At 71.3% G+C, this 115343-nt stretch carries 93 protein-coding genes, 6 pseudogenes and 1 riboswitch (2 of these 100 only partly in view); of the genes and pseudogenes, 61 read left to right on the top strand and 38 right to left on the bottom strand.

Annotation, left to right across the window (positions count from 1 at the left end; all coding sequences use genetic code 11):
- From ABZ374_RS04185 to ABZ374_RS04170, 4 genes are all read right to left on the bottom strand, one after another.
- Positions 1–989, bottom strand: partial view of a sulfatase gene (locus ABZ374_RS04185; RefSeq protein WP_360305907.1) — the 5' portion only. It extends 577 nt beyond the left edge of the window; only the first 989 of its 1566 coding nucleotides appear in the window; the start codon lies at positions 987–989; its stop codon lies off the left edge, out of view.
- Between the two features lie 87 nt (positions 990–1076).
- Entirely contained in the window at positions 1077–3554 is a 2478-nt protein-coding gene (locus tag ABZ374_RS04180) for a glycoside hydrolase family 3 C-terminal domain-containing protein (protein ID WP_360305905.1), read from the bottom strand.
- 85 nt (positions 3555–3639) lie between these two features.
- Positions 3640–4488 (bottom strand): formylglycine-generating enzyme family protein, encoded by an 849-nt coding sequence (locus ABZ374_RS04175; protein ID WP_360305947.1) that lies wholly within the window; start codon positions 4486–4488, stop codon positions 3640–3642.
- A gap of 171 nt (positions 4489–4659) precedes the next feature.
- Complete coding sequence (locus ABZ374_RS04170; RefSeq protein WP_360305903.1) at positions 4660–5901, bottom strand: ABC transporter substrate-binding protein; 1242 nt, start codon at positions 5899–5901, stop codon at positions 4660–4662.
- 271 nt (positions 5902–6172) lie between these two features.
- Here ABZ374_RS04170 and ABZ374_RS04165 point away from each other — a divergent pair, with 271 nt between their 5' ends.
- The 4 genes from ABZ374_RS04165 (at position 6173) to ABZ374_RS04150 (ending at position 15190) form a co-directional block, all read left to right on the top strand.
- Positions 6173–7993, top strand: a complete 1821-nt coding sequence (locus tag ABZ374_RS04165; RefSeq protein ID WP_360305901.1) for a sulfatase — start codon at positions 6173–6175, stop codon at positions 7991–7993.
- Positions 7990–9825, top strand: coding sequence for a sulfatase-like hydrolase/transferase (locus tag ABZ374_RS04160; protein ID WP_360305899.1), 1836 nt, complete (start codon positions 7990–7992; stop codon positions 9823–9825). Before ABZ374_RS04165 ends, ABZ374_RS04160 begins: the two co-directional genes overlap by 4 nt.
- Positions 9826–10102: 277 nt before the next feature.
- Positions 10103–12328 (top strand): MFS transporter, encoded by a 2226-nt coding sequence (locus tag ABZ374_RS04155; RefSeq protein WP_360305897.1) that lies wholly within the window; start codon positions 10103–10105, stop codon positions 12326–12328.
- 3 nt (positions 12329–12331) lie between these two features.
- Positions 12332–15190, top strand: coding sequence for an ATP-binding cassette domain-containing protein (locus tag ABZ374_RS04150; protein WP_360305895.1), 2859 nt, complete (start codon positions 12332–12334; stop codon positions 15188–15190).
- On the opposite strand, the gene ABZ374_RS04145 is transcribed toward ABZ374_RS04150, so the two are convergent.
- Together ABZ374_RS04145 and ABZ374_RS04140 are read right to left on the bottom strand one after the other, a co-directional pair.
- The gene (locus ABZ374_RS04145) at positions 15191–15844 is read right to left on the bottom strand and encodes a PadR family transcriptional regulator (protein ID WP_360305893.1); all 654 of its coding nucleotides are present in this window, start codon (positions 15842–15844) and stop codon (positions 15191–15193) included.
- A gap of 777 nt (positions 15845–16621) precedes the next feature.
- Complete coding sequence (locus tag ABZ374_RS04140; RefSeq protein ID WP_360305891.1) at positions 16622–17311, bottom strand: TetR/AcrR family transcriptional regulator; 690 nt, start codon at positions 17309–17311, stop codon at positions 16622–16624.
- Positions 17312–17441: 130 nt separating this feature from the next.
- On the opposite strand from ABZ374_RS04140, the gene ABZ374_RS04135 reads away from it, so the two are divergent.
- The 6 genes and pseudogenes from ABZ374_RS04135 to ABZ374_RS04110 form a co-directional block, all read left to right on the top strand.
- On the top strand, positions 17442–18632 hold the full coding sequence (locus ABZ374_RS04135; RefSeq protein WP_360305889.1) for a CoA transferase: 1191 nt from the start codon (positions 17442–17444) through the stop codon (positions 18630–18632).
- A gap of 53 nt (positions 18633–18685) precedes the next feature.
- Positions 18686–20077, top strand: coding sequence for an MFS transporter (locus tag ABZ374_RS04130; protein WP_360305887.1), 1392 nt, complete (start codon positions 18686–18688; stop codon positions 20075–20077).
- Positions 20074–21489 carry an amidase gene (locus ABZ374_RS04125; protein WP_360305885.1) on the top strand — a complete coding sequence of 472 codons (1416 nt, stop codon included), beginning with the start codon at positions 20074–20076 and terminating at the stop codon, positions 21487–21489. The genes ABZ374_RS04130 and ABZ374_RS04125 overlap by 4 nt, the downstream gene beginning before the upstream one ends.
- Positions 21490–21672: 183 nt before the next feature.
- Positions 21673–22210, top strand: a pseudogene (locus ABZ374_RS04120) (zinc-binding dehydrogenase); the annotation flags it as partial.
- Between the two features lie 327 nt (positions 22211–22537).
- Positions 22538–23512 (top strand): alpha/beta hydrolase, encoded by a 975-nt coding sequence (locus tag ABZ374_RS04115; RefSeq protein ID WP_360305883.1) that lies wholly within the window; start codon positions 22538–22540, stop codon positions 23510–23512.
- Between the two features lie 119 nt (positions 23513–23631).
- Positions 23632–24203: pseudogene (locus ABZ374_RS04110) on the top strand (Tn3 family transposase); the annotation flags it as partial.
- A gap of 46 nt (positions 24204–24249) precedes the next feature.
- Here ABZ374_RS04110 and ABZ374_RS04105 read toward each other — a convergent pair.
- Positions 24250–25101, bottom strand: coding sequence for an aldo/keto reductase (locus tag ABZ374_RS04105; RefSeq protein ID WP_360305881.1), 852 nt, complete (start codon positions 25099–25101; stop codon positions 24250–24252).
- A gap of 210 nt (positions 25102–25311) precedes the next feature.
- Between ABZ374_RS04105 and ABZ374_RS04100 the strand changes: the two are divergent.
- Positions 25312–25467, top strand: a pseudogene (locus tag ABZ374_RS04100) (transcriptional regulator); the annotation flags it as partial.
- A 133-nt stretch (positions 25468–25600) separates the two neighbouring features.
- Here the strand turns inward: ABZ374_RS04100 and ABZ374_RS04095 are convergent.
- The gene (locus ABZ374_RS04095; protein ID WP_360305879.1) at positions 25601–26299 is read right to left on the bottom strand and encodes a type 1 glutamine amidotransferase domain-containing protein; all 699 of its coding nucleotides are present in this window, start codon (positions 26297–26299) and stop codon (positions 25601–25603) included.
- 107 nt (positions 26300–26406) lie between these two features.
- Positions 26407–27036, bottom strand: coding sequence for a hypothetical protein (locus ABZ374_RS04090; protein ID WP_360305877.1), 630 nt, complete (start codon positions 27034–27036; stop codon positions 26407–26409).
- A 29-nt stretch (positions 27037–27065) separates the two neighbouring features.
- Here ABZ374_RS04090 and ABZ374_RS04085 point away from each other — a divergent pair.
- Positions 27066–27173, top strand: a pseudogene (locus ABZ374_RS04085) (TetR family transcriptional regulator); the annotation flags it as partial.
- A 164-nt stretch (positions 27174–27337) separates the two neighbouring features.
- Complete coding sequence (locus ABZ374_RS04080) at positions 27338–27799, top strand: hypothetical protein (RefSeq protein ID WP_360305875.1); 462 nt, start codon at positions 27338–27340, stop codon at positions 27797–27799.
- Between the two features lie 785 nt (positions 27800–28584).
- On the opposite strand, the gene ABZ374_RS04075 is transcribed toward ABZ374_RS04080, so the two are convergent.
- Positions 28585–28755 carry a hypothetical protein gene (locus tag ABZ374_RS04075; protein ID WP_360305873.1) on the bottom strand — a complete coding sequence of 57 codons (171 nt, stop codon included), beginning with the start codon at positions 28753–28755 and terminating at the stop codon, positions 28585–28587.
- A gap of 149 nt (positions 28756–28904) precedes the next feature.
- Here ABZ374_RS04075 and ABZ374_RS04070 point away from each other — a divergent pair, with 149 nt between their 5' ends.
- The 4 genes from ABZ374_RS04070 to ABZ374_RS04055 all read left to right on the top strand — a co-directional run bounded on the left by ABZ374_RS04070 (position 28905) and on the right by ABZ374_RS04055 (position 32761).
- Positions 28905–30176 carry a beta-ketoacyl-[acyl-carrier-protein] synthase family protein gene (locus tag ABZ374_RS04070; RefSeq protein WP_360305871.1) on the top strand — a complete coding sequence of 424 codons (1272 nt, stop codon included), beginning with the start codon at positions 28905–28907 and terminating at the stop codon, positions 30174–30176.
- Positions 30173–31393, top strand: coding sequence for a ketosynthase chain-length factor (locus tag ABZ374_RS04065; protein ID WP_360305869.1), 1221 nt, complete (start codon positions 30173–30175; stop codon positions 31391–31393). Before ABZ374_RS04070 ends, ABZ374_RS04065 begins: the two co-directional genes overlap by 4 nt.
- Before the next feature lie 94 nt (positions 31394–31487).
- On the top strand, positions 31488–31754 hold the full coding sequence (locus tag ABZ374_RS04060) for an acyl carrier protein (protein WP_360305867.1): 267 nt from the start codon (positions 31488–31490) through the stop codon (positions 31752–31754).
- A gap of 32 nt (positions 31755–31786) precedes the next feature.
- Positions 31787–32761 (top strand): aromatase/cyclase, encoded by a 975-nt coding sequence (locus ABZ374_RS04055; RefSeq protein WP_360305865.1) that lies wholly within the window; start codon positions 31787–31789, stop codon positions 32759–32761.
- A gap of 98 nt (positions 32762–32859) precedes the next feature.
- Here ABZ374_RS04055 and ABZ374_RS04050 read toward each other — a convergent pair whose 3' ends face one another.
- From ABZ374_RS04050 to ABZ374_RS04040, 3 genes are all read right to left on the bottom strand, one after another.
- Positions 32860–34017, bottom strand: coding sequence for an acyl-CoA dehydrogenase family protein (locus ABZ374_RS04050; protein ID WP_360305863.1), 1158 nt, complete (start codon positions 34015–34017; stop codon positions 32860–32862).
- Between the two features lie 2 nt (positions 34018–34019).
- A complete protein-coding gene (locus tag ABZ374_RS04045; RefSeq protein WP_360305861.1) occupies positions 34020–34442 on the bottom strand; it encodes a DoxX family protein in 423 nt (140 codons plus the stop codon).
- A gap of 63 nt (positions 34443–34505) precedes the next feature.
- Complete coding sequence (locus ABZ374_RS04040; RefSeq protein WP_360305859.1) at positions 34506–35489, bottom strand: DUF6081 family protein; 984 nt, start codon at positions 35487–35489, stop codon at positions 34506–34508.
- 384 nt (positions 35490–35873) lie between these two features.
- Here ABZ374_RS04040 and ABZ374_RS04035 point away from each other — a divergent pair, with 384 nt between their 5' ends.
- Both ABZ374_RS04035 and ABZ374_RS04030 read left to right on the top strand, forming a co-directional pair.
- The gene (locus ABZ374_RS04035) at positions 35874–36767 is read left to right on the top strand and encodes an NmrA/HSCARG family protein (protein WP_360305857.1); all 894 of its coding nucleotides are present in this window, start codon (positions 35874–35876) and stop codon (positions 36765–36767) included.
- Positions 36764–37966, top strand: a complete 1203-nt coding sequence (locus tag ABZ374_RS04030) for an acyltransferase (RefSeq protein ID WP_360305855.1) — start codon at positions 36764–36766, stop codon at positions 37964–37966. Before ABZ374_RS04035 ends, ABZ374_RS04030 begins: the two co-directional genes overlap by 4 nt.
- Before the next feature lie 201 nt (positions 37967–38167).
- Here the strand turns inward: ABZ374_RS04030 and ABZ374_RS04025 are convergent, their stop codons facing one another.
- The gene (locus ABZ374_RS04025) at positions 38168–39676 is read right to left on the bottom strand and encodes an MDR family MFS transporter (protein ID WP_360305853.1); all 1509 of its coding nucleotides are present in this window, start codon (positions 39674–39676) and stop codon (positions 38168–38170) included.
- Between the two features lie 66 nt (positions 39677–39742).
- Here ABZ374_RS04025 and ABZ374_RS04020 point away from each other — a divergent pair, with 66 nt between their 5' ends.
- Complete coding sequence (locus ABZ374_RS04020; protein WP_360305851.1) at positions 39743–40486, top strand: TetR family transcriptional regulator; 744 nt, start codon at positions 39743–39745, stop codon at positions 40484–40486.
- A gap of 48 nt (positions 40487–40534) precedes the next feature.
- Here the strand turns inward: ABZ374_RS04020 and ABZ374_RS04015 are convergent, their stop codons facing one another.
- Entirely contained in the window at positions 40535–41494 is a 960-nt protein-coding gene (locus ABZ374_RS04015; protein ID WP_360305849.1) for a TIGR03619 family F420-dependent LLM class oxidoreductase, read from the bottom strand.
- A 175-nt stretch (positions 41495–41669) separates the two neighbouring features.
- Between ABZ374_RS04015 and ABZ374_RS04010 the strand changes: the two genes are divergently transcribed.
- Both ABZ374_RS04010 and ABZ374_RS04005 read left to right on the top strand, forming a co-directional pair.
- Positions 41670–42521 (top strand): SAM-dependent methyltransferase, encoded by an 852-nt coding sequence (locus ABZ374_RS04010; protein WP_360305847.1) that lies wholly within the window; start codon positions 41670–41672, stop codon positions 42519–42521.
- 9 nt (positions 42522–42530) lie between these two features.
- Positions 42531–43097, top strand: a complete 567-nt coding sequence (locus tag ABZ374_RS04005; RefSeq protein WP_360305845.1) for a hypothetical protein — start codon at positions 42531–42533, stop codon at positions 43095–43097.
- Between the two features lie 36 nt (positions 43098–43133).
- On the opposite strand, the gene ABZ374_RS04000 is transcribed toward ABZ374_RS04005, so the two are convergent.
- Genes ABZ374_RS04000 through ABZ374_RS03990 form a run of 3 tightly spaced genes read right to left on the bottom strand, consistent with a single transcriptional unit; the run spans position 43134 to position 45753 of the window.
- Positions 43134–44171, bottom strand: a complete 1038-nt coding sequence (locus tag ABZ374_RS04000; protein ID WP_360305843.1) for an LLM class flavin-dependent oxidoreductase — start codon at positions 44169–44171, stop codon at positions 43134–43136.
- A gap of 56 nt (positions 44172–44227) precedes the next feature.
- On the bottom strand, positions 44228–44968 hold the full coding sequence (locus tag ABZ374_RS03995; protein ID WP_360305841.1) for an SDR family oxidoreductase: 741 nt from the start codon (positions 44966–44968) through the stop codon (positions 44228–44230).
- Positions 44968–45753, bottom strand: coding sequence for an SDR family NAD(P)-dependent oxidoreductase (locus tag ABZ374_RS03990; protein WP_360305839.1), 786 nt, complete (start codon positions 45751–45753; stop codon positions 44968–44970). Before ABZ374_RS03990 ends, ABZ374_RS03995 begins: the two co-directional genes overlap by 1 nt.
- A gap of 227 nt (positions 45754–45980) precedes the next feature.
- Here ABZ374_RS03990 and ABZ374_RS03985 point away from each other — a divergent pair, with 227 nt between their 5' ends.
- Positions 45981–46409, top strand: coding sequence for a nuclear transport factor 2 family protein (locus ABZ374_RS03985; protein ID WP_360305837.1), 429 nt, complete (start codon positions 45981–45983; stop codon positions 46407–46409).
- A gap of 18 nt (positions 46410–46427) precedes the next feature.
- Here the strand turns inward: ABZ374_RS03985 and ABZ374_RS03980 are convergent, their stop codons facing one another.
- The gene (locus ABZ374_RS03980) at positions 46428–47240 is read right to left on the bottom strand and encodes an AfsR/SARP family transcriptional regulator (protein WP_360305835.1); all 813 of its coding nucleotides are present in this window, start codon (positions 47238–47240) and stop codon (positions 46428–46430) included.
- A 387-nt stretch (positions 47241–47627) separates the two neighbouring features.
- Here ABZ374_RS03980 and ABZ374_RS03975 point away from each other — a divergent pair, with 387 nt between their 5' ends.
- Entirely contained in the window at positions 47628–48725 is a 1098-nt protein-coding gene (locus ABZ374_RS03975; RefSeq protein WP_360305833.1) for a histidine kinase, read from the top strand.
- Here the strand turns inward: ABZ374_RS03975 and ABZ374_RS03970 are convergent.
- Positions 48700–49335 (bottom strand): response regulator transcription factor, encoded by a 636-nt coding sequence (locus ABZ374_RS03970; protein ID WP_360305831.1) that lies wholly within the window; start codon positions 49333–49335, stop codon positions 48700–48702. The genes ABZ374_RS03975 and ABZ374_RS03970 overlap by 26 nt on opposite strands.
- 240 nt (positions 49336–49575) lie before the next feature.
- Between ABZ374_RS03970 and ABZ374_RS03965 the strand changes: the two genes are divergently transcribed.
- From ABZ374_RS03965 to ABZ374_RS03950, 4 genes are all read left to right on the top strand, one after another.
- On the top strand, positions 49576–50499 hold the full coding sequence (locus ABZ374_RS03965) for an MBL fold metallo-hydrolase (RefSeq protein WP_360305829.1): 924 nt from the start codon (positions 49576–49578) through the stop codon (positions 50497–50499).
- A gap of 202 nt (positions 50500–50701) precedes the next feature.
- Positions 50702–51352 carry a hypothetical protein gene (locus ABZ374_RS03960; RefSeq protein WP_360305827.1) on the top strand — a complete coding sequence of 217 codons (651 nt, stop codon included), beginning with the start codon at positions 50702–50704 and terminating at the stop codon, positions 51350–51352.
- Between the two features lie 655 nt (positions 51353–52007).
- On the top strand, positions 52008–53060 hold the full coding sequence (locus ABZ374_RS03955; protein ID WP_360305825.1) for a hypothetical protein: 1053 nt from the start codon (positions 52008–52010) through the stop codon (positions 53058–53060).
- 373 nt (positions 53061–53433) lie between these two features.
- The gene (locus tag ABZ374_RS03950) at positions 53434–54156 is read left to right on the top strand and encodes a hypothetical protein (RefSeq protein WP_360305824.1); all 723 of its coding nucleotides are present in this window, start codon (positions 53434–53436) and stop codon (positions 54154–54156) included.
- 560 nt (positions 54157–54716) lie between these two features.
- On the opposite strand, the gene ABZ374_RS03945 is transcribed toward ABZ374_RS03950, so the two are convergent.
- Positions 54717–56462: an amidase gene (locus tag ABZ374_RS03945; RefSeq protein ID WP_360305822.1), complete on the bottom strand. Its 1746-nt coding sequence runs from the start codon at positions 56460–56462 to the stop codon at positions 54717–54719.
- A 190-nt stretch (positions 56463–56652) separates the two neighbouring features.
- Between ABZ374_RS03945 and ABZ374_RS03940 the strand changes: the two genes are divergently transcribed.
- From ABZ374_RS03940 to metE, 3 genes are all read left to right on the top strand, one after another.
- The gene (locus tag ABZ374_RS03940) at positions 56653–57654 is read left to right on the top strand and encodes a LacI family DNA-binding transcriptional regulator (protein ID WP_360305820.1); all 1002 of its coding nucleotides are present in this window, start codon (positions 56653–56655) and stop codon (positions 57652–57654) included.
- A gap of 188 nt (positions 57655–57842) precedes the next feature.
- Complete coding sequence (locus ABZ374_RS03935; RefSeq protein WP_360305818.1) at positions 57843–58160, top strand: hypothetical protein; 318 nt, start codon at positions 57843–57845, stop codon at positions 58158–58160.
- Positions 58161–58510: 350 nt separating this feature from the next.
- A riboswitch (cobalamin riboswitch) is annotated at positions 58511–58676 on the top strand.
- Positions 58677–58851: 175 nt separating this feature from the next.
- The gene (gene metE, locus ABZ374_RS03930) at positions 58852–61170 is read left to right on the top strand and encodes a 5-methyltetrahydropteroyltriglutamate--homocysteine S-methyltransferase (protein WP_360305816.1); all 2319 of its coding nucleotides are present in this window, start codon (positions 58852–58854) and stop codon (positions 61168–61170) included.
- Between the two features lie 578 nt (positions 61171–61748).
- Here the strand turns inward: metE and ABZ374_RS03925 are convergent.
- Positions 61749–62426 carry a response regulator transcription factor gene (locus tag ABZ374_RS03925; protein WP_360305814.1) on the bottom strand — a complete coding sequence of 226 codons (678 nt, stop codon included), beginning with the start codon at positions 62424–62426 and terminating at the stop codon, positions 61749–61751.
- Positions 62423–63574 (bottom strand): sensor histidine kinase, encoded by a 1152-nt coding sequence (locus tag ABZ374_RS03920; RefSeq protein ID WP_360305812.1) that lies wholly within the window; start codon positions 63572–63574, stop codon positions 62423–62425. The genes ABZ374_RS03925 and ABZ374_RS03920 overlap by 4 nt, the downstream gene beginning before the upstream one ends.
- Before the next feature lie 220 nt (positions 63575–63794).
- Here ABZ374_RS03920 and ABZ374_RS03915 point away from each other — a divergent pair, with 220 nt between their 5' ends.
- Complete coding sequence (locus ABZ374_RS03915; RefSeq protein WP_360305810.1) at positions 63795–66332, top strand: FtsX-like permease family protein; 2538 nt, start codon at positions 63795–63797, stop codon at positions 66330–66332.
- A 512-nt stretch (positions 66333–66844) separates the two neighbouring features.
- Here ABZ374_RS03915 and ABZ374_RS03910 read toward each other — a convergent pair.
- Complete coding sequence (locus ABZ374_RS03910) at positions 66845–67495, bottom strand: DedA family protein (protein WP_360305808.1); 651 nt, start codon at positions 67493–67495, stop codon at positions 66845–66847.
- Positions 67496–67783: 288 nt separating this feature from the next.
- On the opposite strand from ABZ374_RS03910, the gene ABZ374_RS03905 reads away from it, so the two are divergent.
- The gene (locus ABZ374_RS03905) at positions 67784–68032 is read left to right on the top strand and encodes a hypothetical protein (RefSeq protein ID WP_360305806.1); all 249 of its coding nucleotides are present in this window, start codon (positions 67784–67786) and stop codon (positions 68030–68032) included.
- A 171-nt stretch (positions 68033–68203) separates the two neighbouring features.
- Here ABZ374_RS03905 and ABZ374_RS03900 read toward each other — a convergent pair whose 3' ends face one another.
- The 7 genes from ABZ374_RS03900 to ABZ374_RS03870 form a co-directional block, all read right to left on the bottom strand.
- Positions 68204–68341: a hypothetical protein gene (locus ABZ374_RS03900; protein ID WP_360305804.1), complete on the bottom strand. Its 138-nt coding sequence runs from the start codon at positions 68339–68341 to the stop codon at positions 68204–68206.
- Between the two features lie 185 nt (positions 68342–68526).
- Positions 68527–69396, bottom strand: a complete 870-nt coding sequence (locus tag ABZ374_RS03895) for an ABC transporter ATP-binding protein (RefSeq protein ID WP_360305802.1) — start codon at positions 69394–69396, stop codon at positions 68527–68529.
- Positions 69397–69508: 112 nt separating this feature from the next.
- Positions 69509–70726, bottom strand: coding sequence for an iron chelate uptake ABC transporter family permease subunit (locus ABZ374_RS03890; protein WP_360305800.1), 1218 nt, complete (start codon positions 70724–70726; stop codon positions 69509–69511).
- The gene (locus tag ABZ374_RS03885) at positions 70723–71727 is read right to left on the bottom strand and encodes a Fe(3+)-siderophore ABC transporter permease (protein ID WP_360305798.1); all 1005 of its coding nucleotides are present in this window, start codon (positions 71725–71727) and stop codon (positions 70723–70725) included. The genes ABZ374_RS03890 and ABZ374_RS03885 overlap by 4 nt, the downstream gene beginning before the upstream one ends.
- A 170-nt stretch (positions 71728–71897) precedes the next feature.
- Positions 71898–72818: a siderophore-interacting protein gene (locus ABZ374_RS03880; RefSeq protein WP_360305796.1), complete on the bottom strand. Its 921-nt coding sequence runs from the start codon at positions 72816–72818 to the stop codon at positions 71898–71900.
- Between the two features lie 7 nt (positions 72819–72825).
- The gene (locus tag ABZ374_RS03875) at positions 72826–73854 is read right to left on the bottom strand and encodes an ABC transporter substrate-binding protein (RefSeq protein WP_360305794.1); all 1029 of its coding nucleotides are present in this window, start codon (positions 73852–73854) and stop codon (positions 72826–72828) included.
- Positions 73851–74906: an ABC transporter substrate-binding protein gene (locus tag ABZ374_RS03870; RefSeq protein WP_360305792.1), complete on the bottom strand. Its 1056-nt coding sequence runs from the start codon at positions 74904–74906 to the stop codon at positions 73851–73853. The genes ABZ374_RS03875 and ABZ374_RS03870 overlap by 4 nt, the downstream gene beginning before the upstream one ends.
- 279 nt (positions 74907–75185) lie before the next feature.
- Here ABZ374_RS03870 and ABZ374_RS03865 point away from each other — a divergent pair, with 279 nt between their 5' ends.
- Complete coding sequence (locus tag ABZ374_RS03865) at positions 75186–76886, top strand: ABC transporter ATP-binding protein (RefSeq protein WP_360305790.1); 1701 nt, start codon at positions 75186–75188, stop codon at positions 76884–76886.
- Entirely contained in the window at positions 76883–78775 is a 1893-nt protein-coding gene (locus ABZ374_RS03860; protein WP_360305788.1) for an ABC transporter ATP-binding protein, read from the top strand. Before ABZ374_RS03865 ends, ABZ374_RS03860 begins: the two co-directional genes overlap by 4 nt.
- On the opposite strand, the gene ABZ374_RS03855 is transcribed toward ABZ374_RS03860, so the two are convergent.
- From ABZ374_RS03855 to ABZ374_RS03845, 3 genes are all read right to left on the bottom strand, one after another.
- The gene (locus ABZ374_RS03855; protein WP_360305786.1) at positions 78700–79545 is read right to left on the bottom strand and encodes an AraC family transcriptional regulator; all 846 of its coding nucleotides are present in this window, start codon (positions 79543–79545) and stop codon (positions 78700–78702) included. The genes ABZ374_RS03860 and ABZ374_RS03855 overlap by 76 nt on opposite strands.
- Before the next feature lie 240 nt (positions 79546–79785).
- Positions 79786–80337, bottom strand: a complete 552-nt coding sequence (locus ABZ374_RS03850) for an RICIN domain-containing protein (protein ID WP_360305784.1) — start codon at positions 80335–80337, stop codon at positions 79786–79788.
- Positions 80338–80889: 552 nt separating this feature from the next.
- Positions 80890–81624 (bottom strand): nitroreductase, encoded by a 735-nt coding sequence (locus tag ABZ374_RS03845; protein ID WP_360305782.1) that lies wholly within the window; start codon positions 81622–81624, stop codon positions 80890–80892.
- Positions 81625–82145: 521 nt separating this feature from the next.
- Between ABZ374_RS03845 and ABZ374_RS03840 the strand changes: the two genes are divergently transcribed.
- Entirely contained in the window at positions 82146–82565 is a 420-nt protein-coding gene (locus tag ABZ374_RS03840; RefSeq protein WP_360305780.1) for a hypothetical protein, read from the top strand.
- Positions 82566–82793: 228 nt separating this feature from the next.
- Positions 82794–83861, top strand: a complete 1068-nt coding sequence (locus ABZ374_RS03835) for a 5-methyltetrahydropteroyltriglutamate--homocysteine methyltransferase (RefSeq protein ID WP_360305778.1) — start codon at positions 82794–82796, stop codon at positions 83859–83861.
- On the opposite strand, the gene ABZ374_RS03830 is transcribed toward ABZ374_RS03835, so the two are convergent.
- On the bottom strand, positions 83781–84293 hold the full coding sequence (locus tag ABZ374_RS03830; RefSeq protein WP_360305945.1) for an aldehyde dehydrogenase family protein: 513 nt from the start codon (positions 84291–84293) through the stop codon (positions 83781–83783). The genes ABZ374_RS03835 and ABZ374_RS03830 overlap by 81 nt on opposite strands.
- On the opposite strand from ABZ374_RS03830, the gene ABZ374_RS03825 reads away from it, so the two are divergent.
- The 23 genes and pseudogenes from ABZ374_RS03825 (at position 84275) to ABZ374_RS03715 (ending at position 112035) form a co-directional block, all read left to right on the top strand.
- Positions 84275–84493: a hypothetical protein gene (locus ABZ374_RS03825; RefSeq protein WP_360305949.1), complete on the top strand. Its 219-nt coding sequence runs from the start codon at positions 84275–84277 to the stop codon at positions 84491–84493. The genes ABZ374_RS03830 and ABZ374_RS03825 overlap by 19 nt on opposite strands.
- A 1042-nt stretch (positions 84494–85535) precedes the next feature.
- Positions 85536–86369: pseudogene (locus ABZ374_RS03820) on the top strand (M28 family metallopeptidase); the annotation flags it as partial.
- A 604-nt stretch (positions 86370–86973) separates the two neighbouring features.
- A complete protein-coding gene (locus ABZ374_RS03815; RefSeq protein ID WP_360305776.1) occupies positions 86974–88056 on the top strand; it encodes a hydrogenase expression protein HypE in 1083 nt (360 codons plus the stop codon).
- A gap of 82 nt (positions 88057–88138) precedes the next feature.
- Positions 88139–89926 (top strand): nickel-dependent hydrogenase large subunit, encoded by a 1788-nt coding sequence (locus tag ABZ374_RS03810; protein WP_360305774.1) that lies wholly within the window; start codon positions 88139–88141, stop codon positions 89924–89926.
- Entirely contained in the window at positions 89923–90444 is a 522-nt protein-coding gene (locus tag ABZ374_RS03805) for a hypothetical protein (RefSeq protein WP_360305772.1), read from the top strand. Before ABZ374_RS03810 ends, ABZ374_RS03805 begins: the two co-directional genes overlap by 4 nt.
- Positions 90441–91040: pseudogene (locus ABZ374_RS03800) on the top strand (DUF5947 family protein); the annotation flags it as partial. The gene ABZ374_RS03805 and the pseudogene ABZ374_RS03800, both read left to right, overlap by 4 nt.
- Before the next feature lie 155 nt (positions 91041–91195).
- Positions 91196–91885: a DUF6084 family protein gene (locus ABZ374_RS03795; protein ID WP_360305770.1), complete on the top strand. Its 690-nt coding sequence runs from the start codon at positions 91196–91198 to the stop codon at positions 91883–91885.
- Positions 91882–93414, top strand: coding sequence for a hypothetical protein (locus tag ABZ374_RS03790; RefSeq protein WP_360305768.1), 1533 nt, complete (start codon positions 91882–91884; stop codon positions 93412–93414). Before ABZ374_RS03795 ends, ABZ374_RS03790 begins: the two co-directional genes overlap by 4 nt.
- A complete protein-coding gene (locus tag ABZ374_RS03785) occupies positions 93411–94103 on the top strand; it encodes a hydrogenase maturation protease (protein WP_360305766.1) in 693 nt (230 codons plus the stop codon). Before ABZ374_RS03790 ends, ABZ374_RS03785 begins: the two co-directional genes overlap by 4 nt.
- A 274-nt stretch (positions 94104–94377) precedes the next feature.
- Positions 94378–94770, top strand: coding sequence for a hydrogenase maturation nickel metallochaperone HypA (locus tag ABZ374_RS03780; RefSeq protein ID WP_360305764.1), 393 nt, complete (start codon positions 94378–94380; stop codon positions 94768–94770).
- Between the two features lie 4 nt (positions 94771–94774).
- Positions 94775–95581 carry a hydrogenase nickel incorporation protein HypB gene (gene hypB, locus ABZ374_RS03775; RefSeq protein WP_360305762.1) on the top strand — a complete coding sequence of 269 codons (807 nt, stop codon included), beginning with the start codon at positions 94775–94777 and terminating at the stop codon, positions 95579–95581.
- The gene (gene hypF, locus ABZ374_RS03770) at positions 95578–97905 is read left to right on the top strand and encodes a carbamoyltransferase HypF (RefSeq protein ID WP_360305760.1); all 2328 of its coding nucleotides are present in this window, start codon (positions 95578–95580) and stop codon (positions 97903–97905) included. Before hypB ends, hypF begins: the two co-directional genes overlap by 4 nt.
- 74 nt (positions 97906–97979) lie before the next feature.
- Positions 97980–98330 carry a HypC/HybG/HupF family hydrogenase formation chaperone gene (locus ABZ374_RS03765; RefSeq protein WP_360305758.1) on the top strand — a complete coding sequence of 117 codons (351 nt, stop codon included), beginning with the start codon at positions 97980–97982 and terminating at the stop codon, positions 98328–98330.
- A complete protein-coding gene (gene hypD, locus ABZ374_RS03760) occupies positions 98327–99451 on the top strand; it encodes a hydrogenase formation protein HypD (RefSeq protein WP_360305756.1) in 1125 nt (374 codons plus the stop codon). The genes ABZ374_RS03765 and hypD overlap by 4 nt, the downstream gene beginning before the upstream one ends.
- Complete coding sequence (gene hypE, locus ABZ374_RS03755; protein ID WP_360305754.1) at positions 99444–100520, top strand: hydrogenase expression/formation protein HypE; 1077 nt, start codon at positions 99444–99446, stop codon at positions 100518–100520. Before hypD ends, hypE begins: the two co-directional genes overlap by 8 nt.
- 748 nt (positions 100521–101268) lie before the next feature.
- Positions 101269–101685 carry an NUDIX hydrolase gene (locus ABZ374_RS03750; protein ID WP_360305752.1) on the top strand — a complete coding sequence of 139 codons (417 nt, stop codon included), beginning with the start codon at positions 101269–101271 and terminating at the stop codon, positions 101683–101685.
- 1015 nt (positions 101686–102700) lie between these two features.
- Positions 102701–104146 carry an MFS transporter gene (locus ABZ374_RS03745; RefSeq protein ID WP_360305750.1) on the top strand — a complete coding sequence of 482 codons (1446 nt, stop codon included), beginning with the start codon at positions 102701–102703 and terminating at the stop codon, positions 104144–104146.
- Positions 104147–104535: 389 nt separating this feature from the next.
- Positions 104536–106023 carry an APC family permease gene (locus tag ABZ374_RS03740; protein WP_360305748.1) on the top strand — a complete coding sequence of 496 codons (1488 nt, stop codon included), beginning with the start codon at positions 104536–104538 and terminating at the stop codon, positions 106021–106023.
- The gene (locus ABZ374_RS03735; RefSeq protein WP_360305746.1) at positions 106020–106457 is read left to right on the top strand and encodes a hypothetical protein; all 438 of its coding nucleotides are present in this window, start codon (positions 106020–106022) and stop codon (positions 106455–106457) included. The genes ABZ374_RS03740 and ABZ374_RS03735 overlap by 4 nt, the downstream gene beginning before the upstream one ends.
- Before the next feature lie 25 nt (positions 106458–106482).
- The gene (locus ABZ374_RS03730) at positions 106483–107853 is read left to right on the top strand and encodes a dipeptidase (RefSeq protein ID WP_360305744.1); all 1371 of its coding nucleotides are present in this window, start codon (positions 106483–106485) and stop codon (positions 107851–107853) included.
- A 49-nt stretch (positions 107854–107902) separates the two neighbouring features.
- Positions 107903–109021, top strand: a complete 1119-nt coding sequence (locus ABZ374_RS03725) for an aminopeptidase P family protein (protein WP_360305742.1) — start codon at positions 107903–107905, stop codon at positions 109019–109021.
- 286 nt (positions 109022–109307) lie between these two features.
- Complete coding sequence (locus tag ABZ374_RS03720; protein ID WP_360305740.1) at positions 109308–110918, top strand: lipase family protein; 1611 nt, start codon at positions 109308–109310, stop codon at positions 110916–110918.
- 832 nt (positions 110919–111750) lie between these two features.
- Entirely contained in the window at positions 111751–112035 is a 285-nt protein-coding gene (locus ABZ374_RS03715) for a hypothetical protein (protein WP_360305738.1), read from the top strand.
- Between the two features lie 124 nt (positions 112036–112159).
- Here ABZ374_RS03715 and ABZ374_RS03710 read toward each other — a convergent pair whose 3' ends face one another.
- Together ABZ374_RS03710 and ABZ374_RS03705 are read right to left on the bottom strand one after the other, a co-directional pair.
- Positions 112160–112351, bottom strand: a complete 192-nt coding sequence (locus ABZ374_RS03710; RefSeq protein ID WP_360305736.1) for a DUF397 domain-containing protein — start codon at positions 112349–112351, stop codon at positions 112160–112162.
- Entirely contained in the window at positions 112348–113235 is an 888-nt protein-coding gene (locus tag ABZ374_RS03705) for a helix-turn-helix transcriptional regulator (RefSeq protein WP_360305734.1), read from the bottom strand. Before ABZ374_RS03705 ends, ABZ374_RS03710 begins: the two co-directional genes overlap by 4 nt.
- Before the next feature lie 513 nt (positions 113236–113748).
- Here ABZ374_RS03705 and ABZ374_RS03700 point away from each other — a divergent pair.
- A complete protein-coding gene (locus tag ABZ374_RS03700; RefSeq protein WP_360305732.1) occupies positions 113749–114939 on the top strand; it encodes an NACHT domain-containing protein in 1191 nt (396 codons plus the stop codon).
- Positions 114940–115167: 228 nt separating this feature from the next.
- On the opposite strand, the gene ABZ374_RS03695 is transcribed toward ABZ374_RS03700, so the two are convergent.
- Positions 115168–115343, bottom strand: partial view of a TetR/AcrR family transcriptional regulator gene (locus ABZ374_RS03695; RefSeq protein ID WP_360305730.1) — the end only. It continues 487 nt past the right edge of the window; only the last 176 of its 663 coding nucleotides appear in the window; the start codon falls outside the window, past its right edge; it ends in the stop codon at positions 115168–115170.

Genomic DNA, 115343 nt, shown 5'->3' with positions numbered 1-115343 from the left:
TCGATGTTGTAGAGGAGGGCGTCGTTGCGTCGAGCCTCCTCGGGCAGGTCGTCGGTCAGGCCGGGCCAGTAGAACACCAGCGGCAGGCGGTGCGTCGGCTCGTTGGCGAGACCGTGCTCGGCGTACGACCCGTTCTCGCCGAACGACTCGCCGTGGTCGGCGCTCACGATGACCGCGGTCTCCTCGGCAATGCCCAACTCCTCCAGGACAGCCATAAGTTCGCCGAAGTAGTGGTCCCAGTAGGCGATCGCCCCGTCGAAGCCGTTGATCAGGTGCTCGAAGTCCGCGCGCGAGGCAATCCGGTCGGGCATGTTGTGCGGCACCGGGGATGTGCGCGTGCCGCCGAAGGTGTAGTGCAGGTCGAGGGCGCTGCGCGGCCCGTACGTCTCGGCGCCGTGACGCGCGATGGTCTCCTCGTCCGGCCATTCCTGCACGGGCCCGGACGCTGCCATCCGTTCGGTCCACTCGACCGGCTGGTGGTAGTCGGTGTGCGGCTCCCAGTAGGTGATGTGCAGGTACCAGTCCTCGTCCTCGGCGTGCCGGCGTATCCAGTCGGTTGCGGCGCGGTTGACGTCGGGGGCTTCTTCGTCGCCGAGGTTCGGCGTGGCGCGGATGGATTCGCGGAAGTTGGCGTGGAAGAAGTACGCCCGGTGCCGTTCCGCGAACACGGACACGGCCGCGGTGTTCATGCCCCCGGCCACCAAGTGCTGTCCCAGCATGGGCCGGTCGGGGTCGGGCAGGTGACCGGCGTCCAGGCGGAACCGGGCGGCGGCGCCGAAGTGTCCGATCACGCCGTTGCTGATGCCGAACTGACCGCTTGTCAGCGCGGTGCGGGAGGGCAGGCACGGGGAGTCCGAGCAGTAGTAGCGGTCGAAGACCACGGACTTGTCGGCCAGTGCCTGGAGGTGCGGGGTGGTCGGCCGGTGGTATCCGTACGGCGTGGTGTGGTCCGCGCGGAGGGTGTCCACGTCGACGTAGATGATGCGCATGGGGTTCCTGTCGGTGCGGGGGCGGGCGGACCGGACCTCCGGGGGCGGCGATGGGCCGTCGGCGGTCCGGTCCGTAGGGTGCTGGTGCTACAGCGTGATCGTCGCGGTGCCACGGGTGTTCGCGACGTGCCCGCCGACGGTGAGCCGGTACGCGCCGGGCACGATGCGCCACGCGTCGGCCGCCGGGTCCCAGCGGGCCAGTGTGTGCGGCGGGACGGTGATGCGCACGGTCGCGGTATGCCCGTGGTCGGCGTCGACCGCGGCGTAGCCGACCAGGCGCGGCGGCTCCGGCGCACCGAAGAGTTCGCCGTCGACCGGTTCCAGGTAGGCCTGCACGATCTCCCGGCCCGGTCGTGCCCCGGTGTTGGCGAGAGTCGCCGTGACCGTCAGCCCCGCGGCCGCATCGCCTTCGACGCGAAGGTCCCGGTAGTCCCAGGTGGTGTAGCCGAGGCCGTACCCGAACGGGTAGGCGGGCTTGGCGCCCCTCAGCGCCCACAGCCGGTGGCCGATGGCCGATCCTTCGGCGTAGTGGTGTACGCCGTCGACCGGGTCGTGGGCAAGGAGGGGCACGTCGGCTTCGTCGGCCGGGAAGGTGGTGGGCAGGCGCCCGCCCGGTTCGGCGGCTCCGGTGAGGACCTCGGCGACGGCCGCGCCGCCTTCCTGCCCCGGGAGCCAGGCCCACAGCACGGCGGCGACGTCGTGCCGCCACGGCATCAGCACCGGGGATCCGGCGTTGACGACCACGATGGTGTTGGGGTTGGCGGCCGCCACGCGTGCCACGAGTTCGTCGGAACGGCCGGGCAGGGCGAGGCCGGTGCGGTCGAAGCTCTCGGACTCGATGTCCTCGGTGGTGCCGACCACGACGACGGCGAGGTCCGCGGCGGCGGCGTCCGCGACCGCGGCGGCCAGCTCGGTGTCGTCATCGGGCGGGGCCGGGGCCCAGCCGAGGCCGACACTCGCGACCAGGACGTCGGTGTCGGCGGTGTGCACGAGTTCGACGTCGAGGGGTACGCCCGCTTGTGCGGTCACGGGGATGTGGGTCAGGGGCGGGCGCATCAGATTCTCGCCCACGTCGCCCGCGCCCGCCCCCAGGTCGAGGGTGTGGACCGTGTCGTCCACGGTCGCTGTCATCGTTCCGAGGCCCAGTACTTCGAGGAGATGGTCACCGTCCCGCTGGGGGGTAAGGCGTGTGCGCATGGCGATCACGCGCGTGCTTTCGGGGTAGAGGCCGGGCCACACGATCGCCTGTGCGCCGAGACGGTGTTCGCTGGCGAGCACGGTGCCGTCGGCGGCGCGGAACTCCAGGGTGAAGCCGGGTGTGCCGGTGTCCGGGTCGGTGCTGTTGCCCCGGTTGATGCCGGGCAGCTTGCGGTGGGTGAACACGCCGGCCCGCACCGTCAGCTCGGTCTCCGGGGCGAGCGCCGAACGCAGGCCCTCGGCGATGTCGACGACATGCTCGGGGAAGCAGGTGGCGCTGCCGCCGCCCTGTGCGGAAGTGCGGATGGCATTCGGGCCGATGAGTGCGACGCGGCGCAGCGCCGACGTGTCGAGGGGCAGGCTGCCGCGGGGGTTCTCCAGAAGAACCATGGTGCGTGTGGTGAGCGCGCGGATCCGGTCCCGGGCTCCGGCCGGGAGGCCCGGATCGGCGGCGGGGGCACGGAAATCGCCGAGTGCTCCGACGCGTGCCGCAAGCCGCAGGACGCGCAGCACCTTGTCGTCCAGGACGGCCTCGTCGATGCGTCCTTCGGCGAGTGCCCTGCGGATCGGCTCCCCCCAGAGATCGGCGGGCCCGGGCATGGCTATGTCGGTGCCGCCCAGGAAGGCCGGCTCGGACGAGCGCACGGCCATCCAGTCGGACACCACCACACCGTCGAAGCCCCACTCGTCCTTGAGGATGTCGTTCTGGAGCGGGGAGTTCGCGGTCATGGTGTCGCCGTTGACCGAGTTGTAGGCGGACATGACCAGCCAGGCGCGCGCCTCGCGGACCGCGGCCTCGAACGGCGCGAGATAGACCTCGCGCAGGGTGCGTGCGTCCGCCCGGACGTCGTAGGTCATGCGCTCGTTCTCGGCGTCGTTGGCCACGAAGTGCTTGACCGTGGCCGCGACTCCCTGGGACTGGACGCCCTCGATGTAGGCGACCGCGGTGCGCGCGGTGAGCAGCGGATCCTCGGAGAAGCACTCGAAGTGGCGTCCGCCGAGCGGCGTGCGGTGCATGTTGACCGTCGGTGCGAGCAGGATGTGCACGTCCTTGTCGCGGGCCTGGGCGCCGAGAAGTGAGCCGAACCGGTTCGCGACGGCGGGGTCCCAGGCCGCGGCCTGTGCGGAGGGGTTCGGCAGGACGATGCTGGTGTCCGCGGCGTCGAAGGTCGTGCCGCGCACCCCCACGGGACCGTCGGACATGCGCAGCTTCCGCAGGCCGATGTGCGGCATCTCCGGGAGGGACCAAACGTCTTCACCGGTGACGAGGCGCAGTTTGTCGTCCGGCGACAGTCGGGCGAGGAGGTCGCGCAGTGCTTCCTCGGCGGGAGCTGCGAACGGCGGGTCGGCGTCGATCGGCTCGGTCATCGGGGCTCCAAACGTGGTGCGATGGGATGCGCCGGGTTGCGGGACGGCGGCTCGGCGCGGGTGCGGTACGGGGTGCGGCTGCGGGTCAGGCGGCGTCGCCGAGGTCACGGGCGCAGCGGAATCCGGCGTTTGCGCTGGAGCTGTCCGGGGTGTTGGCGGTACGCGCGGCGAGGCGATAGCGATTGCAGTAGGAGTCGTGGCACAGGTACGAGCCGCCGCGCATGACCTTGTCGTGTCCCGTCTGCGGGCCCCGTGGGTTGTCCGACGGTCCGAGGTGGCGGGGCGACCACCAATCGGCGCACCACTCCCACACGTTGCCGGCCATGTTGTACAGGCCGTACGCGTTGGGCGGGAAGGCGTCGACGGGGGCGGTGCCGCGGTAGCCGTCCTCGGCGGTGTTCTTCGCCGGGAAATTGCCTCGCCAGATGTTGCACATGTAGACGCCGTCGGGCTCGCGCTCGTCGCCCCACGGGTAGCGGCGCTGTACGAGGCCGCCGCGCGCCGCGTACTCCCATTCGGCCTCGCTGGGCAGGCGTTTGCCGGCCCAGCGGCAGTAGGCGTCCGCGTCGTTCCACGTGATGTGCACGACCGGGTGGTCGCGGCGCTCGTCCACACCGCTGCCGGGGCCTTCGGGTTGGTCCCAGCGTGCCCCTGCCACACCACACCACCAGGGGGTGCGCTCCGGTCGGGGTGCGCCGCGGCGCAGCGAGCCGGGCAGGAACGCGGCGAACACGTAGGACCAGCCGATGCGTTCGGCGTCGGTGAGGTAGCCGGTGGCTGCGACGAAATCGGCGAACCGTGCGTTGCTGACCGCGTACACGTCGATGGCGAACGGGTCGACGTGCACCGGTCGTATCGGGCCCTCCCCGTCCGAGGGGAAGCCTTCCGCGTCGTCGGTGCCCATCAGGAACTCCCCGCCGGGCAGAATCGCCATGCCGTCCAGGCCCGTGTCGGCGCCGCGGGCGGGTGTCGGCCGCGGCGAGACGGCGACGGGCCCCGGCCGTCCGGGTGTGCAGCAGGACGGGGGCGCGGAGGCGGAGGGGTCGCCCATGGGCGCTCCTTCGGTTCAAGGCGGCGGAGTACGCCGGCAAGGGGCTCCGGGCGGTCAGTTCGCCGCCGGGACGAATCGGTTGGCGGTCGCGTCGTAGACCATCGCACGGATCGGGATCGCGCCCGAGGGGGTCTCACGCCGGTAGGTCGCAGGTTCGCGGAAGCCCGGCACGTGGAAGGTGCCGAGGTCGAAGCCGGCCTGCTGGAAAGTCGCGTGGTCGAGGTTCCGGCCCGCCTTGTCGGTGATCGCGGCGAACAGCGCGAGGGTCCGGCATGCCGTGGCCATGGAGGCGCCGGGTGTGGGCCGGCCACTCGGCACGGTGGCCGGGTCGACGAGCTTCCCGGTCAGGGTGGGGTCGGCCTTGGTGACGGTGTCGGCGCAGGCGGTCAGGGCCGGGTCGGCGAAGTCGGTGACCTGTGTGGCGCCGACCGCGTCCTTGAGGGTGGAGAAGTCGTGCTCGCCCTTGGTGGTCAGGTACCCGTCGGGGAGCGCGGTGAACAGCTGGCGGGGTCGCCAGGCGGTCTTTTCCAGGTACTGCGGGATCAGTTGCGCACCGGCACCGACGCTCAGCAGCGTGTCGGCTCCCGCGGTCTGGGCCTTTTGGAAGAGCACGCCCGCCTGCTGGGCGAACGCCGCGGGGTCGGACGCGTTGGCGGCGATGTAGCCGGTGGCGACCGGTGTGACACCTGCGGCTTTGAGGGCCGGGAGCACGATCTGCTCGATCTGTGCCTGGTCGTTGACGACTCCGCCCACGGCGACCTTGCGGTCGGCGAGGTCGCCGCGAGCGGCGAATGTCTCGACCGCCCGGCCGGCGGCGTCCTCGCCGATGAAGCTGAACCACGGGGCCCGGGCCTGTGCGTACATGCCGGCGCCCATGGGTCCGCCGATCACCGCGGTGCGCCCGTTCTGCAGGTAGCACGCGGCTTGCTGGTTGCCCGGCGCGGCGTACAGGACGGCGAAGACCTTCTCCTCTTGGGTGAGCTTGACGCAGGTCTCCTGCGCGGCGGCCGGAGAGATGAGGTTTGTCTTGGCGAAGACCGGTACGAGCTTGCGACCCTGTACACCGCCGTCCGCGTTGATCTTGTCGATGAGGGCCCGGTAGGTGGCTTCGAAGTCGCCGTGGTCGATGTTGACGAACGCCTTGATCGCGGCGAAGTCCGGGTAGGCGATGCCGATCTTGATGCTGTCCGCGGTGACGCCCGGCGCTTCGGCGCGGACCGAGGGTCCCGCGGGGGCGCCGGGTGCCCCGGCCGGGCCCTTGGACTCGATCGTGCACCCGGCGGCGACCAGAGTCACCGCAGCAGCCGCGGCGAGGGCCCGGAGCCGCCGCGGAGCGAGGCTCCGCCGGCGCGGGTCATGAGCGTGCGATGGCATGGGGGACGGACCTCCCGTCAGCCGGGACACGCAGGCACTCGCGCCCACTACAGTCCCAGGAACCTAAGGGGCCTCAGAATGCTTCGATCCTTACCTGTAGTCAATGGCCCCTCTTGCATGCGATTACGTTCTGGCGTACATATCACTGGGAAATATACGCCCGACCCTCGGCAGTGCCGGTCTGGAGCAGCGCGTGAAAGCCGTCATGGTCATGTTCGACACCCTCATCCGGAAGTACCTGCCTCCGTACGGAGCGCCCGAGTGGGTACACGCCCCGAACTTCGCGCGGCTCGCGGAGCGCACGGCGGTCTTCGAGAACTGCTACGCGGGGTCCATGCCGTGCATGCCGGCCCGGCGCGAACTGCACACCGGCCGCCACAACTTCCTGCACCGCGGCTGGGGTCCGCTGGAGCCGTACGACGACTCGTGCCCGGAAATGCTCACCGACGCCGGGGTCTACACCCACCTGGTGACGGACCATCAGCACTACTGGGAGGACGGGGGCGCGACCTACCACAACCGCTTCCGCACCTACGAGTTCTTCCGCGGGCAGGAGGGGGACGCGTGGAAGGGCCACGTCGCGGCCCCGGACACCCCGGACACACTCAAGAGCCTGCGCGGCGAGAAGTGGCGCCAGGACTGGGTCAACCGCATGTACATGACGCGTGAGCAGGACCAGCCGCAGACCAAGACCTTCGACGCCGGGCTGGAGTTCATCGCGACGAACCACACCGAGGACAACTGGTTCGTGCAGATCGAGACGTTCGATCCGCACGAGCCGTTCTTCAGCCGGCAGAAGTACAAGGACCTGTACAAGCACGACTACGACGGCCCTCAGTACGACTGGCCCGACTACCGCATGGTGCGCGAGACGCCCGAGCAGGTCGAGCACGTCCGCTACGAGTACGCCGCGCTGCTGTCCATGTGCGACCACAACCTGGGCCGCGTCCTCGATGCGATGGACGAACACGCCCTGTGGGACGACACGATGCTGATCGTCTGCACCGACCACGGGTTCCTGCTCGGCGAACGCGGCTGGTGGGGCAAGAACGTCCAGCCCTGGTACGACGAGACCATCCACACCCCGCTGTTCGTCTGGGACCCGCGCAGCCGCGTGGCCGGCGAACGCCGCGCGGCACTGGTGCAGACCGTCGACCTGGCGCCCACTCTGCTGGAGTTCTTCGGTGTGGACCGCACCCCCGACATGACCGGCGTCCCGCTGCGCGCCACCGTCGCCGACGACACCCCCGTGCGCGAGGCCGGCATCTTCGGCTCGTTCGGCGGCCACGTCTCCGTCACCGACGGCCGGCATGTCTACATGCGCTCCTGCGCGACCCCCGCCAATACCCCGCTCTCCGAGCTCACCCTGATGCCCACCCGTATGGCGGCGCGCTTCACGCCGGGCGAACTCGCGGGCGCCGAACTCGTTCGCGGCGGCGAGTACGCGTTCACCAAAGGCGCACCGGTCCTCAAGGTCGCCGCGTTCGCCATGTCACCCGCCTCCTTCGGCACCCTTCTGTTCGACTTGGCCGCCGACCCGGACCAGCTCGAACCGCTCGTCGATGACGACCTCGAACTGCGCATGGCCGCAATGCTGGTGGAGGTCATGCGTGCCTGCGAGGCGCCCGCCGAGCAGTACGCGCGCCTTGGTCTGCCCACGGAGGGGCCGGTCACACCCGAACACCTGCTGGCCCGAGTCCAGCGCGCCGAAACCGAGGCGGCACGCGACGCCGAGCCGCTCGACCCGGCCGACTTCCCTGACGGTCCGCGCAGTGTCAATGCGCCCATGCGCGATCTGTTCGCCGACGCGGCAGCGGTCGGAGTGTTGCGCAACCACGGCCTTGGACGGCTCGTCGACGGCAGTCTCGTCCGCATGGTCGGCGACCTCTCGCTGATCCAGCTGTCGGCGCTGGCGGCCGGCCTGCTCAATCCCGACGTGGTCCGGACCGTCTCCGCGGCCCTCGGCGGACTCGGCCCCGCCACCGCCCCCACCAACCCCGGAGTGCCCGTATGACCCGCAACACACGCCCCAACATCCTGTGGACGGTCAGCGAAGACTGCCCGCCGCGCTTCGGCTGCTATGGCGACCCGCTCGCGGCCACGCCCAACCTTGACGCGCTGGCAGAGCGCGGCACGCTCTTCGGGCAGGCGTACTCCGCTGCCCCGGTATGCGCGCCGTCCCGCTTCGCGTTGCTCACCGGGGTGGCACCGGAGAGCAACGGCCCCGCACACCACATGCGTGCGGTCGCCCACCGACCCGCCTGGATGACCACGTACCCGGAACTGGCCCGCGCGCAGGGCTACTACTGCAGCAACAACGTCAAGACCGACTACAACTGCGACGTCGACCCGCACGCCGTCTGGGACGCCTGCGCCCCGACGGCGCACTGGCGCGACCGCCCCGAAGGCGCCCCGTTCCTGGCAGTGTTCAACATCGACGGCACACACGAGAGCAGCGTGTTCCGGCGCGATGAGCCCATCGTCGACCCGGATGCGGTCCGGCTGCCCGCGTACCTCCCCGATGCTCCCGACATCCGGGCCGACTTCGCGCACTACTACCGCAAGATCGCCGAGATGGACGCCGAGGTCGGGCGGCTGCTGGCTCAACTCGCCGAAGACGGCCTGCTCGACGATACGATCGTGATCCACACCTCCGACCACGGCGGCGTGAACCCGCGCTCCAAGCGCTGGTGCTACGACGAGGGCCTGCACGTCCCGCTGATCGTCGCCGCGCCCGAGCGGTACGCCCACCTGTTCCCGCCGCCGGGCACCCGCGTCGAGGCGGCAGTGGGCACCATCCGCATCCCGCCCACCCTGGTCGACCTCGTCGGCGGCACCGTGCCCGCGCACATGCAGGGCGCGAGCCTGGTCGGCGCGGACTTCGACGCGGACCGCGAACTGGCTTTCGGTATGCGCAACCGCATGGACGCGCGCAACGACATGGTGCGCACCGTGCGCGACGCCCGCTACCGCTATATCCGCAACTACGAGCCACACCGCCCTTACGGCCTCCATCAGGCGTTCGCCTGGCTTGCCAAGGGCTACCAGGCTTGGGAGGCGGCGCACCTGAACGCCGAACTGGACGACGTTCAGGAAGCGTTCTGGCGCGAGAAGCCCGGCATCGAGCTGTACGACACGACCGCCGACCCCGACCAGGTCCGCAACCTCGCCGGGGACCCCGCGCACGCGCACGTGGAACGCCGGCTCGACGACGCCCTTCGCGCCCACATGACCGCGGTCAACGACAACGGCTTCCTCCCCGAGGGCTCCGCCGCCGAGGGGTACGACGCGAGCCGCGCGCCGGAGGCCTACCCGCTGGCGCGCATCCTCGACGTCGCCGACCGCATCGCCCGCCGGGACCCGGCGGACCTGCCGGCCTACCTGGCCGCGCTCACCGACACCGACGCCACGGTGCGGCGCTGGGGCGCCATCGGCGTGCTCGCGCTCGGCCGAGCCGCGGCCGACGCCGTGCCGTTCCTGCGGGCGGCTGTCGCCGACGATCCCGACCCCCACGTCCGCATCCCCTGCGCCGAGGCGCTGGCCTGTCACTTCGGGGATGCCGAGGCCGCGGACGAGCTCGCCGGGTCGGCGAGCACCGATCATCCGCCCGCGGTCGTTCTCGAGGCCCTGACCGCGCTGGCCGCGCTGGGGCCCGAACGTGCGCGTCCGTACCGCGCGGTGATCGCCGAGGCGGCCGACAACGGCGGGGAGTACGGCGGGAACCTCGCCCGCCACCTACTCCTCCGGATCGACGGCACGTACACGCCCGAGACCGTCGTCTTCGACTGGGAGCGGATGCTGCGGGCAATCCCCGAGGCGCATCGGAAGGCGCTCGGCATTGGCTGACGCCGGCTTCTTGTAGATGCCTAGGTATCTATCAGAGGCAGTTCAGCAAGCGATGATCTGTTTCTCTTGACAGTCATTAGCGGACACTCCAGTCTGCTCCATAGATTCATGGGCACTTAATCAACGTGCCGATCTCCGTTCGCCGGGGCGCCCGTAGGAGCGAGCCTCGGCGCCGTGACCCGGGGCGCCGTGACGGGGCGGCGGGCCCGCCGACCCATGCCTGGGGAGTGCAAACAATGGTGTTCTATTCGTGCTGCCCGCTGCGCAGGAGCCGTCGATGACGGCGCCGCACGGCACATCCGGGCCGTCCGCAACCGAAACCACCGCGTCCGGCCTTGCTGCCGGTCTGGTCGCCGCCGAGGCCGAGCGGGCGCGCCGAACCGAGGCCGAACGCGACGCGGTCTTCGCGGTCGACCTGCTGCCGGGTGTCGGCGCCGAGCAGCTGACGCTGCGCGAGGGGCTGGCGGCCGGCGGATCGGCGACGTTCCTGACGCTGATGCTGCTGTCGTCGTTCGACGAACTGGAGCACGCCACACTCGGCGTCCTCGCCCCGGACATCCGCGACACATTCGGGATGAGCGACGGCGCGATCGTGTTCCTGTCCGCCGGATCCGGCGCGTTCCTGGTGCTGGGCGCGCTGCCCATGGGGTGGCTCGCCGACCGGTACCGCCGCGGCCGGGTGGCCGGATGGGCGGGCCTGGCCTTCTCGCTGTTCATGCTCGCGTCGGGCGCGGCGGCGAACGTCTTCCTGATGTTCCTGGCCCGGCTCGGCGTCGGCGTCTCGAAGTCGAGCACCATGCCCGTGCACGGCTCCCTGAACGCCGATACGTACCCCATCGGCGTCCGCGGTCGACTCGCGGCCACGAACGGCATGGCCGGCCGGATCGCCGCGGTGCTCAGCCCGCTCGCGGTCGGCGGCATCGCCGCGGCGGCGGGCGGCGGCGAAGGCTGGCGCTGGGCGTTCTTCGTCCTCGCGGTGCCCACCGCGGCGGCCGCGCTGTTCGCCTTCCGCCTACCTGAACCGCCCCGCGGGCAGCACGAGATGAAGGCGGTCCTCGGCGAAGTCCTGAAGCAGGACAAGCCGATGCCCGTCTCGGTCGAAGCCGCGTTCGCGCGCCTGATGAAGATCCGCACCACCAAGACGGTGGTCATGGCCTTCGCCGCGATCGGCTTCGGGCTGTTCACCGCGCCGGTGCTGACCAACCTGTGGATGGAGGACCACTTCGGGCTCGGCACGTTCGAGCGCGGCGTGTACGGCACCCTGGGCGGGCTCGGCGTCTTGGCGGTCCTACCCTTCGTCGGCCCGCGCTATGACCGGCTCTACCGCACCGACCCGGCCCGGGCGCTCCGGCTCATCGGCGTCCTCATCCTCCCGGTGGCGGTGCTGATGCCGCTCCAATGGGCGATGCCGACCGCTCCGCTGTTCGTCGTCGCGCAGATGCTGCCGATGATCCTGCTGTCCTCGGCGTTCGCCATGGTCGGCCCGGTCATGCAGTCGGTGGCGCCCTACCGGCTGCGCGGCCTCGCGTCGGCGCTCGCAGCCATCTACATCTTCTTCATCGGCGCGACCGGCGGCTCGCTCCTGTCGGCACTGATCCTCGACTCGTACGATCCGCGTGCCGCCGCGCTGATCATCGGTGTGCCGTCGATTCTGATCGGTGCCCTGATGCTCATCCGCAGTTCGGCGTTCATCAAGAACGACCTGTCCCGCGTCGTCTCCGAACTCCGCGAGGAACTGGAGGAGCGCGACCGGCAGGCCGGCAACGCGGAGTACATCCCGGTGCTCCAAGTCCACGACATCGACTTCGAATACGGCAACGTGCAGGTGCTGTTCGGCGTCGGCTTCGAGGTGCGGCGCGGCGAGACGCTCGCTCTGCTCGGTACCAACGGTGCCGGCAAGTCCACCATTCTCAAGGCGATCTGCGGGCTCGGAACGCCATCGCGCGGCGTCGTCAGGCTCCACGGCCGGACCATCACGTACGTGGCCCCCGAGCAGCGCGGGCGGCACGGCATCCGCCTGCTGCCCGGCGGCAAGGGCGTGTTCCCCGGCATGTCCGTACGCGAGAACCTGGACATCGCGGCGTTCCAGCTCCGCGACCGCGACAAAGCGCACCGCGACGCGCGACTCGCCTACGTACTGGACGTGTTCCCCGACCTCGCCGCCCGGCTCGGCCGGCGCGCCGGCTCCATGTCCGGCGGGCAGCAGCAACAACTCGCCCTCGCCATGGTCCTCATGCACGAACCCGAGATCCTGCTCATCGACGAACTCTCGCTCGGCCTGGCCCCCGTGGTCGTCCAGGACCTGCTCGTGATCATCGAGCGCCTCAAGGCCGACGGACTCACCATGATCATCGTCGAGCAGTCCCTCAACATCGCCCTCGCCATCGCCGACCGGGCGGTGTTCCTGGAGAAGGGGCAGGTCCGGTTCACCGGTGACGCCCGCGAACTGGCCGAACGCGACGACCTGGCACGCGCGGTGTTCCTCGGCAAGGACGGTGGCTGAACCATGATCGAACTCACCCGCCAGCTCGCCTTCGACGGCATCGTCAACGGCCTGGTCGTCGGGCTCCTCGCGATGGGCATCGTGCTCGTCCACCGGTCCACCCGCATCATCAACTTCGCGGTCGCCAACATGGGCCTCGTCGGCTCGGCACTCTTCGCGCTCCTCGCGGTTCGGTACGGCGTACCGTTCTGGATCGCCCTGCCGCTGTCCCTCGCCGCAGGCGCGGCCTTCGGCGCGATCGTCGACCTCGTCGTCGTACGCCGTCTGTTCACCGCGCCACGGGTGATCCTCCTGGTCGCCACGATCGGCGTCGCCCAGCTGGCGCTCGTCATCGTCACGTCGTATCCCGAGGTGGACGGATCCCGCTCGTACCCGGTGTGGTCCAGTGCCTCATGGCGTCCGGCTGGAGTCGAGGTGACGGCCACCCAGCTCGCGGTGCTCGTCGTGGTTCCCCTGGCCGCGGTCGCGCTCGGCTGGTTCCTGGGCCGCACCGTGCTCGGCAAGTCCGTGACCGCGTCCGCCGAGAACCCGGAGCTGGCACGCCTGAACGGCATCAGCCCCAAGGTGGTGTCCACCGTCGTGTGGGCGATCGCCGGGCTCATGGCCACCGTCTGCCTGATCCTCATCTCCGGCCGCAACGGCTCCGTGACGTCGCCCGCCGTGCTCGGCATGACTACCCTCATGCGGGCCCTCGCCGCCGCGGTCATCGCCCGCATGGCATCGTTCCGCGTCGCCTTGGCCGCCGGTGTCGGACTCGGGCTGCTGGAGTCGGTCGTGCAGTTCAACTGGCTCGACCAGCCCGGTCTGACCGACCTCGTCGTCTTCGCTTTGGTCCTGGCCGCCGTGTTCGCCGCCGGGCGGGACAAGGCCGCCGAGGGCGGCGCCTTCTCCTTCGCGCCCCGGGTGCGACCGGTTCCGGAACGGCTGCGCAACCTGTGGTGGGTACGCAACCTCGAACGTTTCGCCCTGCTCGGTCTCCTGCTCTTCGCCGTCGTCGTCCCGCTGATCGTCACACAGCCGTCGCGGCACCTGCTGTACACGACCATCGCCGCCTACGCCATCTGCGCCGCATCGGTCACCGTGCTGACCGGCTGGGCAGGGCAACTCTCCCTCGGCCAAATGGCCTTCGCCGGCATCGGCGCGCTCACCGCCGCCTCGCTCAACCGGGGCCTGCGCCTGGACATCGGCAACGACAAGGTGCTCGTCGTCGAACGCCTCACCTTCCCCACCGCGGTCGCCGCTGCGGCGCTGCTGACCGCGATGCTCGCCGCCGTCATCGGAGTCGGCGCGCTGCGCGTGCGGGGGCTGCTCCTCGCGGTCAGCACCGTCGCGTTCGCGGTCGCCTGCGAGCAATGGGTGTACCGGCAGGACGTCTTCCACGACAGCACTACGCAAACCACCGCGTCCTTCCCTCGCACCGACGTCTTCGGCATCGACGTCACCTCGCAGCGCTCGTACTACTACGTGGTCCTCGTGGTGCTGGCGGTGGTGCTGACCGTGACCGGCAGACTGCGCCGCACCGGGGTCGGCCGGACCACGATCGGGGTACGCGACAACCCGGCGACCGCCGCGGCGTACACCGTCCGGGCCGCCCGCGTGAAGCTGCGCGCGTTCGCCCTCGCCGGCGGCATCGCGGGACTCGGCGGGGCGCTGCTCGCCGGGGCGCTCCAGACCGTGCCGTACGGCGACGCGTACTTCCGCAGCGAGGACTCCCTCATGCTCGTCTCCGTCGTCGTCATCGGCGGCCTCGGCTCGACGTCCGGGCCGGTACTCGGCGCGCTGTGGGTGATCGGCCTGCCCGCGGTGTTCCCGGGCAACTCACTGGTGCCGCTGCTCGCGTCCAGCCTCGGCCTCCTCATCCTGCTGCTGTATTTCCCCGGCGGCCTCGTGCAGATCGGGTACAGCGCCCGCGACGCGTTGCTCGGTTGGGCCGAACGACGCCTCGGTCCGCCGCCCGCCGGACGGGCCGCGGCACCGCCCCGGCTTGCGGCGCGACCACACAAGGAGCCGCTGCCCGACGACCGGCCGGTGCTGGCGACCCGTGACATCAGGGTCCGATTCGGCGGAGTCACGGCGGTCGACGCGGTCACGGTCGAAGTACGAGCGAACGAAATCGTCGGCCTCATCGGCACCAACGGCGCCGGCAAGTCGACCCTGATGAACGCCATCGGCGGGTTCGTCCCGGCCACCGGGAGCGTCGAACTCCTCGGGCAGGACGTGTCCGGCAAACCGTCCGCAGGCCGTGCCGCGCTCGGTCTCGGGCGCACCTTCCAGGCGGCGGCGCTGTTCCCCGAGCTGACCGTCACCGAGACCGTGCAGATCGCCCTGGAGGCACGCGGCCGCTCCGGCCTGCTCTCCTCGGCGCTGTGGCTGCCGCGGTCGGTCAAGGGGGAACGCGCCAAGAGGGCCGAGGCGCACGACCTCGTCGACTTCCTCGGACTGGGTCGATATGCCGATGCCTTCATCGCCGACCTGTCCACCGGCACCCGCCGCATCGTCGAACTCGCCGGACTGCTCGCCCTCGACGCCCGCGTCCTGTGCCTCGACGAGCCGACCGCCGGCGTCGCGCAGCGAGAAACCGAGGCGTTCGGCCCCCTCATCCAGGAGATCCGCCGCGAACTGGGCGCTTCCCTGCTGGTGATCGAGCACGACATGCCGCTGATCATGAGCATCAGCGACCGGGTGTACTGCCTGGAGACCGGCCGCGTCATCGCTGCCGGGACGCCGTCGGAAGTCCGCAACGATCCGAAGGTCATCGCCGGCTACCTGGGCACCGACGAACGCGCCATCAAGCGCAGCGACAGCGTCGCCACGTCCGCCACGGCACCGGCATCCGGCGGAATACCGGGGGATCGCCCGTGATCAGTCCGGCTGCACCTCGTCGGATTGCGGCGCCTCGCGCGGCGGTGTCCCCGGCGCCCCGTCGGTGCGCGTCGCCGCGATCTGCGCGGCTCGCCGCTCGAGGCGGTGTTGGAGGAGTCGCAGCCACGCGATGTAGGCGGACCCGGTGCTGTAACCGTGTTCGTGTGCGGACAGGTGCACCTCCGACACCCATGCGGGATCCAGGCCGGGCATCTGGAGGTGGGCGTAGGGGAGATTGTGCGTCCACGGCGGTGCCCCCGACGGGTCCTGGTTCGCCTCCCTGAAAGCGAGTTCGGCGCGTACGACGGTGAGGGCGATCTCGGGGTCGAGCTGGCCGCCGAAAATGAAGCGGATGACGAACTCGGGGTCGCCGATGCGCGGTGACGGCACATACGGAGAGCGCGCCCAGTCCCTGAGCGCTTGTTGTCCGGTCTCGGTCATGCGGTAGAGCTTGGCGTCGGGTCCGCCGTCGCGGGGGTCGACGTCGTATTCGACCCAGCCGCGTTCGACGAGTTTGGCCAGGCGGCGGTAGATCTGGGGGAGCTGGACGCCGTAGCCGATGTATTTGAGCGGGCCTTCCATCCATTTGCGCAGGTCGTAGCCGGAGTAGCGGCGCAGCGCGAGTATCCCGAGGATGACGAAGTCGAGTTGCATACCCTTCCTTCTGGCTGGCTGGGACAACCTGTGCGAGACCAGTGTGCCTGCCGGACGACCGTCCGTTGGCGCCGGGCAGCCCGATGACGTGCGTGGCGCTCGGCCGACATCGACACCCAAGGCGGCTGCGGGCTTGACCTAGATGCAAAAGGTGCTAGGTGCCGCCCGGCAGCGCACTACGATAGGTCCGCATTTTACGGGGTTCCTATCGATCTTTTCACTAGAGATCTAGATGCAAACGTATCTAGAAATTGCACTCTCGCTCAGTGCTGTCGGGCCCACGCCGATGCGGCACGGTCGGATCCGCTCTCGGCTTCCTCGGTGCTGCGCAGGAACGAGGCTGGATGACGCGACCACGCGCCGGGTCGAACCGTTCGGCACGCCGACCGGGCGGGCGTCGACCGCCGCTGATCATGGGCGTCGGCGACCGCGTGTACTGCCTGGAGACCGGCCGGGGCCGGACGCGATGACGTGGGGTTCTCCCCATCCCCGCAGCGCACATCGCCGGGGTCGAAGCGACCCTCTTCGGCGAGACGGTCGGCGGCTTCGACGACGCATGCGGGCTCCTCCCGCCGCGTCTGCCCGGCGTCGCCGAAACCGTGCGGGCCGGCTCACCCGACGATTGGGAGGACTACCGCCACCGCCCGGCCGGCCGGGCAGCCATCCGGTCGGCACGGGGGCCCAGGCACTTCGCGTCCCGCGAAGTGCCTGGGCGGCAGGCGCCGGACGCCCACCTCGTGGCGTGGCAGCACGAAGACCGCCGACGGAACCGTTCTCTCACACTCCCGGGGCCTGTGGCGATGATGACGCGGCGATACCCGCGAGCATGAGACCGAACACCCGGGCCGCGCGTTCATCGAGTTCGTCGACGGGGATGCCGGTGTCGCGGGCGTACGCCTCGCGGAAGATGACGTACCCCATCTGCGCCGCAGCGGTCATGACGTGTGCGGCGACGACATCGGCGTCTTCGGGCAGCGCGCCGTCGGCCTTGTCTCGTTCCAGGCTCTGGAGCGTCCGGGGGAAGCGCGGCAGCGGGCTGAAGCTGTCGTCGCGGTCGAGCGCGAGGAGTGCTTCGAGCTTGACGAGCTCCGGTTCGTCGAGGCGGTGGCGGAACATCTCCAGCCGCCGTTCGACGAACGGTCGCTCCCAGTGGTCGTCACGGTGTTCGGCTTGGTGCTCGACCAGATCGGCGGCCGCTGCGCGCAACAGGGACTGGCGGCTGCCGAAGTATTGGTAGATCTGCCCGTGGTTGACACCCGCCTCGCCGGCGATCTCCCGGAGGTTCACCCCGGCGAGCACGCCGTCGCGTTCAAGCAGCGTTCGCGCGGCGGCCAGCAGGTCCGCCTCCGTCTCCTCGCGACTGCGACGTCGCCGCTTCTTCCGGGGCTCGGGCTGCCCGCCCGTGGCCGCAGGCCGAGCCTCCGTCGGCCCGGGCCCGCCCGCCGCGCCGGTGTCGCTGTCGCTCATGTGCCGCTCCCCGTCCGTGCCGGACAAATCTTCTCGCTCCAACCCTTGCCGAGTCGTGGGCACCACTTTAAGGTCACGCTATCAACGTTTCGTTAATAACGAACCGTGAATAGCGCGTGAAGGGGCACCCATGTCGACACTCCCACTGGCGGGCATACGCGTCCTCGACCTGTCCACCGTGCTGGCCGCGCCGGTCACCGCCACGTTCCTCGGCGACTTCGGCGCCGAGGTGATCAAGGTCGAGGACCCTGGTCGCGGCGACTTCACCCGCGGCACGACGCCGGGCGTCCGGTCCCCGTACTGGGCCCAGGAAGCACGCAACAAGAAGTCCGTCACCCTCGACCTGCGGACCCTGGACGGGCAGCGGCTGGTGCGGCGACTCGTGCCGCACTTCGACGTCGTCATCACCAACTACCGCCCCCCGACCCTCGAGGCCTGGGGTCTGGACCCGGACACCCTTCGCGCACTCGCGCCGGATACCGTGCTCGTCTACGTCACCGGGTACGGCCTGACCGGGCCGTACCGCGACCGCGGCTCCTTCGACCGGATCGCGAGCGCATTCGCCGGCCTGACCTACGTCACCGGCGACGAGGACCGTCCGCCGGTGCGCAGCGGCTACTCGACGATCGACTACATGGCCGCCTATCTGGGCGCCTTCTCCGTGGTGACCGCGCTCTACCATCGCGACACCGCAGGCGGCGGCGGCCAAGTAGTCGACCTGGCCTTGTACGAGGCGGGGTTCCGGGCCTCCGAGGATGCGCTCGCCTCCTACGCGGCCACGGGGAAGGTCCGTGAGCGCCTGGGCAACCGGAACCCGCAGATCGTGCCCGCCAGCGACTTCACCGCCTGCGACGGGCGCCGCGTGTCGATCCACGCCGGGACGGACGCCCTCTTCGGTCGGCTGGCCGCCGTGATGGGCAGCCCGGAACTCGCCGCAGACCCCGCGTACGCGACGCGGTCGGCGCGCGCGGCGCACGCCGACGCCCTGTACGCGGTCATCACCGACTGGGTGGCCGGATACGCGGCGGACGACCTCACCAAGCTGCTGAGCGACGCCGGTATCCCGGCTGCGCCGCTGATGAGCATCGCGGATATCGCCACCGACCCCCACTACCGGGAGCGGGGCACACTCGTCACCGTCGACGATCCCGAGTTCGGGCAGCTGCCGATGGTCGCACCGTTGCCGAGAATGTCGAAGACCCCGGGCAGCATCCGCTCCACCGGCCCGGCGCTCGGCGAGCACAACGCCGAGGTGTACCAGGATGTGCTCGGCCTCCGCCCGGACGAGCTCGCCGAGTTGCGTGCGAACGGCGTGATCTGACCCCTCCTGCTTTGCCCATCTGCCGTTTCTGCATTCCGGGAGGTCACGCGCCCATGGCTGTCACCTTGAACGCTGCCGCGCTGGGGCCGCGTCTCGACCGGCTCCCCCTGAGCCGGTTCCATCGCCGCCTGGTCATCGCCCTGGCCGGGATGATCCTGTTCGAGTGGGTGGAGACCTACGCCTTCGCGTTCGTCGCGCCCGTACTGCGCGAGCAATGGGGCATGTCGCTGTCCACCGTCGCGGTTGTGGCCGGCATCGGCCAACTCGGCGCTTTCGGGGGAGGCGTGCTCGGTGGCTACCTCGCAGACCGTCTCGGCCGCCGCCGCACCATGCTGGCCTTCGTCACCCTCTACTGCGCGGCCACCGTCGGCTGCGTACTCGTCCAGAACCCATGGCAATTGATCGCCGCGCGGACGGCGGCGCACTTCGGTGCCCAGGGCATGGCGGTAGTGGCCATCGTCGTGCTCACCGAATTCGTGCCCGCCGCGGCGCGGGGGCGGTTGCAGACCTACAAGGTGGCGGTCGGCTCGCTCGGTATCCCGATCGCGGCCTGGTCCGGCTACTTCCTGGCGCCCCACTGGACCTGGGGCTGGCGCCTCGTCTTCGGTCTCGGCCTGTTCGGCGCGGTCTTCGCCTGGCTGATCCACCGCTGGGTCCCGGAGAGCCCCCGCTGGCTCGCCTCCCGAGGCCGGACCGACGAGGCCGAGGACATCGTCCGGTCCATCGAGGCGCAGTGCGGTGTCCACTCCCCGGCACAAGACCGCCCGTCGGTCGCACCGGCCCCAGTCGGTACGGGGGAGCCGCCGCGGTTGGCCGACCTGTGGGCCGCGGCGAACCGCCGCAACTTCCTGATCATCAGCACGATGTGGGTGACCGGACTTCTCGCCTACTCCGCCTTCAACACCTGGACGCCCACGCTCCTCGCCGAGAACGGGCTCGACCTCGACGACACGCTGCTCCTGTCCGCGGCCCTGGGCACGGCCGCGCCCCTGGGAGCGCTCGTCGCCGTACCGTTGATCGACCGCTGGGACCGGCGCCACATGCAGCTCGCCCTCGGCACACTGACCGCCACGCTGCTGCTGTTGTTCTCGCTCGTCCGTGCCCCTGCGGCCATCCTGGCGCTCGGCTGCCTGATCAGTCTGACGTTCCAGATGGCCGTGCCGTTCCTCCAGGTCTACTCGGCCGAGACCTTCCCCACTCGGATCCGCGCGCTCGGCTCCGGCACCGCCAACGCCCTGTCCCGCATCTTCAACTTCGCCGCCCCCATGCTCATCGCCGGCCTCTACGCCGGAGCCGGCTACACCGCCGTCTTCGTTCTCCTCGCCGTCCTCAGTGCCGTGGGCGGCCTGGTCGCCGCCCGCTTCGGCCCGCGTACCACCGGCGTCAGCCTCGAAGCCACCGCGGCGGATCAAACCCGACACCCCAAGGAAGCCGTCACACCATGACCGACCTGTCCTTCGCCTCGGCAACCGAACTCACCGCTCTGATCCGCCGACGGGAGCTGTCACCGACCGAGCTCATGCGGTACACCCTCGACCGGATCGACACCGTGGACTCCGCCGTCAACTCCGTCGTAGCCCTCGCCCCCGAGCGGGCCCTCGCCGAGGCCACCGCGCTCGAACAACGCCTCGCCCGCGGCGAGGAAGCAGGGCCGCTGGCCGGCCTGCCGATCCTCGTGAAGGACCTCGAAGACGCGGAAGGCCTGCCTACCAGCCGCGGCACCAGCGCCTACGCCGGTCGCCCGCCCGCAACCCGCGACAGCATCCACGTCGCCCGGCTGCGCGCCGCCGGCGCCCTGGTGGTCGGCAAGACGAACACCCCGCCGCTCGGTGCCGCGGTGCACACCGCCAACAACGCCTTCGGCGTCACCCGCAACCCCTGGAACCCCGAACGCACACCCGGCGGCTCCAGCGGCGGCGCGGCGGCAGCCGTCGCCGCCGGACTCGTCTCCTTGGCCACCGCAGGTGACGGCGGCGGGTCCACCCGGATCCCCGCCGCGTTGTGCGGGGTCGTCGGCCTCAAACCGTCCCGTGGACGCATCCCCCGTGGTCCCGCCCGCATGCCGGCGTGGACCCAGCACATGTGCCTCTCCGGCATGGCTCGGACCGTCCGGGACACCGCACTGCATCTCGACGTCGCCGCCGGCCACCACCCCGCCGACCCCAACTCGCTGCCCGCGCCCGCCCTGTCCTATCGCGCGGCCCTCGACGAACCGCTCCCCGCCCTACGCGTCGGCGTCCTGCGCACCCTCGGCATCGCCGCGCCTCGCCCCGAAATCCTGCACGCCCTCGACCGTGCCGCCCACCTGCTCCGCGAGCAAGGCCACGAAGTCCGGGACGACGAAGCGCCCCTGCCCGGCGCGGACGATTTCCCCGCCCCGTTCCAGCTGCGGCAGAACGTCCTGGCCTACGCGCGGCTCCTCACCGTGCTCGACGACTTCACGATCCGCCGCCACGCATTCGAGCCGTGGTTCGCCGACGCCCTCGACGCCGGCCGCTCCCTCACCACGGCCGACATGGCCTCCTACTGGGCTCACCGCACACAGCTCGACCGCTGGGCGGCTGCCCTGTTCGATCGGTACGACCTGCTTCTCATGCCGACCACCCCCACCACCGCGTGGCCGGCCGAGGGGCCGAACCTGGCTGTGGCCCTCCGCGAGCGGGCCCTGCCCATCTCGTACACCGCCGTCTTCAACGACACAGGTCATCCGGCCGTCAGTATCCCCGCCGGCATCGCACCGGACGGCCTTCCACTCGCCGTCCAACTCATCGCCCCCCACCACCGAGACGACCTCGCCCTCTCCGCAGCCCACACCCTCGAAGCCTCGCTGGGCACCCAACGCCCGCCTCTCCTCTGAGCAGACGTTCCCCACGGGGCCGTCCGGTGCTCCAGACGAGAGCTTGACCACCCAGCCGCCGATCCCGGTGTGTACAAGCCTCGGCACCGGCTGAACCGCGGTCGGCTCCGAGGGTCGCCGGTCGGGAACCCGGAAGATGAATCCCGTCCTCGAATGGCTCCCTGGCATGTGGCAAGGTTGCGGACGCTCCTCGTGCACGGCGGGGGCGGAGGCATCGGCACCTTCGCGATCCAGATCGCCAAGGGCGCTCGGGGCCCGTGTGGTGACCACGGTCGGCGGCCCCGAGAAGGCGGCGCGGGCGCGGGAGTTGGGCGCCGATGCAACGATCGACCACCGCACGGAGGACTTCGGCGAGCACGGTCCCTACGACGTGATCCTCGATGTGATCGGCGGCGGCTACCTCGAACGCAACGTGCGTTCGCCGGCCGCGGACGGGCGCTTGGTCGTCATCGGTCTTCAGGACGGTCTGGAGGGTCGACTGAACCTTGCGGAGCTGGTGTTCAAGCGGGTGTCGGTGTTCGGCACCACGTTGCGCACCCGGTCCGCGGCGCAGAAGGCGGCCATCGTCGCGGACGTGCAGCGCCACGTCTGGCCGATGATCGAGAGCGGGGCCGTGCGGCTGGTCGTCGACCGGACGCTGCCGATGTCCGAGGCCGCCGAGGCGCATCGGGTGATGGAGTCCGGTGGGCACACCGGCAGGATCGTGCCGGCGAACGCCTGACGTACGCCGTGCCGACGGGGGTGCGTCGGGACCGGCGCCGAGACGGAGGCGCGGACCGCGCCCCCGTCCGGTGCCGGCCCGGCGGCCCGATCCCGTGGCGGCGTGGCCGCCCCGGTGGCCCGCGGCGCGGGCCCGGGCGGCCGAATGGGTGCACGCCGCAACGGGGAACGGGACGGTCGGCGGCGTGGTGCCTTCGCGTCGGGTTGCGGCGCGCGGGCCGCGCGCCAGGATTGGTCGAGAGTGCCTCGTCCCGCGAGCCGCCGACCGCAGCCGTGCGGGCGGGCCGCACCTTCCAAGGGCACGCAGGTGCCCGTGATTGGAGCCGAGATGACCCCGCTTCCCCCGCCGATCACGCCTTACCTCGAACCCGCCGCGCGGGAGTTGTGCGAGGCGACCGACCCGCATCCACGGATCTACGAGGTGCCCCCGGAGAAGGGGCGCGAGATCCTGCTGGGCCTGCAGAGCGACCCGAGCGTGCCGCGCCCGGACGTCGACGAGGAGTGGGTCGAGGTGGACACCGGCGAGTGGGGCACCGTCCGCACCCGCATCATCCGGGCCAAGGGGACCACCGGCCCGCTGCCGGTGGTGTTCTACATCCACGGTGCAGGCTGGGTCTTCGGCGACGACAAGACCCACGACCGCATCTTCCGCGAACTCACCGTCGGTGCGGGCGCCGCGGGCGTCTTCCCCGTCTACGACCGGGCGCCCGAGGCGCAGTACCCCACCCAGGTCGAACAGAACTACGCCGTGGGCCGGTGGGTCATGGAACACGGCGCGGAACACGGCCTGGACACCTCGCGGGTGGCGGTGACCGGCGAGTCGGTCGGCGGCTGCATGTCGACGGTGTTCGCGCTGATGAACAAGGAACGCGGCGGCATCGACCTCAAGGCGCAGGTCCTGCTCTATCCGGTGACCGACGCCGACTTCGACACCCCGTCGTACCTGCAGTTCGCCGAGGGCTACTTCCTCACCCGCGACGGCATGAAGTGGTTCTGGGACGCCTACACCACCGACCCCGCCCAACGCGCCGAGCACCACGCCTCCCCGCTGCGGGCGAGCCTCGACCAGCTCAAGGGCCTCCCGACCACCCTGGTGATCACCGACGAGGCCGACGTGCTGCGCGACGAGGGCGAGCAGTACGCGAACAGGCTGCGCGAGGCCGGCGTGGACGTCACCTCCGTGCGCGTGGCCGGCATGGTCCACGACTTCCTGCTCCTGGACAGCCTGCGCGACACCCGCGCCGCGAACATCGCCCGCAAACTCGCCACCGACGCCCTGCGCACCGCGCTGCACGGCGGCTGACGGGCCTCGGGGCTCCTCGCGCAGCCGGGCCGGGCCCGCCGGCGCCCACGTGGCGCGGGCGGGCCCGGCCCTTTCGTGTTCTCGGCCGGCGACGGAGGGTTCCGGGCCCGGCGCATTTGTACCTGCGGATGGAGACCTACCGGGCCGCGAACGCGGCGTTGATCGGCCCCCGGGCGTCGATCCCGCTCGCCCGCGCGCGCGGGGCGGCGGCCTGGTCGCCTCCGTGGACGGCATGCGCTTCGTCGTACCGGTGCCCAGCGTGTACGCCAGGCCGAATCCGAAGTACTTCGGGCGCCGCGGCCGAGCGACGTGGCTGAACCTGATCAACGACCAGGCCGCCGGGCCGGGTGGGAAGGTGGTGGCCCGCACCCCGCGCGACTCCCTGTACGTCCTGGACGTCCCCTACGACCGCGCCGGCCCGCTCTACCAGCACTACCAGGAAGGCATGGAAGACCGGATCGGCGCGCTCGGCCCGGTCCTCAATGCCCTGGTGCTTTTCACCCGCTACATGGGGGCCGCCCTCGACCGGCTGCGCGCCGACGGCTTCGACGTGCGCGAGCAAGACGTCGCCCGGCTATCACCGTTCGTCCGGAACCACGTCGACATGCTCGGCCGGTACTCGTTCCTGCTGCCCTGGATGCCCGACGGCCTGCGCCCGCTGCGCGACCCGGTGCAGGCCGATCGGGGCTGAACGCACGGCACCACACCTGGCCACCGGGCGGGGCCTGCGGGGTGGGTCAGTTGTCGATGCGACGCTTGCTGAGCCAGGCCACCATCTCGGGGTCGTGGTGGTCGAAGAACAGGGTCGTGCCGGTGTCGAGGGCCGCGATGGCGGCCATCTGGTCGTCTGTGAGCCGGAAGTCGAAGACGTCGATGTTCTGCGCCATCCGGTCGGGGCTGACGGACTTGGGGATGGTGACGATGTCGCGCTGGATCAACCAGCGCAGCACGATCTGCGCCACCGACTTGCCGTGCGCCTCACCCACCTTGCCGAGGACCGGGTGGGTGAACAGGTCGTTCTTGCCTTCGGCGAAGCCGCCCCACGCCTGGTGCTGCACCCGGTGCTCGCGCATCAGCGCGTGATCCAGGTCGCGCTGGAAGAAGGGGTGCGTCTCGATCTGGTTGACCTGCGGGGCGGTGTCGTTGTTGAAAATCAGGTCCAGCAGGCGGTCGGGGTGGAAGTTGGCGACGCCGATCGCCCTGGTCAGACCCTCGGCCTGGGCGGTCTCCATGGCGCGCCACTGCCCGTAGACGTCGCCGTAGGGCTGGTGCATCAGGTACAGGTCGACGTGGTCGAGGCCGAGCTTGGCCAGGGAGGCTTCCAGGGCGCGGCGGGTGTTGTCCTGGGCGGGGGCATCCTGGACCCACAGCTTGGTGGTGACGAACAGGTCCTCGCGCCGGACGCCGCTGTTCTTGATGGCATCGCCGACGGCTTCCTCGTTGCCGTAGGCGGCAGCGGTGTCCAGCAGCCGGTAGCCGGCCGCCAGAGCCTGGGTGACGGCGCGTTCCGTCCGGTCGGCGGGGATCTGGTAGACGCCGAAGCCGAGGATCGGCATCTCGACGCCGTTGTTCAGGGTGACGGTCTGCACGGTGTTCTTCCTTAGCGGTTCGGGTACGGGTGGCGCCTCGGCCGCCGGTGCCGGGGACAGTGGCGGGCATCGGGGGGCATCCCGAGAGGGGACGGCCGGCCATGCCCCCCAGACAACCAGTGCCCCGCACCCGGCGGGGCACTCAGGCAGACCCTGACAAGGACCCCCACACCGCGCCCCCGTAAGCGGCCCAGCCGTAGTGTCGAAGGCATGGACCGCCGCACCGAGATCCGCGAGTTCCTCACCACCCGCCGGGCTCGCGTCACCCCCGAGCAGGCTGGCCTCACCCCCTCCCCGTTCTCCGGCACCCGCCGTGTCCCCGGCCTGCGCCGCGAGGAAGTCGCCCAGCTCTCCGGCGTCAGCGTTCCCGGTTCGGGTTGGTGAGCGAGTCGAGGAACACGTCGGCCGCCGCAGCGACGCCGACCGGGCGCATACACGGGCGGGCGGAGACAGCGGTCCCCGCGACGGCCGAACGCTCGGTCCAGGCCGGTCGGTCGGGTCAGCCCACGTCGGCGACGAGCCGCTTGGCGAGTGGTTCGGACGAGGCCGGGTTCTGGCCGGTGTAGAGGTTGCGGTCGACGACGACGAACGGGCGCAGCGGTACGCGGGACTTGGTGTAGTGGGCGCCGCTGTCGCGCAGGCGGTCCTCCAGCAACCATCGGGCCTTGCGGCCGAAGCTGTTGAACCTCTCCTCGACGTTGGACAGGCCGGTCATCCGGTATCCGGTGAACGGCCACGATCCGTCGGCGTCGTGTGCCGCGAAGGCGGCGGCGGGTGCGTGGCACAGGAGCGCGAGGGGTTTGCCGGAGGCCAGTACGCGGGTGAGCAGTGCGCCGGAGACCGGGTCGACCGCGAGGTCTTCCATCGGTCCGTGGCCGCCGGGGTAGAACACCACGTCGAACGCGTCCGGGTCGACGTCGTCCAGCGACCGGGGCGCGGCCGTCTGGGTCTTGATGCTGTCCAGGTAGCGGGCGACCTCGCGCAGTCTGGACGGTCGGCCGGCGGTCCAGGACATGCTGAGCCGGTCGAGTGTGGGCGGCTTCCCGCCGGGGGTGGCGATCGTGGTCTCCCAACCGGCCTCGGTGAAGATCTTGTGCGGCATCGCCAGTTCCTCGCCCCAGAAGCCGGAGGGGTGCACGACGCCGTTCCGAAGGGTCCAGCGATCCGCCGCGGACACCACGATGAGGACCTTGGTCATGTCGTTCTCCCTCACGTTCGGGGTCGGACGGTGCCGCCGTCCGCGTGCACCCGGCACGGATACCCCTGATCGTCATCCGCCCATGTGCGGCCGTGGGCGATCGGCCGCTACTCGTCGTGGTCCAGGCGGCGTGAGGTTTCGGCGGTGGGCAGCCGGGCGCGGTAGTGGCGCAGTGCCCGCCGCTGCAGGCGTTGCTCGCAGAGCAGGGCGCGCGCCGGGTGGGTTCCGGGCCGAGGGGCGCCGCCGCGGGCGATGCGGCGCATCCGGTGGCGGACCTGCGCCATGCTCGCGGCCGAGGCGAGGGCCTTGTCGGTCCAGGTCACCGGGCGCAGCTGCCGGTCGGCCTCGCGGCCGTTGCGCCGGCGTTCGGGCAGGTCCGGGGTGACGGCCAGGGCGGTGCCCATCCCGATCAGGGCGACCCCGCTGTCGAGGACCGGGTCGGCGGTGTCGCGTCGGGTGATGCCGCCGGTCAGCATCAGCGGGAGGGGACTGGTCGTGACCAGGTCCCTGGCCAGGTCCAGGAAGTAGGCCTCGCGGGACCGGGTGCGAGTGTCCGCGGGGCGGCCGGTCATCGCCGGGCTCTCGTAGCTGCCGCCGGACAGTTCGACCGGGTCCACGTCGAGCGGTTCGAGCATCGCGATCACCCGGCGGGCGTCGTCGACGCCGAAACCGCCGCGCTGGAAGTCGGCGGAGTTGAGCTTCACCGCGACCGCGACCGCGAACGACGGCGACACCACCGCGCGGACGGCGGCGACGACGTCCAGCAGCGGTGGCCGCCGAGGGCTACCACGAACTCGCCGAACACCTCGCCGCCGCGCACCCGTCACCGGCCACCCCCGACGAACTCGCCGACGTCGCCGTCGCCTACGTGCGTTGCGGGGCGGCCCACGAACGAACACCACCCGTTCGAGGCGAGGGCCGGCCCGCCGACGCGTCGACCCGCGCCGCCGGCCACCGATCCGCCCCCTCGCCGTGACCAGCCGCCCTCCACGCCAGTTGAGTACACGACACACCCGTACTCGAGAGGCAGGGTTACCGATGTCGCCGTGGCACTACTTCGTCACGCTTCTCAATGAGACGCTCGGCACCGAGAACGTCCGAGGAGGGCTGGGAGCGCACGACAAGACGGCGGTGGCCGCCTTCGAGCAGACCGTCACGCTCAAGGACGGCACCACGAAGAAGCGCCGCCAGAAGCTGCACTTCGAGTACGACGGCAAGGACACGAGCCGGATCGCCGTCACGTCCTTCATCGGCCCCGTCGACGACGCGGACCTTTCCGGGTTCCTCGCGTTCCTCGGCGAGGACTGGACCAGGCCCGCGGCCGTCGTCGTCGACGGGGAACTCGCCCTGCGCCACCACCTCCGTCTGCCCGAGACCGACGGCGACAAGGCCACGCGGGCCGCCGACGAGAAGGTCCTCGCCCAAGCCTTCATCGCGTCCCTGGCCCTCGGCAGCTTCGCCGACACCATGGAGGACTACTACTTCGAGGACGACGAGTAGCCGTCCCGACGCGGAACGCCTCGGCGCCTCGCAGGTCCGGCCACGAGGGCATCGCCCGCCCACCGCCGGCACGGACCCGGGCAAGGCGCCCCACCCACGACGACCGCGACCGGGAATACCGCGTGCAATGCGCCGGCGATGACGGCTACGACCGCGGGGTAGACGGTCGAGACCGCGGCGAAACCCGCGAACGGGACCCGACCCCACGGGCCGGACGCCGTTCGCGTCACCCGGGAACGGGCCGGCTCCCGGGCCCGACGCCGGTCCGGCGTCCCCCCCCGTCGCCGGGGTGTCACCGCTGCGGTCGGCCGTCCGACGCGGCCGATCGTCCCGGGCACCTGGGACCCCCTCGTGACGTAGTCGTCCCGGACGCGGGGTACGGCGCTGAAGAAGCCCGCCTCCGCGCGTTCCACGGCCCGAGACGACGACCGGGGCGACGGCTCGAAACGCGACGACGAGTAGGGCTACGGCCGCGAGTCGACGGTCGAGACCTCGGCTCGGGCCGAGGCGGCGGTGCCCGCGCCGGGCGGGGCGCCGAACACACAGGTCGGCGTGCCCGCCTTCACCGACGACAACCCCGACACAACCCCCCCGAAGGGGGAGACCCGGCCGCGGATGGCTCAGCGGGCATCCACAACCACCCCGTCGGACCATGCCTCGCCGCCTACCGCCGCCCGTTGCGGTCCCGCGGGAACTCCGCACGCCGGGCTCGGCGATGGGCACTCCTGGTCCCGATCGACCCCGACGGGAACCCCACCGGACGCGACGACCCCGCCCTGCGCCGGTCACACGTCGCGGGTCTTCAACCGCACGCCGCCGGCGATCAACGCGATTCCCGCGTAGACCGCGATCAGCAACAGCGATCCCCAAGGGCCGGGCCCACCGGTGTCGCCGCCGCCGTCGATCAGCTTGAGATCACCACCGCCCCTGCGCGGTACCCGCGCCCGCGCCCCCATCCGAATCCGGCGCGGCCGGGGCGAGCCCGACCCGAGCGTGGCTCCAGAGCTGGTCGAGCCGGCACGTCGACTCTGTTGACGGTCCCGGGGACCGGCTCGGCCGGGAACACCGGTCACGCCCGGGCTTGGCACAGGCGAAGGGAATCACCGTGGGAAAACGGCGCGTAGTGATCACCGGCATCGGGGTGCGCGCCCCGGGCGGAAACGGCACCAAGGACTTCTGGGAGCTGTTGACCAACGGCCGAACGGCCACGCGCGGAATCTCGTTCTTCGACGCGTCGCCCTTTCGCTCACGCGTGGCCGGCGAGGTCGACTTCGACGCGCGTGCCGAGGGCTTCGGCCCGCGCGAGATCCGGCGGATGGACCGGGCCACGCAGTTCGCCGTCGCCTGCGCCCGGGACGCGCTCGCCGACAGCGGCCTGCCCCGGGAAACACTGCCGCCGGAGCGTGTCGCGGTCGTGCTGGGCTCCGCGGTCGCCTCGGCGACCAGCCTCGAACGCGAATACCTCGTGATGTCGGACAGCGGGCGGGAGTGGCTGGTCGACCACGACCACCTGTCCCCGTACATGTTCGACTACCTCAGCCCCGGGGCGATGCCCGCCGAAGTCGCCTGGGCGGTCGGGGCGGAGGGGCCGGTCACGATGGTGTCCGACGGCTGCACCTCCGGCCTGGACGCGGTCGGGCACGCGGTCCGACTCATCCGTGAGGGCACCGTCGACGCGGCCGTCGCCGGGGCCACCGACACTCCCATCACGCCGATCGTCGTCGCGTGCTTCGACGCCATCAAGGCGACCACCCCGCGCGACGACGACCCGGCCGGGGCCTCCCGGCCCTTCGACGGATCCCGCAACGGCTTCGTGATCGCCGAGGGCGCCGCCATGTTCGTCCTGGAGGAGTACGAGGCGGCACGGGCCCGCCGGGCACCGATCTACGCGGAGGTCGGCGGCTACGCCTCCCGCTGCAACGCCTACCACATGACCGGACTCAAGACGGATGGCCGCGAGATGGCCGAGGCGATCCGGGTCGCCCTCGACGAGGCCCGGCTGGACCCTACCGCCGTGGACTACGTCAACGCGCACGGCTCCGGCACCAAACAGAACGACCGGCACGAGACAGCCGCCTACAAGCGCAGCCTCGGTGAGCACGCGTACCGGGTCCCGGTCAGCTCGATCAAGTCGATGGTCGGGCACTCGCTCGGCGCGATCGGCTCCATCGAGATCGCCGCCTGCGCGCTGGCGATCAGGCACGGCGTCGTGCCCCCCACGGCGAACCTGCACACGCCCGACCCCGAATGCGACCTCGACTACGTGCCGTTGACCGCCCGGGAGCAGCGGGTGGACACCGTGCTGTCGGTGGGCAGCGGGTTCGGCGGCTTCCAGACCGCGATGGTCCTGCACGAGGCGGAGGTGCGCACCGGATGACCGGGACGGTGATCACCGGCATGTCGGTGGCCGCGCCCATCGGGCTCGGTACGGAGGACTTCTGGCGGTCCGTCGTCGCCGGCCGCGCCGGCATCGGCCCCTTGGACCGCTTCGACGCCTCCGGGTATCCGGCCCGCTTCGCGGGCCAGATCCGGGACTTCGACGCGGCGGAACACCTCTCCGGCCGGTTGCTTCCGCAGACCGACGTGTCCACGCGATATGCGCTGGCCGTGGCCGAGTGGGCCCTGGCGGACGCCGAGGTGGGCCCGGACACCCTGGCCGACTACGACATGGGCGTGGTGGTCTCCAGTGCCCAGGGCGGCTTCGACTTCACCCACCGGGAGTTCCACAAGCTCTGGAGCCAGGGCCCCGAGTACGTCAGCGTCTACGAGTCCTTCGCCTGGTTCTACGCCGTCAACACCGGCCAGATCTCGATCCGACACAAGATGCGCGGCCCCGGCGCCGCCCTGGTGGCCGAACAGGCGGGCGGCCTGGACGCGATCGGGCACGCCCGTCGGACCGTGCGCCTGGGCACCAAGCTGGTGCTCGGCGGCGGCGTCGACTCGGCGTTCGACCCGTGGGGCTGGGCCGCCCAACTGGCGGGCGGTCGGGTCAGCACGGTTGCCGACCCGGCGCGCGCCTATCTGCCCTTCGACCGGGACGCCGCCGGCCATGTGCCCGGCGAGGGCGGCGCGTTGCTGGTGATCGAGGACGCCGACTCGGCGCGCGAGCGCGGTGCGCGGCAGGTGTACGGCAGCGTCGCCGGCTACGCTTCGACCTTCGACCCCAAGCCGGGCTCGGATCGGCCCGCCGGGCTGCGCCGGGCCGCCGAACTCGCGCTGGCCGACGCCGGATTGGCCGCCTCGGACATCGACGTGGTGTTCGCCGACGGCGCCGGGGGCGCGGACCTCGACCGGGTCGAGGCCGAGGCCCTTCGAGGCCTGTTCGGCGCCTACGGCGTACCGGTCACCGCGCCGAAGTCGCTCACCGGCCGGATGGCCGCCGGGGGCGGTCCGGTGGATCTTGTCGCCGCGCTGCTGTCCATGCGGGACGGACTCGTGCCGCACACCGCGCACACCAGGCACGTGCCCGAGGACTACGGCCTGGACCTCGTCCTGGACGAGCCGCGTGTGGCACAGGTGCGCTCGGCGCTGGTCCTCGCGCGCGGCCGGCGCGGTTTCAACTCGGCCGTCGTACTGACCCATCCGGACTTCTGAGATCCCTCACGGGGCCACCCGGACCCCCGGTTCTTCGAGACGCACCCCTCACCGACCACCCACCCATCGGCAACAGCAGGAGGCACGGCACACCATGGCAGCAGTGATGGACATCGACGCACTCCGCGAGATCCTCGTGGCCTGTGCGGGTGAAGACGAAGCGGTCAACCTCGACGGCGACGTGCTCGACCGCTCCTTCGAGGAGTTGGCCTACGACTCGCTCGCGCTGATCGAGTGCGCTGCCAGGATCAAGCAGCTCCACGGCGTGGAGATCCCCGACGACGCGCTGGTCGACCTCAGGACCCCGCGAGCGCTGCTCGACCTCGTCAACGGGGTGCCGGCGGCCGGCCGGCAGTCATGAGCGGACGGGAGGGCACGAGCCCCGTGAATTCGGTGCGCAAGTCACCGCGGACGGCATCCCCGACAACACCTCGAATACATCGCGCGGAACACTCGCTCGTCGTCGCGGCGCCCGCGAGCGTCGTCTACGACCTGATCGCGAACGCCGCGTCGTGGCCGGCCGTCTTCGGCCCGTGCGTCCATGTACGACACCTCGACCACAACCCGCGCGCCGAGCGCTTCGAGATCTGGGCGGATGTGAATGGCCGCGTGGCGCAATGGACTTCGCGGCGCTCCCTGGACCCCGAGCGGCGCTACGTCGCCTTTCGGCAGGAGCACGGCAGTCCGCCGGTCGCCTCGATGAGCGGCGGTTGGCTGCTGCGCGAGTTGCCGGACAGGCATACCGAGGTGGTGCTGCGGCACCGCTTCACCATCGTCGATCACGACCCGACCGCGGCGGCCGAGGTGTCCCGGGCGCTCGACCGCAACAGCGCGGCCGAACTGGGCGCCCTCGCCCGGATCGCCGAAGTCGGTCCGGCGACCGGGGGGCTGGTCCTCACCTTCAGCGACACGATCGCGCTGGCCTGCCCGGCCGAGGAAGCGTACGAATTCGTGAACCGCGCGGACCTGTGGGCCGAGCGTCTGCCGCACGTGGCCAGGATCGAGTTGACCGAGACCGTCCCCGGCATCCAGGAACTGGAGATGGACACCGTCACCGCCGACGGGTCCGCGCACACCACCCGGTCGATCCGGGTGTGTTCGCGGCCCGGGTGGATCGCGTACAAGCAGCGGACGCCCCCGAAGCTGCTGCTCGGCCACAGCGGTCTGTGGACGTTCGACGACGCCGGCACCGGGGCGGTGGCCTCGGCCCGGCACACCGTCGTGATCGACCCCGAGGCGGTGCCCGCGGTGCTCGGTGCCGACGCCACGCTCGCCGACGCGCGGACCTACATCCGCAGGGCGCTCGGGGACAACAGCCGGGCCACGCTGGCCCTGGCGGCCGGCTTGCCCGGGACGGTGCCGCGCTGAGTCCGGACACGAACGCACGAAAGAGGCCCGCCGGGCAAAAACCCGGCGGGCCTCGCGCGTGCCCGGCTGCGGCAAAGCGGCCGGGTACGTCGGGCGGCTCAGCCGCCGGCCAGTACCTGCCGCGCGTAGGACTCCGCGGCGGTGTCGAAACGCAGCACGATGTGACTGGTCGCCGAGTTGACGTCCCGCCAGTGGCGCTCGAAGGGGCTGCCCGAGGTCTGACCGGAGGTCCCCATCGCGCGGAACATGCGGTTGACGGCGGTCAACAGGGTCTCGGACGCCAACGAGCAGTCCCGCGCGCCGCGTGCCGTCAACAGGTCGGTGAAAACACCCTCGTCGGCCACGGCGGCGGCGCGGCGCAGCAACAGCTCCGCCGCGTCCACCTCGCCCGCGGTCCGGGCGAGCACGTCCCGGAAGGCGACGTCGTCCGCGGCCGAACCGCCGGTGCCCGTAGCGGCCTTGGCCGCGTTCCACCGGGTCCACTCGCTGAGCATTCCGCGCGCCGCCCCCAGGACGGGGGTCACGAACGACAAGCCGTTGACCGCCCGCAGCGGCACCCGATGGCAGGTCGCCGGCGAGGTGGAGCCGGCGCCGTCGAGGACCTGTGCGCGCGCGAACGAGAGGTGTTCGGGCACGTACGCCCCGTCCAGCACGAGCGTGTTGCTGCCGGTCCCGCGCATCCCCACCGAGAACCAGGTGTCCAGCACGGTGTATGTGGCGCGGGGAACCGCGAAGTATCGAGCCTGGGGGGATCCGTCGCCGTTGTGCCCGTCCGCCGGAGCCATCGCGCACAGTAGTGCCCACTGGGAGAAGTCCACCGCACTGATGTACGACCACTTCCCGGACAACCGCCACCCGCCGGGCACCTTCTCGGCCCGGCCGACCGGCATCAACGCCCCGACCAGCAAGGTGTCGGGGCCGTCCGCCCACAGTTCACGCTGCCCCTCTTCGGGCAGGTGGACCGCCATCCGGGCCACGGTGGCGCCGAGCGAGGCCACCCAGGCGGTGGCGGCGCACGCTCGGCCGACGATCGCGACGGCGTCGAGGAGTTCGGTGAAGCCGGCGGCGGCGCCGCCGTAGCGGGTGGGGACGAAGTGACGGGCGAAGCCGGCGTCGACGACCTCGCGCACGACGTCGGGACGCAACCGCCGCTCCTGATCGGCGTCGACGGCGTGCCGGGCCGCCGTGCGCGCGACGTCCCGGGCGCGGGCGAGCAAAGGGGTGACACTGTCGAGTTCTCCTGCCGTCCGCATCATGGCTACTCCCCACCGGCCCGCGTCGCGGCCCGGCCGGCCGCACCGGTGGCGAACGCGTCGGCCGCGGCGATCGCCAACCCGCCGAGTAGGCTGAGATTCTTGAAGAACTCGTTGCGCTGGGCGATCCGGCGCACCGGATCCTGCTGGCGCCAGAAGTCGTGCACGGTCACGGTCGTCGGCACCAGGCACACCGCCAACAGGCCGATGCTGAGCGACGGCCGAAACCCGGCACCCAGCGCGACCCCGCCGATGAGCATGCCCGCCGCCGTACCGCGGGTTGCCACCCGCGGCAGCGGAACCCCGTGCCGCTCGGCCAACGCCGGCAGCGGACCGGGGTCGCGCAGCACGCTGTAGCCACCGGTGACGAATCCGGTGGCCAACAGCGGCCTGGCCAGCCTCCGTAGGGTCTTGTGCGCGGTCTCCATGGATGTCCCATCTCCTGCTCATGCCTCGATGACGGATGCTTGCTCGCGGTCGTGGACGCGGCATCAGGGCGAGCCGGGCGCCGGCCCCGTCGTGACGGTCACCCGGCGCACGGTCAGTCGCACGCCCTGGCCCCACAACCGATTGGCGCGCAGCCCGAGTTCGTCGCGAAACCGCTGCGGCTCGGGCGCTCCGCGCGCGGGATCGTAATACCGCTCGGCGGAGAGCCGGACCAAGCCGCGTCCGTCCGGCCCGGCGGCATCCAACAGGGTGAACAGGCCGAGTCCGAAAGCGAGTTGTCTCGGCACGGCCGACTCCTCGGTGCCACCGTGGTCGATCACCAGGTGCGTCCGGGGGAGCGACAGGTGCCCCAACCGTGCGACGGAGAGCACCTGTTCGCCATCCACGCTCCAGCGGACCGTGCCCGCGGCGCGATCGAGGCCGATTTCCAGCCGCCGGACCAGGTCGGGGGTGCGTTCGGCGACCGGCACCAGGTAGGTGAACGCGGCCCACCCGGTCCCTGGCCGGGGCAGCCGCTCGTACACCGCGTGGATGTGCCGATTGCTGACGAAGAAATCGAAGACCAGGCCGGTTTCGCGGTCCAGCGCGAGCAGCGCGCCGGCGCCGAGCCGCGGGTCGGCCTGCGGTTCGGCGACCGCGTCGCCGAAGGGATGGCGCTCCGCGCCGAACACGCGCACGGCCAGTTCCGCCGCGCCCACCAGTTCCCCGCCGCCGGGCGCGTCGAAGCCCGGCAGTCCGGACGAGGCGGTGTGGGCCACCAGGGCGCACCACTTCAGGTGGTCGTCCGCGCCGCCGGGCCCGGTCGCGTAGCCGAACGCCGGCGCACCGCCGGCGGTCGTCTCCGGGGGTTCGACCACCGACCCGGCGTCGCCGGTACGGACTCTCGCGTCGCCCAGCGGCAGTGTCCCGACCGGTCTGATCTGCCAATCGGGACGGGGTCCGGTGGTGCGGAGACCGGCGGATCCGGGCCGGTCGAACAGCGACCGGCGGATGGCCGTGTCCTGCTCCGTGCGCTGGCTGTCGGGCATGACGGCCGGGCTCCCTTCACCGTGACGGCTGCGGGAACCGAGCGTTTCGGCCCGGGCTCGAACGCGACTCGACACCCGCTAGGGCGTGTCTTCAATTCCACGTCGGGCTCTGCGGCGTAAGCGCAGCGAGAAGCCCGAAGGGCGGATGCCGTGCATCGGCGTGCCGGAGAAGCGCCCGCATAGTGGTTCTGTTCCGGTGTTTCTCCGGGGCGGCGAGGTGCGGTGCCGCACGTCGCGGAGCCCGACGGGGGATCGAAGACACGCCCTGGTGTCCTGCGCCTGCCGTGACCGGCGTGTCTTGCCCGCTTGAGCCCGCTTCCAGCGGGATTCCAGCCGGGGCCGCGACTGTGATCCGCCGGACGACCGATTCGGGAGGGACAGTCCATGACAGGCGGAGAGAACGACGCCGAGCGCTGGGTGCTGGTCATCGGAGCCACCGGCAGGCAGGGCGGTACGGCCGCCCGACACCTGCTCGATCGCGGCTGGGCGGTGCACGCGTTCGTTCGCAACCCGGACCATCCGCAGGCTCGCGAACTGGCGGCCAAGGGCGCCGAGTTGGTGCCGGGATCGCTCGACGACGCGGACTCCGTGTACGCCGCGACGACCGGTGCGTACGGGGTGTTCAGCGTCTTCACGCCGACGCACGGCAACGGCCTCGACGGCGAGGAACGGCACGCGGCCCTGATCGCCGAGGCGGTCCGCAAGGCCGGCGTGGCGCACGTGGTGCACAGCTCGGTCGGCGGGGTGGAGAATCCCGGCGGCGTCGGCTGGCGGGAGACCAAACTACGGGTCGAACAGACCATGCGCACCTCCGGACGGCCCACGACCTTCCTGCGCGCGGTCTACTACATGGAGAACTTCCTCGACCTTCCGCCGGTGTCGGACGGCAACGGCGGCCTGGTGCTCAGCCGCGGTCTGCTGCCCGATACCACCCTGCAGATGATCGCGTCACAGGACATCGGCTGGTTCGTCGCCGACGCCTTCGACGACCCGGCGCAATTCGTCGACCGCAACGTGGAGATCGCCGGCGAGGAGCTGACCGGACCGGAGATCGCCGCGGCCTTCGAGCGGTACACCGGGATGCCGAGCCGATTCGAGTCGGTGCCCATCGAGGAGATCGCCCGACAGAACGAGTGGATGGCCAAGACCTTCGTGTGGTTCAACGAGGTCGGCTACACCGCGGACATTCCCGCGCATCGGGCCGCGCATCCGGAACTGCGCACCTTCGAGGCGTTCCTGCGTGATTCGGGATGGGTTCCGCCGCAGGGTCCGGGATGAGCCCGGACGATCCGGCCGGCCGCCGCAGAGCGCTGCCCTCGCTCACCGGCATGCGCTTCCTGGCCGCCGCCATGGTGTTCTTCTCGCACGCCTTCTTCCGGTTCGTGCCCACCAGTTGGGGATCCGCGGACAAGGGCGTGTCGTTCCTGTGGAGCAAGGCCGGCTCCACCGGAGTGTCGTTCTTCTTCATCCTGAGCGGTTTCGTGCTGACCTGGTCGGCCCGACCGGGTGAGCGTGCCCGGTCCTTCTGGCGCGCCCGGGCCTGCAAGATCTACCCGAACCACCTGGTCACCGCGGCCGCCGCGATCCTGCTCGCGCTGTCCCTCGACGAGACGATGACAACCCGTCAGGTGTTGCCGAACCTCGCGCTCGTGCACACCTGGCTCCCGCGCCTGGACATCCTGAACAGCGTCAACACGGTGAGCTGGTCGCTGGGTTGCGAGGCGTTCTTCTACCTGTCGTTCCCGTTCCTGCTGCGGCTGGTGCTGCGGGTGCCCGGGCGATGGTTGTGGTGGTGGGGTGCGGGTGTCGCGGCCGCCGTGTGGTGCGTGCCGCTGGTGTCCCACGTGTTCCTGGACTCGGGCACGCCGCTCTCCGCGCGGTTGCCCTATTCGGTGACCCAGCTGTGGTTCGTGTACTTCTTCCCCGTGACCCGGGCCCTGGAGTTCGTCCTCGGCATGTTCCTGGCGCAGCTCGTCGCCCAGGGCAGGTGGCCGCGGATCGGCCTGCTGCCGGCGGGGGCGCTGGTGGTGGGCGCGTACTTCGGGGCGTTGTACATCCCCGGGCAGTACGGCACGGTCGCGGTGACCGTGCTCCCGCTGGCCCTGCTGATCGGGGCCGGCGCTCGGGCCGACCTCGACCGGCGGCCGTCCGCACTGCGCGGCCGGACGATGTTGTGGCTCGGCGAGGTCTCGTTCGCGCTGTACATGGTGCACGAACTGTTCATCGACCGAGTCGCGTACGAGCTGGACATCACCACCGCGGACAGCCTGACCCCCTGGCAGGCCGCCGGCCTGGCGCTGCCCACCCTGGGCGGCGCGCTCGTGTTGGCCTGGCTGCTGAACTCGCTCGTCGAGCGGCCGGTCATGCGCCGGTGGAGTCGCGCCCGCAAGCCGGTACCCGCCGGCCGGCCCGATCCCGGCGTGGTGTCGGGCGAGGGCGCGGCGGTGGCCGAGGATCCGCGGCGATCGGTGCACTGACCGGCGAGCACCCGAGCGCCCGGTACCGAACGGCCGGCACCGAACTGCGGGCACCGAACTGCGGGCACCGAACTGCGGGCACCGAACGCCCTGTACCGAACAACCGGTGGCGAACCGGTGCCGAACACCGGGCACGGGGAGCCGACTGCCATGCCGCGGCAGTCGGCTCCCTTTCCCGTTCGCGGCGCTCGCGCCGGTCTCCTACACGGCGGGGGCGCTGCGGCTGTGCGTATCGGTGTCGGGCGCCGGATCCGCGTCCGTCGACGCGTCGTCGGACGGCTTCGCCCCGCGCTCCAAGGCGGTCATCAACACGGCGGGGAGGATGGCGAGCGCCGACGCCGCCAGCACCCACACGAAGGTCACACCGAAGCCGGATGCCTGCTCGGAGGCCCGCCCGCCGGCGTCGTCGAGGTGCTGTTGGAGCACCACGACGAACAGGGCGGTCCCCATCGAACCGCCGATCCGTTGCAGCATGTTGAGCTGCGGGGTGGCGTCGTTGACCTGGGATGGGGCCAACGCCCGGAACGCCGCCGTCATGGCGGGCATGCCGGACATCCCGATCCCGAACCCGCGGGCGACCATCGCCACCCCCAGCAGCCAGTACGAACTCCCGGCCGAGATCAGGACGAACGGCAACGTGGCCGCGACACAGACAACCCCGCCGATGACGGCGGTCAGGCTGCCGATCCGCTCGAAGAGGCGCCCGGCCAGGAACATGCCCACCGCGGCGCCGAGTCCCTGCGGAGCCAGCAGCATGCCGGTATGGAACGCGTCCTCGTGCCGGACCACCTGGAAGTACAGCGGCATCAGGATCATGCCGCCGAAAATGGCGGTGCCCATGACGAACGTCGCGAAGGACGCCGCGCCGAACATCCGGTTCCGGTACAACCGCAGGTCCAGCAGCGGGTGTTCGACCCGCAGCGACCGCAGCACGAACACGGTGGTCAGGGCCAGGCCCACCAGGAACGGCAGCAGCACCTCGGCGGAGACCGCCGTGCCCTCCAGCCCGGCCCGGGCCAATCCGTAGGTGACGCCCACCACGCCCACCGAAACCAGGAGCAGTCCGGGCACATCGAGCGGCCCGGCCGCCTCGCCCGCGTCGTCACGCGGCAGCAGCCGCACGGTGAGGTACATCGCCAGGACGCCCACCGGCACATTGATCCAGAAGATCCACTCCCAGCCCGCGTGATCCAGGAGCAACCCCCCGATGGTGGGGCCGAGCACCGGGGTGAGCACCATCGGCACGCCGATCGCGCTCATCACCCGGGCCAGGCCCTGCGGCCCGGCCGCCCGGACCAGGATCATCTGGCCGACGGGCATCATCAGCCCGCCGCCCACGCCTTGGAGCGTGCGGAAGAGGATGAGCGTCTCGGCCGACGACGCGAGCCCGCACAACGCCGAGGCCACCGTAAAGATCGCGAGCGCCCACGCGTACAGCCGGCGCGGGCCGAAGCGTCGGGCGGCCCACGCGGACACGGGGGTCACCGCGGCCAGGGCCAGCAGGTAGCTCGTCACCACCCATTGCACGGTGTCGAGGGATGCGTCGAAGTCCACCGAGAGATGCCGCAGGGCGACGTTGACGACGGTCGAATCCAGGAAGGCGAGGATCGCGCCCATCAGCACGACCAGCACGGCTTGCCGCGCTTCGCGGGTGAGACCGGGGCGCTCCGACGTGGCCGGCGGGTCCGCTGGGTCATCGTATGCAGTCATGTCTCCAGCTTCTCATCCATAGGGCTGTCACTGTCAAACAGATGGATGATTAGTTAGGATGGCCGGATGACAGTCAAGAAGATCAACCCCGGCGCGGGCGCCGGTGCCGGCGAGCGCGGAGCCGACGCGACGCAGGCCGACGACGGCCACGATCGCCGGCGGCCCCGGCGGGCGCCCAAAGCCGAGGAGCGGCAACGCGACGCGGAGCGGTCCCGGCGGCTGTTGCTGGACGCCGCGCTCGACGAGTTCGCGTCCCGCGGCCCGGCCGGCGCCCGGGTGCAGGAGATCGCCGAACGGGCGGGCGTCAACAAGCAGTTGATCAACTACTACTTCGGCGGGAAGGACGGCCTCTACCGCGAACTGCACCGCGGTTGGGCCGAGAGCGAGGCGCTCTTCGCCGAGGAGGACACGCCCTTGGCCGAGGTCGCGGTCCGCTACCTGGAGCGGGGGCTCGCCGACCCGAGGCCGGCCAGGCTGATGCTCTGGCGGGGGCTCTCGGATGAGGTCCGGGAGGTTCCGGAGGAGGAGGCGGCGGCGCTCGACGAGGACGTGGCCGGCCTGCGGCGAGCGCGCGAGCGGGGCGAGATCGCCGACGACCTGGACCCGGCCTTCCTACGGCTGGCCGTGATGGGGATGATCATGGCGCCGATCGTGATGCCGCAGATCGCCGGGCGGGCAGCGGGGCTCGATCCGCGATCCGCCGAGTTCCGGGAACGATACGGCGAGCAGATCCGCCGACTGGTCCGGCATCTGGGCGGACCGGTGCCGGAGCAGGATCCCCCGAACCGGGCCGAACCCTCGGCGACGTGAAATCGTCGGCGCGGCGCGCCCCCGACAGGTGCCGCCCACCTGCCCCGACTACCAGAGCCCCTCGGTCAACTCGCGGAAGCGGGCGAGGCGGGAGATCTCGGCGTCCGCGCCGCCGGCCCCCCGCCGATTGGAGAGGGTGAGATGCGTGGCGCCCGCCTGCCGCCAGGTCTCCAGGCTCGTCGCCCACGCGTCCTCCGGAACCAGCTGGAGCGCGATCCGCGCCTCGACGCCGAAGGTGTCCACGTCCCGACCGTGCGCGACCACGAGCTCGCGCAACCGTCGAACGACGTCCACCCCCGCCCGCACGTCGCGCATCAGCGGGCCGAACATCTTGTAGCCGTCGGCGATCCGGGCCATCCGGTCCAGGACCACGGGCTTGGGCACACCGCCGCCGTCGAAGTCGCCGCCGCCCATCCACACCGGCACCCGCCGCTCCGGGCGCGGGTTCAGGGCCACGTCGACCAGCTGGATCAGCTTGCCTCGATGGGTGACCGACGGCTCGGTCCACAACAGGCGCATCACCTCGACCTGCTCCTCGACGAGCTGCCCGCGAGTGCTCGGGTCGACACCGAACGCCTGTACCTCCTCCCGGTTCCAGCCCACGCTGACGCAGAGTCGAAGCCGCCCCTCCGAGAACAGATCGATCTCGGCCGCCTGCTTGGCCGCGAGGCCGGCGGAACGCAGCGGGAGCAGAACCGAGGGGGCGATCTCGATCCGCGAGGTGAGCGCCGCAACGAACGCGGCCTGGGTGAACGCCTCGTGCCACGGCTCACACGGGGACATGCTCGACGGCCAGTTCGGCGCCCGGGCCGGCAGCACGTGCTCGCCGAAGCCCAGATGGTCGTAGCCGAGATCCTCGAACGCCTGTACGTAGTCTCGAAGTTCGTGCCGGGTATCGAAGTAGGGCAGGTCGCCGCCGATCCGCAACGGGCGAGGCGACCCGAGCCCGGAGACATCCGGTTCGGCGAACCCTACGGGACCGACCGGGCGTTCCTGAGAGCTGGTCACGCGCGAACCTCCGTGAGTGTGCTGACCCGATTACGTACCGTCCACCTTGGCACCACTGCCTGGAGCCCGGCTACCGCATCCCTCGAACGCCGCCCCGATGTCCGCGTTCCAGCCGGCTTCGAGCCCCCCTCCACCCCCACCCACGACCCTGATCCGCGCCACGAAAGGAGCACGAATGAGCGAGCACGAGGCAAGGACACCCGCATCGGGCGAGGGAGTGCGGTTGCCTTCGGGCGTCAGCCTGACGGCGGTGGGCATCGCCGCCGGGCGGGCCGCGGAGAGTGAGCGCGAGGAGCGGTTGTTCCACGACCCGTACGCACGGGCCTTCGTCGAGGCGGTCGGGGCGAGCGCCGTGGACGGGATGCGGGACTTCGCGGGTTACGTCGCCGTGCGCACCCGCTTCTTCGACGACTGTCTGGGCGGCGCGGCGGACCGCGGCTGCCGCCAGGTGGTGATCCTGGCCGCGGGCCTGGACACCAGGGCGTTCCGCCTGGACTGGCCCGTCGGGACCAGGGTGTTCGAGCTGGACCTGCCGGATCTGCTCGCCTTCAAGGAGCGTGTGCTGGCCGAGCGACAGGCGGCACCCGCGTGCGCGCGCACGGTGTTGCCGGTCGACCTGCGGGACGACTGGCCCGCCACGCTGCGCTCCGCCGGGTTCGAGCCGAAGGAGCCGACCGCCTGGCTGGTCGAGGGATTGCTGCCCTACCTGGACCGGGCCGGCAACGACGAACTCCTCGACACCGTGGGGAGGTTGTCCGCGCCCGGCAGCGAGTTCGCGATGGACCACATCGACTCGGCCACCAAACGGCACCGGCTGGCCCGGGTCTCCGACACCCTCCACGACCTGGGGGCGACCTGGAAGTCCACCCTCGACGATCCGGCGGGGTGGCTGAGCGGCCACGGCTGGCAGGTGACGGACGCGCCGACCATCGCCGCCCTGGCCGGCCGCTACGGGCGGGGCGCCGCCCTGGCCGCCGAAGCCGGGGCCCGGCCCAGCGGGCTGGCCGCCGCGGTCCGGAAGGGCTGAACCGTGGGCATGCGAATCGCGACGGTCGAGCGTGCGCTCGCCCTGACCTGCCGGGTCCACACCGAGCCGCACGGCGACGACCACACCATCGCCTACACCCTGCGCTTCAACGTGACCGCGCCCCGAACGGCGCGAGTGGGAGAGGAGTTCGAGATCGTCCTCGTGCCCGCACCGATCACCTTCTCCGCCAAGCTCAGCAGCGGCATCGACGACATCGCCCTGTGCTTTCGGATCCCCACGCACGCGCGGGTCGTGCGGCACACACTGACCGGTGGCGAGGCGCTCGGCGAAGCGTCTCCGTACACCGAACCACTTCCCGGGGGCCGCCTGGTCCTGCGTGCCCCGGGGCCGTTCCGGCCCGAAGTGCCGTTCACCCTCCCGGCCTTGAGCTGGCGCGTGCGCGCCGACGGGAGCGGCCCGGTGGAGACCGGCCTGGCCGGGACCGACTTCGCCGACCCGGCCTGGAGCTACCGCTGGGCCCGCGCCGCCGACGCGGTGAGCGGCGACGTCACGGGCTTCCCGGACCCTGTCGTGGATCCATCCGGCACCCTCGGCCGGACGGTCCCCATGCTGTGACCCCACCCGCGCCGTGACCGCTCCGGGCTTCGACCGTCAGCGCGCGCCGGCCGCCAGGTCGCGGGCCCGGGCCGCGGCACGCAGGATCCGCACCCGACCCGCCAGGTCGGTGGCCGCCGCCGAGACCATCACGCCGAGCGTGGTGACGCCCGCGTCGGCGTACGCGCGCATCCGCTCGGCGAGCCGGGGCACGGGGCCCACCAAGGCGGTGCGGTCGATGAAGTCCACCGGGAGCGCGGCCGCCGCGCCGGCCCGATCGCCCGCCGCCAACCGCCGCCGCAGCAGCGCGACCTCGCGTTCGTAGCCCAGTTGCCGGGCCATCGAGCAGTAGAAGTTCCGGGCCGGGTCGCCGATGCCGAGCAGGTACACGTACTGCTCGCGCAGCGCGTCCACCGCGGTCGGCACGTCGTCGGCCACCGACGTGGGCAGGCTCGGCAGCACCTCGAACCCGTCCATGCCGAGCCCCGCCCGGGTCCGACCCGCCCGGAGCTCGACCACGGCCTTCACGACCGACTCGGGCGAGGTGAACACCCCGAGCCAGCCGTCGGCGATCTCTCCGGCCAGCCGCAGCGCGTGCGGGCCGACCGCCGCCAGATACACCGGCAGCCGGGCGTGCGGCCGTTCGGTGGTCAGCCGCAGGGGCGCGTCGGCGCCGGCGCCGGGAGCGGGAAGCCGAAAGTGCTCTCCCGTATACGTGACCGACTCCCCGGCCAACGCCCGCCGGACGATGTCCACGTACTCGCGGGTGCGGCCCAGCGGCCGGTCGAACGGCACGCCGTACCAGCCCTGCGACACATCGGGATTGGACACCCCCAGGCCGAGCCGGAACCGGCCGCCGCTGAGCGCGTCCAGCGTCGCCGCAGTGAGTGCGGCCGTGCCCGGCGGCCGGGCCGGGATCTGCATCACCGCCGAGACCAGGCCGATCCGCTCGGTCGCGCCGGCCGCCAGGCCGAGCACGCTCACCGCGTCCGAGCGGTACCCCTCGGGCGCCAACACCACGTCGTAGTCGAGCAGTTCCGCCGCACGGGCCAACTCGCCCGCTCCCTGGTACACCAGATTCGCGCCGAGTCGCACGGCCGTCTCCTCAGGTCGGTCGAAGGATCGGTCAGGTCAGGTCGGGTCGGAGCAGGTCAGATCAGGTGGGCGCCGCCGTCCACGGACAGCACATGGCCGGTCGTGTACGCGGCATTGGCCAGACCGATCACCGCCTCGGCGACGTCCTCCGGCAGGCCGACCCGGCCCAGCGGGGTGCTCTGGCGGACCTTCTCGGCGATCGGCGCGAAGAAGTCGCTGTCCCGCGTCCACGGCGTGGCGATCAGCCCGGGAGCCACCGCGTTCACGCGCACGTGCGGGCCGACCGCCCCGGCGAGCAGCACGGTCATGTGCTCGATCGCCGCCTTGCTCACCGCGTACGGGATCGAACTGCCCACGGCCCGGCGGCCGGCGACGGAGGAGATGTTGATCACCGCCCCGTCACCCGACGCGATGAGATGCGGTACGGCGGCCACGGTGGTCTGCCAGGTGCCGAGCACGTTGAGCCCGAGGATCTCCCGCCACACCTCGGGGGTCACCGCCGCCAGGTCGGCGTGCGGGATCACCCGCGTGACCCCGGCGTTGTTGACCAGCAGGTCGAGTCGGCCGAAGTGCGCCACGGACGCCTCCACCAACTCCCGCGCCTGCGCCGGGACGGACACGTCCGCCCGGATGTACACCGCGTCCGGCAGGGCGGCCGCGACCTTCTCGCCGGCCTCCACCGAACGCGCGGAGTTGACCACGACCCGGATGCCCTCGGCGCCCAGCCGCCGCGCGATCGCCGCCCCGATCCCGGAGGAGGAACCCGTCACCAGCGCCACTCGCGTTTCGGCGGACATCAGTAGTTGCCCAACCCGCCGCAGACGTTCAGCGCCTGCGCGGTCACCGCGGCGGCGTCGTCGCCGACGAGGTACTCGACCATCGCGGCCACCTCGCGAGTCTCCACGTAGCGACCCATCGGCACCCGAGTGGTGATGCGGTCGTGCGCCTCCTGCTCGGTGACGCCCCAGATGCCGGCGTAGTGCTCGCGGACGCCCTGGGCCATCGGCGTCTCGACGAAGCCCGGGCACACGGCGTTGACCGTGATCCCGGACCGGGCGAGTTCCAGGCCCAGTGCCTTGGTGAAGCCCACCACGCCGTGCTTGGACGCGGAGTACGGCGCGGCGTGCACCACACCCTGCTTGCCGCCGGTCGAGGCGATGTTGACGATCCGGCCGCGGCCCTTGGCCAGCATTCCACCGGTGGTCAGTACTTCCTTGGTCATCAGGAAGACGCTGTTGAGGTTCGTGGCGATGACGTCGAACCACAACTCGTCCGGGATCTCCGCGGTGGCGCCGCCGCCGCTTCGGCCCGCGTTGTTGACCAGGATGTCGACCGGGCCGAATCGTTCGACGGCCGCGCGCACGTACTCCCTGATCTGCTCCGGCCGCGCGACGTCGCACACCGAGCCGTCCGCCTCGAAGCCCGCGCTCCGCAACTCCCCCAGCGTGGCGTCCAGTTCGGCCTTGCCCCGGGCGCAGAGGTAGACCCGCGCGCCGAGCCCGGCCAGCCGGTGCGCGACCTCCTTGCCGATTCCGCTCGTGGCGCCGGTCACCAGGGCCACGGGGCTGCCTGTCTCGCTCATGGGTCTCCGATCCCGCTGTCGTAGGGGACACGACGCGTCCCGCCGTCCCGGGGAAGCGTGGGACGGGCGACTTGAGGCGAGGTGGAAGCCGGCTGGAGCGCGGGACGGCCCGCTTTCCAGCCGATTTCGAGGTGGGCCGGTCAGGCTGGCCGACGCCGGCCTTCGGCACCGGCCGTGGGGTGTCCCGGGACACCCCCGACATACCGAAACCACCGAAGGAGAGCCCGATGACCCAAACCTCCGTCCGCACCGATCTCTACGCGCGGGTCCAGCACTTCTACGCGCACCAGATGCAGGCCCTCGACGCCGGCCGGTTCGAGGACTACGCCGCGACCTTCACCCCGGACGGCACCTTCCAGCACTCGCCGGCCGCCGAGCCGGCTCGCACGCGGGCCGGGATCGTCGCCGAACTGGTGGAATTCCACAAGCGGTTCGACGGCGACCCGGTCCAGCGCAGGCACTGGTTCAACCACATCGCGCTGGTCTTGCGGGCCGACGGCGGCATCGCCGCCACGGTGTACGCCTTGGTGGTCACCGTCCGCCCGGGCGGCAAGCCGGAGATCGCCCCGAGCTGCGTGGTGCACGACGTCCTGGAGGTGGGGGAGGACGGGGTGTACACCCGCTCCCGTCGGATCACCCACGACCAGCTCGGCTGACACCGCGATGGCGAACCGTCAGTACGCCGGTAGCCGGGCGGGCACGGCCGCCTCCCAGCGGTCGAGTTCGGGCGCGCCGCAGAGCACGGCCTGGTGCAGCCGCTGGAGCCGTGCCGACGGCTCCACGGCGAGTTCCCGATACAGGCGCTCGCGGAGGTGGCGGAACTCCTGGAGCGCGCGCGAGGGACTCCCCGAACGGCAGAGCGCGATCATCAGTTGGGCACACAGGTTCTCGTTCAGCGGGTACCGGACGACGAGCGTGCGCAACTCGCCGAGAAGGGCCGCGTGGTAGCCGAGTTGCATATCGGCCTCTATGCGTTCCTCCAGCGCTTGCCTACGCGTTTCCTCCATATGGATGATCTCCAGACCCAGTACCCGCCCCACCGGGACGTCGACCAGAGCGGGCCCTCGCCACAGGGCGAGGGCGTCGGTGAGAAGTGCCGACGCCGAGCGGGGATCACCGGCCGCCAACGCGATACTGCCCTCGGCTGCGGAGCGTCGGAATCTCGACCAGTCACAGTTCTCCGCGGGCACCGTTATTCGGTAGCCGCCGAAGGAAGTCGCCAGGAAATCCTTCGGGGAACGCTCGGGGAAATTTTGTAACGCCTTGGAAATTCGCCGGCGCAGTTGCATGATGTATGTCTGCAGCGTCGTGGCCGAACTGCGCGGTACCGCATCTCCCCATAATTCCTCCATCAGCGTCGCCACGGGTACGATCCGACCCGCGTGCAGAGTGAGCAGCGCGAGGATCTGTCGGGGCTTGCCCGCGCTCGGCACGATGGATTGACCGTGCTCGCGGACCAGCAACTCTCCCAATACTTCGACATCCATGGGCGTCCTCCGATCGAGGTGTCTCGGCAACGTCGATCCGACACTCGCATCGACCGACGTCCGCCGCCCAGTGACGTGGTCACGTTCCCGGGGGTGAATTCGACACGTACCCATGAGGAATTCACACTTCTATTTCCGGAGGCCATCCGCGGGACCTGACGGACCCGTTCGATCGCGGCGCCGGCTCCATCGGGACCGGCCGCCCGTCGATTCGATCATGGCCCGATATCGGCGGACGCCCTGTGACCCGCGCGACAACCGCATCCCACGCGATCGGATTACTGATTGACTGCGCCCCTCGGATCCATATTCGATCGGGCGGACGGCATGGTCGACTTACCGAAGGATGAGCCACCCCCTTGGCTCGCGGCGTGCATCGTTTTGACCGTGCAGTCCGCGGTGGGCCTCCTCGGCTTCCTGAACCTCCTCGCCGGACATCCCACATCCGGCCGGATCGCGCTGTACGTCACCGCCTTCGTCCTGGTGTTCGCGCTGCAAAGCCTGCACTGCGCCCTGTGGGGCTCCCGCCTCCGTGCTCGGTACGGCGGGTGGACCCTCGCCGCCCAGGCGCTGCTCACCTACGGCCCGCTGTGCGTGCTCGGACTCGCCTGGGCCGGCATGTCGGGCTTCCTCGCCGGCGCCGTGCTGCTCGTGCTCAATCCACCGTGGTCCGTCACCGCCTTCGGCTGCGCCACCGCGCTCACCGGGGGCTGGGTGATGATGATCGACCCCCGGCCGCTCGGGGTCTCCATCGGCATACTCTCGTGCACCGTGAACGCGCTGATGGTGTACGGGGTCACCCGCATCGCCGCCTGGAGCGTCGTGGTCAGGCGTGCCCGAGAGGAGTTCTCGCGGCTGGCGGTGGAGGGCGAACGATTGCGAGTGGCAAGGGACTTGCACGATCTGCTGGGGTACAACCTGGCCGCCATCACACTCAAGTGCGAGTTGGTGACCCGGCTCATCGACAAAGAGGCCAAAGGCGCGCACGCGGAACTCCAGGAGGTGTTGGCGATCTCCCGCCAGGCCTTCGCCGACCTGCGCTGTGTCGCGCACGGCTATCGACAGTTGTCCCTGGCCGTGGAACTGTCCGCCGCCCGACGGGTGTTGAGCACCGCCGGCATCGACCTGGCCATCCACGACGAGCGCGTTCCCCTGCACGAGGACACCGGCAGCGTCCTGGCCACGGTGGTCCGCGAGGGGGTCACCAACGTGCTGCGGCACAGCATGGCCCGGAGTTGCCGGATCACCATCTCCCGGACCGGGGGTCGGCTCGTGCTGGAGATGGCCAACGACGGCGTCCCCACGAACGGGGGCGCCCGGGCGCCGCATCGCCTCGGTGGCGGGTTGGACAACCTGGGCCGCCGGCTCGACGAGGTCGGCGGCACGTTCCGCGCGGGTGCCGACGGCGACGGCTGGTTCCGGCTCACCGCCGAACACCCGGTCGAACCGCTGCGGGCCCTCAGCTTATCCAAGCCCGCGCTCTAGCGATCCGCACGGCGTCCACCCGATTGCGGGCGTTGAGCTTGGTGACGGTGGCGGTCAGGTAGTTGCGCACCGTCCCCGTCGACAGATGCATCGCCCCCGCGATCTCCGTCGCGTTCATGCCCTCGGCGGCCATCTGCAGCACGTCGCTCTCCCGTGGGGTCAGCGGGCTGCCCCCGCCGCGCCTGCCGGCCGGGCGCTCCTCCGCCTCCCACGCGCCGGGCGGAATCCGGGAGTCGATCACCCGTTGCCCCGAGGCCACCAGGCGGATGGCGGCGGCGAGTTCGGAGGGCGGGGCGATCTTGGGCAGGAAGCCCCAGACGTGCGCGTCCATCGCCCTGCGCACCGTGCCCGGCTGGTCCAGCGCGGTCAGCACGATGACCCGACAAGTCGGCACCATCTCGTGCAGCAGGCTCGCGGCGTCCAGCCCGTTGGCGCCGGGAAGGTTGATGTCGATGACCGCGACGTCGGGTTGCAACTCGATCGCCGCCGGCAGAATCGCCCTACCATCCGCGATCTCCGCCACGACGGACAGATCCGCCTCCAGCCCGAGCAGCGCCACCAACGCTCCTCGGATCATGTGCATGTCCTCGGCCAGTAAGATCCGAATCACCGGTCCCCCCCGTGTCGGCTCCTGCTCGATCTGCTCTCTGTACCAACAGTTGGCACTATTACAGATCTGCGCCGCCGCCATTCGTCGACCCTTCGGCGATCACCGCCGCCCCGCCCGCTTTCGGCGTTTTCCAGTCACGCCCTCGGCCGTGGTCGGCCGCCGCTCCAGCCATCCTCGATCCCCGGGCGCGAGCATGGCCGCCGATCCGATCATCGGTCCGAGACCGCCAGGAGGCACGTTGTGTCCGAAGCGACCCGGCAACAGCCGTCGACAGCCCGACTCACCGAGGTCGCCGACGGCGTCTTCGCCTATGTACAACCCCACGGCGGGTGGTGCGTCAACAACGCGGCCCTGGTGGTGTCCCGCGACGGGTCGGTGCTCGTGGACACCGCCGCCACCGAGGCCAGGGCCCGGCGGCTACGGGCCGCGATCCTCGAAGTGGCTCCCGCCGCGCCGCGGATCCTGGTGAACACGCACTTCCACGGCGACCACACGTTCGGCAACTTCGTGTTCCCCGAGGCCGTGGTCGTCGGGCACGCGGATGCCCGGACCGAGATGGCGGCGGCCGGCCTGCACCTCACCCGGTTGTGGCCCGACGTCGCGTGGGGCGACCTCGACCTCGCGCTTCCGGTGATCACCTATCGGGACCGAATCACCCTGCATGTGGGCGACATCCGGGCGGAGTTGATTCATTTCGGCCCGGCACACACCACGAACGACACCGTCGTATGGTTGCCCGAGCGGGAGGTGCTGATCACCGGCGACCTGGTGATGTCCGGCGTGACGCCCTTCGTGCCGATGGGTTCGGTGTCCGGAACACTGGCGGCCCTCGAACGGATGCGCGCACTGGGCGCCCGGACGATCATCACCGGCCACGGTCCGCCGACCGGCCCCGAAGTGTTCGACGTCACAGCGAACTACCTGCACTGGATTCGGGATCTGGCGCGGGAGGGAATAGCCGCCGGCCTCACCCCCCTCCAGGTCGCCCGCGAGAGCGACCGCACCGCCTTCGCGCACCTGCTCGACTCCGAACGGCTCGTACCCAACCTGCATCGCGCCTTCGCCGAGGAGCAGGGTGCGGCCCCGGGCGCCGCGCTCGACATCGGCGCGGTTTTCGCGGAGATGGTGGAATTCCACGGCCGACTGCCCGCCTGCGACGCCTGAACGCGTCCACCCGTGCGGCGACTTCGTACCGGGCATGGACCCCGAGCCGATCGCCCACGGGCGGCCGGCGGGCCGAACGCGGTAAGCGGCGCGACGCGCAGCCGAGGCAGGGCCGGTTTCACCGGGCGCCACTTCGCTCCTTTCCCCGCGGCTCCAGCCTCGGCGGTGGTGAAGCCGAAATGACGCCTTGTAGCGTCGCCGAATGTCGGTTCGAGCAAATGACGAAGCCGAGCGGGTCACAGCGGCTTGGCGGGCCCTTACCGCGTGGCCGGCCGAGCATGCTCCCCTCTCGTATGCCTCGATCCTGCCACCCGCGACAAACGAGGAGATCGCCACCGCGAACTCCCGGCTGAAGCAGCATTTCGGGTTCGGCCTGCCCGTGGAACTGGACGCGCTTTGGCGACTGTGCGGTGGTGCGGAGCACCAGTACATCGAGAATGACGAGCAGGGTGAGGTCGGCTCCGGGGCTTTCCTGCCCCACGGGGTGATGTGCTCCCTGGCGCGGGCGGTGGAGTTGAGGCTCGCCATGCTCGGGTGGGGCGCGCCGGGCGACATGTGGGGCGGAGCCCGGGTACTCCCGTGGCTCACCCGGGACGAAGCCGGACCCGAGCAGGGTCGCTATGCCGGCGACGTCGGCGTCGGGGACTGGTGGATCGTGGAGCAGCCGGTGACGGAGGCGGTCCACCCGTCGATCTCCGCCTGCCTCGAAGCCACCCTGCGCGCCCTGACGGACGGCCCCGCGAACCTGATGCGCGACGATGTGCCCGGACTCGTATGGGGTTGCCTGATCCGGGGCAACCCCGAGCGTCCCGGAATGCTGGATGCCTTCGCGCACTGGACACCGATTCACTGAGCATGGGGCCCTGCGCGTCGTGAACACGGGGCGCCGGTGGCCCGGCCGACGACCTTGCGGGTGGCGACGTCGATGACGGTGGCCGGGAACAGCCGGCCCTGCCCGGTCGCCAGGGGCGAGGGTGGGGCGGGGCATCACCGCGAGGAGCGGCTCGATCGCCGCCGGGAAGGACGTGCAGGACTCCCACGTCGGTCGGTAGGCATCAACACATCGCACGTGATCGTGAATGCCGGCGACGTTGCCGAAATTGATCACAGGTGCGTGAAAGGGGGCGAGGAATAGCCCAGGTGCCGGGTGTTCCGGCGAGTAGTGATCCAAGGCGACGCAGGATCGATCGCCACGTCTTGTGGAAAATGATCACGTCGCGTCCGAGGACCGAGAGGCTTTGGGCAGGCGTCGGTGTGGGCGAAGATGCTCCTCTCGTTCGTCGCCCTTCCGGACAAGTCGACGCGCTGAAAAGCGCGCCCGTTCGGAGTATGATTTCATGCGCTCGTCGGGAGGCATCTTCGACCGCAAGAGGCGGGCATGATCACCATCTCGATCCCGCATACGACCGACCCATCGGTCCAACCATTCGTCGCGGGAAGCAGGGGCGGCGTCACGCGACTGCGGCTAAACGCGACGGCTTGAATATCCTCGAGAATGAAACCCGCGCATGACCTTTCGCTTTACACGGTCCAGTGTTCGGCCCGGTCGTAACGATGAGTCCGCCGGCGTCGATGGAGAAGATGGAACGCCCGATCGGGCGTTGGCCTCGGTCGCACCGACAGAGGTCGCACCCGCGCGGCCGAGCATTCACGCGAGCGGCGGAAGCGTGGCGGCGGGGAACAACGTGAAAACGGTTGTCACCGGAAACCACAACGTCATGCACGTGTATTCGCCTGTACTGGTGGCCATGGCGGCCCTGGGGGCCATGGGACTTGTCGGTGTCGTCGTCTTCATGGCCGTACGGGAGAACGACACCGGCTCGGGCAACCGGACCCAAGGGGCAGGACCGGTCGCCTCCGGCCCAGAGAAGCCGCGTCCCGCCACGATCCCGCCGAGTAATGGCGGTCCGGGTATGCAACCCTCCACCACGAGCCCGCCGAGTGCGAGCGTCGCGGACACACCACCGCTGACCGCGAGCGTGGACTACGCACCGGACCCGAACAAGTGCCACGGCTGGTTGTTCCCCGGCAAAAGCCCTCGAGACATCCCGGTTCCCCCGGGCGAGCCGACAGCCGAATGGGCCCACGGACTCGGTGGCATCGATCGCGACACCACGCCCATCGTGGTGACCGTCGAGGGGAAGCACGACTACAACGTCACGCTTCGAGCCATGCGCGTGGTCGAACGACAGGAGAGCAAACTGGCCCCGGGCACCAACGTGACCCTCCGGCTCGGCTGTGGTTCCGGATTGCCTATCGGCCCCCGGATGGTCATCGACTTGGCTGCTGAAAATCCACGCGTCGAACAAGAGGACGGCGGAGAATTCAGTTATAAAGTCGCCGGGAACGACACTCAAAGATTCGGAATCGACGCACAAAGCCCTGTAAAAGAATGGCGGACATGCGATTGCGTTATCACCTGGAAGCTCGCACTTGACTGGACGTATCAGGGCAAACAGGGAACATTGATCATCGACGATCAAGGCGCTCCGTTTCGCACCGGGAGCAATAATTCCACGGAATACCCCACCTTAACAAAATCCGGTGCAATCTGGGAGTAGCATCCCGCGGCATTGCGGCGAACGCCCGCCGCCCACTCGACGGGCCGACGGGAATCCGCTGCGGATTCCCGCAGCGCCCACGGGTCGAGAAAAGGGATGGATCACCTTGGTGCCCCTTGCCGGCGTCGACGCCGACCCATATCCGCTCGTGTGGCGTGATCAAGCCCGTCGCTCCGTTTCACGGTGACCAACTCTTGCGCGGCCCGAAGAAATACTCCGCCGACAGGCCCCTGAGCAGCGGTGACCACAGTCCTCGATCAGTGGCCGGAGCGTCCCCAAGGGCCGGGCGGCCATTCCTTCCGAGCCAACGACGGTAGAAGACCATCAGCCATAGCCGGTCCTCCCGGACCGCCAAGCATTCCTGGGGAAGGCCATGCACCGAAAGCTCATACTGCTGCTCTGCGCGTTACCGATCGCCGGCGGGTGCGACAATTCGTCGCCGGAGAAAACGACCGCGGCCGAAACGCCCACCGCGAGCGTGACCTTCGTGCCGCAGCCGAGCGCACCCACACTGTCCCCCACCCCCGGCCTGCCCGCGTCGCCGTCCACCACCTCCGCGTCACCCACCCGCAAGACCGACCCGTCGCCGGTCGCAACCACGCCCTCCAGGAGGAGCAGTACTCCGGCCGGCGGCGGCGACACCCGGCCCGCCGGAACCAAGGGTCTGGACTGCGGCAGGCTCCTCGGCAGCGGCACCTTCACCGACCCCCACCGGCTCGGCGTCGTCGACGGTCCCGTGGCCGCCAGAGGGTGCGAGCCGCTGACCTCCGGCTTCCCGTTCAACGTTCGATACTTCTCCTTCAGGCTGACCGCCACACCGGGCGCGAAAGCGCATGCCGGGGCGTCCTTCGCCCTGGTCAGGGGCGCGATCAGCCCGGTCTACCCGGCGATCGTCCAGCCCAACGGATGGATCCTCAAGCACAGCCTGGGCTCCGGCTACTGGACCGGGACCGAACCCGGCTTCACCGGCCGCTACCAGATCATCGCCGATCTGTCTCCGGGCACCTACATACTCCGCGTCGACAAACTCGACTCCCCCCTACGCTCCAACACAACGCCGTCCTACGACATCGAAGTCGACTCCGATCCCTCCTGAGAGCCCCTGCCGGGCCGCATTCCCCTTCGGGCCGGCAGGGACCTCGATGCCCGGGTAGGTGATGGCGGGGTTCCAAGTCACGTGCTGCCTGGTGTCGGAACCGGCTTCCGCATACGTGTCGGCCGTCGCGGCCGTCGTGGTGCCGGGCGGTCCGCACACCACGGACCCGCATCGGGCCAAGTCGCGTTGCCTGCCCGGGACACGGGCCGCCCCTCGGAGGCCCAGACAACAGCACCGACCCGGAGCTGATCGAACGGCTCACCCGTGCGATTCACTCACCGCGACGGGCACCGACATCAACGCAAGCTCCAGGAGGCGCATTTGGTCGACGCAAGGGTGCGCTGTCCACGAAGGGCGGGCTGGGCCGGCCGCCCGACGACCGACTCTCGGCCGTGACTCACGTAACGGGTGTAGACCTCCTCGGGACCGTGGTGGTCGATGCCGGCCTCGGGAAGGTCCTGAGCCGTCGCGAGGACGTGCAGCTCCCGCCGCCCCAACTTCGGGGGCCCGGCTCGCCGATCGTGGGATGTTGCTCATCCCGGTTCACCGAAGCCGGGCTGTCACTGCGGGATTTCGGTCGCCAGGCGTGGCGTACGCGGCGGTTCGGTGCGGCGATTCCCGGTCGCCTCGAAGGCAGCGGCCAGGCCGAGCAGGGCGTTGTCGTCGTACGCGCGGCCGGCGAAGGTCAGCCCCACGGGCATGCCGATGTCCGCCATGGCGCCCATCGGCACGGTGACGGTCGGGATGCCGAGGTGCCGGGGCACCAGGTTGCCGTTCGCGACCCACACGCCGTTGCGCCAACCGAGGTCGGCGGACGCCTCCTCGACGTCCATGTCCGCCGGGCCCACATCTGCGACGGCGGGGAACACCACCGCGTCCAAGCGCAGTTCGTCCATCCACGCCTCGAGATCGACCCTGCGTGTCTCCTCGAGGCCGTGCAGGCCCGCTTCGAGGTGTGGGATGTCGGTGAACGACGCGTACGGGCGCTCGCGCACCAGCCTCGGGTAGTCGGCGATGGTGTCGTCGAACCCGACGTAGCGGTCAGGCAGTTCGTCGGGGTGCTTGGGCCAGATCCGGGCCGGGTCGACGTCGGCGAGGGTGGCCAGTGCCGGGTCGCCGTTGGCGCGCAGGAAGTCGTCCCACGCCCACGCCGAAAGGTCCTCGATCTCGACGGTGAGGAACGCGGGGTCGACGAGGCCCCTGGTGGGCAGCGACGGCGCGCCGGGGCGGTCGGCCTCGTAGTTGGTCACGGCGGGGAAGTCGACGTCGACCACCTCGGCGCCCGCGGCCTCCAGGTCGCGGCGCGCGGCCTCCCACAGGGCGATGACCGACGCGCGTGTCCGGATGCGTTGCCCGGTCGGGCCGCCGATGCCGCCGCGGGGGTTCGTCCCGGCGTCGGGGTCGGCGTTGATGTACATGCGGGGCACGCCGATCCGCCGGCCGGCGAGCGCGGCGCGGGCCGCGGTCGCATCCGCGGGCGCCAGGGCCGGGTAGGAGAGCGGGCGTATCCGGGACGCCGCGGGCAGCGGTATCCACGGCTGGGAACGCCACAGGTCGCCGCGGGTCTGCGGGTCGTCGGCGACGACGACGTCGAGGAGTTCGAGGAGGTCGGCCATGGTGCGGGTGTGCGGGACCACGACGTCCATGGTCGGTACGAGCGGCCAGTTGCCGCGTACCGAGATGACGCCGCGGCTGGGTGTGTAGGCGCACAGCGCGTTGTTGGAGGCAGGGGCGCGGCCCGACGACCAGGTCTCCTCCCCGAGGCCGAACGCGCCGAAGGACGCCGCCGTCGCGGTGCCCGATCCGTTCGACGATCCGGAGCCGTAGGCGCTGGTCAGCCAGTCGGCGTTGTAGGGGCTTTCGGCGCGGCCGTACACGCCGCGCTGCATGCCGCCGTTGGCCATGGGCGGCATGTTGGTCAGCCCGATGAGCACGGCCCCGGCGGCCCGCAGTCGCTCGATGGCGAACGCGTCGCACCGGGCGACCAGGCGTTCGAACGCCGGCGAACCGGCCGCCGCCGTCAGTCCCTTCGCGAGGTAGCTGTCCTTCGCCGTGTACGGGATGCCGTCCAGCGGGCCGAGGCTCTCGCCACGCGCCCGGCGGGCGTCGGAGGCCGCGGCGTCGGCGTGGGCGTTCGGGTTGGTCACGACGACCGCGTTGAGCGCGGTGGCGGTGCCGGGCCGGTCATAGGCCGCGATCCGCGCGAGATAGGCGTCGAGCAGGTCGACCGCCGTGGTCTCGCCTTTCTCCAGCGCCACCCGCAGGTCGGCGATGCCGGTCTCCACGACGTCGAATCCGCGGGTCATGCGGGGTGCCTCCTGGCTGGTTCGGTTCGGCGGCCTCGTTAAACCGGTACGCGGGGTCGAAGCCGTGCCCCGAACCCGGGCGGGCGAACGGCATCCCACGTCCGTGCCGGATCGATCCGGCACAGGGCGAGCCTAGGTGCTGCCGGATCGATCCGGCAAACCCTGGGCCGGACATCTAGACTCCGTGGTTGTGAACGCCCGCATCGTGACCCTGATCGACGTGGCACGCGCCGCCGGCGTGTCCCGGAGCACCGCCTCGGACGCCCTGCAAGGCTCCGGACGCGTGGCCGAGGCCACCCGCGCCCGGGTCCGCGAGACGGCGGAGGCGCTCGGCTACCGCCCCAACAGCGCCGCCCGCCGTCTGCGCCGCGCCGACGCGGGGGCGCTCGGCCTCTACCTCCCCCGGACCGCGACCCGGCTCGACTACTACCTGGACCTCGCCTTCGGAGCCGTCGAGCGCGCCCAGCACGACGGGCTCGACGTCGTCCTGCTCGGCGGGCCCACGGGCAGCTCCGGACCGGTCGCCTCCCGAGTCGACGGTCTCCTCGTCATCGACCCCGACGGCTCCGACCCGGCCGTCCCGAAACTCCTCGACGCGGGCGTCCCGGTCGTCACCGGCGAGCGCTACCTCGGCCCCAGCCGCGCCCCGATCGGTGCCGTGGTGTGCGACAACGCCGCCTCGCTCGCCGCGGTCCTGGACCACCTGCGCGAACGCGGCGCGCGGCGACCGGCGCTGCTCGCCCCGGGGGGCGACTCGGCGTGGGCCCAAACCCTGCGAGTGAGCGCCGACGCGTGGGGAACGCCGCACGGCGTCCCGGTCACCGTACGCACCGTCCCGTTCGCGGCGACCCCCGCGCAGGCGGCCGAAGCCGCCAGGGACCTGCTCACCGCGGAACCGGACATCGACGCGGTGGTGTGCGGCCCCGACGGAGCCGCTCCCGGCGTCCTGCACGGCGCCCGCGCCCTCGGTCGAACTCCCGGCGCGGACCTGCTCGTCGCCTCCTGCGTCGACGGCACCGCCACCCGCACCGGCAACCCGCCGATCACCGCCGTGGACTTGCGCCCCGCCGACTATGGGCAGGCCTGCGCCGAACTCCTGTGCGACATTCTGGCCGACCGCACCCCACCCGACACAGTCCGCCTCCACCCATGGAAACTGCGCACCCGGGCCTCGACCCAGGGTGGCCACTGAACCGACCGCGTGCCGCCCGTTCGAGTGCTTCCCGCCCAAGGCCGATGCCGGCAGGCGCCGACTGCGGAACGTGCTGCGTCGCGTCAAGCCCTCCGCACACTACGACTTGCCTTGATATCTCACGTATTGGCGCCAAATCTCGCATTGCGGCGACAGCCCCCGGGCTCGCCCTGGTCATGACGGCCTGGTTGCTCACAGCCCACGGCACCCCGCCACCCCGCCACCCCGCCACCAACGTCCCCACCACGGCCGCCGATTACGGTGCCCGCCGGCCGGCCTCCCGGTCCGCCGGCGACGGCAGCGGCGGCAAGTTCATCCCGGCCACCGGCAGCTCGACGACGCCCGAACCGCCCAACACGATGCAGTCCGCACTCGCCCTGGCCGCGGCCGGCGTCGAGGAGGCCACCTTCGAGGACACAGTGGACCGGCTCAAGGCTGCGGCGCCCCCGACCCGCTCGCCACCCGGCAGTCCGTATGGGGCGCGGCCGGAACCCCGTTCCCGCTGAACCCCTCCTTCACCACTCCGCTCCCCCTCCCCCGTGCGTCCCCTGACCCGGCCCCGGTGCCGGCCGCAGGCGGGGAGCCCCGAGTGTGGGGCTCCCCCTGTGGTGGAAACCGGCCGGCCCAGGCACTTCGGCACCGCGGCGAAGGGTCACCGCCGCGCCGGGTCCTCCCCACCGGTCGGCGGTCGGAACGAACACGACACCGGATCGCGAACACCGGCCCCACCGATGCGTCGCCGGCCGTTGTCCGCGTCTTCGGCGCGTGCTCGCCCCATCCGGCTCGTGCGGTGGCTCCCCGGGGGCGCCCTCGGCCGGCTAAGCTGTCGCACGCAGTCGGTTCGCCCTGCCATCCGGGTAGGCGCGTCGTAAGAGGGAACCCGGTGTGAATCCGGGACTGCCCCGCAGCGGTGAGTGGGAACGACCGCCGTCAACCAGCACTGGACCCGACTCGGGTCCGGGAAGCGACGGCCAGTAGGTGTCCGCCCTTGGCGGATGTGCCCGCGAGTCCGAAGACCTGCCACTGCCCGTGCGCCGCCGATGCGCACGGTGATCTCGGTGACCTCGTGGGCGGGTCGGCGGACAACCGGTGGGACACGTGCGGGAGTACACCGACGTGACCCGTGTGGTTTGCCATTCCCTTCGTGCCTGCGATCCGTCCCGGGATCTTGTCGACAGGCTCGCGAAGGAGAGTTCCGTGACCACCAAGTCCGCAGCCGCGGCGGCCCGTGCCACCGTGTACGGCTATCCCCGTCAGGGCCCGAATCGGGAACTGAAGAAGGCCGTCGAGGGCTACTGGGCCGGCCGCATCGATGCGCAGGCGCTTCGGGACGCCTCGGCCGAACTGCGCCGCGCCAACTGGGAACGCCTCGCCCAGGCGGGCATCCACGAGGTACCCACCGGCGACTTCTCGCTGTACGACCACGTCCTCGACACCAGCGTGGCCGTGGGTGCGATCCCGGCCCGTCATCGCGCCGCCGTCGAAGTCGACGCCCTGGACGGCTACTTCGCGATGGCGCGTGGCACGCAGGACGTGGCGCCGCTCGAGATGACCAAGTGGTTCGACACGAACTACCACTACCTCGTGCCCGAACTCGGGCCGGACACCGTCTTCGAGGCGAACTCCGCCAAACAGGTGGCCGAGTTCGAGGAGGCCGTCGCGCTCGGCCTGACCGCCCGCCCGGTGTTGGTGGGCCCGCTCACCTACCTCCTGCTTGCCAAGCCCGCGCCGGGGGTCGCGGCCGACTTCGAGCCGCTGACCCTGTTGGACCGGCTGTTGCCGGTGTACGCCCGGCTGCTCGCCGACCTGCGTGCCGCCGGCGCCGAGTGGGTGCAGCTCGACGAGCCCGCCCTGGTCCAGGACCGCAGCTTCGCCGAACTGAACGCCGCCAAGCGGGTCTACCGCGATCTCGGCGGCCGCACCGACCGGCCCAAGCTGTTGGTGGCCTCGTACTTCGACCGCCTCGGCGAGGCACTGCCGATCCTGGCCCGGGCGCCGATCGAGGGCCTGGCGCTGGACTTCACCGGGGCCGCCGCCGCCAACCTCGACGCGCTGGCCGCGGTCGGCGGGCTGCCCGGAAAACGTCTGGTCGCCGGTGTCGTGGACGGCCGCAACGTATGGATCAACGATCTCGGCAAGTCGCTGACCACGCTCGGCATACTGCTGGGCCTGGCCGACCGGGTCGACGTCGCCGCCTCCTGCTCGTTGTTGCACGTGCCGCTGGACGCCGACGCCGAACGCGACGTCGACCCGCAGATCGCCCGCTGGCTCGCCTTCGCCCGGCAGAAGACCGACGAGATCGTCACCCTGACGCGCGGCCTCGGCCGGGGCACCGACACCATCGCGCCCCACCTCGCCGCCAACCGGGCCGACCTGGCCGCCCGCAGGACCTCCGCGCTCACCCACGACCCCGCCGTACGCGCCCGCGCCGCCGCGGTCACCGACACGGACGCGCGCCGCAGCAAGCCCTATCCCGAGCGAGCCGCGGCCCAACGCGCCCACCTGGGCCTGCCGTTGTTGCCCACGACCACCATCGGCTCCTTCCCGCAGACCGCCGAACTGCGCGCAGCCCGCGCCGATCTGCGCGCGGGACGCATCGACAGTGCCGGTTACGAGGAACGCATCGAAGCCGAGATCCGCGATGTCGTCGCCTTCCAGGAGAAGGCGGGCATCGACGTCCTGGTGCACGGCGAGGCCGAACGCAACGACATGGTCCAGTACTTCGCCGAACAGCTCGCCGGCTACGTGGCCACCCGACACGGTTGGGTCCAGTCGTACGGCACCCGCTACGTGCGCCCGCCGATCCTGGCCGGCGACATCTCCCGCCCGGAAGCGATGACCGTGCGCTGGACCTCGTTCGCCCAGTCGTTGTCCGACCGCCCGGTCAAGGGCATGCTGACCGGACCGGTAACCATGCTCGCGTGGTCGTTCGTTCGCGACGACCAGCCGCTGGGAGAAACCGCCAGGCAGGTCGCGCTCGCGCTTCGAGACGAAGTCGACGACCTGGAGGCGGCCGGGAGTTCGGTCATCCAGGTGGACGAGCCGGCCCTGCGCGAGACGTTGCCGCTGCGGGCCGTGGACCGCGCCACGTACCTGGCCTGGGCCACCGAGGCGTTTCGGCTGAGCACCTCGGGCGTACGCGCGGCGACCCAGATCCACACGCACATGTGCTACGCCGAGTTCGGCGACATCGTGCAGGCCATCGATGATCTCGACGCCGACGTGATCAGCCTGGAGGCGGCCCGCTCCCACATGCAGGTCGCCGGAGAACTGGCCACCCACGGCTACCCGCGCGAGGCCGGACCCGGCGTGTACGACATCCACTCCCCGCGCGTCCCCGGCACGGACGAGGTGGTGGGCCTGCTGCGCAAGGGCCTGGCCGCCATCCCTGCCGAGCGCCTGTGGGTCAACCCGGACTGCGGCCTCAAGACCCGCGGTTGGCCCGAGGTCCGCGCCTCGCTGGAAAACCTGGTCGCGGCGGCCCGGGAGGTGCGCACGACGCTGCCGCCCTCCTGACCGAGGCTCGCCGGGGCGGGACCTCACGGTCCTGCCCCGGCAGCCGTCGACGATCCGGGCCGAGGCTGCGCCCTGGGGCAAGGCGAGCCGCGACCGACCGACGAAGACACCTGGCCACGACGTCGAGGACCGGGCCTGGCCGAAGTGACCCGGCAGTGCCGCCGAACCCGCCGCGCCGACCCAACTGTCCCTCCCGGCCCAGCTCACGGGCAGCGACGGCCTTGCGAAGATCGCCGAGCATCTTCGTCCGGATCTCGGCATCGACGAGACGCTTCTGCGGTTGCTTGAAGCAGTGGATGGCGAGCATCCGCTGCTCCGATTCGAGATGGCCGTCATTCCCTCGGTCGGAGCGATCATCGTCGATCGGCAGGAAGTGCACCCCGTGCTCGGCGCGCAGGACCGCGTTGCACAGGCGAGTGAATTCCTGTGCCATGTGGCCGTCGAGAACCGAACGGAATGGCGTCGACTACCACGGCACCGGGGCAATGGGGCTGACCGGGCTCGGCGCCCGCGGCCGGGTTCGCCTGGTGATCGGCGCCCGCCGTTGTGGGTCGGTCCGCGCCCGGTGCTCGTGCTCGTCACTGTGCGCGGGTGCCGACCAGGCCGGTCTCGTACGCGACGATGACCAGTTGGGCCCGGTCGCGGGCGCCCAGCTTCATCAACAGCCGGCCCACATGGGTCTTGACCGTGGACGGGCTCACGTGCAGGTGTGCCGCGATCTCGGTGTTGGACAGGCCGCGGCCGATCAGCGCCAGCACCTCGCGCTCGCGATCGGTCAGACCCGCGTCCGGGCCGGTGTGGGGGCGTTGGGCCGGTTCGGGGCGATTGGCGAATTCGGCGATCAGCCGGCGGGTCACGCTCGGCGCGATCAAGGCGTCGCCGGCCGCGACGACCCGGATCGCGGTGAGCAGTTCCGCCGGCGGGGTCTCCTTGAGCAGGAAGCCGCTCGCGCCCGCGCGCAGCGCCGCGTAGACGTATTCGTCCAGGTCGAACGTGGTCAGGATGAGCACGCGTGAGGCGCAGGTGTCGGGGGACGCGGTGATTCGCCGGGTCGCTTCCAGGCCGTCCACGCCGGGCATGCGGATGTCCATCAGGACCACGTCGGGGCGGGTTTCGCGGACCAGGTCGAGGGCGTGTGCCCCGTCCGTCGCCTCGCCGACCGCGGTCAGGTCCGGGGCGGCGTCGATCAGCAGGTGCAGTGCACCGCGCAGCAGGGCCTGGTCGTCGGCGACCAGGACTCGGATCGGGTCGGTCACCGGGTGCCGTCCTCGATCGGGACCCGCGCACTGACCCGGAAGCCGCGTTCGGGCAGCGGCCTGGCGTCGAACTCGCCGCCGTACGCCGCGACCCGTTCGCGCATGCCCACGAGACCGTGGCCGGGGGCGGCCGGTCCGCCGCTGCCGGAGTCGGTGATCGCGAGCGCCAATTCGTGTCTCGTGTACTGGATTTCGACCCGGCAGTGGTCGGTGTCCGCGTGCCTGACCACGTTGGTGAGCGCCTCCTGGATGATGCGGTAGGCCGCGAGTTCGACCCCGGTGGGCAGTTCGCGTCGGTCGCCGTGCACGGTCAGTTCGACGCGCAGTCCGGCCGCCGCCGCGTCGGTGATCAGCGCGTCGACGGCCGCCAGGGTCGGTGCCGGCGCCAGTTCGGCCTCGTGCGCGGTTTCGCTGTCGTCGCGCAGGATGCCGAGCAGTCGGCGCATCTCGCGCAGTGCGGTGCGTCCGGTGGCCTCGATCGAGCCGAGCGCGCGCAGCGCCTCCTCGGGTCGCTCGGCGCCGACGAGGTGCGCGACCCCTGCCTGCACGGTGATCAGGCTCATGCTGTGCGCGACCACGTCGTGCAACTCGCGGGCGATCCGCAGCCGTTCCTCGGCCGCGGCGGCCGCGGCCTGCCGCTCGGCGCGCTCCCGGCCCTGCCGTTCGGCCTGCCGGCGCAGCGCCTCGACATACTCGCGCCGGGTACGAAGGAGTGCGCCGACCGCCCAGGCCGGGATCGCCGGGTACAGCGGTACCGGAGCGATCACGAACCCGGCGGCAACCGCCGCCGCGCCCGCCGCCCACACCACGTGCCGAGACCGGCCGCTCAGCGCCGCCGTGTACAGGGTGGCCGCCATCGCGAAGCCGACCGCGGCCACCAGGCCGGCCAGCCCGGCGGCGGTCTCCGCCACGACGGCCACCACGAGCGCCGGCACGGGGCAGACCCGGCGCACCGCGACCGAGCCGATCAGTGTCGCGCCCAGCGCGAGCAGGATCGGCCAGGCTGCGGCGCCGAGGCGGTCGGTCGCGGCGGCGGGATGCACGGTGAGGATCGGCGTGGTGATCGCGAGTGCGAGCAGGGCGTCGAGGGTCAGCCAATGCCGAAGTCGCAGCCGCTGGGTCAGCGGCGGGCGTAGTGCGTCACCCACGTGGGGGACTGTAGGCGGCCGTGCCACGGGCCCGCATCGGCCTGCGGTACCACGTCGTGAGTGGGCTCCCGGGCCGATCCGGGCGCTCGTGTGGCGCCTGGGTCCGGGCGTGCGGACGGCCCCTGGGCCCGACGCCCCGGGGTCGGTGGGCGCGAGAGCGTAACGGCGTTCGCCGAGGTGTGTCTCGCTCGGCGCCATCCCGTCGAAAGGGCATCCCGCCGTGTTGAAGGCATCGCTGCGCAATTTTGTGGCCCACCGGGGGCGGTTGGTGTTGTCCGCGTTGGCCGTCGCGTTGTCGGTGGCGTTCGTCGCGGGCACGCTGATCTTCGTGAATACGGTGTCCGCGGTGTTCGCCGACGTCGCCCGCGCCTCCTCGGCCGACGTCACCGTCACGCCCAAGACCGAGGTCGCGGCCAAGCGGCTGACGCGCAGCGGGCGGATTCCGACCGTGCCGGCCGCGCTCGTGGATCGGGTGCGGGGTGTCCCCGGGGTCGCCGCCGCGCACGGCGATGTGGTGGTCGAGGACGTCGGGCTGTTCGACCGTGCGGGCGAAGCGGTGAGCGTGGTGTCGGATTCGAGCACGATCGCGCTCGGGTGGTGCGCGTGCCCCTACTCGCCGGTGCGGCTCGCGTCCGGCCGTGAGCCGCGCGGCCCGAACGAGGCGGTCCTGGACGCCGAGTCGGCGCGCAGGAGCAGGGTGCGTGTGGGTGCTCGGCTACGCCTGGTGGCCACGCCCGGGCCGTTCGAGGTCACCGTGGTGGGGATCGCGTCGTATCGGGTTCGCCCCACCGGAGACACGCTCGTCCTCCTCGACGACGCGCACGCGGCCGCGCGCCTGATCGGCCGGTCGGATGTGGTCACGCAGGTCTCGGCCACGGCCGCGACGGGGGTGTCCGACGAGGTGTTGCGCGCCCGGGTGACGGCCACGCTCGGTGCCGATCCGGGCCTGACCGTACGCACCCGCGCCGAGACCACGACGGCGGCGACCGAGCGGCTGGGCGCGATGCTCACGGTGGTGGAGGTGGGACTGCTCGGCTGCGCGGGGTTGTCCGCGCTCGTCGGTGTGTTCCTGATCTTCAACACGTTCTCGATGCTGGTCGCCCGGCGCACGCGCGAGATCGGGCTGATGCGCGCGATCGGGGCGAGTCGTGCGGACGTCAACCGTTCCGTGCTGACCGAGGCGGCGCTGCTCGGGGTGGTCGGGTCGACGTTCGGGCTGGTGGCGGGCTACGGGTTGGCGACCGGACTCACCGCGCTGTTGTCGAGGTTCGGTGTGGCGACCGGCGACATCACTCTGGTGTTCTCGCCGGTCACCGCCGTCGTCGGCTACGGCGTCGGGCTCGTGGCCACCGTGTCCGCGTCCTGGGTGCCGGCACGGCGGGCGAGCCGCGTGGCACCGATGGCGGCGTTGCGCGAAGCCCACTCCCCGCCCGCGCCGTTGCGTGGGCGCACGATCCTCGGCCTGGGCGCGCTCGTGCCCGGGGTGGGTGCGCTCGCAAGCGGCAACCCGGCGCTCGTCTGCGTGGGCGGCGCCGCGACTCTGGTGGCGTTCGTGCTGCTGATTCCGGTACTCGCGCGCCCGTTGATCCCGATCCTGGCGAGTCCCTACTGCCGCGCGTTCGGCCGGGTCGGGCGGCTGGGCAGGGACAACGCGCTGCGCGATCCGCGCCGCACCGGGGCAACGGCGGGTGCGCTGATGATCGGCATCGCGTTGGTCGCGGCGGTCGCGGTCGTGACGTCCTCGATGAGCGTGTCCTTCGACCGCGACTTCGCCCGTTCGTTCCACGCCGACGTGGTGATCGGCTCCGAGCAGGCACTGAGCGCACAGGTGGCGGAAACGGTACGGGCGGTGCCGGGCGTGGGCACACAGGTGCGCACCCGGCGATCCGACGCGTGGATCACCGTCAAGGGGCACACCCGGCAGGTCGAACTCGACGGCGCGGACGGCGGCGTCGACGCGATGCTCGGCCACACGTACGTCCGCGGTTCCGCAACGCGGGGTCTCGCACCCGACGCGATCGTCCTGGACGCCGACTACGCGAAGCGGGTGGGCGTCACCGTCGGGGATCCGGTGGAGGTCCGCCTTCCCGGCGGCGCGGCCCGGTCGCTGCGGGTGGGCGGCCTGCGCACCGACCAACCGCCTGGCAACGGGGGCGATGTGAACCCGATGGTGGGCCTGGACACGTTCACGCTGCTGGCCCCGGAGGCGCTCGACGACACGATCTACGTCCGTGCCGCGGCCGGCGTCGACCCCGGCGGGCTGCGGGTCGCCGTCAAGGCCGCGCTCGCGGACCGCCCGAACGTGTCCGTGCGCACCCGGGCCGACTACGAACAATCCCGCAAGCGGATGACGCGGGTGCTGCTCGGGCTCGCCTACGGGCTGTTGGCACTGACCGTCGTGATCGCGCTGCTGGGGGTGGTGAACACCCTCGCGCTGTCCGTGGTCGAACGCACCTCCGAGATCGGGGTGTTGCGTGCGCTGGGCCTGAGTCGTCGTCAGGTTCGGCGGATGATCCGCCTCGAGTCGCTCACGATCGCGCTCTACGGCGCGACCCTGGGTCTGGCATTGGGCGTTGCGTGGGGTGCCGGCGCCCGCCGGGCGATCGCGGCGGACGGGGTCGGCGTGTTGGCGGTGCCGTGGACGACGATCGGCGTGGTGATCGTCGGCACCACACTCGCGGGTCTCACGGCGGCACTCGTCCCGGCCCGCCGCGCCGCACGCCTGGACATCGCCGCGGCCGTGACCGTGGATCGGTGAGGGCCGTGGTGTCGCCGCGGCGACCCGCCAGTCGACCGGCCGTCGGCACTGCAAGGGGTGCCCAGGCACGCGATCCGGATGATTCGACGCACCGGCCGCAAGGTCCGGCGGGCCACCATCAAGCCTGCCGCGAGGGCCGCGAGGTAGGGCGGGGCTCCGGTTTCGCTCTTCCGTCACGATGCCGACGGTTCGTACCGCCGACGCGGGACGGTACTCGACCGCTCAGGCGTGCATGGCCGACTCCGGCGGAAACGGGCCCAACCGTGCACGGCCGTCCCGACGGTGAGCAAGGCGAAGAGAACCAACGGGACGCCGGAGGCCAAGGCCGCGCCCATGGACCGAGCCGCTCTCGCGAACCGCCGGATCACGCGCCCACCGGACTGCTCGATCGGCGCGGGGGTGCGGGGGCCACCGTGACGCCGACGGCGTCGTGTGACCGGGGGCGAGGCGCGTGGCGTCGGGGTGGACAGTGCCCTCGATGCGGGAGCCGGCCGGGGCCGCGTTCGCTGCGCTCACCGCCTCTGGCTCGCCGCACGACGAGAGCGCAGCAGTTCCAGTGCGAGCGGGATCAGCGAGATCACCACGATGACGGCCACCATCGGCAGCAGATAGCGGTCGACGTTGGGCACGGAGGAACCCAGGGCGTAGCCGGCCAGGACCAGTCCCACGGTCCATACCAGGCCACCCGCCGCCTGCCAGGTCGTGAAGGTGCGGGTGGGCACGCCGAGAGCACCGGCCAGCGGATTGAGGACGGTACGGACGATGGGGATGAACCGCGCGAGCACGATGGCTTTCGCGTGACCGTAACGTTCCAGGAGTTCCTCGGCCCGCCGGGCACCCGCGTGCAATCGCTCGTGGTGTGAGCGGGACAGCAGGGCCCGTCCGGCGCGGCGTCCGATGACGAACCCCACCTGCGCACCGAGCAGGGCCCCCGCAACCGCGGCGATCAGGACCTGTGGAAGGGACAGGTGTACCGGCCCGCCGGTATCGGACACGCACAGGAGGCCGGCGGTGAAGAGCAGGGAGTCCCCCGGGAGGAAGAATCCGACCAGTAGCCCGGTCTCGGCGAAGAGCACGATCGCGATGCCGATGGCCCCGAACGCCCCCAGCAGGGAACTCGCATCCAGAACGTTGACGGCCGTCAGGCCTGCGGGATGGGGCATGGATCAGCGCCTCTCTCGGGGATGCCGTCGCATTCGATTTTTTGTCCGAAGCACTGCAGACACGATGGTGTCGAACGGACCGACCCGAGCCGTGGCGTTCACGGCCGTTCCGTTGCGTCCCGGGCCGCGGCGGACGGCCCCCTCGGGCCGAGCGCGTTGTGGATACGGACCACGGCGCGTGTCCGGCGGGCTTGTGCCCGTCGCGGCGGGGCCGGTGTCGTCTTCCGTCCTTCGACCGCCTCGGTATCAGGCGCAGGCTTCGGTGCCGGTCGGTGGCGGAGCCGAATCATGGTGCATGCGATCGAGGAGGACGTCCGCCTGGGCGCGGGCAGCGTGCAGGGAGTGCGCCGCGTGCACGGCATCGGCCCCGCGTACACAGGCATGCGAGGTCTGCGCAGGCGTGCCCGGCAACGCGAGGATGCCTGCGACCGACATCCCCGGGAGTCCGGCTACCACCGCTGGTCCGCGCCGGTGCCGTCCTGCCCGAAGGGAGTTCCGGTTGGTCATCGCCTGCCCCCACGGTCGTGTGCGGGGTGACCGCTTCCGTCCACCCCTGCGTCGAGTCGACCACTGCGGTGCTGAGAGGACCCTGAGAGAAGGGTTGCGCCGACGAGTCGTTCCCACGGGCTCCACCCGCAGGTGCGGGTTTCCACGGACGGTGCGTTCGTCGCGGGTTGGATCGGTGGGGCGGGTAACGGCCACGCGCGTTCAGTCGTCGGTGTCGTCGTGGGGTGGGCTTGCGGGGCGGTCGGGTTCCGCGGGCAGGACGACTCGGAACAGCGCGCCTCCGCCCGGTGCTTCGTGCACGGTCACGGTGCCGTGGTGGGCGGCCACGTGGTGGTGCACGATGGCGAGGCCCGGTCCGACACCCGCGGAGCGGCGTTCAGTCTCGGCTCGGTGCACCCTTCGGTCCGGGTGCCGGGACCTCGGCGCGGATTCGAAGGCAGTCGGCCGTCGGGCCGTCCCGCCCGGGAAGGTCCTTTGTCCTTACGGACGTTCCGGCTGTTCTTACGGACCCTTCCGTGTGTTCCTTACGGGGCTTCCGGGTGTCGTGAGTGCCCCGGTGGGCGCCGGCGGCGGCCCAGGGGGATGACCAGAGGGGTGCCCGAGACGGGGTCGTCGATGATTTGGCAGGGGAGGCCGAAGACGTCCTCGACCAGTTCCGGCGTCACGATGTCGCGGGGTGGTCCGACGGCGAGGACCGTGCCCTCGCGCATGGCGATGATGTGGTCGGCGTAGCGGCAGGCGTGGTTGAGGTCGTGCAGGACCGCGACGAGGGTGTGGCCGTCACGTTCGTTGAGGTCGCGCAGGAGTTCGAGGAGTTCGATCTGGTGGGCGATGTCGAGGAACGTGGTGGGCTCGTCCAGGAGCAGGAGCGGGGTTTGCTGGGCGAGCACCATGGCCACCCAGACGCGTTGGCGCTGGCCCCCCGACAGCGTGTCCACCGGGCGCGGCGACAGGTCGGTGGTCCCGGTCGCGGCCAGGGCGTTCAGCACGGCCGTCTCGTCCTCGTCCGACCATTGGCGCAGGAGCTTCTGGTGGGGATAGCGGCCCCGGGCGACGAGGTCGGCCACGGTGATGCCGTCGGGGGCGACCGAGGTCTGTGGGAGCAGACCCATCCGCCGGGCCACCTCCTTGGCCGGGTAGGACGAGATGGCCTTGCCGTCCAGGTGCACCGTGCCGGCGGCCGGGGTGAGCAGGCGGGACAGGGCGCGCAGGAGCGTGGACTTGCCGCACGCGTTGGGGCCGATGATCGCGGTGACCGCTCCGTCGGGGATGTGCACGGTGAGGTCTCGGGCCACGACGCGGTCGTCGTACCCGACGGTCAGCCCCTGTGCCCACAGCCGGGGCGCGGTAGCCGGCGCGGCGGGGTGCGCGCGGGGGTCGACGGCGATGTTCATCGTGGCGAAGTCCGTTCTGCGAAGGAGGGGTTGGGGTGCGGTGGGCTCGGGCGCAGTCGCCGCGAACCGAGGCGGGCGCCGGGCGGCCCACCGCCGGCGTCGCCCGGGGTCGTCACTGCCGCCGTGCCTCGCCGACCAGCAGCCGAATCAGGTAGGCGCCGCCGATGCTGACCGTGACCACCCCCACCGGCAATTGGGTCGGCGCGAACAGGCGTTGGGCGAGCCAGTCGCTCGTGGTCAGCAGCGCCGCTCCCATCGCGGCCGACGGCAATATCGTCACCCCCGGGCTGCGGGCGAGGCGGCGGGCCAGTTGCGGTGCGGCGAGCGCGACGAACGAGATCGGTCCGGCCGCGGCGGTGACCATGGCGGTCAGCGCGACCCCGGTGACCACGAGGGCGATGCGGGTCGGCTCGGTGCGTACCCCCAGGGCGCGGGCGGCATCGTCGCCCATCTCCAGCACCCGCATGCGCCCGCCGAGGATCAGGGCGACCGGCAGCAGGATCGCGAACACGACGGTCACCGGGCGTACTTGCTGCCAGCCCAGGCCGTTGAGCGAGCCGGCTCCCCACACCGCCGCCGCCATCGCGGTCTCCAGGTCGGCCTTGACGATGACCCAGGTGTTGACCGAGGCGAGCAGCGCGCTGATGCCGATACCGACGATGATCAGCCGAAAACCCTGGATCCCTTGCCGGTAGGCCAGCAAGTAGACCAGCGCGGCAGTTGCCACGCCGCCTGCGAGGGCTCCCGCGGCGACCTGGTAGTAGCCGCCGTGGGCGAGCATGATCACCATGAGCGCACCGGTGTTGGCGCCGGTGTTGAAGCCGATGACGTCCGGGCTGCCGAGCGGATTGCGGGTCAACGACTGGAAGATGGCACCGCTGACACCGAGCGCGGCACCGGCGAGCACGGCCAGCAGGACGCGAGGCAGTCGCCATTCGATCACGACCATGTGCACCTTGGCGGGTACGTCCGTGAACAGTGCCTCGGTCACCTGGACGGGCGAGAGCGAGTACTCCCCGGTGCCCAGTGCCAGGACGGCGACGGCGGTCGTGGCGACGAGCAGCATCAGACACACGACGCCGGCCCGGACGTCCAGGCGCAGCGACACGTGTCCGCCGGGGAGCCGGATCACCCGGACCGCGCGCCCGAAGTCGATCGTCGTGCGCGTTTTGGGGCGTACGCGCGGCCGTTGCGCACCCTTGCCGCCGGCGTCCGAGCCGGCCGAGCCGCGGCCCGGCGCGGTGGGCGGCGACGCGGGAGTGGACGTGGACGACGCGGAGCCGGGCAACGGCGCGATGGGCGAAGCCTGCGACGAATTCGGCGACTTCACAGTCCGCTCACCTTCTGTCGACGCACCAGGGCGATGAGCACGGGGACGCCGACGAACGCCGTCACGATGCCGACCTGGAGTTCGCCCGGGCGCACCACCAGGCGGCCCAGGACGTCGGCGACCAACAACAGGATCGGCGACAGGACCAGGGTGTAGGCCAGGATCCAGCGCTGATCGGGGCCGGTGATCCAGCGCGCCACGTGCGGCACCATCAGGCCCACGAAGCCGATGGGTCCGGCGACCGCGGTCGCGCCGCCACACAGCAGGGTGATCGCGATCACCGACAACACGCGGGTACGGGTGATGTTCACCCCGAGCGCGCGGGCGGTGTCGCCGCCCAGGGCGACCGCGTTGAGCGCGCGGGCCACGCTCGCCGCCACCACGAGTCCGACCAGCAGGAAGGGGGCGACCTGTTCGATGGTGTCCCACTGTCGTCCGCCGATGGAGCCCGCCGACCAGAAGCGCATGCGGTCGAACGTGCTCGGATCCAGCAGCGTGATCCCGGAGCTGATCCCGCCCAGCACCGCGCCCAGCGCCACGCCCGCCAGGGTCAGCCGCACCGGGGTGGCGCCGCCGCGACCGCGCGAGCCGATCGTGTACACCGCGACGGTGGTCGCGATCGCGCCCAGGAACGCGAACCAGATGTAGCCGCGCAGGTCGGTGATGTCGAACACGGCGATCGCCAGGACCGCCGCGAAGCCGGCACCGGCGTTGACACCGAGGATGCCGGGGTCGGCGAGCGGATTGCGGCCGACCGCCTGGATCACCGCGCCGGCGACGCCCAGCGCGGTGCCGACGAGCATCCCCAGCAGGGTGCGAGGCAGCCGCAGGTCACGGACGATCACGTGGTCGTTGGAGCCGTCGTAGTGGAACAGCGCGTCCCACACGGTCGGGAGCGGGATGTTCTTCGACCCGATCGCGACGCTCAGCAGGATCGCGAGTACGAGTGCGGCGGTGGCCACGATCAGCCACAGGCCGCGGCGCACGGGCGAGCCCGCCACGGGCCCGCGCTCCGCTCCGGCGTGCGTGGGCGCGGCCGGCGCCGCCGAGGCCGTAGCGGTATCGCGGCCCGCCGAAGCCGCCTCGCCCGGGGCCATGTCCCGGACCGGCCCGACGGGTTCGACCGGCCCGCCGGACCCCGCGGGCGCGATCCGCGCGCCCCGTGGTGCGTTCACAGCCCGACACCCTCCAACGTGGCCTCGACCTCGTCGAGAATGTTCTCGATCTCCTCCTCGGGCTGCTCCTCGTGCACGGCGTCGAAGGCCGTCTCCAAGCGCCGCTTCACCTCGGGGTCGAGGCCGGCGTACCGCTCGTCCCACTCCTCCGCGTTGTGCGTCCAGTAGCCGATCACCTTGTACATCCGGGCGTGCAGCCCCAGTTCGTGCCGCACGTGGCGGCGGATCTCGCGCAGTGCACGGGTCTCGCCCGCGGCCCACACGTAGCCGGGGCCCTCGGGCAGCGTCATCGCGCGCAGCGCCTGGGCCAGCCGACTGGGTGCGGCGCCGTTGCCGCTGCCGTGCAGCCATACGTACTCGACGTCGGCGGCGCTGTCGAAAACCTGCTCGTGGCCGGCGTCCGCGACCTCGACGATCACCCGGGCCCGCGTTCGGGCCGGGAGTTGTTCGACGAGTCGGCCCAGTGCGGGCAGGCCGGCGGCGTCGCAGGCGAGGATCTGCCAGACGGTCTCGGCCGGCGGGGCGTACAGGCCGCGCGGTGTGCCGATGCCCACCTGGTCCCCCGGCCGGGCGGCGAGTGCCCACGCACTTGCCACACCCCCGTCGTGGACGACGAAGTCGATGGTGACCTCGCCGCGTTCCGCGTCGAAGCGCCGCACCGTGTAGCGCCGGGTCTGCGCGTACCGGTCGGCCTCGTCGGCGCCGGGCCCGGCCTCCCCGCGACTCCCGCCCGGGTTCACGTCCGGCAGTGCCGGTTCGCCGGTGTCGGGGAACGGGAAGTGCAGGCGCAGGTATTCGTCGCCGACGCCGGTGCTCTCGAAGGCGCGCAGTCCCTCGCCGCCGAACACGATCCGGATCATGCCGGGCGTGAGGTGGGTGTGTTCCAGCACCGTTCCCCGGTACAGCGGGTCGTTCATCACGTGGTCACCCCAACACCTTCGCGGCGGATACGAGTTCGTCGAGCAGGGCCGTCGCGGTCAGGACGAGGCCGGCGGTGGTGTCGTAGTTCAGCGGTACGACCCGCCCGGCCCGCACGGCGGGCAGCCGCTGCCACGTCTTGGCCTGCGTCGCCGGCGCGTCGGGGTCCTTCCAGATGATCAGGTCCGCCGGGGCGAAGACGTCGATCTGCTCGGGACCGTAGAAGTCGTTGAACGGCTTGTTCGGGTCGCGGTCGGGCTGATGGAACATCACGTCCATGCCCAGCTCCAGTGCGACGCTCAGGTAGAAGCTGCGCCTTTGCACCCAGAAGTTGGTGTCGTCGGCCCCGCCGATGAGCACCTTGCGGCCCGCCAACAGGGGACCGACCTCGGCGCGGGCTCGGGCCAGGCGCGCGTCGTAGTCGGCGAGCAGTCGGCGGGCGAGGTCGCCGCGCCCGAGCAGGGTCAACTGCTCCTGGCTGTAGCGGCGCCAGAACGGGCTGAAGCCGCCGCTGACCACGAGCACGGGGGCGATGTCCTGGGTCAACAGCTTCTTGTCCTGGTAGAACTTCCACCAGTCGGCGCCGACCACCAGCAGATCCGGCCGCTGCGCCAGGATCGCCTCGGCGTTGGGCTCGCGGACATTGCCCTGCAACACCTGGAAGTTCGCGGGCAGCCGGTCGGAGAGGTGGTTGCGGCCGTCGATGCGGTAGCCGCCGATCATCGGGTATCCGGCCATGGCGGCGAACTCGACACCGGTGCGCGGATCCAGCACGACCACGCGCCCCGGATCGGCCGGGATACGCGTGCTGCGGCCCTCGTAGGAGAAGTCGAGGGTGGTCGCGGCCGGTGGCGCGTCCTTCGTCTCCTCGGTGCCGCCGCACGCGGCGAGCAGTGCGCTCAGCGACAACGTCCCGGCGCCCAGCGCGAATCGACGTCGGGTCGACTCGCCGGTGACGCGTGTCCGTCGCGTGTCGCTCACCCCGGGGCGGGCGGGCGTCGGGCGAGTGGGGGTCGCGGTGACGGTCGCGCTCATGCGTACAGATCCGCGGCGCGGGCGAGCACGTCGAGGAAGCCGGTGGCGGTCAGCACCAGCCCGGCGTTGTAGCGGCCGTCCATGGTCACGACCTTGCGGTTCGCGACCGCCGGTATGCGCTGCCAGGTGGGCTGCGCGTCGAGTGCGGCGGCCTCGGCCGGCTCGACCGCCTGGCGGATGATCACGTCGGCGGCGGCCAGGCGGTCGAACCGCTCCAGGGACAGCTCGAAGCTGTTGTTCTCGTCGGCCGCGTTCCAGAACATCGGTTCCAACCCGACCTCGCGCGCCACCGACATGGTGATCGAGCGGGTCCACACCGAGAACGCGCCGCCGGCGACGACGCCGAACACGATCCTGCGGCCGCCGAGCCGGTCGGTCAGCCGTGGTCGCAGTCGGGCGAGTTTCTCGTCGTAGGCCGCGACGTGGGTGCGCGCCTGTTCACCGCGCCCGAGCAGGGTCAACTGCTCGGTGCTCGCCCGCCGCCAGTCCACCGGGTCCTCGGACACGCCCAGGATCGGCGCCATCTGCTCCAGCCGCTTGTTGCCGTACCAGTCCACCTCGTAGCCGTATTGCGGCATCACGATCAGGTCGGGGTCCAGTCGCAGGATCTGTTCGTAGTCGACCTGAAGACCGTCGCCGAGGCCGACGGTGGCGATGTCGGGCACCGTGATGCCTTGGAACTGCGAGCCCACGCGGGCGCCGGGCATCCACGCGTTGCCCGAACCGATCACCGGGTAGCCCGCGAGCAGGGCGAGTTCGAGGTCCATGCGGCCCTGGATGGTGACCGCCCGTCGGGGCGTGCGGGGCAACACGCGGTCGGCGCCGCCGTAGGTGTAGCGGATCGTGTCGCCGGCCGTGCCGGTCGGCTCGGCGGCGCCCTCGGTGGTGCCGCCGCACGCGGCGAGCAGCCCCGCCAGGGTCAGCGCGCCCGCCCCGAAGCCGAACCGACGCCGGGTCGGTTCATGGGTGACGCGCGCCCGTTCCGGGTCGCCGACGAGGGCGTCGGGCGGTCGGGGCGGGGTGCGACGCAGCGCGGGTGCGGTCGTTGGCATCGGCGTCTCCGGAGGACAGGGAAGCACAGGGAAGGTTAGGTAAGCCTTGCCTATGAATACGCGAGGTGATCTCATCCCGCAACACCCGATGTCGGGCACACGCCAAACCTTGTCGCGAATCGGACACCGAACGCCGCGCCGGCCGATTCGAGCCAAGGTCCGTCCGATTCACGCGCAACCGGCACGGCCCCATCACTACCGTCGGCTCCCATGCCCGCACCCACCGTCCCGCCGAAACCCCCTGCCCACTCACCCCCGCCCGGCCCTCTCGGTACGCCCGTGACCTCACGCGCCGTGTTGCGGTACGCGCTCACCGGCGATCGACGGGGCCGATACCTGGTCGGCGCCTCCGTGGGCCTGACCGGGCATCAGGTGGCCGAGGCGGCCGTCCCGGTCGTCGTCGGTGTGGTGATCGACCAAGCGGTGGCCACCGGCGACGCGGCCGCGCTCGGGAACGGGCTGAGCGTGCTGGCCGTGGTGTTCGTCGGCCTGCTGTGCTCGTGGCGCTTCGCCGCCCGCGCCGCCGCCCGCGTCACCGAGTACGGCGCCCACGACGTGCGAATGGCCGTCGCCCGCCGGGCACTGGACCCGCACGGCACGACACCGCGACGGATGCCCGGCGAACTCGTGGCGCTCGCCACCTCCGACGCGCAGACGGTGGCCCGGTTCACCCACACCCTCAGCAGCAAACTCGCGGCGGCCGCGGCCATCGTCACGGCCGCGGTCGCGCTCCTGGTGATCTCCGTCCCGCTGGGCCTGCTCGTCCTGCTCGGCACGCCACCGGTACTGATCGCGATGCAATACCTGAGCCGCCCGCTGGAACGGCGCAGCGAACACGACCACGAACTCGCCGCCCGCGCCGGTGCCATCGCCACCGACCTGCTCACCGGACTGCGCGTCCTGGACGGCATCGGCGCCCGCTCCGAGGCCGCCCGCCGCTACCGCCGCGACAGTCGCGCCGCACTCGCCGCGACGCTGCGCACCGAACGCGCCCAGGCCTGGTACACCGCCGCCAACACCCTGCTCACCGGCGGTCTTCTGGCGCTGATCGCCCTGGTGGGCGCGCACCTGGCGGCGCGCGGCCGGATCACCGTGGGCGAGTTGGTGACCGTCGTGGGTCTTGCCCAGTTCCTCCAGGGTCCCCTGGTGGACGTCGCCTACTTCGCCTCCGGCCTGGGCCGCGCCCGCGCCTCGGCACGCCGGGTCGTGGCCCTGCTCACGACGGACCCGGCGGTGGGCCCGGGCACCCGCACCCCCGCGGGCACCGACACGGGCCGGCCGGCCGGCCACGTCCGCGCGGACCGGCTGAGCGTCGGCGGCCTGATCGACGTCGGCTTCGCCGTCGAGCCCGGCGAGTTCGTCGGCATCGTCACCGACGACGCCGTACACGCCAAAGCGCTGGTCGACGTCCTCGCCCGGCGCCGCGACCCCGACGCCGGCACCCTGCACCTGGACGGCATACCCGTGCCCGAACTCGACCCCGACGACCTACGCCGAACAGTGGTCGCCCCACCCCACGACGCCGCCCTGTTCGCGGGCACCATCGCCGACAATGTCGGGGCATCGGGGCGGGCCCGGCCACAGGCGGTCCGAACCGCGCTCGCCGCGGCCTGCGTGGACCAGGACATCGCGGCCCTGCCCGCCGGCCTCGACACCACCCTCACCGAACAGGGCCTGTCCCTGTCCGGCGGCCAACGCCAACGCCTTGCCCTCGCCCGCGCGTTGGCCACCCGCGCCCCGGTCCTGGTCCTGCACGACCCCACCACCTCGGTCGACACCGTCACCGAGGCCCGGATCGCCGCCGGCCTGCGTGCCGACCGGGTCGGCCGCACCACGATCCTGGTCACCACCAGCCCGACCCTGCTCGCCGTATGCGACCGGGTGATCGTGCTCGCGGCCGACGCCACCCGCGGCACCACCGGTACCCACGCCCGACTGGCCGCCGTCTCGCCCGCCTACCGCAAGCTGGTACTCGCATGACCCGGCACGCCGACCCGACACCCGAACCACCCCTGCTCCCCGTCGCCGACACCGCACAGACCCGATCCGCCGCCCGACAACTGCTGCGCCCGCACGGCCGCCGGGCCCTGGCCGCGGTCACCCTGCTCACCGCCTCCACCGCGATCGGCCTGGCCGGCCCGCTCGTCCTGGGCCGCATGGTCGACGCCGTCGACCGGCACGGGCCCGACGCCGGATCGCACGTCACGGTTCTGGCCGGCCTGCTCGCGGCCATCGCCCTCGCCCAGGCCGTGTCGGGCGCGATCAGCCACTACCTGGTCGTCGGGGTCGGCGAGAGCATGGTGGCCGACCTGCGCGAGGACGTCCTGGGCCGGGCGCTCGACCTACCCATCGACGACATCGAGCGCACCGGCCGCGGCGACCTGGTCGCCCGCGTCGGCGGCGACGTACGCGTGGTCGCGGACGCCGCCGCCGAAACCGTCCCGGTGTTCACCACGGCGCTGTCGACCATCGTGCTGACCCTGATCGGCATGGGCACCCTCGACTGGCGCTTCGCCCTAGCCGCCCTGGTGGCCGCGCCGATCCAGATCGGCGCGCTGCGCTGGTACCTGCGCCGATCCGCACCGGTGTACCGAGCCGAGCGGATCGCCGAGGGACAACGCGCCCAGCGCCTCCTGGACGCCCTCGGCGCCGTGGACACCGTCACCGCGCTGCGACTGGGCCCGGCCCACCTGGACGCCGTCGCCGACCGCTCCCGCGTCTCGATCGACCTGAGCCTGACCGCGACCCGGCTGCGCACCCGCTTCTTCGGCCGACTCAACGCCGCCGAACTCGTCGGGCTCGCCTCGGTACTCGCCGTCGGATTCCAGTTGGTCCGCTCGGGCACGGTCTCGATCGGCGAGGCGACCGCCGCCGCACTGTTCTTCCACCGCCTCTTCGACCCCGTCGGCTCCCTGCTCGCCGTCTTCGACCAACTCCAGGAAGCCGCTGCGGGCCTGGCCCGACTGGTCGGAGTCACCCTTCTCCCGCGCGCCGAAGAACCCACCCACCCGCCGACGCCGCACGACGCGTCCGTACACGTGCAGCACGTCTCGTTCGCCTACCCCGACGGTCCCGACGTGCTCACCGGGCTCGACCTGTGGATCGCACCGGGCGAACGGGTCGCCTTGGTGGGCACGACCGGCGCGGGCAAGTCGACCGCCGCCACGCTCATCGCCGGCGTCCGCACACCCACCGCCGGCACGATCCGGCTCGGCACGGTGGCGCTCACCGATCTGGGCCGCACCGCCGGCCGCCGGCAGATCGCGATCGTCACCCAGGAGGTCCACGTCTTCGCCGGCGCCCTCGCCGACGACCTGCGGCTGGCCCGACCGGACGCGGACGACGCGACGATCGCACGCGTCCTCGCAGCGGTCGGCGCCGACGGGTGGGTCGGCGCGCTGCCCGAAGGCCCCGACACCCGCATCGGCGCCGGCGGACACACCCCGACCGCCACTCAGGCGCAGCAACTCGCGCTCGCCCGCGTCCTGCTCCTGGATCCGCCGATCGTGGTCCTGGACGAGGCGACCGCGGACGCGGGCAGTGCCGGCGCCCGCACCCTGGAGGCCGCCGCGTCGGCGGTGCTCGACGGGCGCACCGCGATCGTGGTCGCCCATCGCCTCCGGCAGGCCGCGACCGCGGACCGGGTGATCGTCCTGGCTCACGGACGGATCGTCGAACAGGGACGGCACGACGACCTGGTGGCGGCGGGCGGGCGCTACGCGGGGCTGTGGCAGGCCTGGTCGGCGCCCGCACAGGGCCGAGCGCCCGCTGCGGGTCGGGTGTCGGAGACGCTTCAGGCGCCCGCGGCGGATCGTACGCCGACCGGCCCGTGCTCGACGTCCTCGTCGCAGACGAGCCCGAAACAGTGACCGGGTGTGCGACCGGTGACCCGGCGAAAAACCGCCACGAACGCACTGGGACTGTCGTATCCGACCCGACGGGCCACCACCGAAACCGGCAAACCGGCGGCCAGATACGTCAACGCCGCGCGCACCCGCGCCTGGATCCGCCACTGCACGAAGCCCATCCCGGTGTCCGCGGTGAACACCCGGGTCAACGTACGCCCACTGCACCCCGACCAGCGCGCGAACTCGTCCAGCCCACGCGGATCCGCCGGCCGGGCCACCAACGCCCGGGCCACGGCCGACGCACGCGGATCACGCGGCATCGGCACATCCACCGCGGCCACCTCCAACGGCTGGAGCATGTCGAAAACCACCCGCTCCGCTCGCGAGCGCGCGGCGAACGGCATGTCGTAGCGCCGCATGTGCAACAACACCTCGCGCAGCGCCCCGTACATCGGCACCAGACCGGGCAGGTCGCACGCCCACGCGGGGGCGAAGACCTCGGTCCTGAAGTACGTCGCGTAGAAGTCGGTGCCGGGCCCGGTCGTCACCTCGTGCGCCGCGCCGGCGGGCAACCACAACCCCACGGTCGGCGGCACCACCCACGACACCCCCTCGACCACCGCGGTGACCGACCCCACGACGCCCCACAACAACTCGTGGTCGAGGTGGCGATGCGACTCCCACGTATGCCCGCCCGGACGCGCCTCCCGCCCCAAACGTGACGTGGTGAGGGCATACGGCGGCTCCACCTCGCGCGTCGGGCCGCCGCCCGACCTCGTGACCTGCTGCACGGACCGCACTATACCGGCGACGACTTAGGGTTCCCTAACCTCTCCGGGGCGACCTCGCCGCGGGTGCGCCATCGAACGTCCCCCGGTGCTCGTTCCACGAAGTAGGACTTCGCGGTTGGCGGTTGGCGGTACGGGCGCGAAGACCTCCGTGCGTGGTGTGGAGCCTGGACACCTGCACCACACCGGAGGTCTTCGCCACGATCAGGACCCGATCGTCGACAACGCTCGCGGTCGATACACCTAGCCGATAGTGAAGCGCTGAATGGGGTCACCCTGGCAGCGCGACTGAACTATCACGGCGCCGTTACTGGGGTCCCGGTTCGCCACCGTCAGACACTTGTCCGCAAAGGTCTTGATCTCATACTTCCCGGCGTCGACCGGGACGAGGGTGAAGCGCTGAATGCGGTCGCCTTGGCAGCGCGACTGGACTATCGCGGCACCGTTGCCGGGGTCCCGGTTCGCCACCGTCAGACACTTGTCCGCAAAGGTCTTGATCTCGAATATCCCACCCCCGATCGGGACGAGGGTGAAGTGCTGAGTAGGGTCGCCCTCGCACCGATACTGCACGATTCGGGCGCCGTCGCTGGGATCCCGGTTCGCCACCATCAGGCACTTGTCCGCAAACGTGGTGATTTCACCGACGGCGGCGGCATCGGCTTGTGCTGGGCGCGGAGTGCCGGAAGGCGCTGCGGTGGCCTGGGATAAGGACGTGAGGGGAGTCAGGACCACGGCAACCGCAGCCGAGATCACCGTCGAGCGTCGCAATAGGGTGGATTTGAACCTGGCGTTCACGTGCGCTCCTTGTCTCCGATGGCACGGCATATACCGCAAGGGCATCGCCGAGTACAACAGCAAGCAGGCGCATAATCGGCATTCTTCGAGGGTGATTCTTATCAATCACTCGGAAGCGCCAATTAAGCATGCACATACGTACCCGGCCATGCGTTGAATCACCCCTGTATAAACGCGAGGCATTCGCCGCGGCGCGGTGGCCGATTATGGCGGCCCGGCGGCCGGCCCCCGGGAGGCCGGCCCGACGTCGGACGGCCAAGACGGCGGTCCGGTTCGGTGGATTTCCTCCCGCCGGGGCGGTGTGTACGGCCGGGGCACTTCGGCGCCGCCATCCAAAGGGCGGCCTTGGCAGCCCTGGACAAACCGTGCGACGGCCGGACGCCTGCGGTGTCGGCGATCCGTCGCTGCTTCGAAGTCTCGACCCAACTCGGCGGCGGTCTGCCATCGCGACCGCGTGCGACGTACCTCCGGGCTTGGCAGGCCTCCGGACCGGAGGGCATCCCGCGTGCGAGCCCGGCGACAACGGGTCGATCGGCTTCCACCGGCCGTCGGTCAGCCCCCACGAACTCCCACATCCCATCCATCGGACGCGGTCTGGTCGTGGAACGTCGTAGTCGCCGCCAGCTCCACGCGTCCGGCGCTGACCCGGTTCACCGGTGCGGCACCGTCGGCGTAGCCGAACGAGACCCCGACCAGCAGTTTCCCCTCGCTGACACCGAGTTCGCCGCGCACGGTATCGGCATAGAAGCTCAGCAGCCCCTGCGGACAGCTGTCCACGCCGTACGCGGCCATCGCCAGCAGCAGCGTCTGCATGTAGGCGCCGACATCCGCGGCCGGCCGCGCGTCGGCACGGCCCGAGGAGACGAAGAGGAACGCGACGTGCGGTGCGCCGTAGAACCGCAGGCTCTCGGCGTCGTAGGCCACCCGGGCCGCGGTGTCGTCACGGCCGATACCCAGCGCGCCGTAGAGCTCGGCACCGAAGGCGGCACGCCGTTCCTGCTGCACCGGCGCGTACATGTCGTCGCGATACGGGAAGTCGGCGGAGGTACGGCGTGCGGCGTGGGCCGCCTGCAGAGCGTCCGCCAGACGGTCGCGCAGCGCACCGCTGATCACCTCCACCCGCCACGGCTGCGTATTGGAGTTGGACGGCGCAGCGCCGGCCAGCGAAAAGATCGCACGCATCGTCTCCGGGGCCACGGCGTCGGGCCGGAACGCACGCACGGCTCGTCGGCCGCGGATCAGCCGCTCCGCGTAACCACTCAGCTCGGTATGACCGGACCGACCCATGAAGTACTCCTCACCCACACAAAGGTAAACGCAAACGTTTACTTGGATGGATGCAACTCTACCCACCCGCCACACCGGAAGTAAACGCCGCCGTATACTCGCCCCATGAATGCGGCACCGGAGACGGAAGCGGACGTACCCGCGCAGCCGGCGCAACGGCCGGGGCGAGGCGCACGGGAACGCGTCCTGGCCGCCGCCACTCGGCTGTTCGCGGACCAGGGGATCACCACGACCGGCAATGAGACAACACTCGCTCAGGCCAGTTATCCGAGGTCGCCCAACACCAAGGTGGCCTCCGATGCCGGCCGCTCGTTCCGTCCTCTCCCCCGGCGGTTCTTCGCCATTCCCGAGTCACGACGGCCCATCGCGGACTATCGTGCCCGGCACCAGGAACACGGGGGTGGCGGATGGAGCCGGTCGACGATGCTCGAAGGCGAGAGCACGAGGTCGAACAGATCAAGTTCGCGGAAGAGCGGGAGCACCTCAGGCTCCGGGGCATCGACTCGCGCCGGGGAGTTCGGATGACTCCCGAGCTCGCCACCTTCGTGGCCGACGTGGCCGGGCGGCTGCCCACACGGAAGCTCGCATCACTGTTCCTGCACGTCGACACCCGCGAGGAGAAAGCCGGCCTGTTCGGCCGCAAGACACAGTTGGTGCGGGTCTTCGAGGCGGTCGGCCAGGCCTGGGAACTGGCGACGATCGCGCCGGAGACCGGCAACAAGGAACACAGTCTCGTGCTGTCCCCGGACGGGCGTCTGTTCGAGGCAAGCAGGGTCGACGCGGCGTTTCACCGCGGCATCCCCAAGAACGGCGGGTTGGCGTTGGTTCCGACGAGCGAGGACGTCATCGCCCTGACCCCGGACCTGCAATCACTGCTCTTGGCCCACCTGGACTCACGAACCACCACGCAAACACACGACCCCGCCCGTCCCCCCGGTTAGGTTCCTCGGACGAAGCAGGCACACCGGGCACCATCGGCGGGCACGACGCCGAGCGACACCCCGACCCATTGCCGAGAACCGGGATCGTCACCACGGCGTCGCGGCTGTCTGTTCGAGCATCGGCGACATCCCAAGCAAGCCTGCGGCCGATGCCCTGAAAGTTGGAAATCGTCCCATTAAGGCCGTGTTGCCGTGAGATCGGGTCGAATCTCCTTCTACGCTGCCGCCGTGACCATTGCCACCGAACCCATTGGTTCCCTTCCCCGCCCGCCCGAACTGCTCGCCGCGACGGCTGACTTCCAGGCCGGCCGGATCGACGACGCGGCGCTCGCCGCGGCCCGGGAGCGGGCCGTCCGCGACACGATCGAGCGCCTGGAAGCGATCGGATCACCGGTCGTCACCGACGGGGAGCAGGCCAAGCCCAACTTCCTGACCTATCCGATCGCCGGAAGGCCCGACCTGTCCGGCGAAGGGGTCGTCATCCCCTTCGCCGACGGTCACCAGCGACAGTTGCCCTGCCTGACCGCCGGCCCGTTCCGCTACACGCAGCACGCCGACGGGTATCTGCGCGCCGCGCAGGCGCACACGTCCAAGCCGGTCAAGCAGGCCGTCGTCGCCCCGTCGGCACTGAGCCTGTTCTACCCGGCGGGCGGGATCGACGGCTACCCGCGCGAGCAGTTCCTCGGCGACCTGGTGAACGATGCGGAAGCGGACATCCGCGGCTGCCTGGACGCGGGCGCGCACGTGGTCCAACTGGACTTCGAGGAAGCACGTCTGTCCCTCAAGCTCGACCCGAGCGGCCAGGTACTGCGGGACTTCATCGGGCTGAACAACATGGTGCTGGCCCGGTTCACCGCCGCCGAACGGGCCCGGATCGGCGTCTACAGCGGCCCCGGCGCCGACCAGGACTCCACCCACAGCCTGGACGTCGACTACGCCGACCTGCTGCCCCACCTGTTCGAGCTCGAAGCCGGCAACTTCTACCTGCAATTGGCGAGCGAGGGCGATCCCGATCGCATCCTGGGTCTGGTCTCCGGGCATCTGCCGTCCGACGCCCGGGTGTTCGTCGGGGTGACCGACCCGATCGACCCGCGAGTGGAAACCCCCGAGGAGGTGCGCGACCGAGTACTGCGGGCGGCCCGGCACATCCCGGTGGAACGGCTCGGCACCTGCGACGACGCCGGATTCGCGCCGTTCGCCGACGACCAATCCACCTCACGCGAAACCGCGTTCGCCAAGATCGGCGCCCGGATCGCGGGCACCGCACTCGCCGCGGAGAAGCTGGGCGTCGACTGACCCACGCACGACCGGCACGCCCATGACCGACACCGACCTCCCGCCGGGTCCGTCCGACACCGTCGCACGGCCGGAAGGACCCGGCGGTCGAGTCGAAATCGTCGACACCCACGACGCCGCCGCCCTCCGATCGACGTGAGCAACGACGAGAGGGCAAAGGGCGGGCGTCGAGCGGGCGGCCTTTGGCGGCCAACCCTTGGCGCGATGGCGTACCTGTGGCTCGGTGAACGCCTCCACTCCCCAGCGGCCGTTCTCGGAGCCGACGCCGCTCCACTTGTGGCCGCCGAAGGGTTGATCCGGGTGGACCGCGAAGTGGGTGTTGACCCGGGCCGTCCCGCATTCCAGCTCGCTCGCCACCTCGGCGGCGCGGTCGGCGTCGGCGCTCCAGGCCGAGCCGCACAGGCCGAAGTGGGATGCGTTGGCGCGCTCCACCACGTCGTCGAGCGACCGCCGTCAACGCGCCGACGGCGGCGGTGGTCTCCGGCACCGAAACGGCCGTCGACGACATCGGTCGGGTGATGGCCGACCGTGGGGTGCGGGTCCGGCGACCGCGGGTCCCACACGCCTTCCACTCACCCCTGATGGACCCGATGCCGGAGGACTTCCGACAGGTCGCCGAGGAACTCGCCTGATCGGCGGTTTCCTCACCGATCGTTTCGACTGGCGCCGGGTGTTCTACGTCAACGTGCCCGTCGGCATCGTGGCCCTGCTCGTCACCGGCCTGTTCATCCACACCGCGACGCCGACGGCCCGGGCGAAGGTCGACTACGTGGGCCCGGGTTGCTGACCGTCGGCATCGTGGCGCAGACCCTGCTGACGAGTTGAGCGGGCACGGAGTACCCGTGGGGCTCGTTCCAGATCGTCGGCCTCGCGATCGTTTCGCTCGTCGCGCAGGTCGCCTTGGGGTACGTCCAGCGGCGGGTGGACGAACCGCTCGTGCCGCCACGCATGTTCCGCGACCGGAACTTCGTCGTCGCCCGGGTGCTCGCCTTCCTCAGCGGCACCGCCATATCCACGGCGACCAACTTCCCGCCCCAGTACACCCAGTTCACCCGAGGCGCCTCGTCGACCAAGGGCGGCCTGCCAACCTGCCCCCGGAGCGGCCGCGTTCGCTGCCCGCGCCGGTACGGGACGCCTTCCCCGACGGAATGACGAACGGGCTGCACGCGGTCGCGATCGGCGCCGCGGTGGTCGCGCCGTACAGGCTCCGGTGTCCTCGCCGTCCTCTCCCCCGGTGGTGTTCGGCAGCGGCGTGATCCGAGGCCACGATGTGCGTGCGGCGGCGCGCGCGGGTCGGTACACGGCACCCGGTCGCAGCCCCGGAGCACCCGAGGCGGGCCCGTTTCCCGGAATTTGCCGGTTCGGCCGGGTCCCTTCGCCCGGCACGGACGCCTGTGTGAGTGTTTCGCTTGCTCGAGCACGACCCCGTCCTGCTCGGTCGTCTGCGGCCCTCACGAGGTGCCCACGACAGCAGGTCGGTGGCGTGGTCGAGGTCTGCCTTCCACCAAAGGAGCCTCGATGAATCGAACATTGACCACCGCCGGGACCGTCCTCGCCTTACTCGTCGGCCTAACCCTCGGCTCGGCGACCCAGTCGTCCGCGGCCGAACCACCCGCGCCGCCCGGCTCCCAGGCGCAGGCCGTCACCGGGCCCGGCAACCGGAGCCTGGCGCCGCCCGACATCAACGTGGCGAACGTCCAGGCGCACCTGACCCAGCTCAACCGCATCGCGTCGCAGAACGGCGGCAACCGCCGTGCGGGCAGCGCCGGTTACACCGCGTCCGTGGCCTACGTGAAGAGCAAGCTCCAGGCCGCCGGCTTCACCGTGTCCGAGCAGGTCTGCACCTCCTGCCGATACCGCTCCAACAACCTGATCGCCGACTGGCCCGGCGGCCCCGCCAACCAGGTCGTCATGTTCGGCGCCCACCTCGACAGCGTCTCCGCCGGACCCGGCATCAACGACAACGGCTCCGGCTCCGCCACCCTCCTGGAGAACGCCCTCGCGCTCGCCCAGGCCAACCCGACCCTCACCAAGCACGTGCGCTTCGGCTGGTGGGCCGGCGAGGAACAGGGCCTCCAGGGCTCGCAGTTCTACGTCAGCCAACTCACCTCGGCGCAGCGCTCCTCGATCAAGGGCTACTACAACTTCGACATGGTCGGCTCACGCAACGCGGGCTACTTCATCAACAACATCAACTCGGCCACCGCCGCGCCCCTCAAGGCGTACTGGGACACGCTGAACCTGCGTCCCGAGGAGAACGTCGAGGGCCAAGGCCGCTCCGACGACTACTCCTTCCAGCGAGCCGGCATCCCCACCTCCGGCTACGCCGCGGGCGCCAGCGCCATCAAGAGCTCGGCGCAGGCGACCAAGTGGGGCGGCACGGCCGGCGCCTCCTACGACTCGTGCTACCACTCCGCGTGTGACACCACGAGCAACATCGACGCCACGGTGCTCAATCGCAACGCCGACGGCGTGGCGTACGCAATCTGGAAGACCGCAGTCGCCTGACCACGCCCGCCACCCAGCCCTTGACCATCGCCGGTACCGGCCTGCTCCATCCGGCCGGTACCGGCGATCGCCACCCCCCGCGGCCTCGTTCCCCAAGGACGAAAGACTTATATACCCGGCTGGAACCGGCAATACCGAGCGCGCGCCGGGAGCATGACGGCGCCCCGCGTCGAGCAGCGCCGCGTCGCCCATCTCACGCGCGAGGCCGGACTCGTCCGGCGGACACCCCGGACGAGGGCACCGCCCCACCCTGTGGGCCACGGCTCGCCACGGCGACCCCACCCCCGCCGACGCCCGACCCACGCCCGAGCCGCACCCAAGCCGTGTCCCGACCGGCGACCATCCCCTCGCCCGTCCCCGTGCCCGATCGTCCGAGCCACCCCCGAGAGACGCAGCCTCCACCCCCGTCTCGCCCATCCGGTTCGGCACGACACGCACCCTCCCGCGCCGCCGTCGAGCCCTCCGCGCCCCGCCCACCCGATTACACCCTCCGGACGCGCGACACCCCCCGGACGGGCGAAACGTTCTGAACATCCCGCCACCTGCTGATATGAAGATCACAAGTCCGTTTTGTCGGACTCATGACCTTCGAGGAGGCGTCCTCATGAGCGCCACGTCCGCGAGTTCCACCCAGACCGCCCCGACCCCGGCCGATCCGGATCCGCCCCTGATCCACATTCTGTGGATCAACGCCGGCTTGAGCTGCGACGGCGACTCCGTCGCGCTGACCGCCGCGATGCAACCGAGCATCGAGGAGATCGTCACCGGAACCCTGCCCGGGCTGCCCGCGATCGCGGTCCACTGGCCGCTGATCGACTTCGAGTGTGGTCCCGTGCAGGGCGCGGACACCTTCATCGAATGGTTCTTCAAGGCCGAACGCGGCGAGCTCGACCCGTTCGTCCTGGTCGTCGAGGGCTCCATCCCCAACGAGTCGATCAAGGCCGAGGGCTACTGGAGCGGCTTCGGCGACGACCCGGAGACCGGTCAACCCATCACCACCAGCGAATGGCTCGACCGCCTCGCGCCCAAGGCGACCGGCATCGTGGCCATCGGCACCTGCGCGACCTACGGCGGCATCCACGCCATGGCCGGCAATCCGACCGGCGCGATGGGCGTTCCGGACTATCTCGGCTGGGACTGGAAGTCCAAGGCGGGCCTGCCCATCGTGTGCGTGCCCGGGTGCCCGATCCAGCCCGACAACTTCTCCGAGACGCTCACCTATCTGCTCTACCAGCTCGCCGGCTCCGCGCCGATGATCCCGCTCGACGACAAGCTGCGCCCGGCCTGGCTGTTCGGCGCGACCGTGCACGAGGGCTGTGACCGGGCGGGCTACTACGAACAGGGCCAGTTCGCCAAGACCTACGACTCCCCCAAATGCCTGGTGAAACTCGGCTGCTGGGGCCCCGTGGTCAAGTGCAACGTGCCCAAGCGCGGCTGGATGAACGGCATCGGCGGCTGCCCCAACGTCGGCGGCATCTGTATCGCGTGCACCATGCCCGGCTTCCCGGACAAGTTCATGCCCTTCATGGACGAACCCCCCGGCGGCAAGGTCTCCAGCACCGCGAGCGGCGCGTACGGCGTGCTGATCCGCAAGCTGCGCGCGATCACCGCCAAGACCGTGGACGAGGAGCCCCGCTGGCGCCGACGCGGCCCCCAGCTCACCACGGGCTACCGCGCGCCCCGCTGAACCAGCCCCGCCGATCCACCCCCGTCCGCGCGGCCGGCGTCCTGCTCGCCGACGTCTTCCCCCCAGAAGGGCCACACACACGATGACATCGACGACGACGAAGGCGGCCGGTGACGGCAGCGGCCTCACCGAGATGTCCTGGGACCCGATCACCCGGATCGTGGGCAGCCTGGGCATCCACACCAAGATCGACTTCAAGCAGAAACGCGTGGCCGAGTGCTACAGCACGTCGTCGGTCTTCCGCGGCTACAGCGTGTTCATGCGCGGCAAGGACCCGCGCGACGCGCACTTCATCACCAGCCGGATCTGCGGGATCTGCGGCGACAACCACGCGACCTGTTCGGTGTACGCGCAGAACATGGCCTACGGCGTCAAGCCCCCGCACCTGGCCGAGTGGATCATCAACCTCGGCGAGGCGGCCGAGTACATGTTCGACCACAACATCTTCCAGGAGAACCTGGTCGGGGTGGACTACTGCGAGAAGATGGTCCGCGAAACCAACCCGGGCGTCCTGGAGTTGGCCGAGCGCACCGAGTCCCCGCACGCCGCCGAGCACGGCTTCCGCACGATCGCCGACATCATGCGCTCGCTCAATCCGATCGAGGGCGAGTTCTACCGCGAGGCGTTGCAGGTCAGCCGATACACGCGGGAGATGTTCTGCCTCATGGAGGGGCGCCACGTGCACCCCTCCACGCTGTATCCGGGCGGCGTCGGCACGGTCGCGTCGGTGCAGTTGTTCACCGACTACCTCTCCCGGCTGATGCGCTACGTCGAGTTCATGAAGCGCGTCGTCCCGCTGCACGACGATCTGTTCGACTTCTTCTACGAGGCGCTGCCCGGCTACGAGGAAGTCGGCCGCCGCCGCGTCCTGCTCGGCTGCTGGGGCGCGCTCAACGACCCCGACCACTGCGACTTCACGTATCGCAACATGACCGACTGGGGTCGGCGCATGTACGTGAGCCCGGGCATCGTGGTGGACGGCAAGCTGATCACCAACGACCTCACCGAGATCAACCTCGGCATCCGGATCCTGCTCGGCAGTTCGTACTACAAGGACTGGGAGGGCCAGGAGCAGTTCGTCACGCACGACCCGCTCGGCAACCCCGTGGATCCGCGCCACCCGTGGAACCAGCACACCATCCCGGAACCGCAGAAGCGGGACTTCGCCGGCAACTACAGCTGGGTGATGTCGCCGCGCTGGTACGACGGCAAGGACTATCTCGCCCTCGACACCGGCGGCGGCCCGCTCGCCCGGCTGTGGTCCACCGCGCTCAACGGCCTGGTCGACACCGGCTTCGTCAAGTCCACCGGGCACAGCGTGGTGATCAACCTGCCGAAGTCGATGACCAAGCCCGAGACCACGTTCGAGTGGAAGATCCCCAAGTGGAGCAACGCCCTCGAACGCAACCGGGCCCGCACCTACTTCCAGGCGTACATGGCCGCGATGGCCGTGCACTTCGCCGAGAAGGCCCTCGACGAGGTGCGTTCGGGCAACACCAAGACGTGGGAGAAGTTCGAGGTGCCCGACCAGGCCGTCGGCGTCGGCTTCACCGAGGCGGTCCGCGGCGTGCTGTCGCACCACATGGTCATCCGGGACGGGAAGATCGCCAACTACCACCCGTATCCGCCGACGCCGTGGAACGCCAGCGTGCGGGACACTCTCGGCACCCCGGGGCCGTACGAGGACGCCGTGCAGAACACGCCGATCTTCGAGGAGAACCCTCCGGAGAACTTCAAGGGCATCGACATCATGCGCGCGGTGCGCAGCTTCGACCCGTGCCTGCCGTGCGGCGTGCACATGTATCTCGGCGAGGGCCGGACCCTGCGCGAGATGCACATGCCCACCGGCCTGAGCGGACTGGGCGGGTGAACGCCGACGAGACCGGCCTGCGGGTCGAGGAGATCCTGGCCGGCCTGGACGAGCGGGACGATCCGGCCGTCCGGGCCGCGGCCGAGGACCTGGTGCGCGCCCTGATGGACTTCTACGGCGCCGGGCTCACCCGGCTGGCGGCCCTGCTCCGGGCCGCCGGGGCCGCCGGACGCACGGTGCTGGCGGACGAACTGGTCACCGGTCTGCTCGTGTTGCACGACCTGCACCCCGACGACGTCGACACCCGGATCGCCCGGGGCCTGACCGCGGTCGCGGACCACCCGGCCGAGGTGCTCGGCTTCGACGCGACGTCCGGGACCCTGCGGCTGCGGGTGGCGGCCGAGAGCTCCGGCTGCGGCTGCGGGAGTACCGCGGGGACCGCGCGCGAGGCGATCGAGGCCGCACTCGCGTGCCACGCCCCCGAGGTCACCGCGCTCGACCTGGAGCACGTGCCCGCCGCGCCGCCCGAGCCCGCGCTGCTCCAGATCGGCTCCCGCCCGGCCGGGGTGACGCGGTGACCGCGGCGACGGGGCTGCGCCGGTTTCGCCGGGCCGCACCACCGCGGCCCGAGCAGTGCGAACTGTGCGGGCAGGAGGTCGACCCGGGACACCGGCACCTCGTCGACATCGAGGCGCGCGTCCTGGCGTGCGCGTGCCGGGGCTGCGCGATGTTGTTCGAGCAACGCGGCGCTGCGCGCGGCCGGTTCCGCGCGGTGCCCGAGCGCTACCTCGTGGATCCCGACCACAGCCTCGGCGAGGGCGCCTGGGAGAGCCTGCAGATCCCGGTCGGCACCGCGTTCTTCTTCCGCAACGCGGCCCTGGACCGGTTCGTCGCGTTCTACCCGAGCCCGGCCGGCGCCACCGAGAGCGAACTCGACCCGGACATGTGGCAGGCGGTGCTCGGCGAGAGCACGCTCGCCCGGGAGTTGCGGCCCGACGTGGAGGCGCTGCTGGTGCGGCGCGCCGACGAGCGCAGCGAGTGCTTCCTGGTGCCGATCGACATCTGCTACGAACTGGTGGGCCGGATGCGCCTGCACTGGCAGGGCTTCGACGGCGGCGCCGAGGCCCGGGCCGATCTGGCGGCCTTCTTCGACGGGGTACGTGCCCGCGCACAGGTGCTCCGCGGCACCGGGCAGGGCGTCGCGCAGGAAGCACCGCATCCGGCGTCCGACACCGTTTCCCCGGAGCCTGCCCGGCCCGTGGCGGTCGCCCCCGCGTTCCCCGCTTCCCCCGCTGTTCCGGCGGGCGTCCCGGCCGAGGGGCAGCAGCCGTGACCGAGCTGAACTTCACGTGTGTCGGCGCCCGTGCCGATGCGTACGCGGCCGGTCCCACCCTGGTTCTCCGGTTGCGGATCACCGCCGAGAACGACGCCCGGGTGCACGCGCTCGCGTTGCGCTGCCAGATGCGGATCGAGCCGGCCCGGCGGCGCTACGGCGCGGCGGAGGGCGAACGGCTGGACGTGCTGTTCGGTGATCGCTCGCGGTGGGGCACCACGCTCAACCCGATCCAGTTCGCGCAGGTCTCGCTGACCGTGCCGGGGTTCACCGGCGAGACCGAGGTGGACCTGGTCGTGCCGTGCACGTATGACATGGACATCGCCTCGTCCCGCTACTTCCACGCGCTGGCCGAGGGCGAGGTGCCGTTGCTGCTGTTGTTCTCCGGTACGGCCTTCACCGGCGCCGGCGGCTTTCGGGTCGAGCCGGTGCCGTGGCACAAGGAGGCCCGGTTCGGCCTGCCGGTGGGGGTGTGGCACGACATGATCGAGCAACATTTCCCCGGCTGCGGCTGGCTCAGACTGCCGCGCGACGCTATGAACGCGTTGCTCGCGTACCGCTCCCGACACGGGTTGCCGTCCTGGGAGGCGACCGTGCGGGCGCTGCTCGACGCGGCCGAACCCCCGTCCACGGCACCCGTGTTCGGCGGTCTCAGCCGGCGGCCGACCGAGGGGGCGGCGCGATGAGCGAGGCCGTGTTCACGCCCGAGGTCGCCGCGCGGTTCGCGGCGGCTCGGCAGATCGCCGACGCCGTGCTCTTCGAGGGCTACGTGCTCTACCCGTACCGGGCGTCGGCGGCCAAGAACCGGATGCGCTGGCAGTTCGGCGTGCTGGTACCGCCGGCGTGGGGTGCCGACAGCGCCGAACACTGCGCGCAGCGCACCGAGTGCCTGATCGACCCGCGCCGGGGCTCGACGCTCTCGGTCCAGATGCGCTTCCTGCACGCTCGACGACGCACGGTGGAACGAGTCCGCGAGGACGGCGCCTTCGAGGGGGTCGAGAAGTTGGAACTGCCGGACCGGGTGTTCGTGCCGTGGGACGAGGGCGTCGAGGAGCGCGTCGAACTGGTGCTTCCCGTGGACCGGTTGGCCGGCGAAGGGGGTACGTTCGCGTTCACCAGGCCCGCGCGCGAGGAGATCGAACCGGTCGAACTCGACGGCCGGTCGATCGGCCGCCTGGTGCACCGACGCGAGCGGGTGGACGGCGTGATCCGGGTCCGGACCGCCGAACTGCCCGGCCCGTACACCACGCTCAGGCTCACCGTCGAAGTCGAGAACACCGGCACATGGGTCCCCCCGACGCGGGCCGACCGGGAGGCCGCGCTGCCCAGTTCGCTGGTCTCCGCGCACGTGCTGCTCGGCTTGTCCGCCGGGTCGTTCCTGTCCGTGACCGATCCGCCGGAGTGGGCCAAGGTCGCCTCGCACGGGTGCCGGAACCTGCACACGTGGCCGGTCCTGGCGAGCGATCGCGACGACGTGGTCCTGTCCTCGCCGATCATCCTGGAGGACCACCCCCAGGTGGCGCCGGAAAGCCCGGGCGCGTTGTACGACGCCACCGAGATCGACGAGATCCTCGCCCTGCGCACATCGGCGCTGACCGAGCAGGAGAAGCGCGAGGCACGCGGCACCGACGCCCGAGCCGGGGCGGCCGTCGATCTCGCCGACTCGCTGCCGCCGGAGGTGTGGGAACGCCTGCACGGCACGGTACGGGCGTTGCGCGAGGTGACCGGGGGCAGGGGGCCGGAGCAGATCGGCGCGCCCTCGGCGGGCACCTTGCCGCCGGGCCCGTTCGCGGTCGGCGTCCCGGTGTCGCCCGGCCTCGCGTCCGATGCTCCTTCGTCCGACCGCCTCTCGTCGGATGCCTTCTCGTCCGACCCGTTCGCGTCTCCCGCGCTGTCCGTGCCGCCGGAGACGCCGTGGTGGGATCCGGCGAGCGACGCCGGATTCGACCCGGCGACCGACCGGGTCACCGTCGAGGGTCGCTCGGTCGGCGCCGGCAGCCGGGTCCGGCTGCGGCCGGGACCTCGGCGCACCGACGCGCAGGATCTCTTCCTGCACGGACGCGACGCTCTCGTCGAGGCCGTGCTGCACGACGTCGACGGCACGGTGCACCTCGCGGTGATCGTGGACGACGATCCCGGCGCGGATCTGCGGCGGCTCCAGGGCCGGTTCCTGTACTTCCAACCGGACGAGATCAGCTTCCCGGAGGACGCGTGAACGCCCACGAGCCACCGCCGGAGGCCGGTCCGACCCCGCACGTACTGGTCGCCGGCGTCGGCAACATCTTTCTCGGCGACGACGGGTTCGGCGTGGAGACGGTCACTCGGCTCGGCGGTCACCCGCTGCCTGCCGGGGTCGAGGTGGTGGACTTCGGCGTACGCGGCGTGCACCTGGCGTACCAACTCCTGGAGGGCTACCAGACGTTGGTCCTGGTGGATGCCACCGCACGCGGAGGTGCGCCGGGCACGGTCTATCTGATCGAGGCGGCGGTCGCCGGCTCGGTGGAGCCCGGGTCCGCCCTCCTCGACGGCCATCGCATGGGACCGGACGCGGTACTGGCCCTGCTCGGCACGCTCAGCGCGGGCACCGGGGGCAGCCCACCGAACCGTGTCCTGGTGGTCGGGTGCGAACCCGCCTCGTTGGCGGAGGGCATCGGCCTCAGCCCGCCGGTGGCGGCGGCCGTCGACGAGGCGGTCGCCCTGATCCTGCGGGTGCTCGCCGAAGAGGCCCCGCCGGGCACCCGGCCGGGTCGGGCCGCCGGCGGTACCGATACGGACGCACGAATCGCCGCCGAAGCGGCCCCGAACCCGGTTGCGACGCGGCCGGACCGGCACCGACCCGACCCGCCCCACCACGACCCGCAACACCCCACCACGAGAGAGGCACCGGCGTGCGAAAGATCCTGATCGGCGCGACGCTCCTGGGCGTCGTCGTCGTTGTCGTCCCCAACCTGCCCGACATCAAGCGCTACCTGCGCATGCGCAGGATGTGAACACCCGGTCGGTGGCCGTCCGGCGAGCGGGGGCGTCGCGCTGCGGCAAATGGCTGACCTGTGGGGGCGGTGACGGCGTGGGTACCCCGGACACGTCGCCACCGGCCCCTGTAATGAACCCGCGACGGACACACCGCTCGACGCGGTTCGAGCCGCCGCAACGGCCGGCGCCTGCGGGAGGAGGACCGATGCACGAGATGTCGATCGCGATGGCCGTCGTCGAGCAGGTCGAGCAGGCCGCTCGGGATATCGGGGCGAGCGCCGCCCTGACCGTACGTCTGCGGGTCGGCGAACTCGCCGGCGTGGTCCCCGATGCGTTGTCCTTCTCCTTCGAACTGGCCTGCTCGGACACGGTGTTGCGGGGCGCCGAGCTGATCGTCGAGACCGTGCCGGCCCGGGCCCGTTGTGCGCCGTGCGCGGTGGAGTGGGCGGTCGGGATGCCACCGGACCTGTGCTGCCCCCGGTGCGACGGCGCCACGGCCGAACTGCTTGCCGGCCGCGAGTTGCAGATCGTCGACGTCGCCTGGGCCGACTCCCCAGCTCCCGCTCTTGCTTTCGCGCGACCCGCCCAGGAGGGCTGACCCCATGTGCCGTGTCGAGGATCTCCGCCGGGCCGTACTCGCCAAGAACGATCTCGGCGCGAGCGAGCTGCGCGCCGAACTCGCCGCGCGAGGTGTCGTCGCCGTCAACCTGTTGTCCAGCCCCGGCAGCGGCAAGACCGCGCTTTTGGAGGCCGAACTGCGGGCGGCCCGCTCCCGCGGCGTACCGGTCGCGGCGCTCACCGCCGACCTCGCGACCGAGAACGACGCGACCCGGCTGGCCAGGGCGGGCGTTCCGGTGAAGCAGATCCTCACCGACGGCCTGTGCCATCTGGAGTCGGCGATGCTGCGCCGGCATCTGGCGGGCTGGCTGCCGGACGACGCGCGGCTGCTGTTCGTGGAGAACGTCGGCAATCTGGTCTGCCCGGCGTCCTACGACCTGGGCGAGAGCCTGCGGGTGGCGCTCGCGTCGGTCACCGAGGGCGAGGACAAGCCGCTCAAGTACCCCACGGCGTTCGGGCTGGCGAATCTCGTCGTGCTGACGAAGCTGGACATCGCCGCGGCGGTGGAGTTCGACGAGGCCACGTTCCTGGCCAACGTCCGGCAGGTCAACCCGGGGGTCGAGGTGTTGTTCACCTCCGCCCGCTCCGGGCTGGGCGTCGGCGGCCTGTTGGATCGCGCGCTGGCGGTGTCGGCGGGCACGCCGGCGCATGTACCGGTGATGGCGCGGCAGGCCCGCGACCCGGGCGGGCACGGCCACGAACACGGCCGTGACGAGGAACCCGCCGTTGCGTACACCCACACGCACGACGGACACACCCACACCCACGACCTCGCGGAGGAGGTGTCTTGACCACCGACGCGGACCTGATCGCCGCCCGGCGGCTGCGCATCGCGGTGCGCGGCGTCGTGCAGGGGGTGGGGTTTCGGCCGTTCGTGTTCACCCTCGCCGACCGGCTCGGCCTGGCCGGTCACGTCGTCAACACCGGTGCGGGCGTGGTCGTGGAGGTCGAGGGCCCGTCGGCCGCGGTCGCGGAGTTCCGGCGCCGGGTGGGCACGGATGCCCCGCCGTTGGCCACCGTCGAGTCGGTGCGCGACGAGGAGTTGCCCGTCGACGGCGTCGCCGGGTTCACGATCCTCGCGTCGCCGGCCGGCGGGTCGGGCCGGACGCTGATCCCGCCGGATGTGGGGACCTGCGCGAACTGCCTGGCCGAGCTGGTCGACCCGGGCAATCGTCGACACCGGCATGCGTTCGTCACGTGCGTCGACTGTGGCCCGCGCTTCACCATCGTCACGGCCCTGCCGTACGACCGCGCGCACACCACGATGGCCCGGTTCCCGATGTGCGGGGAGTGTGCCCGCGAGTACGGCGATCCCGCCGACCGCAGGTTCCACGCGCAACCGGTCGCGTGCCACGGGTGTGGTCCTCGGCTGAGCCTGGTCGGGCCCGGCGTGGACGGCGGCGCGGATCCGATCGCCCAGGCCCGGCGGATGCTCGCGGACGGGGCGATCGTCGCGGTCAAGGGCCTCGGCGGCTACCACCTGGCGTGCGACGCGGGCAATCCCGACGCGGTGGCTCTGCTGCGCACGCGCAAGGCCCGCGGCGACAAGCCGTTCGCGGTACTGGCGCGCTCCGTCGCGGACGTCGAGCCGCACGCGCACGTGGGTCCCCGGGAGCGCGAGCTGCTGACCGGCGCGGCCCGGCCGATCGTGTTGTTGCGCCGGCGCGCGGGCGGTTCCGGGCTCGCGCCCGCGGTCGCGCCGGGCAGCCCCGACCTGGGTTTCCTGCTGCCGTACACGCCCGTGCACCACCTGCTGCTCGGCCTCCCGGGGGATCCGCCCGGGCCGGAACTGCTCGTCCTCACCAGCGGCAACCCGGCCGGCGCGCCGATCGTGATCGACGACGCGCAGGCGCTGACCCGACTGGCGTCGCTCGCCGACGCGTGGCTCACCCACGATCGGCCGATCCACGTGGCGTGCGACGACTCGGTGGTGCGGGTCGTCGACGGCGAGCCGATGTTCGTGCGCCGATCGCGCGGCTGGGCCCCGTTGCCGATCGGGCTGCCGGCGCCGATCCCGGCGATCCTGGCGACGGGCGGGGATCTGAAGAACGTGTTCGCGGTGGGCGAGGGACGCCAGGCGTGGTTGTCGGCGCACGTGGGCGACATGGACGACATCGCGACCCTGACCGCGTTCGGCCACGCGGTCGAGCACCTGACGGCGGTGACCGGTGTGCGGCCGCAGGCGTTGGCCGCCGATCGCCACCCCGGCTACCGGTCCACCGCGTGGGCGCGGCGCGACGTGGCGGGCCGGCCGGTCACGGCGGTACAGCACCACCACGCGCACGTCGCGGCGGCGATGGCGGAACACGGCCTCACCGGTGCACAGCCGGTGCTCGGCGTCGCGTTCGACGGCACCGGCTACGGCGACGACGGGGCGGTGTGGGGCGGCGAGTTCCTGCTCGCCGACTACGCGGGCTACCGGCGCCTGGCGCACCTACGCTACGCCCCGCTCGCGGGCGGGGACGGCGCGGTCGCCCGGCCGTATCGCATGGCGTTGTCGCACCTGCACGCCGCGGGCCTGCCGTGGTCGCCCGATCTGCCTCCGGTCGCGGCCTGCCCTGCGGAGGAACTGCGGGTGTTGGAGGTCCAGTTGGTGCGCGGGCTCGGCTGTGTGCCGACGTCGAGCATGGGCCGACTGTTCGACGCGTTCTCGTCGCTGATCGGGATCTGTCATCGGGCGGGCTACGAGGCGCAGGCCGCGATCGAGCTCGAAGCGGCCGCCGTGGGCGTGGAGCCGGGAGCGGGCTACGCCTTCGCGTTGCTGCCGGCTGCGGCTCCCGCGTTGCTGGTCGCGGATCCGGGTCCGGTGTTGACCGCCGCGTTGTCGGACCTGCGGGCGGGCGTACCCGTTCCGGTGCTCGCGGCCCGCTTCCACCATGCGGTGACCGATCTTGTCGCCCGGGTCTGCGCGCGGGCGCGGGAGGTGTACGGACCGACGGCGGTCGCGCTGACCGGCGGGGTGTTCGCCAACGCGCTCCTGGTGTCGGCGTGTACCCGGGTATTGCGCGCGGACGGCTTCACCGTGCTGCGGCATCACCGGGTCCCGCCCAACGACGGCGGGCTCGCGCTCGGCCAATTGATGGTGGCGGCGCACGATCGGTCCGCCGTCCGTTGAAGCACAGCCGTCGAATCACAGTCGTCGAATCACAGCGTCGAATCAAAGCCGTTCCGGACTACGAGGAGAATCCGATGTGCCTGGCGGTACCCGGCAGAGTGACCAGCATCGAGGATCGCGACGGCACCCGGATGGCTCTCGTCGACTTCGGCGGCGTGGTCAAGGAAGTGTGCCTCGAATATCTCCCGGACCTGCGGGTGGGCGAATACGCCATCGTGCACGTGGGGTTCGCGCTGCAGCGGCTGGACGAGGAGTCGGCTCGGCAGACGCTGGCGCTGTTCGACGAACTCGGGCTGCTGCAAGAGGAGTTCGGCGATCCATGGGAGGCGGCCGGCGAACCCGACTGGGTGTCCGGGCCGAACGAGGCGCCCGGATCGGGCCCCGCGGTCGCCGCGGGCGACACAGCGAGGGAGATCGCGCGGTGAAGTATCTGGAGGAGTTCGGCAATCCGGAGGTGGGCCGTCGCCTGCTGAACGAGATCCGGGCGACGGTGACCCGCCCCTGGTCGATCATGGAGGTGTGCGGTGGGCAGACGCACACGATCATCCGGCACGGCATCGATCAACTGCTGCCTCCCGAGGTGGAGTTGATCCATGGACCCGGGTGTCCGGTATGCGTCACGCCGCTGGAGATCATCGACAAGGCGTTGGCGATCGCGGCCCGCCCAGGGGTGGTCTTCTGCTCGTTCGGCGACATGCTGCGGGTACCGGGGACGGATCGCGACCTGTTCCGGGTGCGTGCGGAGGGCGGCGACGTTCGGGTGGTGTACTCACCGCTGGACGCGCTCAAGATCGCCCGGGACAATCCGGATCGCGAAGTGGTGTTCTTCGGCATCGGCTTCGAAACCACCGCGCCGCCCAATGCCATGACGGTGTATCAGGCCAGGCGGCTGGGCATTCGCAACTTCAGCCTGCTGGTCTCGCATGTACGGGTTCCGCCCGCCGTCGAGGCGATCATGAACTCGCCCGACTGCCGCGTACAGGGGTTCCTCGCGGCGGGCCACGTGTGCAGCGTGATGGGCATCGACGAGTATCCGGCGCTCGCCGAACGCCACCGGGTCCCCATCGTGGTCACCGGGTTCGAACCGCTGGACATCTTGGAGGGCATCCGCCGCACCGTGGGCCAACTCGAACGCGGCGAACACACCGTCGACAACGCCTACGCCCGCGCGGTGCGCCCGGAGGGCAACCCCGCGGCCAGGGCCATGCTCGCCGACGTCTTCGAGGTCACCGACCGAGCCTGGCGCGGCATCGGGGTGATCCCCGACAGCGGCTGGCGGTTGTCGCCGCGCTATCGCGAGCACGACGCGGAGCACCGCTTCGAGGTCACCGACATCACCACCCGCGAGCCCGCCGAGTGTCGCAGCGGCGAGGTGCTCCAGGGCCTGCTCAAGCCCAACGAGTGCGCGGCCTTCGGCACCTCGTGCACGCCGCGCAACCCGCTGGGCGCCACGATGGTCTCCAGCGAGGGCGCCTGCGCCGCCTACTACCTCTACCGCCGACTCGACGCCACGACCGCGCCCCGGGAGGCGAGCCCCGTTGTCTGACCTCACCGACGTGCACTCCGCGCCCGACTTCTCCGGCTGGACCTGTCCGACGCCACTGCGCGACCATCCCAGGATCGTCACCGGCCACGGCGGCGGCGGCGCGTTGTCCGCCGAACTCGTCGAGCACGTCTTCGCCCCGGCGTTCGGCGGCCCGGTGCTGGCCGGGCTCGCGGACTCGGCGGTGCTGACCCTGGGCGGGGCCAGACTCGCGTTCTCCACCGACTCGTACGTGGTCCGGCCGCTGTTCTTCCCCGGCGGCGGCATCGGCGAACTCGCGGTGAACGGCACGGTCAACGACCTCGCGATGAGCGGGGCGCGGGCCGCCTATCTGTCCTGCGCCTTCATCCTGGAGGAGGGCGTGGACATGTCGGTCGTCGCCCGGGTCGCGTGGGCGATGGGCGACGCGGCCCGCGCCGCGCGGGTGGAGATCGTCACCGGCGACACCAAGGTCGTCGAGGCCGGTCACGGCGACGGCGTCTACCTCAACACCGCGGGGATCGGACTGATCCCGGCGGGCGTCGACATTCGGCCGCAACGCGCGGTCCCGGGCGACGTGGTGGTGGTCAGCGGCGACATCGGCGTGCACGGTGTGGCGGTGATGAGCGTGCGCGAGGGCCTCGAATTCGACGTCGAGATCCGCAGCGACTGCGCCGCGCTCGGCGGCCTGGTCGAGGCGATGCTCGCGGTCACGCCGGACCTGCACGTGCTGCGCGACCCCACCCGGGGCGGGCTCGGCGCCGCGCTCAACGAAATCGCCGCGGCGGCCGGGGTGGGCGTGGTGATCTCGGAACAGGCCGTCCCGGTCCCGCCGGCCGTGACCAACGCGTGCGCGATCCTGGGCCTCGACCCGATGTACGTGGCCAACGAGGGCAAGCTGGTGGCGTTCGTACCCCGTGAGCACGCCGACGCGATCCTGGCGGCGATGCGCGCCCACCCGTTGGGCGCGGGCGCGGCCGTGATCGGCGAGTGCGTCGAGGAGCACCGCGGCATGGTGGTCGCCCGCACGGGCCTGGGCGGCACGCGCGTGCTGGACATGCCACTGGGCGAACAACTGCCCCGCATCTGCTGAAGCCACCGGAGCCGTGCCCGCAGGCACGGGTGCTCGATGCCGTCGAAGGGACGGACCCTCGGGGGCACGCGTGGAGTAGGCGGCGCCGGATGCGACCGCGAAAACCAGCGAGTGCGAGCAGGTGTTCACCCCGCCGGTAGGCGTACGGCCGGTGACCGCGTCGGGAGTGTCGGTGGTGGCGGGGGCGACCGCAGCGGGTGTCGGGGCGGGGTGGCAGTGCCGGCGGCGCCGGAGGCGGAGGGGATGTCCTCACAGGTGAGGCCGTCGTTGATCCAGGCGTCCCACTCGTGGGAAGGGTCGCCGTCCTGTCGCCGTTTGCCGCACCCCGGCGCAGTCTCCACGGTCAGCGTGCTCGCCTCGATGACCTCGCGCGGTAGGGGGAGGTGTGACCGGGTGATCGACGCGGACCGGGCCATGTCGCCTTGGCGCAGCCGTATCGCCCAGACCCCGGGGCCGGCCGGGGCGAACACCGATCCGAAGAGAGGTCACCGTGCCCGGACAACGCCGACCGGGCATGGACGGCGTCCGGTGGCCGCTCGGCCGGGTCCTTCGGGAGCGCCCGCCCGTCCGCGAGTCGGCATTGCCCACCGACGTTGCGGGAGCCGCGCAAGTCGGCATCATCAGGCGTGGCGGGTTGAGCAGTTGGAATCGTAGACCCACCGTCATCGCCGCAGGAGTCCCGTGCGGGTCGGCCCCGGTGCCAGGTTCCGAAGGTCCCGTGCCCGGAACGCCACCCGTGAAGGACTCCATGGACAACCCCACCCCTCGCACCTGGCCCGTCTCGGTCAAGGGGGTCGTCGTCGACCACGAAGACCGTGTCCTGCTCCTGCGTAACGAGCGTCGGGAGTGGGAACTCCCCGGTGGACGCCTGGAGTTGGGCGAGGAACCCGAAGAGTGCGTCGTCCGCGAGGTCGCCGAGGAAACCATGTGGGACGCGAAGACGGGCCCCCTGCTCGACACCTGGGTCTATCAGCCCATCCCCGGTCGGCACGTGCTGATCGTCACCTACGGCGTCCACCCTCTCGACACCCGCACGGCTCCGGTCCTCAGCCACGAACACAAGGAGATCGGGCTCTTCGGCCGGGCGGAGATCCCCGCCCTGTTCATGCCGGACGGATACAAACGCTCCATCGAAACGTGGTTCGACCACCCCGCCCGGGCGTAAACCGAACCACGACCCTCGGAACCGCCCCGGCGACAAGGGGTGTGGCGATCAGCGACACCCGAGGGCCACGCCGTCCCCGCCACCCGCAACCTCGCCCGGATCCTGCGCCACCACCGCACGGTCAACGCCCTGTCCCAGGCAGGCGTTGGGCCGAGCTCTCGGCTACGACAAGACGTTCATCCGTGGCGCGGCCGGCGCGGTGTGGCGGCGTTGGGGACGCGGTGTGGGTGGGGCCCGTCGGCACGAGGGTCGGGACTGCGGCCGACGCCCATTCGGAGCAGCCCCGCCGAGGCGTCCCATCACCGGCGTGGCGCGCGTACGACAGCGGCCACAACGCCGGCGCGGAACGACACTTCGCCACCTCGTTACGGGCCGCCACTTCCTGCGAGGACGCCACCACCGGGTCCACCGCTCTCGCGTTCCGGGCCAATATCCGACACAACAATCACGACCCGCGCAGCGCCCTCGACCCGGCCGACGCCGCCCTCTACGACCAACCCCCAGGCCACCGCACCCGCACCGCGAAGCCCCCACCACCACAGCCCGACCCCGCCCACCGCGGCCCCGCCGGGTTCCCGACCAACACACGAAACCCCGGACGAACCGCCACCCCACCAACGCCCCACAAGGGCCCGGCAACTCGCAGTCCATCACCCGGTCGGCCGACCGCGCCGACGACGACTTCCACGACCGGACCTCCAGGGTCCGGATCACCGACGCACGCCCCGGGCCGTCGGCCGGGGTCGCGGCGGCGCTCGGCACTCGGTGCCCGATCGTCTTCGAGGTCAACCCGCCTCTCACCACTCTCACCGCTGAATCACACCTGCCATGTCGTGTCCCGCGTTGCCGCGAAGCGCCGATCACATCCGTGCGCCACACGGGTGCCGTACGGCACCCGGTCGGGCCCGCCCGGTTGCCGTCCCGGGCTGCGGGATGGTGCGACGCGTGTGAACCTGCCCATGTGAATTCCCGGACACCCGACGCGGTACCCGCGGCTGCCGACCGGTCGGCGTCGATGGCTGTGCTGATCGCTACCTGCGTCTCGACTCTGGTCGTCAATGCGAACACCTCCGCGGTGAGCATCCTGCTTCCGGCGATCAGTACGGACACCGGCACGTCGCTGGACACCTTGCAGTGGGCCGTCACCGGGTATTCGCTGGTGGGCGCCGCGGTGATCGTCACCTCGGGCGCCCTGGGCGACGTGTTCGGACGGCGTCTGGTCTTCCTGGGCGGCTTGGCGCTGTTCATCGTCTCCTGCGTGTTGATCGCGTTGTCCGGCGGTGGTGCGGGGGTGATCGCGGGTCGGGCCATCCAGGGGGCCGCGGGGGCGACGATCCTGGCGTGTGGGATGAGTCTGTTGTCCGTTTCCACGGCAGGGGCGGGGCAGGTTCGGGCGGTGACGCTGTGGGGCGGGGCGTCGGCGGTGGGCGCCGCGGCCGGGCCGCTGGCCGGCGGTGTGCTGGTGGAAGGCACCGGATGGCAGGGGCTGTTCTGGATCGACGCGGCGATCGCTCTCGTCTGCGTCCCGATCACGCTGAGGGGTGTCGCCGAATCCCGCGATCCCGATCGCAGTCGCTCGATCGACTTCGCGGGGACCGTGCTGATCGCCGCCGTACTGGCCCCGGCGCTGCTCGCGCTGAGCGAGGGGGCGACATGGGGCTGGGCGTCGGCCGGGGTACTGGGGTGCTTCGCCGTGGCGTTGGTGGCGGGCGTGGCGTTCGTCGCGGTGGAGCGGCGGATCGAGGCACCGCTGGTGGACCTGCGGCTGCTGAGGAATCGTGTGCTGATCGGAGCGACGGTCGGGATCCTGCTGAGCGCGGGCGTGATCAACGGTCTGATGTATCTGGTCAGTCTGTACTTCCAGAACCCCGCCACGCTCGCGTTGAGCCCGTTGCAGGCGGGACTGGCCACGCTGCCCGCGACGGTGGGCCTGATCGCGGTCACGCCGCTCGTGCCCCGGGCAGTCCATCGGCTGGGCATCGGACCGATGCTCGCCATCGGCTTCGCGGCGACGACGGCCGGTTGCGTGTGGCTGGTGTTCGTCCGGGGGGACTGGCGGTATGCGGCGTTCGTCCTCCCGCTCGTGCTCGTGGCCGTCGGCCTGGGACTCGTCAACGGTCCGGCGAGTTCGGCGTCCACGTCGTCGGTGTCCGACGACGACGTCGGCGCGGCGTCCGGCATCTCGAACATGGCGCGATACATCGGTGCGGCCGCGTTCACGGCGGCTGTGGCGACGGTCAACACGACGGTGGGAGAGTCGCGGCGCTCGGACGGAGAAGGGGCGGCGGATGCGCTGGCGGCGGGCCTGTCCGGCGCGTGCCTGCTGCTGGCGATCGCGTCCGGCGTGGGCGTGCTGCTGTCCGTCCTGGCGGTTCGTACCCGCCGCCGTCGGGCCGAGCCCGGGGCGTACGGGATGGCGGCGGCCTCCCACGCACATACCGTCCCCGGCGGAGGCCGGTAACCGGCTCTCTCGCGCCGGCAGATCCGGGCCGCTCGGTGACGCGTCCTCGAAGCGCTCCCGCCGACCCGCCCCACGTGCTCCGACACGGTGACCACCGCCTCGGCGCGCCCGCGGCGACCCTGCGGTCGATACGGATCCGGCCGGCGCGGAACCCGGCGGAAATGCCGACGTCGTCACACAGGAATCGGCTCTCGTACCCGGGCCGCCGGGGAGGCCACCCGGCCGTGTCACCGCCCTCCCGCCCGCCACGACCGAGATCGACCGAGTCGCGGCTTCCAGCCACCGGACGGGTTGATCAAACCCCGGAAGGCCCAACCGGACGAGCACACATCACACACCGTGACGACAATGAACTTCAGGTGATCATCGACCGGGAAGAGAGGCACCTGATGAGCGCTGCTGACGTGCCGGCGGACGACTTCGGCCGGCCGGCCGGGGCGACGCCGGTGAGCGAGGCCCGTTCGGCAGCCGCGGCAGGGAAGATCCCCTGGCTGACGCTGGCGATGATGACGACGGCCTCCGTCGCGAGTCTGCGGGCCTCGCCCACGATGGCCGTGTACGGACTGGCTTGCGTCTTCCTCTATCTGGTGCCCGCCATCGTGTTCCTGCTGCCCACCGCGCTGGTGTCGGCGGAGCTGGCGTCCGGCTGGAGCGGCGGGGTCTACAACTGGGTCGCGCAGGGGCTGTCGAAGCCGCTGGCCTTCCTTGCCGTCTGGTGCCAGTTCGCCATGACGATCTTCTACTACCCCAGCCTGCTCGCCTTCGTGGCCAGCACGATCTCGTACGTGGTCAATCCGGCGCTGGCCAGTAACGGCGTGTACACCGCGATCGTCATCGTGGTCCTGTACTGGAGCGGCGTGTGGGTGTCCTCCCGCGGTACGAACGCCGTCGCGGGCCTGGCGTCCTGGGGCCTGATCATCGGCACGCTGATCCCCGGCACGCTGCTGGTTCTGCTCGGCTTCGTCTTCCTCGGCCAGGGCAACGCCTCCGCCGCGCCGATGGACGGGTCGCACCTGTTCCCCCAGTGGACCGGCATCGCCAGCCTGGTGCTGATCGTGAACAACTTCCTCAGCTACTCGGGCATGGAGATGAACGCGGTCCACGTCAACAAGCTGCGGAACCCGGCCAAGGAGTTCCCGAAGTCGATGTTTTTGGCCATGGGCCTGGTCCTGCTGATCTTCATCCTGCCGGCCCTGGCGATCAGCTGGGTCATCCCGGCGAACCAGCTCAGCCTCACCGCGGGTGTCATGCAGGCCTTCGACGCCTTCTTCCAGTACTTCCACATCGGCTGGCTGGTCCCGATCGTCGCGATCGCGCTGTGTGCCGCCTCGCTCGGCGGCATGCTCACCTGGCTGGCCGGCCCGTCCAAGGGCCTGCTGCTGATCTCCCGTGAAGAGGGCTACCTGCCCCCGTACCTCCAGAAGCTCAACGCCCATGGCATCCAACAGAACATCCTGGTCACCCAGGGCCTGCTCACCACCGTCATCGCCCTGCTGTACGCGCTGATCCCGGACGTGTCCAGCGTCTACTGGATCTTCTCGGTCATCACCACCCAGGTGTACCTGATCATGTACCTGCTGATGTTCGTGGCCGCCATCCAACTGCGCCGCAAGCTGCCCGACCATCCGCGTGGCTACCGCGCACCGATGCTCACCACGCTCTGCGTGGTCGGTTTCGTCGCCTCGGCGCTGGCCATGGCGATCGGCTTCATCCCGTCCTCGCAGTTCAACGGTGGCAACGCTTGGGCCTACGTCGGCATCGTCGGCGGTGGCCTCCTGCTGCTCGGGCTGGTCATCCCGGTGGCGTTCCTGAAGGCACGCAAACCCGGTTGGCGCCAGCCCGATGCCACCGCCCAGGTCGACGGAGGTGCGGCATGAGCCCCACCCGAATGTGGTCCGAGCACCGATGGATCTTCGTCGGCGCGGTCGTCGTGCTGGTCGGCATGATGGTCATCGCGCTGTTGACGTACACACAGCAGCGGGCCTCCAACGAGGCCCACCGGAAGGCGAACGAGCTGAACGACGCCCTCGTCGCCCACGGCTTCGCCGCGCGGAACACGGGCAACATCGCCGACACCCTGGGCACCGACGGCGGCCCGGTCTGCGAGGACCCCAACTCGGCCCTGAGGCGCGGCCTGTGGCTGAACCAGATGTCCAACGGCGCGGGCGGACCCGGTCAGCGCCCGATCATCGCCGACCGGCGGATCCTGGAGGCCGGCGCCGAGGTGATCAGGATCTACTGTCCGGACAAGTTGGACGACTACCAGAACAGGATCAAGGATCTCAAGACAGGGGACATCGTCCGTGACTGACGAACCGACACGACGCCGAGGAGCAGTGGACGGGCGGACGGACGTGACCGACGATCTCGCCGGCCGGATTGCCGCGTTGATGCCCAGGGCCAAGGCGGATCTCGCGGAACTGGTCGCGATGCCCTCGGTCGCGGACCCTCGCCAATACCCTCCCGAGCACTGCCTGCGTACCGCCGAATGGGTCGCCGCGGCCTTCACCGAGGCGGGGCTGCGCGATGTTCGCCCGGTGCCGACCCCGGACGGCAGCAACGCCGTCGTCGGCCACCGTCCGGCACCCCCGGGGGCCCCGACCGTGCTGCTGTACAGCCACTACGACGTGCAGCCCCCGCTGGACGCCGCGGCCTGGCAGTCCCCGCCGTTCGAGCTCACCGAGCGGGACGGCCGCTGGTACGGGCGCGGCGCGGCCGACTGCAAGGGCAACATCGTCATGCATCTCACCGCGCTGCGAGCGCTGGGCGAGGACATCCCGGTGGGCCTGAAACTGGTGGTCGAAGGGTCGGAGGAACAGGGCACCGGCGGCCTGGAGGCCTATGTGCCGGAACATGCCGACGAGTTGCGCGCCGACGCGCTGCTCGTCTGCGACACCGGCAACGCGGCCGTGGGCGTACCCACCGCGACGACCGTGCTGCGCGGCCTGGCCAACGTCGTGGTCACCGTGTCCACGCTGGCCGGCGACGTGCATTCGGGCATGTTCGGCGGGCCCGCGCCGGACGCGCTGGCCGCGTTGATCCGGATCCTCGACTCGCTCCGCGACGCGGACGGCGGCACTCTCGTCCAGGGTGTGTCCGGCAGCGGCGTCTGGGAGGGAATCGGCTACGACGAGCAGCAGTTCCGCACGGACGCGGGTGTCCTCGACGGGGTGGCGCTGCTCGGTTCCGGCAGCGTGGCCGACCGGCTGTGGGCACGCCCGGCCGTGACCGTCCTGGGTATCGACTGCCCCCCGGTGGTCGGTTCGGCCGCCGCCGTGCCGGCCAAGGCGCGAGCGCGGGTCAGCCTCCGGGTCCCGCCCGGCACCGATGTCGACAAGGCCGCGGACGCCTTGGCGGCGCACCTGAAGGCCGCGGCCCCCTGGGGCGCGCGGGTCCACGTGGAGCGCGAGGGCACCGGCGCGCCGTTCCGCGCGGCCACCGACGGACCCGCGTACGCCGCGCTCGACCGCGCCATGCAGGACGCCTACGGGCGGCCGATCTCCTTCCTCGGCCAGGGCGGTTCGATCCCGCTGTGCAACGTCCTCGCCACCGCCTTCCCCGAGGCCGAACTGATCCTCATGGGCGTCGAGGAGCCACGCTGCATGATCCACGCGCCGAACGAGAGCGTCGATCCCACCGAGATCGAGCGGATGGCCCTGGTGGAGGCCAACTTCCTGCGCCACTACGCCGACCTCGTCGGTGGCTGATCCGGCGCCCGCTTCCCCACCACCGAACCGAACCGGGAGCGGCCACGCCATGCCGAGACCCTTCACCGTCCAGGACTTCGCCGCGCGCATGGCGCGGGCCACCGACACGGCGGCGCAAGCCGGCCTGTCCGGGCTGGTCGTCACACCCGGTCCGGACCTGCTGTATCTGACCGGCTATCGGCCGGTCGCGATCACCGAGCGGCTCACCGCGCTGGTGCTCACACCGAACCGTCCGCCCACCATGATCGTGCCGAGGCTGGAGCGCCCCGACGCCGAGGGCGCACCCGGAGCCGGAGCCCTGACGATCACGGACTGGGCGGACGGCACCGATCCGTACGCCGCGGCGAGCAGGCTGCTGGACCCGGACGGCCGGTACGGGATCTCCGACTCGGCCTGGGCCCTGCACCTGCTCGGCCTACAGGAGGTCCTCCCGGCCGGCGGCTACCTCCCCCTCACCCGAGCCCTGCCCATGCTCCGCGCCGTGAAGGACTCCGACGAACTGGAGCGGCTCGCCGCCGCGGGCGCCGCCGCCGACGACGCCTTCCGCGGCATCGTCCTGGTGGCCTTCGCCGGCCGGCGGGAGAGCGAGGTCGCCGCCGACCTCGCCCGGCTCCTCAAGGAGTACGGCCACAGTCAGGTCGACTTCACCGTGGTCGGCTCCGGTCCCAACGGAGCCAACCCTCATCACGAGGCCGGCGAGCGGGTCATTCGACCCGGTGACACCGTCGTGCTGGACTTCGGTGGCCTCAAGGACGGTTACGGCTCCGACACCACCCGGACCGTCCAGGTCGGCCCCGACATTCCCGACGAGGTCCGCACGGTGCACGAGGTGGTTCGTCAGGCGCAGCAGCAGGCGTTCGAGGCGGTCCGGCCGGGGGTCCCGTGTCAGGAGATCGACCGGGTGGCCCGCGCCGTCATCACGCAGGCGGGCTACGGCGAGTACTTCATCCACCGCACCGGCCACGGCATCGGCCTGACCACGCACGAACCGCCCTACATGATCGAGGGCGAGGAGCAGGTTCTGGTCCCCGGAATGTGCTTCTCCATCGAGCCGGGCATCTACCTCCCGGGACGCTTCGGCGTCCGGATCGAGGACATCGTCACCGTCACGGAGACCGCCGGACTCCGGTTCAACAACACCCCGCACGAACTCGCCACCGTCTCCTGAGGACACCGGGCGGTTCCTCGGCAGCGGCGCCGGGGTCGCGCAGGGGCGCAGCGGGTCGGCGCCCGAAGGGCGCTGGGGCGCTGGGCCGGGAGAGTGAAATCCGATGGCCTCCGGCCCGTGACATCTCGGCCGGGGTGTGGCGCCGACGAGGATGGGCGCGAGCAGCACGATCGCAGGGGTGGTGTGCACCTGCCGTCGGCACGGTAAGGGGGTGCCGAGGTCTCCCGAGGCCGGACACGGCGGCCGTCGCGGCCCGCTCCGCTCCGCAGACACCCAAGGAGCACGTATGGCCACGTCGGCCCGGCCCGACCCGTCGAGCGCCCCGGTCCTGATGACCCTCGCCGCGATCGCCGCCACGGCGGCGGTTCCGCGTCCGTCCGGTGAGACCACGCTGGAGCAGGCCCTGCGCGCCAGGTCCGGCATCACCTCGCACTTGCAGGACCCCACGCTGGCCACCGGCGGCACCTGGCTGTTGAAGTGGCTGGCCCTCGGTCCGGACAACGCGAACCTGGCCTACATCGCCTGGAATTCCGACGGCTCGAACCAGATCGTCGTGGCCGTCCGGGGCACCGTCTCCCAGCCGATCGACACGATGGAGGACCTCGACGTCGGCACCGTGGTGCCGTTCACTGCGGGCGGGTCGACGGACATCGCCGTCTCGACCGGTGCCATGGCCGCGTTCACGCAGGTCGCGACGGCTCGCGGGATCACCGGGGTGCCGGCCGAGCCGGATGGAGCCGACGGGTCCGGTGGGCCGGACGCCGCCATCCCGGTGGACGCGACGCTCACGCAGGCGCTCGCCCTCCTTCTCGCGGTCGTGCCGTCCTCGCCCCAGCCGACGGTCCACGTGACCGGCCACAGCCTGGGCGGCTGTGTCGCCACCATGCTGGCCACGTACCTCCAGACCCGGACGTGGACGCCGAACCCGCCGCAGTTCGCACTCGTCACCTTCGCCGCCCCCACGGCCGGCCTCCAGAGCTTCGCCGACCACGTCGACGGCCTGCCCTGGATCCTGCACGAACGCCACGTCAACGCCTACGACGTGGTCCCGCTGGCGTGGTCCGCCGTGCTCGAAGCCACGAAGTGGTACCCGTCCCCCCAGGGCCCGGTGGCGACCGACGAGGTGAAGCTCCTTCTGACGGAGATCGACAAGCTCAAGAAGCACTACGTGTACGTCCAGCCCCTCGCCGACAGCCCCGTCACGTGGAACCCGTCGTACTACTGGCACGACACGTTCTGCATCAACAAGACCACCGCCGACTTCATGGCCCAGGTCGCCTTCCAACACTCCAACTACAGCTACCTGTACCTGCTGAGCGCGCCTCAGGTCCCCGCCGGCCCGGTGGTCACCGGGCTGAGCCTCACCAGCGGGGAAGGCGGCACGCAGCTCGTCGTCAACGGCACGGGGTTCACCCCGGACAGCGTCGTCGACTTCGGTCCCGTCCCGTGCACCGAGTTCGCCCACGACCTGGAAGGAATGTGGATCGCGGCGGTCGTACCCGACGGGGTCGGCATCGTCGACGTCCGCGTCACCAACCTGTTCGGCACCTCGCCCGCCGTCCCGCTGGGGCGGTTCGCCTACGGCGGGCCCGCACCCGTCGTGGTCGGCTCGATCGACCCGATCCACGGGCCGGTCGGCACGCCGGTCGCGATCAACGGCTCGGGCTTCACGTCCCATGCGACCGTGCGGTTCAAGGACCACGTCGCGCACTCCGAGTTCAAGTCCACGACCCTCGTCACGGCGAAGGCGCCGCCCCGGCTGCTCGACGAATCGAACGCGGACGATGCGAAGACGGTGGACGTCACCGTGACGGTCGGCGTGGCCACGTCGCCCACCGGCCCGGCCTGCGAGTTCACGTACGAGGACCGGTCGACCGGTGACGGGGAGCCGAGCTAGTCCCGGTCGAGGCCCACGTCGGGCGTCCCGACTCCCGATTCCCGGTACCGGACGCGCAGCCGTTCGCGTGCGACACATCGGCATCGACGGTGCCCGACAGGCGTCGACCACTCCCGATGCCGGCGGACCCGCCCTCGCACGATCGTGGCGCGGGGCGCATCGCGTCGTTCCCGGTCGCCTCTGCGGTCGTGTCGGCCTCGTCGAGCAGTGTCGGCGCCTCGTCGTATCCCATGGCGGAGATCGGGGCCCGCCCGAGATTGCAGCTCCGAACCAGGAACCATCCCGATGTCCCAGGTGGTCGTCGAGCCCGGACCGGGCGTCCTCGTCGCCAGGCGAAACGGCCAGGGCCCGGGCGAACCGCCTCCTGCTCTGCTCGGAATCGCTGTCGAAGACGTTCCGGCCCTGCCGCGCCAACTCTGCGGCCAGTGCGCTGTCCCCGGGCAGTAGCGGGTAGGCCGGTTCCAGGCCGTGGATTCGTGTAATCGTCGAGTAGCCGTACCCGTTCCGGCTCCGCCCGACGTTCCGCCACGCGCGGTGCACGGCTGCCTGGCCGCCGGGGCCCAGAGAGTGGCCGAGCCGCGCCGCCGTGGCGAAGTCGGCGAGCGCTTCACCCCATTCCCCGGCATTCACGCGGCCCTGTCCCCGTTCCGCCAGGGCTTGGGCCAGCGCGTCGGCACATGCGGCCCAGTTCCCGACCCGCGCGGCCGGACTCCGGCCTCGGTCCAGTCTCGCAACCGGCGCCAGGCCGTGACTTCGGAGCAGCCCACGGTCAAATGCGGCGTCCGGCGCGGCCAACGCGAAGGTGCTGCGGCACCCGACCAAGTCCCCGGCTGTGGTCCAGTCGAGCAACCATGTCATCACCGGCGTCCACGACTTCCACGGGCGGCTCGGAATCGATTCGGGTGGCGAGTCGTCGGAGGCGAGACGATGGGTGGAGGCGGCCACAGAGGTGAGGAACAAGGCGCTCGAAACAGGAGCGAAGGGAGTCGGAGCCGCCAAGAGCATCGGCAGCGGAACCCTCGATCGGGCCGGCGCGGTAAAGGGCAGGCTCGCCGGGGAGATCGCCGGGCGAGCACGCCGTCGGCGCGCGGATGAGGAACGCGACGAGAACGGCTGAGCGAGCGCCGACCGTCGGGCACGTGCGCAGCCTGACACACCCGAGACTGCGAAGAGCCACAAAACGAGCCACGCCGCCTGACACTCCCTCGAACTCCGGTGGCGTCAGGCGGCGGGCAAGTCGATCAGAGCCCGGCCACGGACCGTACGAACGGCGCCCACTCGGCGCGACCCACCGCGAACGCGGGGCGGGTCACGTCCTTGGAGTCCCTTACGTGGACGCCCTGTTCGGTGATGGCGACCTCCACGCAGTCGTCGCCCTGGGTACCGCTGTAGCTGGACTTGAACCAGGCGAGTTCCGACGTACCGCTGTTCATAGCTCTCCTCGCAGTCGCTCCAGCAGATCCCGGGATTCCTTGGGGTTCAGGGCCTGCGAGCGCAGTGTGTCATAGCGTCGGCAGAGCAGACTCATTTCTTTCACGTCGGAGATCAGCCGACCGTTCTGCTGCCCCTCGGAGTAGCCGAGCCGCCGCCCCTCCAGGGTCTCCAAGATTCGCACAGGCCCGTCCAAGCATCCGTGGAACTCCGATTGCAGCGGCACCACTTGAAGCGTCACATTGCGCGGCGCGGTAAGCCCGAGCACATGGTCCAGCATGCTCGACTGCACCCGCGTCCCGCCCAGTCCGCGTCGGAGAACGGACTCCTCCACGATGAAGCCGAAGGGCACGGTCGGCCGCTCCCGCATCATCGTCTGTCGCTCCATTCGGGCCGCCACCTGTGCCTCCGTCTGCTCATCGGTCAGCAGCGGGATGCTGTTGTCGAACACCGCCCGCGCATACGCCTCCGACTGCAACAACCCCGGCACCAAACGGCATTCGTACGTGCACAGGCTCACCGCCTCCCGCTCCAGCCGAGCCCACCGCCGGAACCACGCCGCGAGCCCCGCCTCTCCCCGCGTGAGATGCCGGGCGGCCATGCGCAGTGCGCCGGTGTTGCCGAGAGCCTCCTCCGCACGCTCCACGAACGCCTCGTCCGGCATCCGGCGGCCCAACTCCACCGACTCCACCGTGTGCTTGGAGAACCGGACCCGGGTACCCAGGTCGACCCGACTGAGGCCCGCGTGCTCGCGCAGCGCCTGAACCACGGCTCCGAACGTGCGCAGACTGTCCGACGGATGAGGCTCCCGCTCCCACTCCCCCACCGGAACCACCCGCGCGCCGACGGCCCCGGACGCCTCCCCTTCGACTCCGACGATGTCCATCCGCTGCCCCTTTCTCATGCCGCATCACAACGGCCCTGATGAGCTGCCCCGGACACCGCCCATCGTGGCGGAAAACCACCCGTACCGTCCACTCTTCGTGTCCGAAGAATGACTGCACGTACGCGATGCCCCGCCGGTGCCCGGGGACGCGGCCGCCGCATGCCGGCCCCATGAACCAGGCGATTCGCCAACTCGTCGCCCCGGCCCGCACCTTCGCGCGCGTGTCGTCCTCCACACTCCGCACGTGATCGCGTCGGCCGGAACGGCGTCCGGTCCTTCCGGTCGGCCCGAAGCACCCGCGAGCACAACCGAGCGCTCAATCACGCGCCGGCGGCGGGTAGTCACGATCCGGCACCGGGAGCGGAGATCGTCGGCCCGCGCACGGTGGCGCTGGGGATGATGCGTGCCATGGTGCGATTGCGGACGGGGCGAGCGGCTGCCGTCTACGGAGTCCTACAGGCGGCTTCCGTGGCGCCGGCCCTATGGCTGACGTGGCAATTCGATGTGGCGTCCGTGGCCGCCACCGCAGTTGCTCTGACGCCGACGGTGCCGGCGTCGCTCCTGGCCTGGCTCGCGTACCGCGACGACCGACGCGAGGCCGCCGATCCCGCGGCCAAAACCGCGATACTGGCCGCCGCCGTCGCCGCCACCGAGACGCGACAACGCGCCCAACTGATCGGCGAGGGCGCCCACCGAATCGACCTGACCTACCGGTACCGCCCCGAGTCGGCCAACAACGCCACGGGCGCCGCCGTATCCGGCCGCCTGTCCGACATCACCGCCTACTACCGGGGCGTGCGGCCGGCGCGCCTGGTGGTCACCGGCGCGCCGGGCGCCGGGAAGACCGTGCTCGCCTCGGATCTCGTCCTCGGCTTGCTCACCGACCCTGCCCGCACGGACACCGACCCGGTTCCGGTACGTATCTCCCTGGCCGGGTGGGAGACCGAACGACCTCTCGTGGAGTGGTTGACCGACCAGGTCCACCAGCGGTTCCGCGACCAGGGCCTGACCGCGGCAGACGCCGAAACCCTCGTCGAGCAGCGACGGATCCTGCCGGTCCTGGACGGCCTGGACGAAATGGACAACGACACCACCCCGGTGCCCCGCCGCCGGGCGGTGGTCGCGTTGCGGCAACTCAACGCCTACCAGGACCCCGCGGGCAGCGCCTCGGTCATCCTGACCTGCCGCACCGACCAGTACAGCGAACTGGCCGCCCTGGACATGCGGATGCGCGAGGCCGCCCGCATCGAGATCGAGCCGGTCACCCCCGCCCAGGCCGACGCGTACCTGACCGCCCGCAGCACCGACCCGACCCGCTGGACACCCGTCGTCACCACCTTGCACACCGCACCCGGCGGCACCCTCGCCCGCTCCCTCGACACCCCTTGGCGCCTCAACCTCGCCGCCACCGTCTACGAGGAACGCGACCCGGACACCCTGCTCCCGGTGCGCGACCCCGGCGACCTGTGCGCCCTCGCCTCACCCGGCACGGTCCGCGACCACCTGCTGGGTCTGTACGTGCCCGCCGTGGTCCGGCAACACCCGACCCGACCCGGCCGCTACCGCCCCGATGACACTCACCGGCGCCTCGGCGCTTTCCTGCACTGGTCGTACGGGGCAGGTCTGTTGCGCATATCCGGCATCGCCTACCAGTTCCGCCACCGCGAACTCCAGAACTGGCTCGCGTCCCGCCCCAACCCCTGACCGTCGGGCCTGCGGCTACTGCTCAGCGACGCGGCGCCCTGCCCCGTGCCTCTCGCGGGCATGGGCACGAGCCTGTCCTGGTCGGCGCGGACTTCACGGCCCGGCAGCCCCCGACGGGGTCGGCGACCGGTCCTCGGCCCCGACGGCACCCTGGGGTTCGCTGCCACGCCGAGCCGGCGCGGCATCGCCATGCGCGGCGACGGTCTCGCCACCGACCGCCAAGCCGCACTACGCGTCGCCGCGATCCTCCGCCGGTTCGAGGCGTGGTCGGTCGGACCCGGCCCGGGGGCGCGCTTCGCCGAGTTCGTCGGGAGTGGTGGCCACAGCGGCGGTGATCAGGCAGGCCAGTGTGGCGACGGCCGCATCGGCGGTGGTCCGGCCCCGGTTGAGTTCTGCGGCGATCG

Source organism: Embleya sp. NPDC005971, assembly GCF_040629175.1.
Classification (GTDB): domain Bacteria; phylum Actinomycetota; class Actinomycetes; order Streptomycetales; family Streptomycetaceae; genus Embleya.
The sequence above is the reverse complement of the archived record's forward strand: the minus strand, read 5'-3'. Positions and strand labels throughout refer to the sequence as shown.

Bases quoted from the DNA above. Each gene is read 5' to 3' on its own strand.
- ABZ374_RS04180 (WP_360305905.1), bottom strand. From the start codon at position 3,554: ATGACCGAGCCGATCGACGCCGACCCGCCGTTCGCAGCTCCCGCCGAG.
- ABZ374_RS04175 (WP_360305947.1), bottom strand. From the start codon at position 4,488: ATGGCGATTCTGCCCGGCGGGGAGTTCCTGATGGGCACCGACGACGCG.
- ABZ374_RS04160 (WP_360305899.1), top strand. From the start codon at position 7,990: ATGACCCGCAACACACGCCCCAACATCCTGTGGACGGTCAGCGAAGAC.
- ABZ374_RS04155 (WP_360305897.1), top strand. From the start codon at position 10,103: ATGACGGCGCCGCACGGCACATCCGGGCCGTCCGCAACCGAAACCACC.
- ABZ374_RS04150 (WP_360305895.1), top strand. From the start codon at position 12,332: ATGATCGAACTCACCCGCCAGCTCGCCTTCGACGGCATCGTCAACGGC.
- ABZ374_RS04145 (WP_360305893.1), bottom strand. From the start codon at position 15,844: ATGCAACTCGACTTCGTCATCCTCGGGATACTCGCGCTGCGCCGCTAC.
- ABZ374_RS04140 (WP_360305891.1), bottom strand. From the start codon at position 17,311: ATGAGCGACAGCGACACCGGCGCGGCGGGCGGGCCCGGGCCGACGGAG.
- ABZ374_RS04135 (WP_360305889.1), top strand. From the start codon at position 17,442: ATGTCGACACTCCCACTGGCGGGCATACGCGTCCTCGACCTGTCCACC.
- ABZ374_RS04130 (WP_360305887.1), top strand. From the start codon at position 18,686: ATGGCTGTCACCTTGAACGCTGCCGCGCTGGGGCCGCGTCTCGACCGG.
- ABZ374_RS04125 (WP_360305885.1), top strand. From the start codon at position 20,074: ATGACCGACCTGTCCTTCGCCTCGGCAACCGAACTCACCGCTCTGATC.
- ABZ374_RS04115 (WP_360305883.1), top strand. From the start codon at position 22,538: ATGACCCCGCTTCCCCCGCCGATCACGCCTTACCTCGAACCCGCCGCG.
- ABZ374_RS04095 (WP_360305879.1), bottom strand. From the start codon at position 26,299: ATGACCAAGGTCCTCATCGTGGTGTCCGCGGCGGATCGCTGGACCCTT.
- ABZ374_RS04080 (WP_360305875.1), top strand. From the start codon at position 27,338: ATGTCGCCGTGGCACTACTTCGTCACGCTTCTCAATGAGACGCTCGGC.
- ABZ374_RS04075 (WP_360305873.1), bottom strand. From the start codon at position 28,755: ATGGGGGCGCGGGCGCGGGTACCGCGCAGGGGCGGTGGTGATCTCAAG.
- ABZ374_RS04065 (WP_360305869.1), top strand. From the start codon at position 30,173: ATGACCGGGACGGTGATCACCGGCATGTCGGTGGCCGCGCCCATCGGG.
- ABZ374_RS04060 (WP_360305867.1), top strand. From the start codon at position 31,488: ATGGCAGCAGTGATGGACATCGACGCACTCCGCGAGATCCTCGTGGCC.
- ABZ374_RS04050 (WP_360305863.1), bottom strand. From the start codon at position 34,017: ATGATGCGGACGGCAGGAGAACTCGACAGTGTCACCCCTTTGCTCGCC.
- ABZ374_RS04045 (WP_360305861.1), bottom strand. From the start codon at position 34,442: ATGGAGACCGCGCACAAGACCCTACGGAGGCTGGCCAGGCCGCTGTTG.
- ABZ374_RS04040 (WP_360305859.1), bottom strand. From the start codon at position 35,489: ATGCCCGACAGCCAGCGCACGGAGCAGGACACGGCCATCCGCCGGTCG.
- ABZ374_RS04035 (WP_360305857.1), top strand. From the start codon at position 35,874: ATGACAGGCGGAGAGAACGACGCCGAGCGCTGGGTGCTGGTCATCGGA.
- ABZ374_RS04030 (WP_360305855.1), top strand. From the start codon at position 36,764: ATGAGCCCGGACGATCCGGCCGGCCGCCGCAGAGCGCTGCCCTCGCTC.
- ABZ374_RS04025 (WP_360305853.1), bottom strand. From the start codon at position 39,676: ATGACTGCATACGATGACCCAGCGGACCCGCCGGCCACGTCGGAGCGC.
- ABZ374_RS04020 (WP_360305851.1), top strand. From the start codon at position 39,743: ATGACAGTCAAGAAGATCAACCCCGGCGCGGGCGCCGGTGCCGGCGAG.
- ABZ374_RS04010 (WP_360305847.1), top strand. From the start codon at position 41,670: ATGAGCGAGCACGAGGCAAGGACACCCGCATCGGGCGAGGGAGTGCGG.
- ABZ374_RS04005 (WP_360305845.1), top strand. From the start codon at position 42,531: ATGCGAATCGCGACGGTCGAGCGTGCGCTCGCCCTGACCTGCCGGGTC.
- ABZ374_RS03995 (WP_360305841.1), bottom strand. From the start codon at position 44,968: ATGTCCGCCGAAACGCGAGTGGCGCTGGTGACGGGTTCCTCCTCCGGG.
- ABZ374_RS03990 (WP_360305839.1), bottom strand. From the start codon at position 45,753: ATGAGCGAGACAGGCAGCCCCGTGGCCCTGGTGACCGGCGCCACGAGC.
- ABZ374_RS03985 (WP_360305837.1), top strand. From the start codon at position 45,981: ATGACCCAAACCTCCGTCCGCACCGATCTCTACGCGCGGGTCCAGCAC.
- ABZ374_RS03980 (WP_360305835.1), bottom strand. From the start codon at position 47,240: ATGGATGTCGAAGTATTGGGAGAGTTGCTGGTCCGCGAGCACGGTCAA.
- ABZ374_RS03960 (WP_360305827.1), top strand. From the start codon at position 50,702: ATGTCGGTTCGAGCAAATGACGAAGCCGAGCGGGTCACAGCGGCTTGG.
- ABZ374_RS03955 (WP_360305825.1), top strand. From the start codon at position 52,008: ATGACCTTTCGCTTTACACGGTCCAGTGTTCGGCCCGGTCGTAACGAT.
- ABZ374_RS03950 (WP_360305824.1), top strand. From the start codon at position 53,434: ATGCACCGAAAGCTCATACTGCTGCTCTGCGCGTTACCGATCGCCGGC.
- ABZ374_RS03945 (WP_360305822.1), bottom strand. From the start codon at position 56,462: ATGACCCGCGGATTCGACGTCGTGGAGACCGGCATCGCCGACCTGCGG.
- ABZ374_RS03910 (WP_360305808.1), bottom strand. From the start codon at position 67,495: ATGCCCCATCCCGCAGGCCTGACGGCCGTCAACGTTCTGGATGCGAGT.
- ABZ374_RS03905 (WP_360305806.1), top strand. From the start codon at position 67,784: ATGGTGCATGCGATCGAGGAGGACGTCCGCCTGGGCGCGGGCAGCGTG.
- ABZ374_RS03895 (WP_360305802.1), bottom strand. From the start codon at position 69,396: ATGAACATCGCCGTCGACCCCCGCGCGCACCCCGCCGCGCCGGCTACC.
- ABZ374_RS03880 (WP_360305796.1), bottom strand. From the start codon at position 72,818: ATGAACGACCCGCTGTACCGGGGAACGGTGCTGGAACACACCCACCTC.
- ABZ374_RS03875 (WP_360305794.1), bottom strand. From the start codon at position 73,854: ATGAGCGCGACCGTCACCGCGACCCCCACTCGCCCGACGCCCGCCCGC.
- ABZ374_RS03870 (WP_360305792.1), bottom strand. From the start codon at position 74,906: ATGCCAACGACCGCACCCGCGCTGCGTCGCACCCCGCCCCGACCGCCC.
- ABZ374_RS03860 (WP_360305788.1), top strand. From the start codon at position 76,883: ATGACCCGGCACGCCGACCCGACACCCGAACCACCCCTGCTCCCCGTC.
- ABZ374_RS03845 (WP_360305782.1), bottom strand. From the start codon at position 81,624: ATGGGTCGGTCCGGTCATACCGAGCTGAGTGGTTACGCGGAGCGGCTG.
- ABZ374_RS03840 (WP_360305780.1), top strand. From the start codon at position 82,146: ATGACTCCCGAGCTCGCCACCTTCGTGGCCGACGTGGCCGGGCGGCTG.
- ABZ374_RS03825 (WP_360305949.1), top strand. From the start codon at position 84,275: ATGCGTTGGCGCGCTCCACCACGTCGTCGAGCGACCGCCGTCAACGCG.
- ABZ374_RS03815 (WP_360305776.1), top strand. From the start codon at position 86,974: ATGAGCGCCACGTCCGCGAGTTCCACCCAGACCGCCCCGACCCCGGCC.
- ABZ374_RS03810 (WP_360305774.1), top strand. From the start codon at position 88,139: ATGACATCGACGACGACGAAGGCGGCCGGTGACGGCAGCGGCCTCACC.
- ABZ374_RS03790 (WP_360305768.1), top strand. From the start codon at position 91,882: ATGAGCGAGGCCGTGTTCACGCCCGAGGTCGCCGCGCGGTTCGCGGCG.
- ABZ374_RS03780 (WP_360305764.1), top strand. From the start codon at position 94,378: ATGCACGAGATGTCGATCGCGATGGCCGTCGTCGAGCAGGTCGAGCAG.
- hypB (WP_360305762.1), top strand. From the start codon at position 94,775: ATGTGCCGTGTCGAGGATCTCCGCCGGGCCGTACTCGCCAAGAACGAT.
- ABZ374_RS03765 (WP_360305758.1), top strand. From the start codon at position 97,980: ATGTGCCTGGCGGTACCCGGCAGAGTGACCAGCATCGAGGATCGCGAC.
- ABZ374_RS03750 (WP_360305752.1), top strand. From the start codon at position 101,269: ATGGACAACCCCACCCCTCGCACCTGGCCCGTCTCGGTCAAGGGGGTC.
- ABZ374_RS03745 (WP_360305750.1), top strand. From the start codon at position 102,701: ATGGCTGTGCTGATCGCTACCTGCGTCTCGACTCTGGTCGTCAATGCG.
- ABZ374_RS03740 (WP_360305748.1), top strand. From the start codon at position 104,536: ATGAGCGCTGCTGACGTGCCGGCGGACGACTTCGGCCGGCCGGCCGGG.
- ABZ374_RS03735 (WP_360305746.1), top strand. From the start codon at position 106,020: ATGAGCCCCACCCGAATGTGGTCCGAGCACCGATGGATCTTCGTCGGC.
- ABZ374_RS03725 (WP_360305742.1), top strand. From the start codon at position 107,903: ATGCCGAGACCCTTCACCGTCCAGGACTTCGCCGCGCGCATGGCGCGG.
- ABZ374_RS03720 (WP_360305740.1), top strand. From the start codon at position 109,308: ATGGCCACGTCGGCCCGGCCCGACCCGTCGAGCGCCCCGGTCCTGATG.
- ABZ374_RS03710 (WP_360305736.1), bottom strand. From the start codon at position 112,351: ATGAACAGCGGTACGTCGGAACTCGCCTGGTTCAAGTCCAGCTACAGC.
- ABZ374_RS03705 (WP_360305734.1), bottom strand. From the start codon at position 113,235: ATGGACATCGTCGGAGTCGAAGGGGAGGCGTCCGGGGCCGTCGGCGCG.